Genomic DNA, 80815 nt, shown 5'->3' on the forward strand with positions numbered 1-80815 from the left:
TCAGCTTGTCGGCGACCAGCAATTTGTTCATGTCGAGCTGGCTCATGATGCCCAGCTCCTCCGCCACTACGGCAATCTGTTTGCCGTTGGCAATGGCGGTCTTGGCAATCCTGGCGGCCTTTTCATAGCCGATCAGCGGGTTCAGCGCCGTCACCAGCGTCACCGACTCGGCAATGCGGGCATCCAGCAGCGCCTCGTTGGCCACAATGCCTTCCACACAGTTGGTCTGCAGCGTCTTGCAGGCGCTGCTCAGGTGGTTCAGGCTCTTGTGCAGGGCCCAGGCCATCAGCGGCTCGAAAGCGTTGAGCTGCAACTGACCGGCCTCCACGGCCATGGTGATGGCGGCATCGTTGCCGATCACCTCAAAGCAGACCTGGTTCATCACCTCGGGGATTACGGGGTTCACCTTGCCGGGCATGATGGACGAGCCGGCCTGACGTGCCGGCAGCTTGATGTCTGCCACACCTGCCTGAGGGCCCGAAGAGAGAAGGCGCAGGTCGTTGCTGATCTTGGACAGCTTGACGGCAATACGCTTCAAGATGCCGGAAATGTCGGCAAAGGCGCCGGTGTCGCCGGTGGCAGCGATCAGATCTGCCGCCTTGACCACGGGCACGCCCGAGATTTCCGCCAGTGCCTTGATCACGGCGTCGGTGTAGCCCAGGGGGGCGTTGATGCCGGTGCCGATGGCCGTGCCGCCCATGTTGACTTCGGTCATCAGATAGGCGGATTCGCGCAGACGCTTCTCATCGTCGGCGATCATGGCTGCAAAAGCGGAGAACTCCTGGCCCAGAGTCATGGGTACGGCATCTTGTAATTGTGTGCGGCCGATTTTCAGAATGTGGGCGAATTCGTCGGCTTTGGCTTTGAAGGCGGAGCGCAACTCGGCCAGGGCGATCAGCAGCTTCCGGATGCCAGCATAGGTGGCGAGCTTGACGGCCGTGGGATAGGAGTCGTTGGTGGACTGCGATGCATTGACATGATCGTTGGGGTGGATCAGGTCGTAGCTGCCTTTGGGCAATCCCAGGTGCTCGAGTGCACGGTTGGCGATCACCTCGTTGGCGTTCATATTCGTGGAGGTGCCGGCGCCGCCCTGGATCACATCGACCACAAACTGCTCGTGCAGCTGGCCGGAAATCAGATCATCACAGGCTTGGGAGATGGCGGTGGCTTGTTTGAGATTGATGGCGCCAAATTGCAGATTGGCCTGGGCCGCTGCCTTTTTGACAAACGCAAACGCGCGGATCAGCTCGGGCATGTGCGCGACCGAGTGGCCGGTGATGGGGAAGTTCTCCACTGCGCGTGCGGAATGAACACCCCAGTAGGCGTCGGGAGGGATGGTTTTGATGCCAATGAAGTCATGTTCTTGACGCATCGATCTGCTTTCTTTGCAAAGTTGAATTGGCCACCGGTCCAAAGGCAGGACGTGGCAACGCCCCGGACGAAAGAGCGGCGGTCGCAATCTCGTGGCCAGGGCGTTGGCTGGATTATGAAAGCTAGGTGTGCATGAGTCCAAACGTTTCATGCATAACGTCGGGGCTGTGATCTCTTGGAAAAGATGTGTTGCGCCTAAATGCTTTCAAAAGTCATCAAAACTCGCAAAGATGGTTCTATTTGTTTGTGTGGAAAATTCAATTCGCACCAAATTGGTGCGAATTGAATCGGAGGCCAGAGGCCTATCTGGAGGCGCGCAGACTGACGCCTGCCAGCGACGGAGAGTGCAGGGACTTCAGTGCCGAGGCCACGGGCTTGCCGAAACGGCGTGGCTGGCCGTTGACGAGTTCTGCATCCGTGGTGGCCTCGGCCTCCCACTGCTTTTGGGCTTGTTGCATTTCTTCGGTGGTGCGGGCCACAAAGTTCCACCACAGCAAGATGGCCTCATCCATGGGTTCGCCGCCGATGATGATGAGGCGGCTGCCGGGCGAGCACTCCAGCTGCACCTCCCGGGTGCCGACGGGCAGATAGATCAGCTCTTGGGAGGGCAGCACCTGGCCTTCCACCTTGACTTCGCCTGACAGGCTCATCACCGCATGTTCAAAGTCGGCGCGCAGAGGCATGGTCGCGAGGGACTGGCTGGCCGTGCCGCAGGCCAGCAGGTCCACGCCCATCAGCGGGGAATGGACTTCTGCGGGGGCCGTCAGGCCAAGGGCTTCCCCGGCCAGCACGGTCACGGCAAAGTCGCCGATCTCGGTCCTGGGCAGGTCGGGGTAATGCTGGAAACGGGGCGCTATATCGCGATGGCTGTCGGGCAGGGCAATCCACAACTGGGCCGCATGCACGCCCAGTGTCTGAGCTTCTTCGGAATGGGCAATGCCGTGGCCGGCCGTCATCAGATTGACCTGGCCGGGGCGGATGATCTGCTCGCTGCCCAGGCTGTCGCGGTGCAATACCTCGCCCTCGATCATCCAGGTGAAAGTTTGCAAGCCGATATGGGGATGGGGGGCGACCTGCATTCCGGGAGGAGGTGGAAGGGCCGGGCCGGCGTGATCGAGGAAGCACCAGGCCCCTACCTTGCGTAATGCCGCCTGCGGAATGGCACGGTGGATGGGGATGCCGCCGACATCGGCTATGCGCGTGGGAAGACGTTGTAAGTTCTTTGATTCACTCATGACAAATCCTGACGGCGAGGGGATTCGAGTGTCAGGGATATGCAGTATTCGCGCAATCCGACGGCAGAATGCAGCAGCGCCTTGCACGCAGTTACATCACTGTGAGGATTCAGCCAATCGGCTGACAAGGACTCCGCCCGGAGTCAGCTAACTTAAAGGCGTAGGCCGCTAGCAGTGGCTTTCACGCGGCGCTTTCGTGCGCAGCGACCTAACAACTGCAGGAGGAATCAACATGAACGAACACAGCACTCAAGGCAACCAGATCTCGGCAGTCGAGATCCAGCTGTATCCCGAACACTTTGCCGCCCGTGTCACAGGCAAGGTGGAGCACCGTGTCGGAGATGGCCCGTCCGAGCAGATTCCCATGGGCATAGAGATGAAGGTCGATACCGCCATCGCCAGCTACGTGCTGTCCTGGGTCGACCCTGAGGACCAGCAGCCCGAAACCGCATCGCTGGCCAAACGCGAGTTCGAGCACTATGTGGAAGTGGGCGCGCTGGAAGTATCGGTGTAATCAAGTTACACGCGCCAGCGACCGAGGCCCTGCAGGTGACTGCAGGGCTTTTTTCATGCCTTCGCGGCTTCGGTCAAGGCGGTGGGAATGGAAACCTGGCCTTCCAGCAGCTTGTGCACGGGGCAGGCATTGGCAATCTGCAGCAGGCGCTGACGCTGCTCGTCGTCCAGTTCGCCATGCAGGGTGATGCTGCGCGTGATCTGGTTGGCATCCGCAGGCTTGCCATCGGGATTGAGTTGCAGATCCACATCGACATGGCTTAGCGGCCACTGCTTGCGACCCGCGTACATATGCAAGGTGATGGCCGTGCAGGCTCCCAGGGCCGAGAGCATCAGCTGCATGGGGTTGGGGGCGGAGTCGGTGCCGCCATCATTCACGGGTTCATCGGCATGCCAGACATGGCCTTGGGCATCGGTCAGGGTGATGCGGTACGGGGTGAGACTGCTTTGTGCGTGTGCGCTGTGAATCATTCGCTGCTTCTCCATAAAACCTGGACCACTTTAAGCGCTGCCTGCAATCCTTGCAGTCCTATCCGTTATCGGTTGAATCCACGGTTCAAGGCGGTTTGGCAGGCTGGCTTGGCTGCAAAAGCATTTACGGGGTTTCTGGCAAGAGAAAAAACAATATGCCGGTGGTTTATCGGTATTTGAATTCAGGGCGAATTTCTACCGCAGAATTCCGCAATGATTCGATTTCAAAGAAAAATCGGGCAATACCAGAGCGGATTCGGTCATTGCAAGCGGGCTTGCAAATGATTCATCAAACCGAGAGTGGGAGAACAGGCATTGAATTCGATACGTGGTGTTCACCAAAAAGGTGATTCTTCCGAGTGGAAAATCCCTCCGTTCTGGCAAAAGCTCAATAGCTTCTTCCTGTTTCCCCTGCAGACCGAACCTTTGCTCTATGCATTGCTGCTGTCGGCATGCAGTTATGGGCTGATGTTCGGGTGGGTGGGGGTTCTGTTCGTGGGCCTGGGTTTGATGCTGGCCGTAAGTCGCTATGCATTCAAGGTTTCGGCGCTCGCCTCGCGTGGAATTACCCATAGTTCCGATTTTCGGTCCAGTCAGGTCGATGAAGACTGGAAATGGCTACCCTGGAAGTTTTTCGGGGTCCTCGTCGTTTTTGGAATCTTTGTGGGCTTTATGGCCACCCGCAGCCTGACCTTGGGAGTGATTGCCAATCTGCTGGTGGCCTTCCTGATTCCTGCGACCTGGATGGTGCTGATCAACACCAACAGCCTGAGCTCGGCTGTTAATCCGTTCGAGCTGCTGGCGACGATTTTCGGTATCGGCAAGTCCTATCTGCTGCTGTGCTTTTTCCTGTTTCTGCTGCAGCAGGGCTCGCCCATGGTCCTGGCGATGCTGCTCAAGGTCGCGGCGCCCGGATTGGTGCTGCCCCTGGTGAGCTTTGTGATGATTTATTTCAGCTGGGTGATGGCGGCCATGATCGGCTACGTCATGTACCAGCACCATGCGGCTCTGGATATCGATCCCGTGCAAGCGCCCGAGGGGCCTGCGACCGTGCAGATCGACCCTGCGGCCCTGGAGGCCAAGCGTCGCGATGCACTGGTGGCCAGACTGGTGCAGGACAACAAGATGGACGAGGCTGTTAACCAGGCCCGCGAATGGCAGCGGGAGGACTATGAGAGCCTGCCCGATTGCCGCCGTTACTTCCGGGTACTCAAACTGACCGAGCGCGCGGATGCCCTGGCGGAGCTGGGCCAGCGTTTCATTCCCATGCTGCTCGCCCAGCAGCGCGCCAGCGAGGCCCTGGAAGCCTGGGTGAGCTGCGTCAAGCGCAAGCCGGACTTCAAGCCTGACTCGGCGCAGCTTAGTTACGAGCTGGCACAGCAGGCCTGGAAGGCCGGCAAGCCCAGGTATGTGTTGATACTGGCCAAGGATTTTGAAAAGCGCTTTGTCGGCAGTACTTTGATTCCGCCCATGCTGGAGCTGGTGGTGCGCGCTTACAAGCAGGGCTTGGAGCAGCCCATGCAGGGCGTGTCGGTGTACATGCGCATGAAGCAGCACTTTCCTGAGCACGCGAGCACCCAGGAAGCGCAGTGGGTGTTGCGTGATGAGCTGCAGGAGCTGGAGGCCAAGACCTGAGCGCGACAAGGCACTGGCTAGCGTTGTTGTGCCAGCCAGCGCGTGAGAGCTTCCTCGGGGGCCGATTGCTGCAGCACAGGCAGCCAGACTTTGGCATCCTGAATGCGTCCGGCCTGGGCCATGCCGTTGACCAGCAGCAGCAAGCTTGCCGGCCATTGGGGATGGTCTGCCAGCTTGTGCAGGGAGCGGCATAGTTTTTCGGCCTCGGGCAGGGCCCCCAGGCGCACGAAACTGCGCACCAGGCCATGCATGGTGTCCGCGCTCATGCGCATGCCTGGCTGGGCGCGCTGCTGATAGCTGCGATAGCTGGCCAGCTGCAGCTGGCGCTCTGCGTCCGTGGTGGCCGGCAGCTTGAAGATGCGTCGTGCCGCAGCATGAAAGTCCTCGCTGGCGGGCTGATGGCGCGAGCTTTCAAACCAGGCCCGCAGGATGGCCGGGTCCGAGGGGGCCAGACGTGCCGCTTCGCGCCAGGCCGGAGCGGCTCGGTCAAATTCCAGCGCATCGGTATGGCGCTGGGCACGGGCCATGGCCTCGGCCAGCGGCCGGGCGGCGGCCAGAGCCTGCTCTTCTTCGTTGACCGGCGCCGCGACGGTCTGCAGACGCATATAGCCCCACATCAGCAGAGCGCCCGTCAGCAGACCGCCAAAATGGGCCATATAGGCCACCTGCTTGCCGCCCAGCAGATGCTGCAGCAGCTCCACGCCCATCCAGACCGGCAGCATGATCAGGGCCGGCCAGCTTGCGTAGTTGAAGTAGAACAGCAGCATGTAGAAGAAGCGTATGCGCCGCATGCGGTACATCACCGCATACATGGCCATCAGGGCCGAAATTGCCCCCGATGCCCCCAGGCCGTAACCGCCCATGCCGGCATAGAACATCAGCGCGAACAGCGAGGCGCCGATGCCGCCGATGACGTAGAAGGCCAGATAGGTGAAGGCCCCCAAAGCCAGCTCCAGGGTGAAGCCGAACAGGAACAGAAACACCATATTGCCCAGCAGATGACTGGTGCTGCCATGCAGGAAGATGGAGGTGAAGGCCTGCAGGGGCTGCCAGCCGGCGCCATTCTCATAGCTCATGGACCAGCGCTCGGTAAAGCTGCCGCGCGGCTCGTGGGGCGCGAAGGCGGCACGTGCAGCCTGCCACTGCGCATGGCGCGGGTGGCTGGCGGTAATCACCTGGCCGTCCAGCAGGCGCTGGCGGAATTTCTTCTCCTGCCACAGCAGCGCATAGAGCTGGGCATAGGCCTTGTGCTGATAGAGCTTTCGCACGGTCTGCAGCGTGTGCTGGTCGAAGCGCTTGCTGCCCTGGGCGGCTTGTTCCTCCAGATAGGTCAGGAACGGTGGCAGCTCCAGCGTCGGCAAAGCGGTCTGGGCATATTGCTGGGCCGCTTTTTCGACGGCATGCTCCTCGGGTGCCTGCCAGCCCCAGAAGATCACGCAGTTGATGATGATGAGCAGCACCGTCATCCAGGGCGGCGAGCGCCAGGAAGGCTTGTTCTCAAGAGGAATCGCAATAAACATGGCGGCCTTGTCCGAGGAAGGGGCAGTGCTTCACGCTCCTGAGCGCCGGTTGCAGCTGCGTGTTACAAATGTATCCGAGACATGCTTGGGCCGGCTCCAGTCTTGCGGGACGAAAAAAAGCCAGCATGGCGTCCCATGCTGGCTTTTTGATAGCTTTCATCGCTTATCTGGTAAGCGATTGAGCCTTTTTTGGCAGGTAATCCTTGAGGATTACTTGGCCACCACGCGCACCATTTCCAGGCACTTGTTGGAATAGCCCCACTCGTTGTCGTACCAGGACACGACCTTCACAAAGGTCTTGTCCAGGGCGATACCGGCTTCGGCATCGAACACGGAGGTGCAGGTCTCGCCGCGGAAGTCGGTGGCGACGACCTTGTCTTCGGTGTAACCCAGCACGCCCTTCAGAGCGCCTTGGGACTGGGCCTTCATTTCGGCGCAGATTTCTTCGTAGGTGGCTTCGCTGTTCAGCTCCACGGTCAGGTCAACCACGGACACGTCGGAAGTGGGCACGCGGAAGGACATGCCGGTCAGCTTCTTGTTCAGCTCGGGGATCACCACGCCCACGGCCTTGGCAGCGCCAGTGCTGGAGGGAATGATGTTTTCCAGAATGCCGCGGCCGCCGCGCCAGTCCTTGTTGGAAGGGCCGTCCACGGTCTTTTGCGTGGCAGTCGCTGCGTGCACGGTGGTCATCAGGCCGCGCTTGATGCCCCACTTGTCGTTCAGTACCTTGGCTACGGGAGCCAGGCAGTTGGTGGTGCAAGAAGCATTGGAGATGATGGCCTCGCCCTTATAGGTGCCGTGGTTCACGCCGAACACGAACATGGGGGTGTCGTCTTTGGAAGGAGCGGACAGGATGACCTTCTTGGCACCGGCGTCGATGTGCTTCTGGGCGGTTTCCTTGGTCAGGAACAGGCCGGTGGACTCGATCACGATGTCGGCGCCGACTTCGTTCCACTTCAGGTTGGCGGGATCGCGCTCTTGCGTCAGGCGGATCTTCTTGCCGTTGACGACCAGGGTGTTGCCTTCGACAGAAACTTCACCGTCGAAACGACCGTGCACGCTGTCGTACTTCAGCATGTAAGCCAGGTAGTCGGGCTCCAGCAGGTCGTTGATGCCGACGATTTCGATGTCGGAGAAGTTTTGCACTGCGGAACGCAGCACGTTGCGGCCAATGCGGCCGAAGCCGTTGATACCAACCTTGATCGTCATAGTTGCCTCGTAGATAGTGAGTAATGAAAAACCGGAGCGGATTGTGCCCGGACTCGGCACCCAGGGCCTGGTCCGGATGGCTGAGGACTGCGGGTGAGCAAACTTCAGCCGGAAAAAAGGGGCACGAGGCCCCTTTTGCGCTTACTTGCCAGCGTTCTGCAGGGCGACCTGCACGGTGTCGGCCACATTCTCGGCGGTGAAGCCGAAGTGCTTGAACAGCACGCCTGCGGGGGCGGACTCACCGTAGGTGTCGATACCGACCACGGCGGCGCAGCCGTACTTCCACCAGAAGTCGGTCACGCCCATTTCCACGGCGATGCGGGGCAGGCCGGCGGGCAGCACGGCCTTCTTGTACTTCACATCCTGCTTGTCGAAGGTCGTGGTGCTGGGCATGGAGACCACGCGCACGGCGATCTTGCGTTCGGCCAGTTGCTTCTGGGCAGCCAGAGCCAGCTGCACTTCGGAGCCGGTGGCGATGATCACGGCCTGAGCCTTCTTGCCCTTTAGGCCCACATCCTTGGGCTCGGAGAGCACATAGGCGCCGCAGGCGATGTCGTCCAGCGCGTCTTCGCTCTTGGGCGAGTAAGCCAGGTTCTGGCGGCTCAGCAGCATGGCTGTGGGCTTGTTCTTCTGGCTCAGGGCCACGGTCCAGGCCACGGCGGTCTCGGTGGTGTCAGCGGGGCGCCACACGTCCAGACCGGGGATCAGGCGCAGGGAGGCTGCGTGCTCGATGGACTGGTGGGTAGGGCCGTCTTCGCCCAGACCGATGGAGTCGTGCGTGAAGACGTGGATCACGCGCTGCTTCATCAAAGCCGCCATGCGGATGGCGTTGCGGCTGTAGTCGGAGAAGGTCAGGAAGGTGCCGCCGTAGGGGATGAAGCCGCCGTGCAGCGCCACACCGTTCATGATGGCGGCCATGCCGAACTCGCGCACACCGTAGTTGATGTGGCGGCCGATCTGGCCTTCTTCGGTCTTGACCACGGCACCCTTGTCGTCCACGCGGAAAGAGGGGGTGGACTTGGTGTTGGTCAGGTTGGAGCCGGTCAGGTCGGCAGAGCCGCCCAGCAGCTCGGGCAGAGCGGCTGTCAGGCCTTCCAGGGCCAGCTGGCTGGCCTTGCGGCTGGCCACGGTGGCGCCGGCGTCATGGGCGTCGGATGCGATCTTGGCGGCGATTTCACCGAAGTTGGCGGGCAGATCGCCAGCCATGCGGCGCGTGAACTCGGCGGCTTGCTCGGGGAAGGCGGCCGTGTAGGCAGCGAACTTCTCGTTCCAGGCGGCTTCGGCCTTGGTGCCCAGATCCTTGGCGTTCCAGTCGGTGTAGACGTCGGCAGGGATCTCGAAGGGGCCGTAAGTCCAGCCCAGAGCTGCGCGGGTCAGGGCGATCTCTTCGGCGCCCAGAGGTTCGCCGTGGGCCTTGGCCGTGTCCTGACGGTTGGGCGAGCCCTTGCCGATATGGGTCTTGCAGCAGATCAGCGTGGGCTTGTCGGCACTCTTCTTGGCGGCGGCGATGGCCTTGTCCAGGGCGTCCACATTGTGGCCGTCCACGGCGCGGATCACGTTCCAGCCGTAGGCTTCGAAGCGCTCGGGCGTGTTGTCGATGAACCAGGGGGTCACCTTGCCGTCGATGGAGATGCCGTTGTCGTCGTACAGGGCGATCAGCTTGTTCAGCTTCCAGGCACCGGCCAGGGCGGCGGCTTCATGCGAGATGCCTTCCATCAGGCAGCCATCGCCCAGGAACACGTAGGTGTGGTGGTCGACGATCTCGTGCTTGTCCTTGTTGAACTCGGCAGCCAGCAGCTTTTCAGCCAGTGCAAAGCCCACGGCATTGGTGATGCCCTGGCCCAGAGGGCCGGTGGTGGTTTCCACGCCGGGGGTGATGCCCACTTCGGGGTGGCCGGCAGTCTTGCTGTGCAGCTGACGGAAGTTCTTCAGCTCTTCGATGGGCAGGTCGTAGCCGCTCAGGTGCAGCAGCGCATAGATCAGCATGGAGCCGTGACCGTTCGACAGAATGAAGCGGTCGCGATTGGCCCAGTGAGGGTTCACGGGGTTGTGCTGGAGGTGGCGGCTCCACAGCGCTACGGCCATGTCGGCCATGCCCATGGGGGCACCGGGGTGGCCGGAATTGGCTTGTTGAACGGCATCCATTGCGAGTGCACGGATTGCATTCGCCATATTTTGAGTGTTGGCCATCAGGGCGCTCCGAAAAGGAGGGGTAATTCTGCTAAGCCCGTCATTTTAATGGAGGCCCAATTTTCGCAGGCGGGATGCGGGTCAATGCTCTACAGTGCAACCCCAGAAACAGGTGTCCTGCACACCTCAAACCATGTTGAAAAGCTGATTGCAATGACTGTAGAAAACGCTGCTTCCCTCCTGGTGCAACCCCCTGCAATGCTGCTGGCCGCAGGCCGGGGCGAGCGCATGAGGCCGCTGACCGATGTCATGCCCAAGCCGCTGCTCAAGGTGCAGGGCGTGCCGCTGCTGCAGTTGCACATGCAGGCGCTGCTGGATGCCGGCGTGCCGCGTGCCGTCATCAATACCGGCTGGCTGGGGGCACAGATTCCCGCGTATTTCGGCGATGAATTCGTGCTGCAGCCCGATGAAGGCGCAAGCGCGAAGCTATCGCTTGCCTATTCGGCGGAGCCCGAGAAAGCCTTTGAAACCGCAGGCGGCATCAGCCGTGCCTTGCCGCAGCTGGGCCGGGTTTTCTGGCTGGCCGCAGGCGATGTCTATGCGCCGGATTTCAGCTTTGCGGTGCAGGATGCCCAGGCGTTTGCCCAAAGCGATGATCTGGCTCACCTGTGGCTGGTGCCCAATCCTGAACACAATCTGCGTGGCGACTTTGGTTTGGGCGAGGACGGCAAGGCACTGGATTTGCCTGCCGACGACGAGCGGCCACGCTACACCTACAGCACGATTGCGCTGTTGAAAGCCGAGTTGTTTGCATCACCGTGGTTCGATGTGCAGCCCGGAAACCCCGATGGCCTGCGTGCCCCGCTGGCCCCGCTGCTGCGCCGCGCCATGCAGCAAGGCCGGGTGGGGGCATCGCTCTACACCGGCCGCTGGGTCGATGTCGGAACGCCCGAGCGACTGGCCCAGCTCAATCAGCGCTAAGCTGGAGCGCCGTCGCACGGACTCGGCACTGATGCCTGCGTCAACTACGCCGCTGGGCAAGATTATTTGCCATCGCAAGTTCATCGCCAGCGTCTGCTAAGCTCCTTTGCTCTTCAGACAGGCACTCCCGGATGCATCTTTGCGCATTCTCCTGGGGCCGTCATCGGGTGAGTGCATGCAAATCGTTTTCTTCATGGCTCTGGTGGGATTGGCCGCGTTCTGCCAGAACCTCACGGGCTTCGCGTTCGGGCTGATCTTTGTCGGCGTGGCAGGTGCTACGGGCCTGATGAATATTGCCGATGCGGCCAATGTGGCCTGTCTGCTGTCCATCATCAACGGCGTCAGCTATATGCGTGCCTACCGCTTCGAGCCTGACTGGGCCATGCTCAAGCCCATGCTCATCAGCAGCGTGCTGGGCGTGGTCGGCGGGGTGCTGCTGCTGCACTGGCTCAGCGGCAATACGCTCAATGGCCTGCGCATGCTGCTGGGACTGGTGATTGTGCTTTGCGCCATGCTGCTGCTGATGCAGAAGAAGGCGCTGGAGCGGCCTTCAGGCCCTGTCTCCCTATGGGTGGCTGGCGTGTCCTCGGGGCTGCTCGGTGGCTTGTTTGCAACACCCGGCCCGCCCATGGTCTATCACCTCTACCGCCAGCCGCTGGACCGCATGCTGGTGCGTCACTGCCTGTTTGCCATGTTTATCTCCTGCTCCCTGCTGCGCGCCGCCATGGTGGCGGTGGAGGGCCAGCTGAACTGGGCCGTCATGGGCTGGACGGCGCTGGCTTTTCCTGTCGTCACGGGCGTGACCTGGTGGAGTGCCAGACATCCGCCCGCCTGGCCCAGAAGACTGGTGGAATGGCTGGTCTGCGGTCTGTTGATCCTGTCGGGCGCAAGCCTGCTCTGGTCGGGCTGGCGCGCGAGCCAGCCCGAGGCCCTGGTGCCCGATGATGCGACGGCGCTGCTGACGGCCCCGCTTTTGGGCGACGCGGAGCCAGGGCTGTGTCGAAATAGCTGACATCTGCAGATGTAAGCTGATGTACAGATGTCCGGCCAGCATTACGATATGCCCATGACTTCTGTATATGCCCAACGCCGCGCACGCTTGGCCGCCCAGTTGGGCGACGGCGGTGTCGCCATCATTCCCACGGCTCCCGAGCTGCATCGCAACCGCGATACCGAGTATCTGTATCGCCACGACAGCTACTTCTACTACCTCACCGGCTTTTCCGAGCCCAATGCCTGCCTGGTGCTGACCAGCGATGGCAAGAGCGTGCTGTTCTGCCAGCCCAAGGATCTGGAGCGCGAGGTCTGGACCGGCTATCGCCTGGGCCCCGAGGCGGCCAAGGCCAAGCTGGGCGTGGCTCAGGCCTTCTCCAGCGACGAGATCGACTCCCGTCTGCCGCGCCTGCTGGAAAACCGCGAGCGTGTCTGGTTCCCCTTCGCCACGCACAAGGGCCTGGCCGAACAGGTCGAAGGCTGGCTGGGTCAGGTGCGCGCCCGCTCGCGCTTTGGCGTGATCTGCCCCACGCAGCAGGGCGATGCCTGTGCGCTGCTGGACGAGATGCGTCTGGTCAAGGACGCGCACGAGCAGGACATCATGCGCCGTGCCGCGCAGATCAGTGCCCAGGCCCATGTGCGCGCCATGCAGCGCTCGGCCCGCATGCTGCGCAATGGCGAGGAGGTGCGCGAATACCATCTGGACGCCGAGCTGCTGCACGAGTTCCGCCAGCATGGCTCGCAGTATGTGGCGTATGGTTCCATCGTGGCTGCCGGCGCCAATGCCTGCGTGCTGCACTATCAGGCCGATAAGGCACCGGTACGCGCGGGCGAGCTGGTGCTCATCGATGCAGGCTGCGAGCTGGACGGCTATGCCAGCGACATCACGCGCACCTTCCCGGCCGACGGCAAGTTCAGCGGGGCGCAGCGCGCGCTGTACGAGCTGGTGCTCGCCAGCCAGGAGGCTGCGGTCGCCGTCACCAGAGCCGGCAAGCGTTTCAACGACCCGCATGACGCCACCGTGGCCGTGCTGGCCCAGGGCATGCTGGACCTCGGGCTGCTGGACCGTACGAAGTACGGCACGGCTGAGGATGTGATCGAGTCGCGCGCCTACTTCCAGTTCTACATGCACCGCACCGGCCACTGGCTGGGCATGGATGTGCATGACTGCGGCAGCTATGTGGAGCCCAGCGAGCTGGGCGTGGTCAGCGAACGCAAGGACCCGATCTCGGGCGAAACCATTGCCAATCGCCCCAGCCGTATCCTGCGCCCCGGCATGGTCACGACGATAGAGCCGGGCATCTATGTGCGACCGGCACCCGGCGTGCCCGAGAAGTTCCACAACATCGGTATCCGCATCGAGGACGATGCCATCGTCACCGAGACCGGCTGCGAGCTCATCACCCGCGGCGTGCCCGTCAAGCCTGACGAGATCGAAGCCCTAATGCGTGACTGAGCGACGGGCGCCAGAGTTCAGCATGCCGCAGACCTTCAACCACCTGTCCCATGGCGCTGCAGCCAGGCCTCTGCCTGCCGCGCGCATGGGCTTGCTGCTGTGGCTGCTGGGTCTGCCCGGGGTGGTGGCGCTGGCCTGGACGGTGCCGCCGGCCTGGTTGGGCTTTCTGACCGGAGACGGTCTGGAGATCGCGGGCAGCTGGGCGGTGACGGCGGGGCTGAGTGCCTTGCTGGCGCTGAGCGTGGGCCTCGGGGTCCGGCTGGGCCCGAAGCTGGGCCTGAGTGCTCCCTTGATTCATGCCCTGGCCGAGGGGCGTGTGCCCTGGCGCGGCATTCGTGTGCTGAGCCTGCCCGGCGTGGCAGGCGGTGTGATCGGCGCGGCCTGGCTGGTGACGCTGGCCGTGGTCTGGCCCGAAAGCATGCCTTTTGTGGACCCGGTCTACGGCCTGCCGCTATGGCCCAAGCTGCTCTATGGTGCGATCACCGAAGAGCTGCTGCTGAGATTGGGCATGCTGACGGGCGTGATGTGGCTGCTGTGGACGCTCTTCGGCAGCTCCAGGCAGCGCCCGGATTGGCGGCTGGGCTGGTCGGCGATCGCGCTGGCTGCCCTGTTGTCGGGCTGCATTCCGGTGTTTCTGAACTGGGGTGTGGCCGGTGAGCTGTCGGCGCCTCTCGTGCTGCAACTGCTGATGTGCGAAAGCGTCTATGGGCTGCTGGCCGGCGTCATGTTCTGGCGCTACGGGCTTGAGGCCGCCATGCTCACGCATGTGGTGACCTATCTGCTCTCGCACGGCCTGATCTGAGGCCAGCACGCCAGCACATTTGAACCTGCCGGGCAAAACTGTTTCGACGCGCTCATTGATGCGCTGCACAAGGCCTGCCGGTTCCAGCGCAAGTTTCCCTCTTATGCTTCCGAATCAGTAGCTGCAAGCGCTTGAAATATAGACATTTCATGCATTATTTACGCTGATTTCTAGAGTGGATAGGCGCAAGCAGCTACTGTTTTTTCTTTTCTGAGGCTTGCTCGCCTGGTGCTGCAGCGCTGTGCAAGATGCAGTCATGTAACCGCATTCGTGCCAGAATTGAAACCCGATTACATTCCATCGCGAGAGAGACATTTCATGCAAGTGAGTCGTGCTACCAAGATCGTCGCCACACTGGGCCCCGCTTCCAGCGATCCGCAACTGCTTGAACAAATGGTGCGCGAAGGCGTGAACGTCGTGCGCCTGAACTTCAGCCATGGCAAGGCGCAGGACCATATCGACCGTGCCACCATGGTGCGCGAGGCCGCCCAGCGCGCGGGCCGCGAAGTGGCCATCATGGCCGACCTGCAGGGTCCCAAGATCCGCGTCGGCAAGTTTGCCGAGGGCAAGGTCATGCTCGAGCCCGGCGAGCGTTTCGTGCTGGATGCATCGCGCACCGAACTGGGCGACATCAACGGCGTGGGCCTCGATTACAAGGAGCTGCCCCGGGATGTGAAGGCCGGCGACGTGCTGCTGCTCAACGACGGCCTGATCGTGCTGACCGTGGACGCCGTGCGCGGCGAAGAGGTGCACACCATCGTCAAGCTGGGTGGCGAGCTGTCCAACAACAAGGGCATCAACAAGCAAGGCGGCGGCCTGACGGCTCCCGCACTGACTGCCAAGGACATGGAAGACATCAAGACCGCGATGTCCTTCCAGGCCGACTACGTGGCCGTGAGCTTCCCCAAGAACGCCACCGACATGGAAATGGCACGCCAGCTGTGCAATGTGGCCGCTGCGCAGTACGGCCACAAGCCCGGCCTGATCGCCAAGATCGAGCGTGCCGAAGCCATTCCGCGCCTGGAAGAGATTCTCAAGGTCTCCGACGGCATCATGGTTGCCCGTGGCGACCTGGCCGTGGAAGTGGGCAATGCCGCTGTGCCCGCACTGCAAAAGAAGATGATCCGCATGGCGCGCGACATGGACAAGGTGGTGATCACAGCGACCCAGATGATGGAGTCCATGATCACCAACCCCGTGCCTACCCGTGCCGAAGTGAGCGACGTAGCCAATGCCGTGCTGGATGGCACCGATGCCGTGATGCTGAGCGCCGAAACCGCTGCCGGCAAGTACCCGCTGGAGACCGTGCGTGAAATGGCTGCCATCTGCGCCGCTGCGGAAGCGGCCGAAGATCGCGTCAAGGACGCCGACTTCAGCAACAGCCAGTTCAAACGTACCGACCAGGCCATCGCCATCGGCGCGCTGTTCACCGCGCATCACCTGGGTGCCAAGGCCATCGTGGCGCTGACGGACTCCGGCTCGACCGCACTGTGGATGAGCCGTCATCGCATCCATATCCCCATCTACGCGCTGACGCCCAAGCTGGCCACTCAGCGCAAGATGGCGCTGTACCGCAACGTGCGTCCTCTGCTGATGGACACCAGCGCCGAGCGCGACATGGCACTGGACCAGGCCAAGGGTCATTTGCTGGCCCGCGGCATCGTGCAGTCCGGCGATGTCTACGCCATTACCTGCGGCGAGCCCATGGGCCAGCCCGGCGGTACCAATATGCTCAAGATCTGCCGGGTGGAGTGAGCCCCCTGAGCGGCCATGCCGCTTCCCCCCGAGGGGGACGGCATCTTCGCTGCGAGGCGGTTCTTGCTCGATGCCTCTGACTTGAAGCATGCCTCATCAAAAAGCTGCCAGCGCTTACGGTTAAAGCGCTGGCAGCTTTTGTTTTGATAGCGTGAATCAGCCGAGCTGGGGTTGCAGACGGCGCTTGAGCTGTTTGCGGCGCCGGGCTTGCTGGATCTGCAGGGCGCTGCGCCAGACCAGTACGGCGCTGGCGGTACCGACCAGCATGCCGGCCAGAACGTCCGAGGGGAAATGTACGCCCAGCACCACGCGGCTCAGTGCCACGCTGGTGGCGAGAAGCCATGCGACAACGACCAGCCAGCGCTGGTGCCTGCCCACGCCCAGATTGATGCCCTGCGCCAGGGCAAAGGCACCGGCAGCATGCATGCTGGGAAAGCTGGCGCTGGCCCCATGCGCTATCCACTGCATGCCCATGCTCAGCTGGGCTGGCCTGGGCATGGGCAGGCCCCAGCGAATCAGACGGCAGGCGACCCAGGCACAGGCCATGGACAGCAGGGCCAGTTGCAGGCTGCGTCGCCAGCCTTTGCCAAGCGCCAGCATGGCGGCGATCACGGGCAGGGCGCAGAGGCCGGGCAGCCAGGTGGAGGCAAAGCGCGAGGCCTGAATCCACCACAGCGGGCTCTGGGTGTTGGCATTCAGAAATTGAAAAACAGGGGCATCGAAGAACAGCATGAATGACCTTTGCGTGTGTGCAGCGCCTAGTCCGAGGCAAGCAGCTCGTCAGGAGACAGGGCCGCATCCGCAGGCCGCTGGTGTGCCAGGCGGTGGGTGGTGAACAGATCGCACAACCAGCTGGCCGTCCAGCACAGCCAGGCGGTCCACAGGGTGTGGCTCATGAAGTGGGCGCCGCGCATCTGCTGCGCCAGGCCAAGGGCAAATCCGGCCACCAGGGCCGCGGCCAGCCACAGCCGCGCGGCACGCGGCAGATCGTGGCGCAGCGCAAAGTAGCCGCTGATGAAGGCAAAGCCTGCCGAGGCGTGGCCGGCCGGAAAACAGTGGCCGCTGCCGCCATCCGTGACGCCCCAGGCCCAGTGAGAGACATAGTGGCCAACGCCGCCAAAATCGCTGAGATCCCAAGGGCAGCTGGTGACACTGATGCGTTTTATCAGGGTCATGACGACGAGTGCGATCAATGAACCTACCACCAGCTGTATCCGGCGTGGATAAGGTACTTTCCGCAGCCAGCCGACGGGCCACCAGATCGCCAGGCTCAGCCCCGTCACGATGATCCAGGCCAGCTTGCGCGCGCCTTCATGGGCAATATTGACCATGAACCAGTCGTTTTGCAGTGCAAAGCCCTGGCTGTTACCAAACCAGTGCGCCATGGCCATGTCCAGGCCGCTCATATCCCAGGCCAGTACGCAGGCCATGGCGATGACGGTCCAGCTCAGCAGGGCTGGAGCGGAGGCTTGGCGAAGAGTAGGGAAGGGGAGCGAGGTGGCGGACGACTTCATGGCCGCCACGATAGAAAGCGCTTCTTAACAAGCGCTTAAGGTCTTGCTCAGCCCTGGGCCGTCCATGCGCTGCGCAGGCGTTTGAGATGCGGCACGACGCGCAGATGGCGGCGGCGGCGCAGCCGCGAGGCGATATTCCAGACAATGAGGGCGCAGCTGATGCCTACCAGCGCCCCGGCCAGCAGGTCGGAGGCAAAGTGCACGCCCAGATGGACGCGGCTCCAGGCAATTCCGATGGCGGCCAGCCAGGCCAGCCAGACCAGAGGCTTGCGATGGCGGGTCGTGCCCAGGCTGATGGCCATGGCCAGGGCAAAGGCACCGCTGGCATGCAGGCTGGGAAAGCCCGCACGTCCGCCATGCTGAATCCATAGCGTGCCCAGGTTGAGCTGGAACGGGCGCGGCGCTGGAAAGCCCCAGCGTATGAGTCTGGCGATCAGCCAGGCCGTGCCCATGGACAGCAGCAGCATCAGCATGGTGCGGCGTGTTGCCGGTGAGGCGAACACCAGGGCCAGCAGGACCAGAACTCCGCTCAGATTGGGCAGCCAGGCCGAGAGCGAACGTGCCAGCTGGATGCTGAACCAGTGCGTCTGGGCATCGGCATTGAACAGCGCAAACAGAAACGGATCGAAGAAGAACATGAAGGCGCTGCGGCGGATTGCGGCAATGAAAGGTGGCCGATGTTAAGGCGAAATCCGGGCCTGCGGATGTCAAGTCCATGCGGGAGCAGGGGAAGCGGGCCCCGGCGTTGACCGGCAAGTTGAGCGGATTCGGCATTGACCCGCACAATGCGGTCATGCGAATTCTGGTGGTCGAAGACAACGAAGGCATTGCAGCAGGGCTGCGAGCCAATCTCATGCAGCGCGGCTATGCGGTGGATGTGTGCGCCAGCGTGGCCGAGGCCTGGCATGCCCTGAGCACCGAGCGCTTCGATGCGGTGCTGCTGGATCTGGGGCTGTCCGATGGCGATGGCAGCGAGGTGGTGCGCCGCCTGCGCTTGCAGAGCAGCCGGCCCGGTGTACCGCAGCTGCCCGATCCGGCCACACCGGTGCTGATTCTCACGGCACGCGATCAGGTGCAGGATAGAGTGGCGGGGCTCAATCTGGGCGCCGATGATTACCTCGTCAAGCCCTTTGACATGGACGAGCTGGAGGCCCGTTTGCGCGCCATGATGCGCCGCGCCGCCGGTCAAGCCTCGCCGGTGATCCGTCATGCGGATCTGGAGGTGGACCCGGCAGCGCGCACCATCAGGCAGGCAGGGCAGAAGGTGGAGGTTTCACCGCGCGAGTTCGCCGTGCTCTGGGCCTTGCTGCTGGCACGCGGGCGCGTGCTGTCGCGCACGCAGATCGAGGAGCACCTCTACAGCTGGGGCGATACGGTGGAGAGCAATGCCGTGGAGGTCTATGTCCACCATCTGCGCAAGAAGCTGGGCCAGAAGATCATCGTGACCATGCGCGGTGTGGGCTATTTCATGCCGCAGGAGCAGGAATGAAGACCATTGCACAGACCGGCAAGCGCCGCAGCTCGCTGCAGCTGAATCTGCTGGCCTGGATGCTGGGGGGGCTGGTGCTGGTCTGGTGCAGCTTCGTCATCTGGGGCTATCAGACCGGGGTCCATGAGGCCGACGAGCTGACCGACGGGCATCTGGCCGGAGTGGCAGCGCTGACCTTGAACTGGCATGTGCAGGACGACGTGCCGGCCGGGGAGACCACGGCAGTCCAGCCGCCTGCAGGCCTGCACGCCCATGACTATCAGGAGTCGCTGAGCGTGGTGCTCTGGAATGCGCAAGGTCTGCTGATCTCGCGCACCGGTCAGGCGCCCTTGCCGGACTTCGACATCGAGCAGGGCTTTGCCACGATTGGGGTGCATGAACGCCAGGCCTGGCGCAGCTACACGCAGTGGAGCCACGACAGGACAGCCAAGGTCACGGTGATGATTGACCTGGCCGAACGCGACAGCCTGGCCGACGACATCGCCATGCAGATGATAGAGCCGGGCTTCTGGCTGCTGCCCGTGATCGTGATTGCGCTGGGCGTGGCCATGCGCCGCGGCATGCGCCCGCTCAACCAGCTCACGCAGCGCGTGGAGGCGCTGGATCTGAGCCGTGACCAGCGGCTCTCCGACGCCCATGTGCCGCGCGAGCTCGCGCCCATGGTCAGCTCCATCAACACCTTGCTCGACCGCCAGCAGGAGGCGCTTGAGCGCGAGCGCAATCTGGCCAACGAAGTGGCCCATGAGCTACGCACGCCGCTGGCCTCCATCGCGCTTCAGGCCCAGGCGCTGAAGTCGGCAACGCAGGCCGACAGCGCAACCTTGCAGGCCGCGCTGCAGCGCATAGGCCGGGACGCACTGCATGCCGGCCATGTGCTCGATCAGCTGCTGACCCTGGCCCGCGCCGGGCGCGGCATGCTGGATGCACCGTTGCAGACCGTGAACTGGGCCGATGTGGCGCGCAATGTGGCGGCGGCGCAGGCTCAGCATGCCTGGCAGCGCGAGGACATGATTTCCGTGGAGGCCCCGCAGGAGCTGCCTGTGCGTGGCAATGCGCTGCTGCTCGATTCGGCGCTGCGCAATCTGGTCGAGAACGCCGTGCGCCATACGCCGTGCGGCACGCAGATCGAGGTGCAGGCCGGCCTCGATTCGGCCCGAGCACTGGCCTGGGTACAGGTCTGCGACGATGGTCGGCGTGATGCGGCGCCGGCCCATGTGCCGCCCGTGGACAGCCTGCATCTGGGCCATGAAATCGTCAGCCGCGTCATGCAGGCCCATGGCGGCCGTTTCATGGTGGCCGAGGCACCACAAGGCTTCACCACCTGCTATCGCATGGAAATACCGCTAGCCGGTTAAAATACCCGGTTACTAAGCGGTTACCGAAGCGTGGCCGCTGGTCTTTCCCCGGGCCACAGCTGTCGTGCGGCGCACTGCAGTGATTCATCGCCGGGGGCGTTGCCTCTCAAAACTTTGAACGGAACCCACCATGCCTTTGATCTCGATGCGCGAAATGCTGGACCATGCTGCTGAAAACGGCTATGGCATCCCCGCCTTCAACGTGAACAACCTGGAACAGGTCCAGGCCGTGATGTCGGCGGCTGACGAAGTCGGCGCGCCCGTGATCCTGCAGGCCAGCGCTGGCGCCCGCAAGTACGCCGGTGAGCCCTTCATCAAGCACCTGATCCAGGCGGCCGCCGAGATGTATCCCCACATCCCCCTGGTGATGCACCAGGACCATGGCACCACGCCTGAAGTCTGCCAGGGTGCGCTGAACCTGGGCTTCGGCTCGGTGATGATGGACGGCTCGCTGATGGCCGACGGCAAGACGCCTTCGTCCTTCGACTACAACGTGGACGTGACCCAGAAGGTGGTGGCCATGGCCCACCAGATCGGCGCGACCGTGGAAGGCGAACTGGGCTGCCTGGGCAACCTGGAAACCGGCGAAGCCGGCGAAGAAGACGGCATCGGCGCCGAAGGCAAGCTGGACCACAGCCAGATGCTGACCGACCCCGAAGAAGCTGCCGTGTTCGTTAAGGCCACCCAGCTGGACGCACTGGCGATCGCCATCGGCACCAGCCACGGCGCCTACAAGTTCAGCCGCAAGCCCACAGGCGACATCCTGGCCATCTCCCGCGTCAAGGAAATCCACGCCCGCATCCCCAACACCCACCTGGTGATGCATGGCTCCTCCTCCGTGCCTCAGGAGCTGCTGGCCATCATCAACCAGTACGGCGGCAAAATGAAGGAAACCTACGGCGTGCCCGTGGAAGAAATCCAGGAAGCCATCAAGTACGGCGTGCGTAAGATCAACATCGACACCGACATCCGTCTGGCGATGACCGGCGCAGTGCGCAAGTTCCTGGCCGAGAACCCCGACAAGTTCGACGCCCGCGAATGGCTCAAGCCTGCCCGCGAAGCGGCCAAGCAAGTCTGCAAGGCCCGCTACATCGAGTTCGGCTGCGAAGGCCAGGGCGGCAAGATCAAGGGCTACAGCCTGGAGCAAATGGCCAAGAAGTACGCTGCCGGCGATCTGGCCCAGCTGGTCAAGTAAACTCAAGTTTGATAGCTTTCAGCGCTTTACCAGTAAGCGCTGGAGGCTGAAAACACTCAAAGCCCGCAGTCTGTTGCCTGCGGGCTTTTTTCATGGGTTTGGACCTCTGTTACCAAGGTGACCCTGCTTGTTTCCTAGGGTTACTACAGTATCGAACGACCGTGCTTTTTATCACAATGGCCGGATCAGACGATAAGAAACGGAGACAGAAGAATGAGTGACCGTCCTTGGCTGAATGCATATCCAGAGGGAGTTCCTGCGGACATTGACGCGTCCCAGTATCCATCGCTGGTGGCCTTGATGGAGGAGGCGTTTGCCAAGCATGCCGACAAGGTGGCCTATTCCTTCATGGGCAAGGAGCTGACCTTCGCCCAGGTCGATGCCCAGAGCAAGGTCTTTGCCGCCTATCTGCAAAGCCTGGGGCTGCAGCGCGGCGACCGCGTGGCGCTGATGATGCCCAATATTCCTCAGTACCCGGTGGCGGTGGCCGGGGTGCTGCGTGCCGGCTATGTGCTGGTCAACGTCAACCCGCTCTACACGGCACGCGAGCTCGAGCATCAGCTCAAGGACTCGGGTGCCAAGGCCATCGTCATCATCGAGAACTTCGCCAAGACGCTGCAGGACGGCATGCATGGCAGCGCCGTGCAGCACATCGTGCTCTGCGCCATGGGCGACGAGCTGGGCCTTTTGAAGGGCATGCTGGTCAATTACGTGGTGCGCTCTGTCAAGAAGCTGGTGCCGGCTTTCAGCCTGCCTGGTGCCGTGCGCTTCAAGGACGCGCTGGCCAAGGGGCGTGGCGCCAGCCTGAAGGCGCCGGTGCTCAAGGCCGACGACATGGCACTGCTGCAATACACGGGCGGCACCACAGGCGTGAGCAAGGGTGCCGTGCTGCTGCACAGGAACATCATTGCCAACGTGCTGCAGTCCGAAGCCTGGAACGAGCCCGCCATGAAGAAGGTGCCAGCAGGCGAGCAGCCCACCAGCATCTGCGCGCTGCCGCTGTATCACATCTTCGCGTTCACGGTGAACATGATGCTGGCCATGCGTACCGGCGGCAAGACCGTGCTGATCCCCAATCCGCGCGATCTCAAGGCCACGCTCAAGGAGCTGTCCAGGCACCGTTTCCACAGCTTTCCGGCCGTGAACACCTTGTTCAACGGCCTGGCCAACCACCCCGACTTCGACACCGTGGACTGGAGCCATCTCAAGGTGTCGGTGGGCGGCGGAATGGCCGTGCAGAGCGCCGTGGCCGAGCTGTGGCTCAAGAAGACCGGCTGCCCGATCTGCGAGGGCTATGGCCTCTCGGAAACCAGCCCCTCGGTGACCTGCAACCCGGTCACGGCCACGGCTTACTCTGGCACCATAGGCGTGCCCCTGCCCAGCACCTATGTGAAGCTGGTCGACAGCGATGGCCGGGATGTGAACGAACTCGGCCAGCCCGGCGAAGTCGCCGTGCTGGGCCCGCAGGTCATGGCCGGTTACTGGCAGCGTCCCGACGAAACTGCCAAGGTCATGACGGCCGACGGCTACTTCCTGACCGGTGACATCGGCACCATGGACGAGCGCGGCTTTGTGAAGATCGTGGATCGCAAGAAAGACATGGTCATCGTCAGCGGCTTCAATGTCTATCCCAACGAGGTGGAGGACGTGGTCTCCAACTGCCCTGGCGTGCTGGAGTGCGCTGTGGTCGGCGTGCCCGACGAGAAATCCGGCGAGGCCATCAAGCTCATCGTCGTCAAAAAGGACCCGGCACTGACCGAGCAGGCCATCCGCGACTACTGCCATGCCAATCTGACCGGCTACAAGCGCCCGCGCCACATCGTCTTCCGTGCCGATCTGCCCAAGACACCCGTGGGCAAGATCTTGCGCAGGGAGCTGCGCGACGCCTGAGAGTTTTCATCTTGTCCTTCAAGGCGAGTTCACAGGAGCGCTTGGCGCTCCTTTTTTTGCGTCTGAAATCTGGCGTTTGCCTCGATGAAAAGGCGACAAGAGCTCGCTGGCAAAGAAATGTGCTTGTTGCGATCGGGCAAGTCTTCTTATAATTGTTTCGCCAAATGAACCTGGTTTTATTAGTAAAACAAAAAGCAGATTGCTTTTTGTGTTCATCAACGGTTTCAGGAGAGACATATGAGCGATATCGCACAGGACAACAATGCCCGCACTTGGGACCGCCCCGAGGGCTCCAGCTTTGAAGACTGGATGAGCACACGCATTGCGCGTTTTGCCACGCGCAAGTACGACTTCGATGCCCTGAAGTTCCAGGCCGATTTCGACCCCAAGTACCGTCGCGGCCAGATGCGCTACATCGGCACGGGCGGCACGGGTGTGGCCTCCGACAGCAACACCATTCCGTCGGAAAACTTCACCTTCTCCACCATGGTGATTCCTGCCGGCCATGAAGGCCCTTCGCATCTGCACACCGATGTCGAAGAGGTGTTCTTCGTGATGCGCGGCAAGCTCAAGCTGGTGCTGGAAAAGGACGGCGAGCGTTTCGAGACCATCCTGACCGATCGCGATGTGGTTTCGGTGCCGCCCGGCGTGTACCGCGAAGAGATCAATGTCGGTGACGAAGATGCGCTGATGTGCGTGATGCTGGGCGCCAAGAAGCCCGTCACGCCGACTTATCCGCCAGAGCATCCGCTGGCCAAGATCAAGCGCTGAGCTTCGTCATGCACGAGGATTTGCTGTCGCCGAAGCTGCAGCTGCTGCAGACCGGATTTCCCGAGCGACTGGTAGAGCTCCCGCAGAACGCCCAGGTTGCCTGGCGCGAGGCTGGCGATGCCAGCTCCGATTTTGCGGTGGTGCTGCTGCATGGCATCAGCTCCGGGGCTGCGTCCTGGCTGGATGTGGCGCTGCAGCTGGGTGACAAGGCGCGCGTTCTGGCCTGGGATGCACCCGGCTATGGCATGTCGACGCCGCTGGCGCCAGCCGCGCCTGCCGATGCCGACTATGCGCATGCGCTGGCCCAGTCGCTGCATGTGCTGGGTGTGCGGCGCTGCCTGCTGGTGGGTCATTCCCTGGGCGCCCTGATGGCTGCCAGGCTGGCAGTCACGGCGGCTCCCGGACTGGTCGAGCAACTGGTGCTCATCAGCCCGGCCGGTGGTTACGGCGCAGCGGCCAAGGCCGAGCAGCAAGCCAGGGTACGCGAAGGACGTCTGGCTTCGCTGGCCGAGAAAGGTGTCGCCGGCCTGGCGGCCGTCATCGACCAGCGTCTGGTGTCTTCCGAGGCCCCTGAAGCCGTGCGTGCATGGGTGCGCTGGAATACGGCGCGCATGCAGCCGCAGGGCTATGCGCAGGCGGTCGAGCTGCTCTGCGGCGGCGATCTGGCGCAGGCACAGGGCAGACTGGGCATGCCGATTCAGGTCTGGGTCGGCGAGCACGATGTGGTGACTCCGCCTGCAGCTTGCAAAGCCTGGTCCGAGTTGCTGGGCGCGCACTACGGTACGCTTGCGGCTGCCGGTCATGCTTCACCCGTGGAACAACCTGTAGAGGTTGCGCATAGGCTGGCATCTTTGTTGAACCAAAGCCATTTGCCCAACACCAGCTGATTGCCATGAGCGAAACCCCAGAGATTTCAACCAACGACCAAGACCGTTACACCGTGCCCGCCCTCGAGCGAGGACTGCGCCTGCTGGCCTGCTTTGGCCCGGAACAACCTGTCTGGAGTGCGCCCGAGCTGGCGCGCAACCTCGAGCTGCCGCGTTCCACGGTGTTTCGGATGTTGACCACGCTTGAAAACTCGGGGTATCTGCAGCGCCGCGGTACCGAATACCGACTCGGTCTGGCAGTGCTGCGTCTGGGCTACGACTACCTGTCCACCCAGCCGCTGGCGCAACTGGCCGAGCCTGCCCTTCAGGCCTTGTGCGATGAGCTGGGCATGACCAGCAATCTTGCATTGCGTGACGGCACCTCCGTGGTCTATGTGGCGCGCGTCACTCCGGCCGGAGCGTTCCAGGGCGCTGTGCGCGTTGGCTCGCGCTTGCCTGCACATGCCACGGTGCTGGGGCGAGCCCTGCTGCATGACATGGATGCCGCGCAACTGCGCTCGGTGTTTGGCGGCGAGGAATTGCCCCAGTTTTCCGAGAGCACGCCGCGCAACATCGACGAGCTGCTGGGCCTGCTGGTCCAGGACCGTGAGCGTGGCTACGCCATGGGCGAGGGCTTTTACGAGCCAGGTGTTTCCAGTATTGCAGCGCCGGTGCGCGCCGCAGACGGGCGGGTGGTTGCGGGACTGGCCATGGCCATTCCGTTTACCGAGCTGGTGCCCGAGAAAACCCAGCTCTGGGTGCAGAAGGTGCAAGAGGCGGCAGAAGCCCTGTCCGCTCATTTGCGCCAGCAGCATCCGGACCATTTGCGCTGACCCCGATCACGCCGGGCCAGCGCATTTTTCAGGAGTCTAGAGATGAAAAATATTGCTTTGATTGGCTGCGGCGCGATTGGCTCCAGTGTGCTGGAGCTTTTGAGCGGAGATACCCGGCTGCAGGTGGGCTGGGTACTGGTTCCCGAGATCACGCCAGCCGTGCGCGAGACGGCTGCCCGCGTGGCACCACAGGCGCAGCTGCTGCAGGCCTTGCCCAGCAATGCGGTGCCGGATCTACTGGTGGAATGCGCAGGCCATGCCGCCATCGAGGAGCATGTGCTGTCGGCGCTGGCGCGTGGCATTCCTGCGGTCATCGCATCCATAGGTGCCTTGAGTGCCCCGGGCATGGCCGAGCGCGTACATGCCGCGGCCGAGGCCGGCAAGACGCAGGCCCAGCTGTTGTCGGGCGCCATAGGCGGCATCGATGCCCTGGCGGCAGCGCGTGTCGGCGGACTGGAGACGGTGGTCTACACGGGCCGCAAGCCGCCCAAGGCCTGGAGCGGCACGCCGGCCGAGCAGGTCTGCGATCTGGACGGCCTGACCGAGGCCTTCTGCATTTTCGAGGGCTCGGCGCGCGAGGCCGCACAGCTCTATCCCAAGAATGCCAATGTGGCGGCCACTTTGTCGCTGGCCGGGCTGGGGCTGGACAAGACCATGGTGCGTCTGTTTGCCGATCCTGGCGTCCACGAGAACGTGCACCAGGTCGAGGCGCGGGGTGCTTTCGGCGCCATGGAGCTGACCATGCGCGGCAAGCCGCTGGCGGCCAACCCCAAGACATCGGCGCTGACGGTGTACAGCGTTGTGCGCTCGGTGCTCAACAACGTGGCGCCGCTGGCCATCTGATCCGGAGCCCGGCTTGCGGCGTCATGCGCGCCATGGGCTTGGCACCTCTCTTGCTTGTTGCTGAAACCTGCAAGCAGATCCCCCACTTCAGCATGGTGTCACGCCTGTGCGAATATTTCCTTGCGCGTCGTCAAACAGGGCGCGCATCGAACCTCGGCCGGCTTGACATCTCCACCCTCTGGAACCCTCATGCAACGCTCCGAATTTCTCAAATCCTGCCTGGCACTGGCCAGCGTCCTGGCCCTGCCCGTCGCTCATGCGGCGACCGCCACCGAGCAGCTTTCGGCTGCGCAGTTCACCGTCATCGCACCTTTCCCCGCCGGCGGTCCTGTCGACATCCTGGCGCGCATTCTGGCGACCGGCCTGACCAAGCACTACAAGCAGGCCGCCATCGTCGATAACCGTCCCGGAGCCAGCGGCAATATCGGCATCGACATGGTCAAGCGCGCCAAGCCCGACGGCCATACGCTGCTGGTCGTGCCTCAGGGCAATCTGACCATCAACCCGACGCTGATGCCCAAGCTGCCCTACAGCGTGTTCGGCGACTTCGTGCCCGTGGCTTCCATGGGGCGCACGGCCAATGTCATTGCCGTCAATCCGCAGGTGCCGGCCAAGTCGGTTCAGGAACTGGTGGCGCTGTCCAAGGCCAAGCCCAACTCCATCAGCTACGCTTCGCCCGGCGTGGGCTCCAGCCTGCATCTGGCGGGCGAGCTGTTCAAGGACAAGTCGGGCGCGGACATCATGCATGTGGCCTACAAGGGCTCGACCCAGGGCGTGACTGATGTGCTGGGCGGCACCATTCCCATGATCGTGGCCAATCTGCCCACCGTGCTGCCCCATGTGCAGTCGGGCAAGCTGCGTGCCTTGGCCGTGACCGACGCCGCGCGCTCGGGCTTCTTGCCCAATGTGCAGACCCTGGCCGAAGCCGGCGTGCCGGGTATTGCCATTTCCTCCTGGTATGGCGTGCTGGCTCCGAAGAACACACCGCCAGAGGTGGTCAAGCAGCTGGGCGAGGATATCGACAAGATTCTGAAGACCCCGGCAGCACTGAACCAGCTCAAGGCACAGGGCATGACGCCCTGGGTGGTCAAGGGCGAGGCATTCGGCGAGCTGATCCGCAAGGAAACCGGGCTCTGGGCGCCCATCATCAAAAGTCATGACATCGAGGCGCAATAAGCCCTCGTGCTCTAATCGCGCCTCTTGCGCATCCCCCCAAAGCGGCCTGGTGCCGCTTTTGTGCTTTCTTTTGTGCTTTCACCAGGGCCACTCGGCCCATGCTCCGGAGTACCCCCATCCATGACGCTCGCCATTCTCAGCGCTCTTGCCGAAGAACAACACGGCCTGGTCGACGCCATGCAGGACATGCAATGCCTGCGCCATGCCGGGCGCGACTTCTGGCTGGGCCGGCTGCACGGGCATGAGGTGGTGTGTGCGCTGTCGGGCATAGGCAAGGTGGCCGCCGCCACCACCACTGCCGCGCTGATCGAGCGCTTTGGCGTGCGCGGCATTCTGTTCACCGGCGTGGCGGGAGGCATTGGCGCGGATGTGAATGTGGGCGATGTGGTGATCGCGCGGACTTTCCTGCAGCATGACATGGATGCCTCGCCGATCTTTCCGCGCTGGCAGTTGCCCGGCTACGGCCGCAGCACCCTGGCCTGCGACGAGGCGGCGACGGATCGACTGGTGCAGGCCGCCGATTCGGCACTGCGCTCGGGCATCGTGGCTTCGTATGCTTCGGCCCGTGTGCATCAGGGCCTGATTGCCAGCGGCGATCAGTTTGTCAGCTCGCGCCAGGCCAGCGCGCAGCTGAGAGCCGATCTGGAGGCTGCCGGCCACGCCGTGCTGGCTGTGGAGATGGAGGGCGCTGCCGTGGCCCAGACCTGCCTGGATTACGGCACGCCTTTTGCTGCGATGCGCACCATCTCGGACCGGGCGGACGACAGCGCGCATGTGGACTTCTCGGATTTCGTGCGCACTGTGGCAAGCCGCTACGCGCAACGCGTGGTGCTGGATTTTCTGCGTCTGACGCCTGCGAAGGATCAGAGGAATTGCTAGCTATTTGGTAGCTTGTATCGATTGATGCGCGGTATTTTCATGCCGCTATTAGCCTGTATTCATTTATTGACAGGCGCTAAAAGCTATCAGTATTGATGAACTTCGATCCGGCTTGCACACAGTTGCAGGCCGGATGCCTTTTGTTGCCCCGTTTTCCTTTCAACCGCGCTTGTCGCGGTTTTTTTACGCCCGTGTGTCGCTGTGGGGTGGGAACTACGGGTTTCTCCGGGTATTGACTCAAAAGAAGGCTCACTAAACTGCAGACTTGTTTCAAGAAAAAAGTGTCATTTCATATTTGAAACAAACAAGGTTTAAGATGACCCTCAACACCATGCCTTCCACCGGTCAGCTCGCTGGGCGCCGGATCCTTGTGACCGGCGCTGCGCGCGGCCTGGGTTTTGCTTTTGCGCAGACGCTGTGCCAGCAGGGGGCGCAGCTTGTGATGGCCGACCTGCGCGCCGAATTGCTGAACGAAGCCGTTGCCAAGCTGCGCGCCATGGGCTTCGAGGCTCACGGCGTCGCTTTTGATGCCAGCAACCCTGCTTCCATAGACCAGTGCGCACAGCAGGCCGTGCAGACCCTCGGCGGTCTGGATGGCCTGGTCAACAACGCGGCCGTGACGGACTCCGGCGGCAAGGGCATGGACGACATTGCCCTGGACAAATGGGACCAGGTGATGAACGTCAATGTGCGCGGCGTCTGGCTGATGACCCGTGCCTGCCGCGCAGCTCTCAAGGACAGCGGTCGCGGTGCCATCGTCAATCTGGCGTCCGACACTGCCATGTGGGGCGCTCCCAACCTGATGGCCTATGTGGCGAGCAAGGGCGCCGTGATGGCCATGACGCGTTCCATGGCGCGCGAGCTGGGCGCGGATGCGATCACCATCAATGCCGTGGCTCCGGGTCTGGTGCTGGTCGAGGCCACCGAGTACGTGCCCGAGCACCGCCATCGCCTCTATGTCGACCAGCGCGCGCTGCAGCGCGAGCAGGGACCCGAGGATGTCTCGGGTGCCGTGTCCTATCTGCTGTCCGACGGTGCGCGCTTTGTGACGGGCCAGGTGCTGCCCGTCAACGGCGGCTTCGTCATGAATTGATATGAATAGCCCCCTGAGTCGCTGCGCGCCTTCCCCCTAGGGGGACGACAGCCTCGCTGCGGGGCGGCCCTTGCTTGCTGTCTCTGGCGACGGAAACGGTGCATGCAGCGGGGGCGCTTCAAGCTCGGGTGCAACAAGCTGGAATGAACCGAAAGTTGGATATGTCTGCTTCCACTATTCCTGAAGATGTTGGTGGCGCGCCGGACGGCGGCTCCGACAAGTACATGGTGCCCGCGCTGGAGCGCGGTCTGCGCCTGCTGCAGGAGTTCGGCCGAGACAACGCCGCGCTGGGCGCGCCTGAGCTGGCGCGTCGCCTGCAGCTGCCGCGCGCCACGGTGTTCCGCATGCTCAACACGCTGGAGAGCATGGGCTTTCTGCAGCGTGCCGAGGGCGGCAACGACTACCGGCTGGGCCTGTCAGTGCTGCGTCTGGGCTTCGAGTTCCTGTCCTCCATGGACCTGACCGAGCTGGGCCAGCCGGTGATCGCGCGGCTGTGCGAGGAAATCCGCTTCCCCTGCAACATCGTGGTGCGCGACGGCCGCTCCATCGTCTATGTGGCCAAGGTCACGCCGCCGACGCCGCTGACCAGCTCGGTGCGCGTGGGTACGCGGCTGCCTGCCCATGCCACGCTGCTGGGTCGCATCCTGCTGGCCGACCTCTCGCTGCCCGAGCTGCGTGCCCTCTATCCCGAAGAGCATCTGGAAGGCCATTCGCCCAATACGCCCGGGACCGTGATCGAGCTCTTCGATCTGGTTCAGTCCGATCGCGAGCGCGGCCATGTAGCCGGTGCCGGTTTCTACGAAAGCTCGATCTCCACCATCGCCGCGCCCGTGCGCGACCACAGCGGCCGCGTCATCGCGGCCCTGGGCGTGACCCTGGCCTCGGCCCAGATCGATCCCGAGCGCCAGACGGAGCTGGTGCCGCGTGTCTGCGCGGCGGCAGCCGAACTGTCGGAGCTGCTCAACTACCGGCCGCAGTCCAGCGCGCAGGTTCTGTCCATCACTTCAAGGCGCGCAGGAGGCGGCCATGCATGATTTCAAACTCGACGCCACGGCCGTCGTCACCGGCGGCTCTTCGGGCATAGGCCTGGCCACCGTGGAGCTGCTGCTGGCCCAGGGAGCCCGCGTAGCCCTGTGCGGCCGCAACCCCGAGCGTCTGGAGCAGGCCGTCAAGCAACTGCTGGAGCGTCACCCCGAGGCTCGCGAGCGCCTGTTCGCCCAGGCCTGCGACGTGCTCGATGCCGAGCAGGTGCAGCAGTTCGCGCGCGCCAGCGAAGCGGCGCTGGGCCCGGCTTCCATCCTCATCAACAATGCCGGTCAGGGCCGTGTCTCGACCTTCGAGAACACCAGCGACGAAGCCTGGACCGAGGAGCTGCACCTGAAGTTCTTCTCGGTGCTGCATCCCACGCGCGCCTTTCTGCCCCAGCTCGAGCGCGGCACGGAGTCGGCGATTGTCTGCGTGAACTCGCTGCTGGCCTCCCAGCCCGAGCCCCACATGGTCGCGACCTCGGCGGCGCGCGCCGGCCTCAAGAACCTGGTGCGCTCCATGGCCACCGAGTTCGCGCCCAAGGGCGTGCGCGTCAACGGCATCCTGGTCGGCCTGATCGAGTCCGGCCAATGGCGCCGCCGTTTCGAGGCCCGCGAGGACCGCGGCCAGACCTGGGAGCAGTGGAGTGCCGAGCTGGCTCGCAAGAAGTCCATTCCGCTGGGCCGCCTGGGCTCACCCGCCGAGGCTGCCCGCGCCATCTTCTACCTTGCCACGCCCTTGTCTTCCTACACGACCGGCAGCCATATCGATGTTTCCGGAGGCCTTTCGCGATATGCGTAGCACCCCCTGTGCGGCCTGCGCTGCTTCCCCTTCTCACGCTTTGTGAGAGGGGCCGCCTAGGCCCTTGCTTGGCGTTCCAAGCATGAGGCGCGCCGGCTTCGACCACTAACGAAATTCAGACCAGAACATGACATCCACCGCAAACCAAATCACCGTCGGCGCCGTCGTTGCCGAATTCCTCGAACATTGCAACGTGAAGGCCGCCTTCGGGGTGATCTCCATCCACAACATGCCCATCCTCGACGCGATGTTTGCCCGCGGCAAGGTGCGCTTCGTGATGGCACGCGGCGAGGCCGGGGCAGGCAATATGGCCGACGCCTGCGCGCGTTCCACCTCCAGCCTGGGCGTTTGCATCACCAGCACCGGACCGGCCTCCGGCAACATCGCCGGCAGCCTGGTGGAAGCCTATACGGCCGGCACGCCGCTGCTGCACATCACGGGTCAGATCGAGACCCAGTATCTGGACAAGAAGCTGTCCTATATCCATGAGGCGCCGGACCAGCTGACCATGCTGAAGTCCGTCTCCAAGGCGGCCTTCCGCGTGCTGAGCGCAGAGACCTGCCTGTCCACGCTCAAGGCCGCGGTGCAGACTGCAATGACCGCCCCCACGGGCCCGGTCAGTGTGGAGATCCCGATCGACATCCAGCAGGCGCTGATAGACATGCCGGCCGATCTGTCGCCCCTGCCGGTGGGCGTGCTGGCTCCCGGTGAGGCCGCGCTCGACGCGCTGGCCGACCAACTGGCCAAGGCCAGGCGCCCGCTGCTGTGGCTGGGCGGCGGCGCCCGCCATGCCGGCGCTGCCGTGCAGCGTCTGAAGGCCCTGGGCTTCGGCATTGTGAGCACCGGCCAGGGCCGTGGCATCGTGCCCGAGGACGACCCCGCTTCGCTGGGCGCCTACAACATCCAGAAGCCCGTCGAGGCCTTCTACCAGCGCTGCGACGCCATGTTGGCCGTGGGCACGCGCCTGCGCAGCAACGAAACCCTGAAGTACGAACTCAAGCTGCCGCGCCCGTTGCTGCGCATCGATGTGGACGCCGCCCAGCAAGGCCGCTGCTATATGGATGACGGCTTTGTCTGCGGCGACTCGGCCCTGGCCCTGAACGGTCTGGCCGACCGCCTGGAAGCGCGGGGCTACAAGGCTGACCCCGAACTGCTGGCCGACCTGCGCCAGGTGCACGACGAAGTCGTGGCCACCATGCGCGACGGCCTGGGCCCCTACAGCGCCCTGGTGCAGCAGCTGCAGCAGGCCGTGGGCCGCAACTTCAACTGGGTGCGTGACGTGACAGTCTCCAACAGCACCTGGGGCAACCGCGAGCTGCGCTTCTTCGATTCCAACGCGGGCGTGCACGCCACGGGCGGCGGCATCGGCATGGGCATGCCCATGGCCATCGGTGCGGCCATCGGCGCGGCCGAAAGCGGCTCGGGCCGCAAGACCCTGGGCCTGGCCGGCGATGGCGGCTTCATCCTGAACCTGGGCGAGCTCGCCACCCTGGTGCAGGAAGAGTGCGACACCATGATCGTTCTGATGAACGACCAGCGCTATGGCGTGATCCAGAACATCCAGGATGCATCCTACGGCGGCCGCCGCTGCTACGTGGAGCTGCACACCCCCGACTACGCCCAGCTGTGCGCGTCCATCAAGCTGCCCCATGCCCGCATCAGCGATCTCGAGGATCTGCCTGCGGTGCTGGAAGGCGCCTGGGGCAAGAAAGGCCCCTTCCTGCTCGAGATCGACATGCGTGCCATCGGCAGCTTCAAGACCACGTTCTCGGGCCCCCCGGTGAACAAGCTGGACCAGATCCCGGCCACCACCAAGGGCCAGTGAGCCAGCACGACCAGCAAGAACGAAAGAGCTTCACGATGTCGAACCTAGAACTGCTCCCCATCAATATCGGCGGCGAATGGCGTCTTGGCGGCGGCGACGAGTCCGCCACGCTCTACCCCGCGACCGGCGAGGTGGTGGGCCGCCTGCGAGCCCCCAGCCTGGCCGATGTGCAAGAGGCCATAGAGAAGGCCGACCATGCCTTCCGCACCAGCGGCTGGGCCCAGAAAAAGCCCCATGAGCGCGCAGCCGTGCTGCACCGCGTAGCCCAGCTGATCCGCGAGCGCGCCGAGCCTCTGGCCCAGCTGCAGCGCCTGGACAACGGCAAGCCCATCAGCGAGACGCGCGCCCTGGTGGCCAGCGCCGCCGGCACCTTCCAGTTCTTCGCCGCGGCCTGCGAGACCATGGAGGAGACCATCACCCCCTCGCGTGGCGACTTCATGACCATGAGCGTCTATGAGCCCATGGGCGTGGTCGCGGCCATCACGCCGTGGAACTCGCCCATCGCCAGCGAGGCGCAAAAGCTCGCTCCCGCGCTGGCCGCCGGCAATGCCGTGGTCGTCAAGCCCGCCGAAGCCACGCCGTTGCTGGCGCTGGAACTGGCCCGCATCTGCGAAGAGGCCGGCGTGCCCAAGGGCATCGTCAGCGTGCTGCCCGGCCGCGGCTCGGTGATCGGCGACGCCATTACCAAGCACCCGCTGGTCAAGCGCGTGTCCTTCACGGGCGGCACTTCCACCGGCAAGCACATCGCCCGCATTGCGGCCGACAAGATGATGCCCGTCTCGCTGGAGCTGGGCGGCAAGTCGGCCACCATGGTGCTGGAGGACGCCGATCTCGATCACGCCGTCAACGGCGTGCTCTACGGCATCTTCAGCTCCTCGGGCGAATCCTGCATCGCCGGTTCGCGCCTGTTCGTGGCACGCAAACTCTACGGCGACTTCATGGAACGCCTCACGGCCAAGGCCGCCGCCTTGCGCGTGGGCGATCCGGCCGACGAGCGCACCCAGATGGGCCCGCTGATCACCGCCAAGCACCGCGAATCCATCGAGAGCTTTGTGCAACTGGGCCTGTCCGAAGGCGGCCGGTTGCGCACCGGCGGTCACCGCCCCGAGGGTGCGCTGTACGAGCGCGGCTACTACTACCGCCCGACCATCCTCGAAGGCGTGACCAACAACGACCAGATCTGTCAGCAGGAGATCTTCGGCCCCGTGCTCGTGGCCATGCCTTTCGATGACGAAGAGGCATTGCTCGAGCAGGCCAACGACAGCGTCTATGCACTGGCCGCCGGCATCTGGACGCGCGACTACAAAGCCGCCTGGCGCATCGGCCGTGCCGTGCAGGCCGGCACTGTGTGGATCAACACCTACAAGCAGTTCTCCATCTCCACGCCCTTCGGCGGCTGGCGCGACAGCGGCCTGGGCCGTGAAAAAGGCCGTCTGGGCATACAGCAGTACATGGAACAGAAAAGCATGTACTGGGGTTTGAACGAGAGTCCCATCGCTTGGGCGAATTGAAGGAGCACGACATGAGCGTACTGGGCATTGACGAAATCAGCTACGGCGCCGACGACCTGGCGGCCTGCCGCCAGTTCTTCCTCGACTGGGGCCTGAGCCTGGCCGAGGAGCAGGCCGACCGGCTGGTGTTCGAGACACTCAACGGCTGCCGCGTGATCGTGGCTGCCACCAACCACCCCGATCTGCCGCCCGCCATCGAAGCCGGCCCCACGCTGCGCGAAGTGGTCTGGGGAGTGGAAAGCGAAGCCGACCTGGCTTTGTATGCAGATCGCATCCGCGCGCTTCCAGGCTTCGTCCAGGGCAATGGCCGCATCGGCTGCACCGACCCCAACGGCCTGGCCGTGCGCCTGCAGCTCACGCAAAAGCGCGATGTGCAGATGCAAAGCGCCGAGTACAACACCTGGGACCGCAAGGGCCGCATCAACCAGGCCAGCCCGGCCTATGAGCGTGCCCAGCCCATCGAGGTCGGCCATGTGGTGTTCTTCGTCAAGGACGTACAGGCCTGCGAGCGTTTCTATGTGGAGAACTTCGGCTTCGCGGCCTCGGACCGCTATCCCGAGCGCGGCGCCTTCCTGCGCACCGCGCCCGATGGCGGGCACCACGACATCTTCTTGCTGCAGCGCCCCGACAAGCATGCGGGCCTGAACCATGTGGCCTTCACCGTGCGCGACATCCACGAAGTCTTCGGCGGCGGCATGCATATCTCGCGCTGCGGCTGGGACACCCAGCTCGGCCCGGGTCGCCACCCCGTGTCCTCGGCCTATTTCTGGTACTTCAAGAATCCGGCCGGTGCGCTGGTCGAGTACTACGCCGACGAGGACCAGCTGACTGCCGACTGGCAGCCGCGCGAGTTCGAGCCCGGCCCGACGGTGTTCGCCGAGTGGGCCATCGACGGCGGCCTGGACGGCAACACCCGGCGTCAGAAGGGCGTGGGGGCTGCCGACGGCAAGTTCCTGACAGACAAGAAGCATTAAGAGGCATTGGCAGCGTCGGCTGGCCGGTATCCCTCCCACCACGATTCCACAACCCCACGGGCTATTTCATGAAAAATATTCGTCGCCAGGTAGTTATCGCTGCTGCATTGCTGGCTGCAGCCCAGATGTCCGGTTCCGCGCTGGCGCAAGCCTATCCGAGCAAGCCCATCACCATCGTCGTGGCCTATCCGGCAGGCGGCGATACCGATGCCATGGCTCGGTTGTATGCCGAGAAGCTGGGCCAGCGACTGGGTCAGCCCGTGGTGGTGGACAACCGGCCCGGTGCCAGCGGCACCATAGGCACCGTGCATGTGGCCAAGGCCGCGCCCGACGGCTACACCCTGCTGCTGGCGCCCAATACCTTCGCCATCGCCCAGTTCGTGCTCAAGACCAACGCGGGCTCGAGCTACGACGTGCTCGGCGGCTTCACGCCCATCGTGCAGACCAGCGTGCAGCCCATGTTCGTGGCCGCCAGCCAGAGCTCGGGCATCAAGGACATCAAGACCCTGGCGAGCCAGGGCAAGCGCGACGGCCTGACCTATGCCAGCCCCGGCAGCGGCTCGCCCATGCACATCCTGGGCGAGATGTTCAACAAGGCGGCGGGCACCAAGCTGTCCCACATTCCCTACAAGGGCGTGGCGCCCGCAGTCAACGATCTGATCGGCGGCCATGTGCCCACGACCTTCATGACCTGGGGCCCCATCGCGCCCTACGCGGGCGGCAAGGTCAATGTGCTGGCCGTGGCCGATGCCCAGCGCAGCCCGTTGGCACCGAATGTGCCCACGCTGGCCGAGCAGGGCGTCAAGGATGTGGAAGTGTCGGCCTGGCAAGGCCTGTTCGGTCCCAGGGGCATGAAGCCCGAGACCGTCAAGCTGCTGAACACCCATCTCAATGAAATTCTGAGGATGCCGGATGTGGTCGCCAAGATGGCGGCCTTCGGCGCCCTGCCTGCGGGCGGCGAGCCGGCACGTCTGGAAAAGACCAACGCTGCCGACTACAACCGCTTCGGCAAGCTCATCAAGGACCTGGATATCCGGGCTGATTGAATGACCTACCCCCTGAGTCGCTTCGCGCCTTCCCCCATGGGGGACGACACCCTCGGTGCGGGGCGGCCCTTTCTCGGTGTCCCTGAGGTCGGGCCGCGCCAGTTTCACGCGATACGGGTGGCACGCAGCGCTCCGGGCAATGAAACCGAACCACGATTCAAGACAGTTTTCGAAGGAGAGAACCATGGCCGCTGATCGATATCTCGAGCCGCATCAGGCGCGCGAGCGCGCCTCCACCCTGTTTGAGGACCTGCTGGGCGACTCCATTGAGCGCGCCTTCGGCGAGGGCGTGCAGACGCTGCCCGAGCTGGTGGCCTACATCAACCGCAGCGGCCCTGCCGGCGAGAACGGCGAGCCCTGGACCGAAGACAGCTTTCAGGTGCTGATGGCCCGTCTGGGCTATTGAGACAGAACAGGACAGGACAGGAGTACCCCATGAACGTACAAACCATCACCATCGATCCGGTGGACCGCCTGCTCAATACGGGTCTGAAGAACCTCTGGTATGCGGTCTGCCCTTCGGATTTCGTCAAGACCGAGCCCGTCTCGCTGCGCCGCTTCGGCCGCAAGATCGCGCTGTGGCGCGATGCTGCCGGCCAGGTCCATGCGCTCGAAGACCATTGCCCGCATCGCGGCGCGCCGCTGTCCCAGGGCGTGATCCTGGGCGACCGCCTGGCCTGCCCATACCACGGCGTGGAAGTGCGCTGTGACGGCACGGTGACCAAGGTGCCCGGCAGCCCCGGCTGCAAGCTCGAAGGCTCGCGCGCAGCGCTGGCCTTCCATGTGCGCGAGATGCACGGTGCGATCTTCCTCTACAACAGCGACAAGCATGTGGACGAGGCTCCCGATTTCAGCCTGCCCGAGGAACTGAGCTCGCCCGAGTACTCGAACTTCCTGTGCTATGCCGAGTGGCGCAGCGACTACCGCTACGCGCTGGACAACGTCATGGACCCCATGCACGGCACCTTCCTGCACAAGCAGTCGCACTCCATGGCCGAGGGTGACAGCAAGGCCAGCTTCCAGGTGCGTGACACCGAGCACGGTTTTGTGTTCGAGAAGGTCGGCCAGCGCGGCGTGAACTTCGACTGGACCGAATACGGCGAAACCGGCGCGCAGTGGATGCGCCTGGAGATTCCCTATCCCAAGACCGGCGGCCCCGGCGGCAACTTCGCCATCGTCGCCTGCGTCACGCCCATCAGCGCCGATCTGTGCGCCGTGTTCTTCTGGCGCGCGCGCAAGGTGCAGGGCTGGATGCGCGACACCTGGCGCTTCCTCTACCGCAACCGCCTCGAAGCGCGCCACTGGGCCGTGCTGGAGCAGGACCGCATCATGATGGAGCAGATGGAAGCCGACGCCAACGAGCGCGAGAACCTCTACCAGCACGACATCGGCCTGGTGCGCCTGCGTCGCCATCTGCGTCGTCAGGCCCAGGAACAGATCGACGAAGGCATCGCATCATGAGCAACAGCTTGCAGGCCTTTGTGCACACGCTGCGCTTCGAGGCCCAGGACACCATCAGCGTGGAGCTGCGCCCGGTCGATGGCGTCGAGTTCCCGGCCTTCACGGCCGGCTCGCATATCGACCTGCACCTGCCCAACGGGCTGGTGCGCAGCTATTCCCTGTCCAACGACAGCAGCGAGCGCCATCGCTACGTGGTTGGCGTGCTGCGCGACCGCGCCAGCCGCGGCGGCTCGCGCTGCGTGCACGAGTCGCTGCGCGTGGGCATGCCCATCACCATCTCCGAGCCGCGCAACCACTTCGCGCTCGACGAGGCGGCGACGCATTCGGTGCTGGTGGCCGGCGGCATCGGCATCACGCCCATGCTGTGCATGGCACGCCGGCTCAAGGCCCTGGGGCATTCATTCGAGATGCTGTACTTTGCGCGCGAGCGCAAGAGCGCGGCCTTTCTGGCCGAGCTGCAGGCCCTGGGCATGCCGCTGCATCTGCATTTCGATGCGGAAGCGGGCGGCCCGCCCGATCTGCGGGCATTGCTGGCGCAGCGCGCACCCGATGCGGGTCTGCACCATTATTCCTGCGGCCCGACGCCCATGCTCGACGCTTTCGAGAAGTTCTGCGCCGAGCTCGGCCATGCCAACGCCCATATCGAGCGCTTCACGCCGGTGGAAGTCAAGGCATCGTCCGATGCGCGCAGCAACTACACGGTGGAGCTCAAGCGCAGCGGCCGCTTCATCGAGATCACGCCCGACAAGTCCTTGCTGGACACGCTGCTGGACGCCGGTGTCGATGTGGACCACAGCTGCTGCGAAGGGGTCTGTGGCTCCTGCGAGACCCGCGTGCTGGAAGGTGTGCCCGACCACCGCGACTCGGTGCTCAGCCCCAAGGAGCGCGCCGGCAACAAGGTCATGATGGTCTGCGTCTCCGGCTGCAAGAGCGAGCGCCTGGTCCTCGATATATGACATCTCCTGAGTCGCTTCGCGCTTTCCCCCGCTCTGCATCCGCTTTGCGGGAGAGAGGGGCGACACCCTCGGCGCGGCCGGCCCGGGCCCTTCCTTGGGGTCCCTTGGCTGGACCGTGCTGAATTGACGCGTGAGGCCCTGGGCCAGCAACTGAAGACAACCCACCACCCCTAGAGGAGACAAAACCATGAAATCCATCCATACGCCGGCTCTCGGCGTGGCGCTAGCCTGCCTGGCGTCTGTGCCCGGCGCGGCTTTTGCGCAGTCCAAGGTCGAGCTTTTCGGCGTCGTTGACGTCGGCGTGGCCCGTCTGGGCGGCTCTGGAGCCTCCAAGACCGGCCTTTCCACAGGTGGCGCCAACATCAGCCGCCTGGGCTTTCGCGGCACCGAGGACCTGGGCGGCGGCCTGAAGGCGGGCTTCTGGCTCGAGGCCGGCCTGGACGTGGACAGCGGCGCGGGCAAGGCCACGGGCGGTGGTCTGAACTTCAACCGCCGCTCCACCGTGAGTCTGATGGGCGACTGGGGCGAGGTGCGCCTGGGGCGCGATGATTCGGCGACCTTTCTGAACACGCTGATCTTCGACCCTTTCCTGACCAACGGCGTGGGCGGCACGGGTGCCTTCACCATGCTGGGCATTCCGGGCGTTCCCTCGACCGGCGGCGCTCCCATACAGATCAGCAATGCGGTGAGCTATTTCCTGCCTCAGAACCTGGGCGGCTTCTACGGTCAGGCCCAGCTGGCATTCGGCGAGCAGCCCAGCGGCGCACCCAACAAGCGTGAGGGCGACTATCGCGGCCTGCGCCTGGGTTACCGCCAGGGGGCGTTCAACGGCGCGCTGGCCACGGGCCGGCTCTACGGCAACACCAGCGACACGAATCTGACGGCGAACAATGTGGGCCTGTCCTACGACTTCGGCGTGGCCAAGCCCATGCTGCTGTGGGCATCGGAAAAGCGCGGTGGCACCAAGATCACGGCCGGGCAGCTGGGCGTGACCGCTCCCGTGGGCAATGGCGAGGCCCGTGCCTCCTTCGGCCACTACAACCTGTCCGGCAGCAATGCGGACTGGAACAAGATCAGCGTGGGCTATGGCTACAACCTCTCCAAGCGCACCCAGGTCTACGGCACTTATGCCTTCCTGAAGAACAAGGGCTCGGCGGTGAAGTCCATCGGCGTGCAGGGGCTGAGCGCTCCCGGCACCACGCCGGGCGGAAACTCCAACGGCCTGGAACTGGGCATCCGCCACTTCTTCTGATCCTGCCCCGTCGGGACGGCCTTGGCCGGCCCCGGGGTTTCGGCGGCAGCACGGCTGCCGTACCGCGCGCCCGCCAGGACGTGCGCCCTGGCGGGGCCGGCGGGTGCCGGTCCCGGCTTTTCTCTCTCTCTCAACGCTAGCCGGACTCCTATCATGAAAGACTCACGCTCGTTGCGCTGGTGGGGCGTGGTCACGCTGTTCGTGATCGTCGCCATTTCCTACGTGGACCGGATCAATATCTCGGTCCTCATCACCGATCACGACTTTCTGTCGCACATCGGCCTCACCCCTGACGATCGAACGCGCCAGGGCCTGCTGGCCACGGCCTTCATGGTCGGCTACGGTGTTTCGTCCTTTGTGCTCACTCCATTCTGCGCGGCGCTGTTCGGCGTGCGCCGCAGCCTGTTTGCCGGCTTGCTGCTGTGGGGTGTTGTGACCTTTCTGTCGCCGGCCATGAATAGCTACGGGCTGCTGCTGGCATCGCGCATTCTGCTGGGCGTGTCCGAGGGGCCGCTGTTCTCGCTGGCTGGCAGCTACATCAAGGCGCATTTCGAGAGCCGCGAGAACGGCAAGCCCAACTCCCTGGTCAATATGGGCACCGGACTGGGCCTGGCGGTGGGCTATCCCTTCGTCGGCTACCTGGTCGTGGGCCACAACTGGGAGACCTCGTTCCATGTGCTGGGCCTCATCAACGTGCTGCTGGGCGTTCCGCTGGTCTGGGCCTTTGTGCGCATGCCCAAGGTGGAGACCGGCATGCCCAAGCCCCAGTCGCTGGGCCAGGCCGTGGGCCAGGTCGGCCAGATCGTGCGCGGTGCCATGCACACGCGCTATCTGTGGCTGATCACCATTCTCACGGCGGCCTTTCTGTCCTATCTCTGGGGCAGCAGCAACTGGCTGCCCGCCTATCTCAAGGAGTCGCGCGGCTTTTCCATGCGCGAGATGGGTTGGCTGGCTTCGCTGCCGCAGTATGCGAGCGTGGCTGCGGTCTTCGTGGGCGGCATGATCATCGACCGCATCGCGCGCCGCCAGGTACCGCTGATCTTTGTCTTCGGCAGCCTCGGCGTGGCGATCGCCGTGTGGCTGGCCATCCATATGGAAGACCGCTATGCGGCGGCCTATTGCCTGATTGCCGCCAACTTCTGCTGGGGACTGATGAGCCCGGCCATTCCGAGCACCGTGCAGCATTGCGCACGGCCCGAGCATGTAGCCAGCGCCTATGGCGTGGTCAATGGTGCGGGCAGTCTGGTTGCCGGCTTTATGCCGGCCATCATGGGAGCGGTGATAGGTGCGCTGTCGGCCCGGGGCGGCGTGGCTGCGGGATTCTTCGCGGGCTTTTCAGCGCTGATTGGCACGCAGGTGATCGTGATGCTCTGCGGCATCGTGCTCTGGGTGCGCGAGCGCGGTGCGGAAGCGCAGTCATCGTGATGCGCATGCAAAAAAAGGAGCGCTTGGCGCTCCTTTTTTATGGGTTTCAACATCTTTTGAGTCTGAGATGACCGTCGTTCATTCGTAAACAGCTCCTCTTTTGATAAATAGCGCATTGAGCCGGATGCCACGTATCCGAGCAGGCATCAAGCAAGGCAGGCAAAGGTGTTGTCCCCTCAGGAGGGAAGGCGCGGCGCCGCAGGGGGTTATTTCAGCCAGCCGCGCTTGCGGAAATACAGCATGGGGCCGACAGCGCTCAGAATCATCAGCAGCACCACATAGCCATAGCCGAATTCCCAGTCCAGCTCGGGCATGAACTTGAAGTTCATGCCGTAGACGCTCGCGATCAGCGTGGGCGGCAGCAGGGCCACGCTGGCCACCGAGAAGATCTTGATGATCTTGTTCTGGTTGATGTTGATGAAGCCGACCGTGGCATCCATCAGGAAGTTGATCTTGTCGAACAGAAAAGCCGTGTGGCTGTCCAGCGACTCGATGTCGCGCAGAATCTGGCGCGCTTCCTCGAACTGCTCGGCATTGAGCATCTTGGAGCGCATCAGAAAGCTCACGGCGCGGCGCGTATCCATGACGTTGCGGCGGATGCGGCCGTTCAAGTCTTCCTGGCGGGCGATCGCGCCCAGCACTTCCTTGGCCATCTCGTCGGTCACATCGCCGGACAGCACCATCTTGCTGGCTTTTTCCAGGTCGTCGTAGATGCGCTCCAGCGTATCGGCCGAGTATTCGGCGTCCGCGTCAAACAGCTTGAGCAGCACGTCCTCGGCAGCGTCGATCAGACCCGGTGCGCGACGCGCGCGCATGCGCAGCAGGCGGAAAACAGGCACATCCTCGTCGTGAATCGAAAACAGCACGCCGTGGCTGCGCAGCGCGGCATTGTGCTGGTTGAGGATGAAGGCCACGCGCACCGAGCGGGGGTCTTCGTCATCGTCGATCAGAAAGTCGCTGCGGATATGCAGCTCGCCGTTGTCCTCTTCGTAGAAGCGCGCCGACTCCTCGATGTCCTCGTCCATCGCGTCTTCGGGGATGGACAGCTCGTAGTGCTGCTTGATCCAGCGCTTTTCTTCGAGGGTGGGCGACTCCAGGTCGACCCAGATGGGGCGAAAGCGTTCGAGGTCTGCCAGGGACTCGATTTCTTCCTGAACGAGTCGACCATTGGCCAGCGTAAAGATGTTGAGCATCAGCTCACTCCCGGTTGTTCTTGAGGTTCTGCAGGGATCAGGGCGCTTTCAACCCCCACAGTCTTCACCGGGAGCTGAAAGCTACCAACTAGGGTAGGTTTCCACGGATGTCTTTCAATAATTCGAAGCCAGTGATTATGCTACGTTGCACTGCAGCATGTCGCGTGCGTCATAGTTGGGAGAGTGGGTAAGCGGGGCTTGTCGCCCGCCTGTCACAGCCCCTTGGTAAACGCGTCGGCCTGCACCAGGTCGGCCCAGGCTCCGGCCTTGGCCTGCGGCGCACGCAGCAGATAGTTGGGGTCGTAGGTCACCACCGTGGGCACGCCCGCAATGTGGTGCGGTTCGGCCCGCAGCCGGCCCAGCGCATCATGGCGACCCAGCACGGCGCGTGCACTGGCCAGGCCCAGGACCAGCACGCAGTCGGGACGCAGCTCGCGCAGCAGCGTCTCCAGCGCTGGCTGCAGTGCCTGGGCATGGCTGAGATCGGCATCGGGCGGCGCGCGGTGCAGCGCGGCGCTGAAGACGCGCGGCTTTTCCTGCAGTCCGAGGGCGCGCAGCATATTGTCCAGCAGCCTGGCAGCATCGCCCTGCAGCGCCGTCTGGGCGCAGTCGGCCGCAGGCCTTTGCGCCGGGCTCAGCAGGGGCGGGTTGGCGGCAGGCTCCAGCAGGATCAGCCAGCCACCTTGCTCGGCGCTTTGCACATGCTGCGGCGCATGGGGGTAGACCAGCTGGGCGGGACTGATGGTCCAGCCGAGGCCGGGTTCGCCGGCCGGGCCTGCGGCGGGTTGCTGCACAAATTGGCGCGGCTCGTGCGCCCGGTGGCCGGACAGGTTCTGGGGCGGTGGGCTGACAGGTCTGGTCGGCTGGGTCGGTGCTGGTGCCGGCGCTGCCTCGGCTGTGGGCGCGGCGGCCTGCGCCACGGGCGGGCTTACGGGGGCCGGCGGCGCCACACGCATTGCCGGTGCCGCGACGGGCAGGGGCTCGGCGACCGGTAACGGTGCGGCGGCAACGGCAGTGACGGCAGACACTGCCACGGGTTCCATGGGCTCGGGCAACCAGACGGTGATGCCCATGGCTTCCAGCATGGCCCGCTGGCGGGCGTCCAGGTTCAGGGCCATAGTTTCAGACTCATGAGCACCGCATGTTCGCGCGGGCCGTTGGGGTTGGGGTAGTAGTTCTTGCGCAGGCCGACTTCGGCAAAGCCGTGCCTGAGGTAGACCTCGCGGGCGCGGGCATTGCTTTCGCGCACTTCCAGCCAGATCCATTGGGCATTCTGCTGCCGCGACCACAGAGCCAGCGCATCGAGCAGCACGCGCGCCCAGCCCTGGCGCTGGCAGGCCGGATTGACGGTGATATTGAGCAAATGCACCTCGCCCAGCGCCTGCATGGCGACAAAGTAGCCCAGCAACTGGTGATCGGCATCGACCAGCAGCTGTATCTGGTAGCCGGCCACCATGGCATCCTGGAAGTTGCCGCGCGTCCATGGGTGGACATAGGCCTGCTCCTCGATCGGGAGCAGGGTGTCCAGCCAGAGTGCGGATAGCGGCTCGAAATGCACCAGGGATGCCGCATCCTGGGTGCTGGCGTCGGTGGCGAGTGTGGAGCTGCTGGGCAAGGTCATGAGGTACTTATCGGGAGGCGGCGTCGGAGGCAGCGGCGGCGGCCTTCTCGGCTTCGCGTTCGGCCGTGGTTTTTGCCACTTTATCGCGGATATAGCGCGGCAGCGCCTCTTCGGCCGGCACCGCGCAGCCTTTTGCCAACAGTGCCGGAGCCAGGCGCAGCATGGCCGTGGCCGTGGGCATGGCGTGCACATGGCGGGCGGCGGGTGCCAGCAACTCGGGGTAGACGGGCTGGGCATTGCCCGCCACGGCATGGCCGGCTGCGGCCTGCAAAGCCTCGGGGGCGCAGAGACCGAAGTCCTCGGGCTCGATCCACTGGCCATCCACGTAGCGGAACGCTGCGTGATAGACCTCGTGCATGCGCGCGTCGAGCACGGCCTCGACCTCGGTGCAGCCATGCAGATGACGGGCCTCTTCGGCCACGGTGAGCAGCGAGTCCACGGGCAGCACGGGAACCTTGGCGGCAAACGCCAGACCCTGGGTGATGGCGCAGGCCGTGCGCAGGCCCGTGAAGGAGCCGGGACCGCGCCCGAAGGCAATGGCATCCAGCTGCGCAAAGCTCAGCCCGGCCTCCTTCATGAGCTGGCGGATGGCCGGCAGCAACTGGGCCGACGACTGCTGCGCGCCCGGCCCGCTGTGCTGCCAGATGGCATCGCCACGCTGGACGGCAACAAACAAGGTATCGGTACTGGTGTCGATGGCGAGAAGGTTCATGTTCGGCGGGGCGTCAGCCGCAGGCGGGCTGGAGCGCAATACGGACTGCACTGGGCTGCAGGAGAGGGCAGCGTAGCCCTGCATTATCGGACGCCCGCCGCCAGCTTGCCGCAGGTGCTGCCAATGCCCGGCATGGACGAAGCCCGGCGTAGACTCTGGCCCCATGCTGCAGACCCCCTTCTTTCTTCGCAAGACCCTGAGCGCGCTGGGCGCATCGTTGCTGGCGCTGCTGGCCCAGCCCGCGCTGTCGCAATCCCTGCCTGCCGACACCCGCATTCCCGCCGCCGTGGACGCGGCGCTGCAACGCGCCAAGATTCCGCGCGATGCCGTATCGCTGCTGGTGATGAATGTGGATGGCAGATCGCCACCGAACCTGGCCTGGCGCACACACCAGGCCATGAATCCGGCCTCGGTCATGAAGCTGGTCACCACCTATGCGGCGCTCGACCAGCTGGGCCCTGCCTATGTCTGGCGCACACCCGTCTACCTGGGCGGCCCGGTGGTCGATGGCGCTCTGCGCGGCAACCTCTACATTCAGGGCCAGGGCGATCCCAAACTGGTGCTGGAGCGTCTGTGGCTGATGCTGCGCCGCCTGCAAGGCATGGGCGTCAAGGTCATCGTGGGCGATATCGTGCTGGACCGCAGCGCCTTTCAGCTGCCCGCGCATGATGCGGCGGTCTTCGACAACGAGCCCTGGCGGCCCTACAACGCCTCGCCCGATGCGCTGCTGATCAACTACAAGGCCGTGGCACTGAATATTGCTCCCGATACAGGAGCTGGTGTAGCTCGTATTCAATACGATCCGCCAATGTTTGGCATGGAAAACCAGCAGACAGTTGCGCTGGCTGCTCCTACTTCTGATTGTGGCGACTGGCGCAGCAAGATGCAGCTGGACATGAACAATCCACAGCGCATCGCCTTCAACGGCAGCTATCCGGCAAGCTGCGGCGACAAGAGCTGGTCCATCGCACCGGCGCAGCCCGAGCGCTTTGCCGCCAAGGCGATAGAAGGCATGTGGCGCGAGCTGGGCGGCAAGCTCACCGGCGCCGTGCGCGACGGCGGCGTGCCCCAGGGCCTGCAGCCGGCGTTCCAGTTGGAGTCTCCGGCACTGTCAGAAGTGGTCCGCGACATCAACAAATACAGCAACAACATCATGGCCCAGCATGTGCTGCTCACCCTGGGCATGCAGCGCACTGGCGTGGCCAGCTTCGACTCCGCCAGGCAGTCGCTGGCCCAGTGGTGGGCCGCGCGCTGGGGCAATGCCGAGCAGCCCGTGGTGGACAACGGCGCAGGCCTGAGCCGCAATGCCAGCATCACGGCCAGCGGATTGGGGCAGATGCTGCAGAACGCCTGGGTCTCGCCCGTGATGCCCGAGTTCGTCTCCTCCATGCCCATCGTCGGCGTGGACGGTACGCTGCGCCGCAGCAAGAGCCGGTTTGCAGGCGCTGCCCACCTCAAGACCGGCAGCCTGCGCGACTCGGCGGCGCTGGCCGGCTATGTCGACGGCGCCAGCGGCCAGCGCTATGTGCTGGTGGCCATGGCCAACCATGCCAATGCGGCCGCGGCGCGCACGGCCTGGGATGCCCTGGTGGACTGGACGGCGGCCCAGTAGCCGCTCTGGTGGCCGCCCGCTCTTGGCTGCCCTTTGCGCCTCGACAAACCGGACTCAGGTCCGGTTTTTTGTTGCGTGACAGCCTGATGACCAGGTTCTTGAGCGTTGGATTTTTGTCCGACCATCGGTAATTGCCCGATAACAACGCGGGGATGAGTGTCGCTAGGATGACGCTGAGGAAAAAAGCACGACCGTGCGATTCACAACACCTCAGGAGAACATCATCTTGGCAAGCAAACTCAAACTCTTGGCGGCTGCAATGGCAACGGTGGGCCTGCTGGCGGCCTGCGGCGGCGGAGGCGGTGCCGATACCACCCCCAAGGCCAAGGTCACCTCGGTCAAGGTCATGGGCGACAGCCTCTCGGACAGCGGCACCTTCGGCTACAAGTTCACCGTGCAGGGCAACGACCCGACGACCGGCAAGCCCTATCTGGTCTGGCCCGAGCGCATTGCCGATCTCTACAGCACCTCGCTGTGCCCGCATTACAAGCCCACCAGCCAGACCACGTTTGTGACCGCCAATGCCGGCTGCACCAACTACGCCATCGGCGGCGCGCAGATCAACTATGTCGATGCCTCCGGCCAGGTGGTGAACTCGCCCATCTCCGTGCTGCAGCAGATCAAGGAGGCCGGCGCAGCCGGTGTGTCCTCCAACGACCTGATCCTCATCGATGGCGGCGCCAATGACGCAGCCGCGCTGATCACGGCCGTGCTGACCTATCAGTCGGCGGCTGGAACCTATGCCGTAACGGGTTCGCCTGCCGATGGCGCCAAGGCGCAGGCGGCGCAGAAGTACCTGCAGGCCTTCCTGGCTTCCAAGATCGATACCGCAACGCTGACGGCCCTGCTATCCCAGGGCTCGGACGGCATCGTCAAGGCCGGCGGCCTGTACATGCAGACGCTGGCCCAGAACCTGGCGACCAGCATGCAGACGGATCTGCTGGCCAAGGGCGCCACGCGCATCGCCGTGCTGAACATTCCGGCCATCCAGATGACCCCCAAGTTCACCACCGTGCTGGCCCAGATCGCCCAGGCCCAGGGCACGGCCGCCTCCAAGCAGGCCGAAGCCCTGCTGGACGGCTGGGTGAGCGCGTTCAACGCCACCCTGAAGACCGCCGCAGGCAATGACAGCCGCATCGCCGTGGTGGATTTCTACACCGAGTTCAAGAGCCAGATCTCCAACCCTGCTGCCTACAACTTCACCAACGCCACGGTGGCGGCCTGCTCCAAGATCGGTACCGATGAGCTGTCCACCTGCAGCGCCGACAAGCTGGCCGCCAACATTCCTCAGGGAGAAACCAGCCCCGACTGGTGGAAGAGCTATGTCTTCGCCAACAGCTTCCACCCCACCCCTTACGGCTACCAGCAGATGGGTCAGCTGGTGTCGCGTTCGCTGGCACAGGCCGGCTGGCTCTAAGCCCATCCGCAGCAAGAATCAGGAGAGATAACAATGAAGAAACATATGCGGATTTCTGCCGCCTTTCTGGCCCTGACGGCCTGCGGCCTGGCCAGCGCCCAATCTGCGGGCACCTGGTCGGCACGTGTGGGCATCACCCATCTGTCGCCCGATGTGAGCAGTGGCAACCTGTCGGCACCATCCTTTCCCAACACCAAGGTCGACGCGGGCAGCAATACCCAGCTGGGTGGCGGCATCACCTATATGGTGACCGACAATCTGGCGCTGGACGTGCCTCTGGCCACGCCCTTCAAGCATGACCTGTCGGGAGCCGGCGCGATTGCCGGCGTGGGCAAGCTGGGCAGCACCAAGGCGATACCGGCGACGCTGATGCTGCAGTACCGCTTCAACGAGGCCAAGGCGGCGTTCCGACCCTACGTGGGTGCCGGTGTCACCTATGCCCACTTCTATGGCGAGAAGACCACGGCCACGCTCAACGGTCTGAGCGGCGGCACGCTGGCCAATCCGACCACGGCCGAACTCGACGACAAATTCGGTGCGCTGGCCCAGCTGGGCTTTGTCTACCAGTTCAACGAGCGCTGGTTTGTGGATGCGTCCTACTCCAAGAGCTTTCTGAAGACCAAGATCCACCTGTCTTCGGGCCAGAGCATCAGCGTCAGGCTCAATCCCGATGTGTTCTCTGTGGGGATAGGCTACCGCTTCTGAGGCGGAGCGGCCGACACGAAAAATCCGGGCGGGTCCCGGATTTTTCTTTTTGGCTGCGGCTTCAGTTGTAGTGCTGTGCCGAAGGCTCCTCGCCATGCACGGCCCAGCGGCCCAGGGCCTGGAGCTTGTAGTCCAGCGGATCGTGCAGGGTATGGGTGCGAACATTGCGCCAGAAACGGTCGAAGCCGAGGTCGGCATGGGTGCCGCGTGAGCCCACCACATCGAACATTTCCTGGGTGGCGAACAGGGTGCAGCGATGCGCCATGACCTTGGCTTCGAAGACGGCGATGGCGACCTCGGCGCGTTCCGCCGCGCTCAGCCCAGGGCCGCGCTCCCAGGCTTTCTGCAGCAGCTCTGCGCCGTGGTCGGCCATCAGGGCGGCTCCCGAAATCTGGGCCTGCATCTCGCCCATGCGGCGCAGCAGATAGGGATCATCGGTGGCGCGCTCCACCGCCGAGCCCAGCCAGGGTCGGCCATGTTCGCGCGCGTAGTCGCGTGCCTGTCGGCGCGCGCCCTGGGCCACGCCGACAAACAGATTGACCAGCACCAGCTGCGCCAGGCAGTTGCGCAGCGTATGAAAGGCCGTGACTTCGGCGTTCTCGTCGCGCATGACGGCGCTGGCGGGAAGCTGAACGCGATTGAACTGCACCGAGCCGCTGTCGGTCTGACGCTGGCCCATGGGGTTCCAGTCGTCCTTGACGGAAATGCCGGGCGAAGCGGTCTCAAGCAGGCCCAGAACGGGCTGCGCATGGCCTGCCACGCTGGCCGATACCGTCAGGTAGTGAGAGCCGCGTGTGCCCGAGCAAAAACCTTTCAGCCCGTTGAGCACATAGCCGCCGGCCAGCTCCGAGCTGCGGGGCAGGGCCTGCAGACGCGTGTCGCGCGGGTTCAGTGCATTGCCCCACCAGCCGTTCTCGTCAATGGTGCGGCGCAGCCAGAGGCGCTGCTGCTGGCGCGAGCCATAGATCAGCACGGTGGCGACCTGGAGCTGGTGAAACGCCAGCACATGGGCCAGGGCGCTGTCGACTGCGGCCAGGGCCCGGACATGGCGGTAGATGTCAGGCCAGCTCAGCGCATCGCCGCCATGCTCGCGGGGTATCGCCAGGCGCAGCAGGCCGGCATCGCGCAGCAAGACCTTTTCCGCTGCCGCATGGCCGCCCTGGCGGTCGCGTGCGACGGCGGTTTTTTCCAGGGTGCCGAGTACATCGTTGAAGTGACTGGAGAGCATGGTGAAGAAGGTGGAGAGCGGAAAAGAGGCGGACGGTCAGTGGCAGATGGCTCCGTCTTCCAGCAAGGAGGCTTCCAGCGCAATCGTGCTGACGCGGTTGTCTTGCGCGCGTTGCTGCAGACCGCTGCGCTGCCATTGCTGGAGGGCGTACTGCAGCCAGCGGGTGGACTGCGCATCGGCCTTGGCCAGACGAATATGGGCCTGATCCGTGGTGCGAAAGCGGTTGCCGAGACGGGTGTAGAAGCGCCAGTTGTCCTGTTGCAGCAGGCGCGTGATGACCTCGGGCGACTCGGCCAGAACATGGCATTTGCCGGCCAGAAAATCGCTGACTGCATGAATGCTGGAGGGCGCGAAAAGAGGCTGCAGGCCCTGGGCCTGCAAGGTGCTGGCAGAGGCCTGACCCGTGGCGACGCAGGCCGTGGGTCTGGGGGCGGCCTTCTGCGCCACATGCGGCAGCCAGGAGCTCCAGTGACCGGGGGCATGGCGGCTCCAGAGGGAGGCCTGCTGCTTGAGCACCAGCAATTGCAGGCTCTGCGGCATATAGCTGCCGCCGGTCTGGCGATCGGCAGCGACCGGGCCGTCCTGCGGCGCCACGCCTTCTAGCACCAAGTCGGCATCGCTTGCAGGGGTGATTTTGACGCTGGTGCCCAGTTGCCGGCCTAGCCAGCCCGCCAGGGCTTGGTCATAGACATCGGGCTCTGGCGGCAAGGGCTCGCCAGGCAGTGCAGGGCGCGCATAGCTGCGCAGGGCCACATGGAGCACGCCCTGGCGCTGCACCTGCTGCAGCACCGGGCCTGCAGCCTCCGTGCCGCCGAGATCCGGCAGTGCCGGCCAGAGCACGCCAGCCCCTGCGGCAGCGGCTGCCAGGGCGGTGCCGGCAATCGCCAGGCGTCGCCAGGATTGCGTGGCGCTACTCATGAAATTCCAGTCCGCTGCGCCAGCGCGTCAGGCGCTTCTCCAGCAGGGCCAGTCCATAGTTGAGGGCCAGGCCCAGAACGGCCAGCAGCACGATGCCGGCATACATGCTGGGGATCTGGAAGATCTCCTGGGAGTTCAGCGTGAGAAAGCCCAGGCCTGCATGCGAGCCGATCATCTCGGCGGCGACCAGCGCGGTGATCGAGTAGGCGCCCGCCAGTCGGATGCCGGTGAAGATGGATGGTGCCGCCGCCGGCAGGATGACCTTGAAGAAGATGAAGCCGCGCGAGGCCCCCATGGACAGCGCCGAATGGATCAGCAGCTTTTCCACCTGCTTGACGCCGCTGATGGTGTTGAGCAGCACCGGCCAGAAAGCGGCCCAGAAGATGATGGCGATCTTGGAGGCTTCACCGATGCCGAAGAACAGCAGAAAGACCGGAAACAGCGCCAGGGCCGAGACCTGACGGAACAGCTGCAGCAAAGGGGCGACGAAGGCCTCGAAGCGGCGCACCACGCCCATCAGCAGGCCCAGCGCCACGCCTGCCACGACGGCCAGAATCAGCCCTGCCAGCGAGCGCTGCAGGCTGGCCGCCACATGCTTGCCCAACTGGCCGGTCTGCGCCAGCTGGACGATGGCCGCCAGAACTGCGGATGGTGGGCTGAGAAAGGCTGAATTGACCAGTCCCGCGCGAGGCAGGAATTCCCAGATGGCAAAGAACAGCAGCACGCAGGCCGAGCGCTCCAGCCATTGAAGCCCGAGTTGCCGGGAGGAAAGCAGCGACACCGGCTTGGCGGGACGCCGGGATGGGGATGCGGCCAGTTGGCTCATATGGCAAATCCTCGCAAGGCCAGGCTGAAATCAGGGGCGGTGGGCAGCAGCGGTGCCAGCGGTTGCTGGCGGTGGCCGCTGGCGAAGGCGACTTCGTCGCGCAGCACATCCCAGGCCTGTTCGCGCAGCTGCACAAAGGCCGGGGCGTGGCGTATTTCGGCGGGGCGCGGACGCGGCAGCGCTATGTCCAGGACGGATTTGATGCGACCGGGTCGGTGCGTCATGACGGCGATGCGGTCCGACAGATAGATGGCTTCATCGAGGCTGTGGGTGATGAAGACGATGGTGGTCTTGTGCTGCTCCCAGATGCGCAGCAGCTCGGACTGCAGGATTTCGCGTGTCTGGGCATCCAGGGCGGCAAACGGTTCGTCCATCAGCAGCAGGCTGGGCGAATAGGCCAGGGAGCGGGCGATGGCCACGCGCTGACGCATCCCGCCCGAGAGTTCGTGCGGGTAGCGCTGGCCGAAGCCGCTGAGCCCCACCAGGTGCAGAAACTGCTCGGCAGTCTCCCGGCGCTCGCGTTTGGGAATCTTGCGGATCTCCAGCCCGACCTCGATGTTCTCCAGCACGGTGCGCCACGGAAACAGCGCATAGCCCTGGAACACCACGCCCTGCTCGCGGTTGATGCCGCTGGCCGGCTGGCCGTCGATGCTGATGCTGCCGCCGGTCTTGCGCGCCAGCCCGGCCAGCACATTGAGAAACGTGGACTTGCCGCAGCCTGAAGGACCGAGGAGGGTGAAGAACTCGCCTTCACGGATATCGAGATTGAAGTCCTGCAGTGCGGCGATCTGCTGCTTGCGGCCGCGCTCGTCGGCGATGGCGAAATCCATGCGCACATCGCGCGCCCGGATCTTGATGGCGGGTCCAGAGTCGTCGAGGGCCGTGCTCATGTCGCCGCTCCCTTGGCAAAGGGGTTGAACTCGTTGGTGTACACATCCTTGACCGCCACCTTGCCCGGCTGCAGCTTGCCTTCACGCTCCAGCACGTCGATGTAGTACTGGATGGGCGGCTCGGTGATGATCTGGTCGTCCACATAGGCATAGCGCTCCACATGCTTGAGCTCCATGCCCAGACGCTCGGCCGTGTAGCGGCGTGCTTCGTCGGTGTTGGCGTTGACCCAGTTGCCGGCCTTGGCGATGGCGGTGACCACATCGCGCACGGCCTGCGGGTTCTCGCGCGCAAACTTGCCGTTGACGCTATAGGGCGCCATGCCGCCCAGGCCGCGGTCCAGGTCGTAGTCGGTCCACAGGCGCTGCAGCTCGGGGTTGGCTTCGGCACCGCCGGAATGGGGTGGGTGGATGATGGCCAGATCCACATTGCGGCCGATCACGGCCTGCTCGCCCTGGTTGTCGGGAACGACCAGGAAGTTGATCTTGTTGACATCGGCGCCGTGCTCGCGGAAATAGGTCTTGGAGACAAACTCGGCGCAGGCGCCGAAGCTGTTGAAGCCTATGGTCTTGCCTTCCAGATCCCTGGGCGTGCGGATGCCCGAATCCTTGCGCACGAAGTACTTCATATGCGGTGCCTCCTGCAGCGTCTTGCTGCCGGCGGCAATCACCTTCATGTCGGCCCCGGCCGCAATGGCCGAAATCACCAGCGGCACCATGCGCGAGCCGAAATGGATGTCGCCCGTGCCGACCAGCGGAATGATCTGGGGGGCGGCAATCTTGCCCACATAGTTGGGGCGGGTGGAGGTCCCGTCGAAGTAGCCCAGTCTGTCGGCCAGATAGATCAGGTCGAAAGAGGGGTTGTCGGGATAGTTGAAGGGAACGACCTTGCCATTTTGTGCCGTGCGGGTGGTTTCGCTGCTGGCCTGGTTGTCGGAGCGCGAGCAAGCCGCCAAGCCCAGGGATGCTGCACTGATGGACAGAAGCTTGCCAAGCGCGTCGCGACGGGTTCCCATGGTTCTAACCTTTGAAGTTGCTGTTGAAGCAAGCAAGGTTAGAGAAGGCGTCTAATAAAGAAAACGAATAAAAATTTGTATCTTTACTTGAAAATCAGCTAAGAGGCCGCTCAGCCCGCAGCCGCGGCACGCTGCAGGCGGTCGCGCACGCCTTCCCAGTCGGCAGTGTCGGGCGGGGTTTCGATCCAGATCAGCTTGGCACCCCAGTCGTCGAAATTGCGCAGCATGCCGAACAGCTCGCGGGCCACGTCGCGCGGCTCGTCGGACATGCGGCGCAGCAGCAGCTGGGTCGTTGTGACATTGAGGGGGCTGCGGTGATAGATGGCAATATTCCTGCCATCCTTGCCCAGGATGTCCAGCGCCGATTGCAGCTGTCCGGCATCCATGAGCCGCACCTTGGCGTTGGGCGCGTAGTGCGCCAAAAGCGTTCCCGATGCACGTGGGGTATCCGCAGTCAATTCTTCTTTCGAGAGCGGTCGCAGGCCGCAGGCACGCTCGATATCGTCACGCGTGATGGCGCCGGGGCGCAGCAGCACGGGCACGCCCCGCGTGCAGTCGACGATGGTCGATTCAATGCCCACTTCGCAGGCGCCGCCATCGAGCACCAGCAGTTCTTCGCCAAACTCGGTGGCCACATGCTCGGCCGTGGTGGGGCTGACGCGGCCGAATTTGTTGGCGCTGGGGGCCGAGACGCCCCAGACCGGCGGATCAAGCTGCTGGCAAGCCTGCAGCACCGCATGGGCCACGGGGTGGGACGGGCAGCGCAGGCCCACGCTGTCCTGGCCCCCGGTCGATGCCTTGGCAGCATGCGGCAGGCGCGGCAGGATCAGGGTCAGCGGGCCGGGCCAAAACGCGTCGATCAGTTGCTGGGCAAAGACCGGGACTTCCTTGGCATAGCGGGTGATGGCGGCCGCATCGGCCACATGCACGATCAGCGGATGGTTGGCCGGGCGCCCCTTGGCGGCAAAGATCTGCGCCACGGCGGCGTCGTTGTCGCTGTCTGCGGCCAGACCGTAGACCGTCTCGGTGGGCAGGCCCAGCAGCCGGCCTTGCTGCAGGGCGAGCGCAGCGGCTTGTACCGAGGCTTCCAGCGTTCCATCCAAGATCATTTCAATTCCTCTTTCATGCACTGCGCCGCCGTATGTGCGGTGCTTTTGCGCTTGCAGAGCATCAGCGAAGGACGCCGAGCAAGGGCCGCCCCGCAGCGAGGGCGTCGTCCCCCTCCCGCGTAGCGAGAGAGGGGGAAGCGGCAAAGCCGCTCAGGGGGTGTTATCAGAACGCTTCAATGCCCAGGATCTCGGCCGCCTTCAAAGCGGTTTCACGCGCTTTTTCGGGGCTGGCCGCGGTGATGTTCAAGTGGCCCATCTTGCGGGCCGGCTTGGCATCGACCTTGCCATACAGATGCAGGTGGGCGCCTGGCAGGGCCAGGATCTGATCCCAGGCAGGAGCCTTGGCGGTTTCGCCGTCCTTGAACCACAGATCGCCCAGCAGGTTGAGCATGACGGTGGCGCTGTGCTGGCGCGGCTGCACCAGGGGCAGATTGGCCATGCAGCGCACTTGCAGCTCGAACTGCGACACATCCATCGCGTTCTGGCTGTAGTGGCCGCTGTTGTGCGGGCGCGGGGCGATCTCGTTGACCACCAACTGGCCGTTGTCCAGCACAAAGAATTCAACGCAGAGCACGCCCACGTAGTCGAGGCCGATAGCTACGGATTTCGCAGCGGCTACCGCTTGCTCTGCCTGTGCTGCTGGCACGTTGCCTTCGTAGACCTCTGTCACGGCCAGAATGCCGTCGCGGTGCAGATTGCGCTGGACGGGCAGGTTGACGATGTCGCCATTGCGGCCGCGGGCCACGATGACCGAGCATTCGTGCGCCAACGGCAGCATTTTTTCGAGCACGCAGGCTACCTGCTTGAGCTCGTCCCAGGCCTTGATCAGCTCGTCGCGGGTCTTGACGCGGATCTGACCCTTGCCGTCATAGCCCATACGCGCGGTCTTGAGGATGCCGGGCAGCAGTGCGTCGTTGACGGCCGCCAACTGCTCGGTCGTCTCGATCACGGCATAGGGGGCGCAGGGGACGCCGCATTTCACGAAGTGGGCTTTTTCGGCGGCGCGGTCCTGGGCGATCGCCACGGCCGAACCGGCGGGCGATACGGGCAGGCTCTCGGCCAGCTTGTTCAGCGAGCCGGCGGGCACGTTTTCGAATTCGGTGGTCACTGCCGCGCAGAGTCCGGCCAGCTCGGCCAGGCCCTTGGGGTCTTCGTAGCCGGTGCGCACATGCTGGTGGCTTACCAGACCGGCGGGGCTGGTCTCGTCCTTGTCCAGCACGGCGGTGAAATAGCCCATGGCCTGAGCGGCATGGGCAAACATGCGGCCCAGCTGACCGCCGCCCAGCACGCCGAGGGTCGCACCCGGCAGTATCACTTGCGTGTCGCGGGTGCTCATGCGTTCACCGGCAGGGTCATGTTGCGGGCCGCTTCGGTCTGCTCGGCGCGGAAGGCTTCGAGCTTTTTGCGCAGCTCTGCGTCTTCGCTGGCCAGCAGGGCCACGGCAAACAGGGCCGCATTGGCCGCACCGGCATTGCCGATGGCAAAGGTGGCCACGGGCACGCCCTTGGGCATCTGCACGATGGAGTGCAGCGAGTCCACGCCTTGCAGGTGGCGGCTGGCCACGGGCACGCCGAGCACCGGCACGGTGGTCTTGGCGGCAATCATGCCGGGCAGGTGGGCAGCACCGCCGGCGCCGGCGATGATGGCCTTGAGACCACGGTCGGCTGCAGCTTCGGCAAAGCGGAACATGTCGTCCGGCATGCGGTGGGCCGATACGACCTGGGCTTCAAAAGCGATACCGAATTGCTGGAGGATGGCAACTGCGTGTTGCATGGTGTCCCAGTCGCTGCTGGAACCCATGACCACGCCAACTTGGATGGGGTTCATGTTCTTCAGGGCGCTGCCGCCCGGCCTAGTGGAACCCCTGATTTTACGTTTTCGCTGCATTGCCGGGCAGCTGTGGGGCAAAGCCACCCGGTCAAAGCATCTATGACCCCCGGATGCGGGCGGCCGCGTTGTCGCGTGCAAAGCCCAGCACGCGGTCCCTGAATACATGGACGACCCAGGCCAGCGCGACGAGGGTCTGCAGGCTCAGAGAGGCCGATGGCAGATAGCTCAGCCAGGAGCCGGCCTGCGCTGCTGCATCCGAAGGAGCCATCCACATGGCCACGACCGGCTGGACCAGCATGGCGCCCCTATGGCCGCCAGCGCCATAGGCCAGCAGCGGCGCGGCGATGTTGAGGATCAGCCAGGCGACGACAAACGAGGCCAGCGGGGACTTGAGCTTGCCCGTCAGCAGGGCGAAGCCGGTCAGTAGCAGGCAGTCGCGCAGCAGATGCAGGCACAGATAGAGAGTGAAGCTGTTGAGTTCGCCGTTGATGGCGGCCTCCAGGCTTTGGGGGGCGAACAGCAGCAGCAAGGCCATGGCAAAGCCCAGCAGCAGGCTGACCGGCCACAGCGGCAGCGCCTCCAGTGCCTCACGCCAGCGCTGGCGGCTGACCGACCATTGAACCTGGCGCCAGGCGCGCAGATGCTGGTCCATGTGCTGCAGGGCGACATAGGCTGTGCCGATCAGCGCGATCCAGGCGGTGCTGCTGAAAAATGCGGCAATGCCCAGGTTGAGCGTGCCGGCCGCGAAAAATCCCGTCAGCGCCAGGCCCAGCGGCCAGGCCCAGGGCAGGGTGTGTACATCGAGCCGGGTGCAGAGCTGGCGCCACAGGGCCAGCAGGCCCAGGCCCAGTATCAGCGCACCGGCCAGATAGGCCAGGCCCAGGCCGCCCACGTCCAGGCCCCACCAGAACACCGGGGCGGCATCGCTGTCCACCATGCCTTTGTAGACATGGTCGATGAAGGGGCCGGGGGCGAAGAACAGCAGCAGAAGGGGCAGCAGGGCCGCGCGCCGGCGATTGATGGGCCTGTCCCTCAGTCCCCAGCTCATGAGCACGGAGTTCATGGCCCAGGTCTGCAGGCCCAGGCCCCAGAGCACGGCCAGGCCAATCGTGTGCTGCAGCTTCAGGGGCTCCAGTGCCCAGAAGTGGGTCACGCCCACCACGGCCAGCGCAAACCACAGCACATACAGCCAGGCCGGCAAGGTGGCGCCCAGCAGCTTGCCCCAGGCCATCTGCCAGGGCGTGAGCACGGACAGACGTTGCCAGTCCCAGGTGTTCTGGCTGGCTTCCTCGGCCAGACTGCGTCCGGCCAGCACGCTGCCGTAGATGATGGCGGCCAGGTACAGGCCGGCGATGGCGGTCATGCTCAGCGTGCCGGGCAGACCCTTGGCAGAGGACAGGGCGAAGGGCAGGGCCAGGATGAGCAGGCTCAGGCCCAGGCTCCAGGCCAGCAGCGAGGGGCGCCAGTTCAGCCAGAGCTGGCGCTGGAATTCGGGATTGCGTTGGCTCATGCTTGCTCCTGACTTTCGGTATCGCGGGACTGGGCCGTGCGCGCATAGCGGTCCTGCAGCCGCTCGCGCACCGGGTACAGCGCGGCGACCGGAATGCCGGCCTGCACCAGCTGGGCCAGCCATTGGGCGCGTGCGCCGGCGGCCGCAGGCAGCCACAGCTGGATCGGGCGGCGGCCCGTGGTGTCGAAGTCCTGCACCGAGGTGCTCAGCAAGGCCTGACGCAGGCGCATCTCCAGCCCTTCGCCTGGCTCCATGGTCACTTCCAGCGCATAGAGCTGGGGCTGCAGGCCCTCGCCATGGGCGTTCTGCAGCGCCTCGTGGCTTTCGATGCGGCCGTCGCGAATGCTCAGGATGTGGGTGCAGTACTCGTCCAGCTCGCTAAGGATGTGGCTGGAGACGATCAGCGTCATGCCCTGGGCCTGCAACTGGCGAAACAGCGTCGAGAGGCTGCTGCGCGCATCGGGGTCGAGGCCGCTGGCCGGCTCGTCGAGCAGCAGCACGCTGGGCTGATGGACGATGGCCTGGCCGATCGCCACGCGCTGGCGCTGGCCGCGCGAGAGTTCGGTCGGGTGGCGGTGCAGCAGCTGCGTCAGGCCCAGTTGCTGGGCCACCTGCTGCACGCGGGCCTCCACGCTGTCGGGCGCCACGCCCATGGACAGGGCCGAGTACTGCAGGCAGCGCATCACGCTGAGCCGGTCGTAAAGGCCGTAGAAATCCGAGAGATAGCCCAGGTGGCGGTGCACCTCGCGCGGCTGCTCCTCGACCGACAGGCCCTTGACGCGAACCTGGCCTGACAGCGGCTGATCCAGTCCGGCAATGCAGCGCATCAGCGTGGACTTGCCGGCGCCGTTGGGGCCGACGAGTGCCGTCACGCTCCCCGCAGCGATGGACAGGCTCACGCCGTCGAGGGCGCGGTGGCCTGGATATTCAAACACCAGTTGTGAAACTTCAATCAAGTCTGCGCTCCTTGGTTCGCAAGCAATATAGCCCAGGGGCGAGCGCGGCTGCGGGGCGCTTACTCTTGAAACCGTAGCTGCTTGCTTATGCAGTCCATTGGTTTTCGGCATAAAACACCTCGAATCGACCTTGAAACATGCGCAAGCTGCTCCCATCTGAGTAGCAAAGACCCGGTTCGACCTGGTCTATGGCTTGCTCTCGCGCATTTGCGTGGAGAATCGCAGCATCGCGCGGTGGGCACTCTGCTGGAGTGGCCGGCTCGCAGACTTTTCAGCGCCGCTGCCCGCGTGGCAGCGCACAAGCAGCATTGGGAATCACATGATTGACGTCACCCTCGAGAATTTTGAAGCCGAAGTCGTAGCCGCCTCCATGGCCGTGCCCGTGCTGGTGGACTTCTGGGCACCCTGGTGCGGCCCCTGCAAGACGCTGGGGCCGGTGCTGGAAAAGCTGGAAGTCGCCTATGAGGGCCGCTTCAAGCTGGTCAAGATTGACTCCGATCAGGAGCAGCAGCTGGCCAGCATGTTTGGCATTCGCTCCATCCCGACCTGCGTGCTGATGATCGGCGGCAAGCCCGTGGACGGCTTCATGGGCGCCCAGCCCGAAGGCAAGCTGCGCGAGTTTCTGGACAAGCATCTGCCCTCCGAGGGCGAGCTGGCGGCAGAAGCCGATGCCGACGAAGCCCAGGCCCTGCTGGAGTCCGGCGACACCCAGGCGGCGCTGCAGAAGCTGGCCGACGCGCTGGCGGCCGACCCGGCCAATGACGATGCGCGCTTTGACTATGTGCGCCTGCTGATCGCTACCGGCAGCTTCGAGGAAGCCGCAGCCCTGCTGGCCGAGCCCGTCAAGCGCATTCCCCAGCCGCTGCGCTTCGAAGCGCTGAACCAGTGGCTCAAGGCGCTGGAATTCGCCGTGCAGGGCGACAATGCCGACGTGGCCAAGTACGACGCCGCCATCGCGGCCAACAAGCGCGACTTCGACGCCCGCTTTGGCCGCGCCCGTGCCCTGCTGGCCCACAGCCAGTGGACCGATGCCATGGACGAAATGCTGGAAATCATCATGCGCGACAAGACATGGAACGATCAGGCGGCGCGCAAGCTCATCGTCGGCGTGCTGGAGCTGCTGACTCCGCCCAAGCCCAAGAAACAGGACGCCGTGCCCGGCAAAACCAGCGGCGGCATCGAGCTGCTGGGCAAGAACAGTGCTGAGCAGGACGAGGCCACGGCGCTGGTCAACAGCTATCGCCGCAGGCTGAGTATGGCGTTGAATTGAAGGCTCCCCCTGAGGCGCTTGCGCCTTCCCCCTGGCCGGGCGCCCCTCTCTCTACGCGCTTCGCGCTATGGGAGGGGGACGACAGCTTCGCTGCGCGGTGGCGGGGGCCGCCCAGGCATTGCTCGCTGTCCCTTGCCTTGGGGCACGCCAGTTTTTGCTGCTTGCGTTGAATGAGACTCGCGATGGATCAGATCTTTTCAGTGGCCTTTCAGGGCCTCTTTGTTTATCTGGGACTGGGGCTGGCGTTCGCGGTGCTGGCGGCCGTGCTGCGCTCGCCACGCTTCAAGGGCTGGCGTGGCGAGCGGGCCGTGAAGGGGGCGATTCGCCGACAGCTCAATCCACTGATCTATGTGGACATGCACAACGTCACCCTGCCCACGGCGGATGGCGGCAGCACGCAGATCGACCATCTGATCTTTTCGCCCTACGGCCTGTTCGTGCTGGAAACCAAGAACTACCAGGGCTGGATTTTCGGCACCGAAAAGCAGCGCGAATGGACGCAGCAGATTTTCAGAAAGCGCAGCCGCTTCCAGAACCCGCTGCGCCAGAACTACAAGCACGTCAAGACCTTGCAGTCGCTGCTGGACATTGCGCCCGAGCATCTGCACTCGGTGATCGCCTTTGTGGGCGACTGCGAGTTCAAGACCGAGATGCCGGCCCATGTCACGCGCGGCCTCGGCTTTGTAGGCCATATCCAGAGCTTTACCCAGCCCGTGTGGAGCCCCGAGCAAATGCAGGCGCTGCAGGACAAGCTCGAAACACTGCGGCTGCAGCCCGGTCGTGCCACCGACAGGCGGCATGTGGCGCATGTGCGCCAGCTGCAGGCGGCCAGCAAGGCACGCAAACCCAGACTGGAGCCGGTGGTGGAAGCCGCGGCTCAGCTGGTCAAGCCGCCCGCGCCCGAGACCGTGGATATTCTGCTGGAGCCTGTCATGCCGGCGCCGTCTTCGTTCACGGTAGATGGGGCTCTGTCGACGCCGGCATCATTTGCCCAGTCAGCGGTTGCGGCTTCGGCTGCGGTGCCTGACACTGCGGCAGAGGCTGTAGAGCCGCTGCTGCCCGGACGGAGCGATGATGTGCCGCTCTGCCCGCAATGCGAATGGCCGCTGCGCAGGTTGCTGATGCAGCGCGGGCCGCTGGCGGGGCAGGCCATCTGGCGCTGTACCAATGCGGCGGCCTGCAGCTTTGTGCGCGGGCAGGTCTGATACTCCTGAAATATGAGCTGCCAGCGCTTTGTCTGTGTGTGTCTATGGCCAGAGAGGTGTTTGTGATGACTGCTTTCTCGAACCTGCGCGCCTTGCTTGGCACTGCACTGGGGGTGCTCTTGCTCTTGGGCGTCCTGGCTGGCGCCGCTGCAGATGCAGGGAGCGCGGCGTCCGAGGGCGAAGCCATGGCCGCCTTGCCGGCACCGCTGCTCAATACCTACTGGAAGCTGGTGCAGCTGGGTGACGGCCCGCATGTCAGCGCCTATGACAACCAGCCCGAGCCGCATCTGGTGCTGGAGACCGGCAGCGGCCGCTTTCATGGCGCGGGCGGCTGCAATCGCCTGCGCGGCAACTACAGCCTGGACGGGCGCTGGCTGCGTTTTTCAGCCGTGGGCGGCACCCGCATGGCCTGTGTGCAGGGCATGCGCCGGGAGCAGCAGCTGCTGGCCACGCTGGCTCAGGTCAGCAGCTATGCCGTGCAGGGGCAGAAACTGGTGCTCAGCGATGCCGAGGGGCGTGCGCTGCTGAGGTTCGAGGCCGTGTATCTGCGCTGAGCCTCAGTGTGTCAGTTGCGGGCTGGCAGACTGGGGTGACGAGGCATTGCCCAGCGAGCGAATCGGTATGCCCATGTCCTGCGGAATCTCCCCCGACAGCTGCAACGCCAGGTAGCGGGTGCAGCAGACGCGCAGAAAAGAGCTGAAGTTGTCCACCGCTTTGCGCTCGGCCAGCAGCTCGTCGTAGAGCTTGGTGCAAAGCTGGGGCACGGTATAGCCGTCCCGCGCGGCAATTTCTTCGAGTACCTGCCAGAACAGGTTTTCCAGCCGGATGCTGGTGGCGACTCCATGCAGCCGGATGGAGCGGGCCCGGTGGGCCCAGAGCTGGGGATCGGCGCTGATAAAGACCTGGCACATGGAGCGACTCTCCAAAACAAAACCGGGCCATGGTGTGGCCCGGTGACTGCGGCGTCAAGAGGAGAACTCTTGAATTGATAGCTTGCTGCGCTTGATGGGAAAGCGCTGGAGGCCGATTTCAGTGTGAAATCTTCGTGCCCAGCAGCGCGAGAAACTGGGCGATCCAGGCAGGATGGGCGGGCCAAGCCGGTGCGCTGACCAGATTGCCTTCGGTATGGGCATGGTCGACGGGAATGTCGGCATAGCTGCCGCCGGCCAGCTCCACCTCGGCGCGGCAGGCGGGATAGGCCGAGCAGGTGCGGCCCTTGAGCACGCCGGCCCCGGCCAGCAACTGCGCGCCGTGGCAGACGGCGGCAACGGGCTTGTTGGTGTCGAAGAAGTGACGTACGGCGGCGCGCACGCTTTCATAGCCGCGCAGATACTCGGGGCCGCGGCCGCCGGGGATGACCAGGGCGTCGTACTGCTCGGGCTTCACATCGGCAAATGTGGCGTTGAGCGTGAAGTTGTGGCCGGGCTTTTCGCTATAGGTCTGTGCGCCTTCAAAGTCGTGGATGGCGGTCTTGATCTGGTCGCCGGCCTTTTTGTCGGGGCAGACCGCGTGCACGGTATGGCCCACGGCCAGCAGGGCCTGGAACGGGACCATGGTTTCATAGTCCTCGCAGTAGTCGCCGCAAATCATCAGAATCTTCTTGCCTGCCATGGTCTGTCTCCTTGTGGTTGGGTCAGGCCATTGTGGGCAGACAGGGCACGCGGCAGGTATTAACGGGCTACTACATCGGGACGGGCGGGCGGATAGTGGGTGCCGTAGTCCGACGAGCGCTGGTACAGTGTCAGCCCGAACTGCGGCAGCACGCCGATCAGATGGTCGAAGATTTCGCCCTGTATGCCTTCGTACTCCACCCAGACGGTGGTGTTGGTGTAGCAGAACAGCTGCAGTGGCAGCCCCGTGGGCGATGTCTCCATGGTGCGCACCATGAGGAACATGCCCGGGCCTTTGCCGATGCGCGGGTGGCCCATCAGATAGGCGTAGGCATAGGCCTTGAAGGCGGCCAGATTCGTGACCTGGTGGGCGGCGATGGCCTGGGTTGGCATGGCGGCCTCGGCCGCGCCCGGCATGGCCTGCAGGCCGTCGCGCTCGCTCCAGTAGGGTTGCAGCAGCGCGATATGGCCCATGCCTGCGCGTTCCTCGGGTGAGAGCAGATGCACGGTGTTGGCGTCCAGGTTCAGCGAGCGCATGATGCGGCGTCCACCCGAGTCGAACATGCCGCGCCAGTTCTTGAAGCTGTCCGTCATCAGCCGCCAGGTGGGAATGGTGGTGATGGTCTTGTCCCAGTTCTGCACCTTGACGGTATTGAGCGCGATATCGGTCACAAAGCCGTCGGCGCCGACCTGGGGCATCTCTATCCAGTCGCCCACGCGCAGCATGTCGTTGCTGCCGAGCTGAACGCCGGCGACAAAGGAGAGGATGGTGTCCTTGAAGACCAGCATCAGCACGGCCGACATGGCGCCCAGGCCGGAGAGTAGCAGCAGTGGTGAGCGGTCCATCAGCGTGGCCACGATGAGCACCACGGCAAAGCTGCAGACCAGCAGCTTGCCCAACTGCACATAGCTCTTGATGGAATGGGTCTGGATGGCGGCCTTGCGTGCCTCGTCGCGTTCATGGGCCTCGTTCGTGGCATTGAGCAGATCGCACAGCACGCGTGCCAGGTGGTAGAGCGTGAAGGCCACCGCCACATTGGTGATCAGCGTGGTCCAGCGCGGCTCCAGATGCGGCACGCCCTGGACGCCGAACTGCACGATCAGCGAGGGAACGACCTTGGCCAGGCGGCGCAGCACCTTGTCGTGCATGAGGATCTGGGCCCAGCCGGTCCTGAGGGTGTCGCGCATACGGCGAAAGACCTTGAGCCCCAGCCACTGGGTCAGCCAGCCGGCCACAAGAGCGGTCAGGGCCAGGACGCAGAGCGAGGCCAGCATTTGCATGGCGGGATTCCAGTCAGAAACAAAAGACCAGCGGGAAAGCAAGAGCAGCTCCTCAGAAGAATGGACCGGGGCAGGAGCGCAAGTCTGGCAACTTCGGGCAGAAGGCAGGCGATGGCGTCGGGCACGGAAACAGGCCGGTCAGACCGGCAGCCGTGCAAAAAGTTCAGCAATGTGTGACCAACCACTAGCTTACGCAAAGCCGTATTTCCCAGCGTGGTGTGCAGGAAGGCCGCAGGGATGGCGCAGCGGGTTCTGCGGTCATGCAGGGCTAAAACGGCGCAAGCGGTCGGGGAGCCTAAAATCCCTGCTGATTTCAGATTTCTACCTTGCCGGGTCCCAAGTGGGGCTGGCGGCCACTGCACTGCACCATGCAAGAAAAATTCAACCACATCGAGGTCGAGCGCGCCGCGCAAGACCACTGGCAAGCCAAGGACGCCTACCGCGTCACCGAAGACGGCAGCAAGCCCAAGTATTACGCCTGCTCCATGCTGCCCTACCCCAGCGGCAAGCTGCACATGGGCCATGTGCGCAACTACACCATCAACGACATGCTCACGCGCCAGCTGCGCATGAAGGGCTACAACGTCCTCATGCCCATGGGCTGGGACGCCTTCGGCCTGCCTGCCGAGAACGCGGCGCTGAAGAACAAGGTGCCGCCTGCCAAGTGGACGTACGAGAACATCGCGTACATGAAGAAGCAGATGCAGGCCATGGGCCTGGCCATCGACTGGAGCCGCGAGGTCGCCACCTGCGACCCCGAGTACTACAAGTGGAACCAGTGGCTGTTCCTCAAGATGCTGGAAAAAGGCATTGCCTACCGCAAGACCCAGGTGGTGAACTGGGACCCGGTGGATCAGACCGTGCTGGCCAACGAGCAGGTCATCGACGGCCGCGGCTGGCGTACCGGCGCGCTGGTGGAAAAGCGCGAGATTCCCGGCTACTACCTGGGCATCACCAACTACGCTCAGGAACTGCTGGACCATGTGCAGGTCGGCAACGAGAAGGCCACTTTGAACGGCTGGCCCGACAAGGTGCGCCTGATGCAGGAGAACTGGATCGGCAAGTCCGCCGGCGTGCGCTTTGCGTTCACCCATGACATCAAGGGGACTGACGGCCAGCTGATCCAGGACGGCAAGATGTATGTCTTCACCACGCGTGCCGACACCATCATGGGCGTGACCTTCTGCGCCGTGGCGCCTGAGCACCCTCTGGCACTGCATGCCGCTGCCGACAAGCCCGAACTGGCTGCCTTCATCGAAGAATGCAAAAAGGGCGGCACGACCGAAGCCGAGCTGGCCGTCAAGGAAAAGGAAGGCAAGCCCACGGGCCTGTTCGTCACTCACCCCATCACCGGTGCGCAGGTCGAGGTCTGGATCGGCAACTATGTGCTGATGAGCTATGGCGACGGCGCCGTGATGGGTGTTCCCGCCCACGACGAGCGCGACTTCGCCTTTGCCAACAAGTACAACCTGCCCATCAAGCAGGTGGTGGCCGTGGAAGGCCAGGCTGCCTATGACGACAAGCAGTGGAACGACTGGTATGGCGACAAGGAGCGCGGCGTACTGATCAACTCCGGCGACCTCGACGGACTGAACCACAAGGATGCGGTGCAGGCCGTGGCCAAGATCGTGGGCGACAAGGGCTTGGGCGAGCTCAAGACCACCTGGCGTCTGCGCGACTGGGGCATCAGCCGTCAGCGCTACTGGGGCACTCCCATCCCTATCATTCATTGCGCCGATTGCGGTCCTCAGCCTGTGCCCGAGAAGGACCTGCCCGTGGTCCTGCCCCAGGATCTGGTGCCCGATGGCTCCGGCAATCCGCTGGTCAAGTCCGAGGCCTTCCATGCCGGCGTGGTCTGCCCCTGCTGCGGCAAGCCTGCCCGCCGTGAAACCGACACCATGGACACCTTTGTGGATTCGTCCTGGTACTTCATGCGCTATTGCGACGCCAAGAATGGCGAGCAGATGGTGGCCGACGGCGCCGACTACTGGATGCCCATGGACCAGTACATCGGCGGTGTGGAACACGCCATCCTGCACCTGCTGTACGCGCGCTTCTGGACCAAGGTCATGCGCGACCTGGGCCTGGTCAAGATCGACGAGCCCTTCACCAAGCTGCTGACCCAGGGCATGGTGCTCAACCATATCTACAGCCGTCGCACGGCCAAGGGCGCAAAGGAATACTTCTGGCCCAAGGATGTGGAGCATGTGTTCGACGAGTCCGGCAAGATCATCGGCGCCAAGCTGAAGGTCGAAGTGGATAGCGCCGACGGTCTGCTGCCCGTCGGCACCGCCATCGACTACGAGGGCGTGGGCACCATGTCCAAGTCCAAGAACAACGGCGTGGACCCTCAGGATCTGATCGAAAAGTACGGCGCCGACACCGCACGCCTGTACACCATGTTCACCTCGCCCCCCGAGCTGACGCTGGAGTGGAACGACGCCGCCGTGGAAGGCAGCTATCGCTTCCTGCGCCGTGTCTACAACTTCGGCAGCAAGCTGACGGCCATGGACATGGATTCCGCCGTGCAGGGAGTGGTCGGTGCCAAGTCGCTGGATGATGTGGAATTCGGCAAGGCGGCCAAGGCCCTGCGTCTGGAAATCCACAACGTGCTCAAGCAGGTCGAGTACGACTACTCGCGCATGCAATACAACACCGTGGTGTCCGGCGCGATGAAGATGATCAATGCGCTGGAAGACTTCAAGGCCCTGGATGACACCGGTGCCAAGGTGGCGCTGATCGAAGGCTTCGGCATTCTGCTGCGCGTGCTCTACCCCGCTACGCCCCACTTGGCGCATGTGCTGTGGAGCGAGCTGGGCTATGCCAACCACCTGGGCGATCTGCTCGATGCTCCCTGGCCGCAGGTCGATCCCAAGGCCCTGGTGCAGGACGAGATCTCGCTGGTGCTGCAGGTCAACGGCAAGCTGCGCGGTGCCATCCTGGTGTCCGCCACGGCCGACAAGGCTGCCATCGAGGCGGCTGCACTGGCCAATGAGGAGTACCAGAAGTTTGCCGAAGGCCGTGCACCCAAGAAGATCATCGTGGTGCCGGGCCGTCTGGTGAATATCGTTGTGTAACCGGAGTCTCCCCCTGAGGCGCTGTGCGCCTTCCCCCTCTCTCGCTTCGCGGGAGGGGGACAATACCTTCGCTGCGGGGCGGCCCTTGCTCGGTATTTCTGGAGCAGGGGTCGATGCTCGCAGCAGGGCTTGAGAATTAGAGGACAGTTGATGCAAAAACGTACGCTGCTGGCCGCCATGGCCTTGACGCCTTTGCTGGGGGGTTGTGGCTTTCGCCTGCGTGGCGCGCCGGATTTTGTGTTTCGCTCCATTTACGTGCAGGCGGGGCGCGGTGCTCCCGTGGGCGTTCTGCTGCGTCGCAGTCTGGAGTCGGCCAGCGACAAGCTGACCGTGATCAAGGACCCGGCTTCGCCCGATACCGCCGAAGTGATCTGCCAGATCATCAGCGAGCAGGCCCAGCGCGTGATCATCGGCTCCAACGTGGCCGGTCAGGTGCGTGAAATCGAGCTGCGCCTGATCGTGCGCTTCTCGTTGCGAACACCCGGTGGCGACGAGCTGATCGAACCTGTCGAAATTCGCCAGATCCGCAACGTGACCTATAACGAAACCAATGCCTTGTCCAAGGCCTCGGAAGAGGAAATGCTGAACAAGGACATGCGCAACGACATCGTGCAGCAGATCATCCGCCGTCTGGCCGCAGTCAAGAGCCTGCAAGTGTCGTGACCCCTCTCTGAGTTGCTCAGCGGTTCCGCCTGGGCCTGCGAGTTGTCAGCGTTGGTTTGGCAAATTTGATAGCTTCTGGCGCTTGAAATCAGGGCGTCTCAGATGCTTTTTATAGAAAATTCTTCTCCATGCAGCTTGCGCTGAACCAGCTTCCTTCCCATCTGGCCAAGGGCTTGCGCTCGCTCTATGTGCTGCATGGCGACGAGCCCTTGCAGCAGCAGGAAGCGGCCGACGCGATCCGTGCAGCGGCGCGTGCTCAGGGCTATACCGAGCGCAGCAGCTATACCGTCATGGGCGCGCACTTTGACTGGAGCGGCGTGCTGGCGGCCGGCGGCAGCCTGAGCTTGTTTGCGGACAAGCAGATTCTGGAAATCCGCATTCCCAGCGGCAAACCCGGCAAGGATGGCAGTGCTGCGCTGCAGCAACTGGCCAGCAGCGCCCAGGGCAACGACAGCACGCTGACCCTGATCAGTCTGCCGCGCCTGGACAAGGCCACCAAGACCGGTGCCTGGTTTGGGGCGCTGGACGGCAACGGTGTCTCCATCCAGGTCGACCCGGTGGAGCGCGGTGCGCTGCCGCACTGGATTGCCCAGCGTCTGGCGTTGCAGAACCAGCGCGTGGCGGCCGGGGAAGAAGGTCAGCGCACGCTGCAGTTCTTTGCCGACCGCGTGGAAGGCAATCTGCTGGCCGCGCACCAGGAGATTCAGAAACTGGCCTTGCTGCACCCCGAAGGCGAGCTGAGCCTGGCGCAGGTGGAGCAGGCGGTGCTCAATGTGGCACGCTATGACGTGTTCAAACTGTCCGAGGCTGTGCTCTCGGGCCAGGTGGCGCGCAGCATGCGCATGCTGGACGGCCTGCAGGCCGAAGGCGAGGCCGAGGTGCTGGTGCATTGGGCGCTGGCCGAGGACATTCGCAACATCAAGCGCGTGAAAGATGCCATGACGGGCGGCAAGCCTCTGCCCATGGCGCTGCGCGAAAACCGCATCTGGGGGCCCAAGGAGAGGCTGATGGAGCGACTGTTGCCACGTGTCAGCGATGCACGCGCAGCCGAGTTGCTGCAGGCAGCCCATGCCGTGGATGGCATTGTCAAAGGCCTGCCCAGCGAGGGCTGGCCGCGCGACAGCTGGCAGGCCCTGCGGCAGCTGGCCATGCAGCTGGCCCAGGCCGGGCGCTGATTTTCGGCTCAGTCTGGGTTGGCGACGAGCTGGGCCTGAGCCTTGTCGGCCCACATGCGCAGATTGTCCAGCAGATCCTTCTGGCTGAAGGAGCAGCTTTCCTCGGTGAACAGCGCGCTGGATTCGAGCCGGTCCAGCAAATTGAGCAGTACCTCGCCATAGCGTGGCGGCAGTGCCGCAAGCAATGTGGTCGCGGCGCGTGCCTGCTGGCCGAGGGCGCTGGCGCTGATCTGCGAGTGGGCGAGCTGCTCGAATCCGCTGCGCAACTGCTGGAGTTGGCGGGCGCTTTCCTGCAGCGCTGTGGTGTTGTGGCTCATAAGTCTCCTTGCGATTCAGAGGCCGAGTGTAGGTGTCAGCAGAGCCATAAACCCCCTCATGCTCGGGCTTGTCTGCGCAACTTGCTTATCTCGGCGAAAATCACGCCATGAACGCGCTCAATACCGTCGAATACATGCACAACCTCGGTGTACAGGCAAAAGCCGCCTCTGCACTGATGGCGCGTGCGTCTGCAGCTACTAAAAACAAAGCACTCAAGGCGCTGGCCCGTCTGCTGCGCGAGAACGTCGAGCCGCTGCAGATCGACAATGCCCGCGATCTGGAGCGTGCCGTGGCCAATGGCCTGTCGGCCCCCATGGTCGACAGGCTGCGCCTGATGCCCAAGGTGCTGGAGACCTGTGCCGAAGGTTGCGAGCAGCTCGCCTCCATGCCCGATGTGATTGGCGAGATCAGCGGCCTCAAGCAAATGCCCAGCGGTATCCGCGTGGGCCAGATGCGTGTACCCCTGGGCGTGTTCGGCATGATTTATGAAAGCCGCCCGAATGTGACCATCGAAGCGGCCAGCCTCTCGATCAAGAGCGGCAATGCCTGCATTCTGCGTGGCGGCTCGGAAGCGATTGACTCCAACAAGGCGCTGGCCAGGCTGGTGGCCCAGGCGCTGGCCGAGGCAGGCCTGCCTGAAGACGGTGTCAAGCTGGTGGAGACCACCGACCGTGACGCCGTGGGCCAGCTCATCGCCATGCCCGACTATGTGGACGTCATCATTCCCCGTGGCGGCAAGGGCCTGATCGAGCGCATCAGCCGCGAGGCCAAGGTGCCCGTCATCAAGCATCTGGACGGCAATTGCCACACCTATGTGGATGATCCCTGCGACATCGCCATGGCCGTGAAGGTGGCCGACAACGCCAAGACCAACAAGTACAGCCCCTGCAACGCCAGCGAAAGCCTGTTGGTGGCGCGCGCCGTGGCTGCAGACTTTCTGCCCAGGATCGGGGCTGTCTATGCCGCCAAGGGCGTGGAGATGCGCTGCGATGCCGAGGCGCTGGCGATTTTGCAGACCGTCAAGGATGCCAAGCTGGCCCGGGCGGTGGAGCAGGACTGGTACGAGGAATACCTGGCGCCCATCATCAGCGTGAAGCTGGTGGACGGTGTGGACGAAGCCATTGCCCACATCAACAAGTACTCCAGCCACCATACGGAGTCGATTCTGACGACCAATCACCTGCACGCACAGAAATTCCTGCGCGAGGTCGATTCGGCCAGCGTCATGGTCAATACCAGCACCCGCTTTGCCGATGGTTTCGAGTTCGGGCTGGGCGCCGAGATCGGCATCAGCACCGACAAGTTCCATGCGCGCGGGCCGGTAGGCATCGAGGGCCTGACTTCGCTCAAATACGTGGTCCTGGGCGACGGCGAAGTCCGTTCCTGAGATCCACCCGCCGAAGGGGGCTGCTTGCGGTCCTCGCCGGTCTGAATTGATGCCGCAGCTTGGATCCCTTTCCATAACACCATGAAAATCATTATTCTGGGTGCCGGGCGCGTAGGCCAGAGTGTGGCCGAAAGTCTGGTGTCCGAGAAAAACGGAATCACCGTCATCGACACGGATGCGCGCGCATTGCGTGAGCTGGAGTCGCGCTTCGACCTGCGCGGCGTGGTCGGCAACGGCATCGATCCCCAGGTCCTGGCCGAGGCGGGCGCCAAGGATACCGACCTGCTGATCGCCTGCGCCTCCATGGACGAGACCAACCTGGTCTGCTGCAAGATCGCCCAGGCCGTGTTCGATATTCCGACCCGCATTGCGCGGGTGCGCTCGTCCAGCTTTGCGGTGGATGACCCGGTGCTGGGCAAGGAGGGTTTTGCGGTCGATCGCATCATCTGTCCCGAGGAATCGGTCACCAATTACATCCGCAAGCTCATCGAATACCCGGAAGCCATGCAGGTGCGCGCCTTTGCCGGCGGTCGGGCCGCACTGGCTTCGGTGCGCGCGCGCGCCGGCGCCCCTGCCGTGGGCCTGCAGATCGCCCAGGTGCGCGAGCGCATGCCCGAGTTGGCCATGCGCATCGTGGCGATCTACCGCCGTTTCATGGACGAGCCTGACCGGTTTGTGCGCTGCGACGGCGCCACGCGCATAGAGCCCGGCGACGAAGTCTTCATGCTGGCCGCGACCGAGCATGTGTCCGAGGCTCTCAAGGCGATCAACCTGCCCGAGGGGCGTCCGAGCCGCCCGGTGTTCCGCATCATGATTGCGGGCGGCGGGCAGGTCAGCCTGCGGCTGGCCAGGAAGCTGGCGCAGACGCCGGGGCGCTTTCACGTCAAGATCGTCGAGTCCAATGCCCAGCAATGTCTGAGCCTGTCGTCGGTGCTGCCTGCCGAAGTGCTGGTGCTGGAAGGCGATGCCACCGATGAGGCCCTGCTGGAGGAGGAGGGCATCGAGGAGGTGGATCTGTTCCTCGCGCTGACGGACGACGACGAGGACAATATCATGTCCAGCCTGCTGGCCAAGCGCATGGGCGCGCGCCGCGTACTGTCGCTGATCAATCGCCGCGCCTATGCAGACCTGATGCATGGCACGCAGATCGATATCGCGCTGTCGCCGGCGCAGGCCATGCTGGGCGAGTTCCTGGCCTATGTGCGCCGCGGCGACGTGCAGGCCGTGCACAGCCTGCGCCGCGGCGTGGCCGAGGCCCTGGAGATCGTGGCGCGCGGCGACCGCAAAAGTTCGCGCGTAGTGGGGCGCAAGGTGGAAGAGCTGCGTCTGCCCGAGGAGGTGCACATCGGCCTCATCGTGCGCGGAATTCCCGAGGGCAAGACCTGCGAGGAAGTGGCGGGCACGGCATTGGAAACCGAGGTCATCATTCCGCGCAGCCATACCGTGATCGAATCCGGCGACCATGTGGTGTTCTTTCTGCCCAACAAGCGGCTGGTGCGCAACGTGGAAAACCTGTTCCGCGTCAGCGCCACCTTTTTCTAAGCTGCGCACATGAAAGACCTGCTTCCTGTCCTGCGTGTGCTGGGCATGCTGATGATCATGTTTGCCGGCGCCATGTTGCTGCCTTTCGGCATCTCCTGGTTCACGCAGGATGGCATCTGGCGCATCTATCCCTGGTCGATCGGACTGACGGTTGGCGTGGGGCTGCTGCTATGGGGTGGTCTGCACCGCTACAAGCAGGACCTGCAGCCGCGCCACGGGGTAATTCTGGTGACGCTGGTCTGGGTGGTGCTGCCGCTGTGCGCCATGGTGCCGCTGGTGATGGGGCTGAACCGGGTGGGTATCTCCATCAGCTTCACCCATGCCTACTTCGAGGCCGTCTCGGGCCTGACGACAACTGGGGCCACGGTGCTCAGCGGCCTGGATAAGCTGCCGGTGTCCATCAATGTCTGGCGTACCTTCATGCAATGGATGGGCGGCATGGGGATTCTGATTCTGGCCGTGGCCGTGCTGCCGCTGCTGGGTGTCGGTGGTGCCCAGCTTTTCAGGGCGGAGGCCGCCGGCCCGGTCAAGGACACCAAGCTCACACCGCGTATTACCGAAACCGCCAAGGGCCTGTGGGGCGTGTACGCGCTGTTCTCCATTGGCTGCTTCCTGGCCTTCTGGGTCTGCGGCATGCAGCCCCTGGATGCGCTGATGCATATGTTCGCCACGGTGAGTCTGGGCGGGCTGTCGTCGCACGACGCCAGCTTTGCCTATTTCAACTCGCCGCTGCTGGAGGCCGCGGCCCTGCTGTTCATGCTGTTGGCCAGCTGCAACTTTGCGCTGTACTTCGTGGCCATGCGCAAGGGGCGCATCGATAGCTTTATGCGCGACCCCGAAATGCGCGCCACGATCGGCGTGCTGCTGGGCTCGGGCCTGCTGGTGGCGCTGCTGCTCTGGATCAAGGGGGTCTATGGGCCGCTGGATGCCTTGCGCAATGGCATGTTCCATACCGTCTCGGTCGCCACGACCACCGGCTTTTCCACCACGGACTATCTGTCCTGGCCGGTGTTCATTCCCGTTTTGCTATTGCTGCTGTCAGGGGTTGCCACCAGCGCGGGCTCGACAGGCGGCGGCATCAAGATGGTGCGCATGCTGATTCTGGTCAAGCAGGCCAGGCGCGAGATGACGCGTCTGGTGCATCCGCGGGCCGTGCAGCCGGTGCGGCTGGGCGATGCGGTGGTAGATAACCCGATGATTTTTTCGGTGCTGGCCTACATGCTGGTTTACGGTGCCACCGTCATTGTGCTGAGCATGGTGTTGCTGCTGACCGATCTCGACCCTCTGACCGCCTTCTCTGCCGTGCTGGCCAGCGTGCACTGCATGGGGCCGGGTCTGGGGGCCGTTGGGCCCGCATCCAACTACACGGTGTTGACGGATTTCCAGATCTGGGTGTGTACTCTGGGCATGCTGTTGGGGCGGCTCGAGATACTGAGTTTCATGGCTTTGCTGTCACCGGCATTTTGGCGTCGTTGAGACAAAGACTGGGGAAAACACCTATCTCATGCTTCAATCTCTACAATTGCCCCCCACCATCGTCTCCTGAGGGTATTTATGGTTCCACATCTCGTCACGGCTTTGACCGGCCCCATTAACGAACTTGAGCAGCGCATTCTCGACTCCATGCCTGCCATTGAGCGTTGGTTCCGCCTGGAATGGATGGAGCACACGCCGCCGTTCTACTGCTCGGTGGACATTCGTAATGCGGGTTTCAAGCTGGCGCCGGTGGATACCAACCTGTTCCCAGGCGGCTGGAACAATCTGACCGATGAAATGCTGCCACTGGCCGTGCAGGCTGCGATGGCTGCTATCGAAAAGATATGTCCCGAGGCGCGCAATCTGCTCATCATCCCCGAGAACCACACGCGCAACACCCACTATCTGGCCAGCGTGCTGCAGCTCAAGCGCATCTTCAGCATGGCGGGTCTCAATGTGCGCATCGGCTCCATCAGCCCCGAGATCAAGAAGACGCTGTCCATCACGCTGCCGCTGGGTGACGAGATCAAGCTGGAGCCGGTGATCCGCAGCAAGCGCCGCCTGGGCCTCAAGGATTTCGATCCCTGCACGATTTTGCTGAACAACGATCTCTCCACCGGCGTGCCCGGCATCATCGAGGAGCTGTACGAGCAATATCTGCTGCCGCCGCTGCATGCAGGCTGGAATGTGCGTCGCAAGAGCCGCCACTTCCAGAGCTACGAGGAGGTCGGCAAGCGCTTCGGCAAGCTGCTGGGCATCGATCCCTGGCTGATCAACCCTTTGTTCGGCCATGTAGAGAACATCGATTTTGCCGAAGGCACGGGCATGGAGGCCCTGGCCGAGCAGGTGGACGTGATCCTCTCCAAGGTGCGCCGCAAATACAAGGAATACGGCATTAAGGAAAAGCCGTTTGCCGTGGTCAAGGCCGACAACGGTACCTACGGCATGGGCGTGATGACCGTGCGCGATGCCAAGGAACTGGCAGCGCTGCCGCGCAAGAGCCGCAACAAAATGGGCGTCATCAAGGACGGCCAGACGGTGCATGATGTCATCGTGCAGGAGGGCGTGCTGACCTATGAGCGCATGCACAACGCCGTGGCCGAGCCGGTGGTCTACATGATGGACCGCTACGTGGTGGGCGGTTTCTACCGCATGCACCCCGAGCGTGGCGAGGACGAAAACCTCAATGCCCCCGGTGCGGGCTACGTGCCCCTGGCTTTCCAGCAGAGCAACCACCTGCCTCAGGCCAGCGCGCGTCCGGGCGCCAGCGCGCCCAACCGCTTCTATATGTATGGCGTGATAGCACGTTTGGCCATGTTGGCTGCCAGCTACGAGCTGGAAGCCACTAATCCCGACGCAGAAATCTACGACTGATTTCACAGGCGCTGAGGACAGCGCACAATGCCGACAATTTCCCCACTCGGTGACTGCCTTACGAGTCGCTTCTGACCTGTGCAAAATTCGAAATCCTCGCTAGGCGCCCTGACATTGGGCGCGATCGGTGTCGTCTATGGAGACATCGGCACCAGTGTTTTGTACTCGGTCAAGGAGGTTTTCGGCTCAGGTTATGTGCCGTTCACGCCTGACAACGTCTATGGCGTGCTTTCGGTACTGTTCTGGACGCTCACGGTCATCGTCTCGCTCAAGTACGTGACCCTGGTGCTGCGCGCCGACAACAACGGCGAGGGCGGGCTGGTGGCCATGCTGGCCCTAGCCTCGCAGACGGTCAAGGACAAGCCGCGCCTGTCCAGCACGCTGTTTCTGGTGGGCATGTTCGGCACTTCGCTGTTCTATGGCGACGGCGTGATCACGCCGGCGATTTCCGTGCTCTCGGCGGTCGAGGGCCTGGAGGTCATCTCGCCGCATTTCGCCAAGGCCGTGATTCCGCTGACGCTGGTGATCCTGTTTCTGCTGTTCTTCGTGCAAAAGCGCGGCACAGCAGGCATTGGCAAGTTCTTTGGCCCTGTCACCGTGACCTGGTTTGCCTGTATTGCCTTACTTGGCGTGCACCAGATCATGGGGCATCCGGAAATCCTGGCTGCGCTCAGCCCGCATTACGCGGTCCGCTTCATCTGGAACAGCCCTGGCATCAGTTTCATCATTCTGGGCTCGGTTGTGCTCTGCGTGACCGGTGCCGAGGCGCTTTATGCCGATCTCGGGCATTTCGGCAAGAAGCCGATTCGCCTGGCCTGGTTCAGCATTGCCATGCCGGCGCTGACATTGAATTACTTTGGTCAGGGCGCCTTGCTGCTGGCCAACCCCGAGGCGGTCAAGAACCCGTTTTTCATGATGGCGCCTAGCTGGGCGTTGCTGCCGCTGGTCATCATGGCGACCATGGCCACGGTGATCGCCTCGCAGGCGCTGATCACAGGAGCCTTCAGCGTGACCCGCCAGGTCATTCAGCTGGGCTACTTCCCGCGTTTTGAGGTGCGCCACACCAGCGTGAAGGAGACTGGTCAGATCTATATGCCTCTGGTTAACTGGGGGCTGTTTGTGGCGATTGCGCTGGCCGTGCTGCTGTTTCGCAGCAGCGGCAATCTGGCGGCGGCCTACGGTATTGCGGTGACGCTGGACATGCTGATCACCACCATGCTGACCTTCTTTGTCGTCCGCTACCGCTGGAACTATCCGCTGGCCCTGTGCCTGCTGGCTACGGGCTTCTTCTTTGTCGTGGATCTGGCGTTCTTCGCCTCGAACCTGCTCAAGCTGTTTGAAGGTGGCTGGTTCCCGCTGCTGATCGGCGGCACGGTCTTCACCCTGATGATGACCTGGCGCCGCGGGCGTGAGCTGCTGCATCAGAAGCTGCAGGCGGATGCGCTGGATCTGCGCCAGTTTCTGGAAGCGACCTGGCGCCATCCACCCACCCGGGTGCCCGGCACGGCGGTTTTCCTCTCGGGTGAGCCTGGTACCGTGCCGCATGCTCTGCTCCATAACCTCAAGCACAACAAGGTGCTGCACGAGCGCAATCTCTTTGTGACCGTGCGCAACCATGAGGTTCCCTGGGTGGGGATGGATAAGCGGGTGGAGTCCGAGTCTCTGGGTGGCGACTGCTGGGAAGTCATCATCCACTACGGCTTCAAGAACGAGCCCGATGTGCCTGCTGCGCTGGCGCAGCTGCGTACCCAGGGCTGCAAGCTGGATTCCATGGCCACCAGCTATTTTCTGTCGCGTGATGTGATCATCCCGCGAATGAACAACTCCATGGCGCACTGGCGCGAAAAGCTGTTTGCGCAGATGCACAGGAACGCGAGCCGGGTGGCTGACTTCCTGCACCTCCCGAGCAACTCAGTGGTGGAGCTGGGTTCCAAGATCGAGCTGTAAATAATTTGAGGTAAATATGCCTTTAGCGCTTTTCCAGTAAGTGCTGGTAGCTATTGATTTTGAAGTGATGATAGGCTTCGCCATTCACGCTTACGCGTGGTGCATCATTTAGGGCGGGGCTGGTGCCAGAATGCACGGATGCGCTTTTTCAAAGACTTGAGTCCTGCCGCCGTGGCCGCAGGCTTCGTGGCCGTACTGGTGGGCTTTACCAGCTCGGTAGCCCTGGTGTTTCAGGCGGCGCAGGCGTTTCATGCCACGCCTGAGCAGATCACTTCATGGATCTGGGCGCTGGGCCTGGGCATGGGACTGTGTTCTCTGGTCCCTTCGCTGATTCTGCGCATGCCGGTCATGGTGGCCTGGTCCACTCCAGGGGCGGCGGTGCTGGCGACCGCCGGGCTGGCAGGCGGTTTCTCCATGGGGGAGGCGATCGGTGCCTTCATCGTCAGCGCGGCCCTCATCATTCTGGTGGGAGTGACCGGCTGGTTCGAACGCATCATGAACCGCATTCCCATGGAAATTGCGTCGGCCCTGCTGGCCGGCGTGCTGGCCAAGTTCGGCATGCAGGCTTTCTCTGCGGCCGAGACCAATCTGCCCCTGGTGCTGGTCACGCTGCTCGCCTATCTGCTTTCGCGGCGTATGGCTCCTCGCTATGCGGTCATCATCACCCTGCTGGCCGGAACCGCCTGGGCGGCGTTGAGTGGGCAGATGCAGTGGTCGGCCGTGCATGGCGGGCTGGCCATGCCGGTCTATACGGCACCCGAGTTCTCGCTGCAGGCGCTCATCAGCCTGGCGTTGCCCCTGTTTGTCGTGACCATGGCTTCACAGAATCTGCCGGGCGTGGCGGTGATTCGGGCCACGGGCTATCCGATACCAGTGTCCAAGGTCATCAGCTTGACCGGTGTGGCGACCTTGCTGCTGGCGCCGTTTGGCGGCTATGCCCTCAACCTCAGTGCCATCACGGCGGCGATCTGCATGGGAGACGAGGCGCATGAGGACAGAAACAAGCGCTATACCGCCGCTGGGGTGTGTGGACTGCTATATATATTGATAGCTATCTTTGGCGCAGTGGTCACGGGTCTGCTGACGGCCTTTCCCAAGGAGCTGGTGGCCTGTATCGCCGGACTGGCCTTGCTGGGCTCCATAGGAGGCGGCATGGCTACGGCCTTCAAGGACGAAAAGCACAGAGAGGCCGCACTCATCACCTTTCTGGTCACACTCAGCGGTGTCGTCATCGCGGGTGTGGGCTCTGCCTTCTGGGGTGTGGTCGCGGGTAGCCTTGCCCTGCTTGTCCAGAGTCTGCGGGCTCGCAAGGCCTGAGTATCAGCCGTCATATTGTGGTGTTATGTCCGGCTCGGCATGATGCCTGTATCAACCGCTAGAGTTCTTCACCATGCAAATACTGTTTGTCGCCGATCCGCTGGAATCCTTCGTCATCTACAAGGACTCCACCTTTGCCATGATGCGTGAGGCCCAGCGCCGAGGACACCAGATCGTGGCCTGCGAGCCCCGTCATATCTCCTGGCAAAGCGGTGACAAGGTCAAGGCCCGGGTGCGGCATATCACCCTGACTGGAGACAAGGACCGCTGGTTCGAGGAAACCCAGTCTGTGCAGGCGGTGCTGGCAGACTTTGGCGCCATTGTCATGCGCAAGGACCCTCCGTTCGATTCCGAGTTCTTCTATGCCACGCACATGCTCGGCCAGGCAGAGCGTGAGGGGGCCAAGGTTTTCAATAAGCCCAGTGCCCTGCGCGAGCATCCCGAGAAGCTTGCCATCATGGAGTTTGCGCAATTCATCTCGCCGACGCTGGTCACGCGCAGTGCCCAGGACGTCCGTGCCTTTCATGCAGAGCACAAGGACATCATCCTCAAGCCGCTGGACGGCATGGGGGGGATGGGCATCTTCCGGGTTGGCGAAGACGGTCGCAATCTAGGCAGCATCATCGAAACCCTGAATCAGGGCGGCTCCACCAGCGTCATGGTGCAGAAGTTCCTGCCCGACATCGTTCATGGCGACAAGCGGGTGCTCATCATCGGCGGCAAGCCCGTGCCGTTCTGCCTGGCCCGCATTCCGCAGGGCAATGAGGTGCGCGGCAATCTGGCGGCCGGTGGCAAGGGGGTTGCCCAGCCGTTGGCAGAGCAGGACAAGGCGATTGCCGAGTTCATTGGGGAGCGCCTGGTGCAGCGTGGCTTGCTCTTGATCGGGTTGGATGTCATCGGCCATAACGTCACCGAGATCAATGTGACCAGTCCTACCTGCTTCCAGGAGATCTTTGATCAGACCGGCTGTGATGTGGCGGCGCTGTTTGTCGATGCACTGGAGCAGGCCGCTGGCGCCTGAGAAGCGACAAAGAACTCCGGCAGGCCTTGCCTGCCGGAGTTCTTTGTCTGGATGTCCATGTGGATGTTGTCTGGACTGCAAAAATCTGTGTACAATGCAAGGCTTCACTGAGCGAAATGCAAATTTTTGCTAGCCGATCTGAAAGAAATCAATCGGTAAAGTTGTGATAGAATCCAAGGCTTCGCTGATCACAGCAAGCAACGAGATTCAAGATCGGTTCTTCTGATTTTGCACTCGGTTCCTTAAAAAAATACAGCCGATAAGCGTGGGCGTTTGAGGGCAAGCAGCCAGTTCTTCGGAACAAACTCTTCGGAGTTATCAAGCGCTCACAAAAACAGTAATGAGGAAGAATTTATTCTT

The 80815-nt window shown here is 63.7% G+C and carries 72 protein-coding genes (1 of these 72 running past the window's edge); 45 read left to right on the forward strand and 27 right to left on the reverse strand.

The genetic code is table 11. From position 1 onward, the window contains the following. Together F3J24_RS15350 and F3J24_RS15355 are read right to left on the reverse strand one after the other, a co-directional pair. Positions 1–1372 carry the 5' portion of an aspartate ammonia-lyase gene (locus tag F3J24_RS15350; RefSeq protein ID WP_167008008.1) on the reverse strand. 29 nt of this gene lie to the left of the window's left edge, so only the first 1372 of its 1401 coding nucleotides appear in the window; the start codon lies at positions 1370–1372; the stop codon falls past the left edge of the window. A gap of 301 nt (positions 1373–1673) precedes the next feature. After that, positions 1674–2606 (reverse strand): pirin family protein, encoded by a 933-nt coding sequence (locus F3J24_RS15355; RefSeq protein ID WP_167008012.1) that lies wholly within the window; start codon positions 2604–2606, stop codon positions 1674–1676. A 232-nt stretch (positions 2607–2838) separates the two neighbouring features. Here F3J24_RS15355 and F3J24_RS15360 point away from each other — a divergent pair, with 232 nt between their 5' ends. Further along, complete coding sequence (locus F3J24_RS15360) at positions 2839–3120, forward strand: hypothetical protein (protein WP_003060364.1); 282 nt, start codon at positions 2839–2841, stop codon at positions 3118–3120. A gap of 53 nt (positions 3121–3173) precedes the next feature. On the opposite strand, the gene F3J24_RS15365 is transcribed toward F3J24_RS15360, so the two are convergent. Further along, the gene (locus F3J24_RS15365; protein WP_167008015.1) at positions 3174–3590 is read right to left on the reverse strand and encodes an OsmC family protein; all 417 of its coding nucleotides are present in this window, start codon (positions 3588–3590) and stop codon (positions 3174–3176) included. A 315-nt stretch (positions 3591–3905) separates the two neighbouring features. On the opposite strand from F3J24_RS15365, the gene F3J24_RS15370 reads away from it, so the two are divergent. Beyond that, positions 3906–5225: a hypothetical protein gene (locus tag F3J24_RS15370; protein WP_167008018.1), complete on the forward strand. Its 1320-nt coding sequence runs from the start codon at positions 3906–3908 to the stop codon at positions 5223–5225. A 17-nt stretch (positions 5226–5242) separates the two neighbouring features. On the opposite strand, the gene F3J24_RS15375 is transcribed toward F3J24_RS15370, so the two are convergent. The 3 genes from F3J24_RS15375 to tkt form a co-directional block, all read right to left on the reverse strand. Then, positions 5243–6745 carry a rhomboid family intramembrane serine protease gene (locus F3J24_RS15375; RefSeq protein WP_167008021.1) on the reverse strand — a complete coding sequence of 501 codons (1503 nt, stop codon included), beginning with the start codon at positions 6743–6745 and terminating at the stop codon, positions 5243–5245. 210 nt (positions 6746–6955) lie between these two features. After that, a complete protein-coding gene (gap, locus tag F3J24_RS15380; RefSeq protein ID WP_003060372.1) occupies positions 6956–7954 on the reverse strand; it encodes a type I glyceraldehyde-3-phosphate dehydrogenase in 999 nt (332 codons plus the stop codon). Positions 7955–8095: 141 nt separating this feature from the next. Beyond that, on the reverse strand, positions 8096–10144 hold the full coding sequence (tkt, locus tag F3J24_RS15385) for a transketolase (protein ID WP_167008024.1): 2049 nt from the start codon (positions 10142–10144) through the stop codon (positions 8096–8098). A gap of 153 nt (positions 10145–10297) precedes the next feature. Here tkt and F3J24_RS15390 point away from each other — a divergent pair, with 153 nt between their 5' ends. From F3J24_RS15390 to pyk, 5 genes are all read left to right on the forward strand, one after another. Then, positions 10298–11065, forward strand: coding sequence for a nucleotidyltransferase family protein (locus F3J24_RS15390; RefSeq protein WP_167008027.1), 768 nt, complete (start codon positions 10298–10300; stop codon positions 11063–11065). Positions 11066–11240: 175 nt separating this feature from the next. Continuing rightward, the gene (locus tag F3J24_RS15395; RefSeq protein ID WP_167008030.1) at positions 11241–12077 is read left to right on the forward strand and encodes a sulfite exporter TauE/SafE family protein; all 837 of its coding nucleotides are present in this window, start codon (positions 11241–11243) and stop codon (positions 12075–12077) included. Positions 12078–12104: 27 nt separating this feature from the next. After that, positions 12105–13514, forward strand: a complete 1410-nt coding sequence (locus F3J24_RS15400) for an aminopeptidase P N-terminal domain-containing protein (RefSeq protein ID WP_003060382.1) — start codon at positions 12105–12107, stop codon at positions 13512–13514. A 22-nt stretch (positions 13515–13536) separates the two neighbouring features. Beyond that, positions 13537–14316 (forward strand): abortive infection protein, encoded by a 780-nt coding sequence (locus tag F3J24_RS15405; protein ID WP_167008033.1) that lies wholly within the window; start codon positions 13537–13539, stop codon positions 14314–14316. A gap of 318 nt (positions 14317–14634) precedes the next feature. Further along, positions 14635–16071, forward strand: coding sequence for a pyruvate kinase (gene pyk / locus F3J24_RS15410; protein WP_003060387.1), 1437 nt, complete (start codon positions 14635–14637; stop codon positions 16069–16071). Positions 16072–16227: 156 nt separating this feature from the next. On the opposite strand, the gene F3J24_RS15415 is transcribed toward pyk, so the two are convergent. Genes F3J24_RS15415 through F3J24_RS15425 form a run of 3 tightly spaced genes read right to left on the reverse strand, consistent with a single transcriptional unit; the run spans position 16228 to position 18223 of the window. Then, the gene (locus tag F3J24_RS15415; RefSeq protein ID WP_167008036.1) at positions 16228–16803 is read right to left on the reverse strand and encodes a phosphatase PAP2 family protein; all 576 of its coding nucleotides are present in this window, start codon (positions 16801–16803) and stop codon (positions 16228–16230) included. A gap of 26 nt (positions 16804–16829) precedes the next feature. Further along, complete coding sequence (locus tag F3J24_RS15420) at positions 16830–17585, reverse strand: phosphatase PAP2 family protein (RefSeq protein WP_167008040.1); 756 nt, start codon at positions 17583–17585, stop codon at positions 16830–16832. 47 nt (positions 17586–17632) lie between these two features. Continuing rightward, complete coding sequence (locus tag F3J24_RS15425; RefSeq protein ID WP_167008043.1) at positions 17633–18223, reverse strand: phosphatase PAP2 family protein; 591 nt, start codon at positions 18221–18223, stop codon at positions 17633–17635. 155 nt (positions 18224–18378) lie between these two features. Here F3J24_RS15425 and F3J24_RS15430 point away from each other — a divergent pair, with 155 nt between their 5' ends. The 22 genes from F3J24_RS15430 (at position 18379) to F3J24_RS15535 (ending at position 42252) form a co-directional block, all read left to right on the forward strand. Next, on the forward strand, positions 18379–19074 hold the full coding sequence (locus F3J24_RS15430; protein ID WP_167008046.1) for a response regulator transcription factor: 696 nt from the start codon (positions 18379–18381) through the stop codon (positions 19072–19074). Further along, positions 19071–20429 (forward strand): histidine kinase dimerization/phospho-acceptor domain-containing protein, encoded by a 1359-nt coding sequence (locus tag F3J24_RS15435; RefSeq protein ID WP_205244791.1) that lies wholly within the window; start codon positions 19071–19073, stop codon positions 20427–20429. The genes F3J24_RS15430 and F3J24_RS15435 overlap by 4 nt, the downstream gene beginning before the upstream one ends. A 130-nt stretch (positions 20430–20559) precedes the next feature. Further along, positions 20560–21624 carry a class II fructose-bisphosphate aldolase gene (fba, locus tag F3J24_RS15440; RefSeq protein ID WP_167008049.1) on the forward strand — a complete coding sequence of 355 codons (1065 nt, stop codon included), beginning with the start codon at positions 20560–20562 and terminating at the stop codon, positions 21622–21624. Between the two features lie 213 nt (positions 21625–21837). Further along, the gene (locus F3J24_RS15445; protein WP_167008052.1) at positions 21838–23514 is read left to right on the forward strand and encodes a long-chain-fatty-acid--CoA ligase; all 1677 of its coding nucleotides are present in this window, start codon (positions 21838–21840) and stop codon (positions 23512–23514) included. Positions 23515–23751: 237 nt separating this feature from the next. Beyond that, a complete protein-coding gene (locus F3J24_RS15450; protein ID WP_167008055.1) occupies positions 23752–24285 on the forward strand; it encodes a cupin domain-containing protein in 534 nt (177 codons plus the stop codon). A gap of 8 nt (positions 24286–24293) precedes the next feature. After that, entirely contained in the window at positions 24294–25172 is an 879-nt protein-coding gene (locus F3J24_RS15455) for an alpha/beta fold hydrolase (RefSeq protein ID WP_167008058.1), read from the forward strand. Between the two features lie 5 nt (positions 25173–25177). Then, the gene (locus F3J24_RS15460) at positions 25178–25984 is read left to right on the forward strand and encodes an IclR family transcriptional regulator (protein ID WP_167008061.1); all 807 of its coding nucleotides are present in this window, start codon (positions 25178–25180) and stop codon (positions 25982–25984) included. 42 nt (positions 25985–26026) lie between these two features. Further along, on the forward strand, positions 26027–26827 hold the full coding sequence (locus F3J24_RS15465; RefSeq protein WP_167008064.1) for an aspartate dehydrogenase: 801 nt from the start codon (positions 26027–26029) through the stop codon (positions 26825–26827). A gap of 189 nt (positions 26828–27016) precedes the next feature. Continuing rightward, on the forward strand, positions 27017–28003 hold the full coding sequence (locus F3J24_RS15470; protein WP_167008067.1) for a tripartite tricarboxylate transporter substrate binding protein: 987 nt from the start codon (positions 27017–27019) through the stop codon (positions 28001–28003). A 120-nt stretch (positions 28004–28123) separates the two neighbouring features. Beyond that, the gene (locus F3J24_RS15475; protein WP_167008070.1) at positions 28124–28882 is read left to right on the forward strand and encodes a 5'-methylthioadenosine/adenosylhomocysteine nucleosidase; all 759 of its coding nucleotides are present in this window, start codon (positions 28124–28126) and stop codon (positions 28880–28882) included. Between the two features lie 316 nt (positions 28883–29198). Then, positions 29199–29975 carry an SDR family oxidoreductase gene (locus F3J24_RS15480; protein WP_167008073.1) on the forward strand — a complete coding sequence of 259 codons (777 nt, stop codon included), beginning with the start codon at positions 29199–29201 and terminating at the stop codon, positions 29973–29975. A 161-nt stretch (positions 29976–30136) separates the two neighbouring features. After that, the gene (locus tag F3J24_RS15485; RefSeq protein WP_167008076.1) at positions 30137–31009 is read left to right on the forward strand and encodes an IclR family transcriptional regulator; all 873 of its coding nucleotides are present in this window, start codon (positions 30137–30139) and stop codon (positions 31007–31009) included. After that, complete coding sequence (locus F3J24_RS15490) at positions 31002–31802, forward strand: SDR family oxidoreductase (protein ID WP_167008079.1); 801 nt, start codon at positions 31002–31004, stop codon at positions 31800–31802. Before F3J24_RS15485 ends, F3J24_RS15490 begins: the two co-directional genes overlap by 8 nt. Positions 31803–31929: 127 nt before the next feature. After that, positions 31930–33627, forward strand: coding sequence for a thiamine pyrophosphate-binding protein (locus F3J24_RS15495; RefSeq protein WP_167008082.1), 1698 nt, complete (start codon positions 31930–31932; stop codon positions 33625–33627). 35 nt (positions 33628–33662) lie between these two features. Further along, complete coding sequence (locus F3J24_RS15500; protein ID WP_167008085.1) at positions 33663–35138, forward strand: aldehyde dehydrogenase; 1476 nt, start codon at positions 33663–33665, stop codon at positions 35136–35138. Between the two features lie 11 nt (positions 35139–35149). Continuing rightward, positions 35150–36112 (forward strand): VOC family protein, encoded by a 963-nt coding sequence (locus F3J24_RS15505; protein ID WP_167008088.1) that lies wholly within the window; start codon positions 35150–35152, stop codon positions 36110–36112. Between the two features lie 68 nt (positions 36113–36180). Next, complete coding sequence (locus F3J24_RS15510; protein ID WP_167008091.1) at positions 36181–37158, forward strand: tripartite tricarboxylate transporter substrate binding protein; 978 nt, start codon at positions 36181–36183, stop codon at positions 37156–37158. 184 nt (positions 37159–37342) lie between these two features. After that, on the forward strand, positions 37343–37564 hold the full coding sequence (locus tag F3J24_RS15515; RefSeq protein ID WP_167008093.1) for a recombinase-like helix-turn-helix domain-containing protein: 222 nt from the start codon (positions 37343–37345) through the stop codon (positions 37562–37564). A gap of 29 nt (positions 37565–37593) precedes the next feature. Further along, complete coding sequence (locus tag F3J24_RS15520; protein WP_167008095.1) at positions 37594–38619, forward strand: aromatic ring-hydroxylating dioxygenase subunit alpha; 1026 nt, start codon at positions 37594–37596, stop codon at positions 38617–38619. Next, positions 38616–39575: a PDR/VanB family oxidoreductase gene (locus F3J24_RS15525; protein WP_167008097.1), complete on the forward strand. Its 960-nt coding sequence runs from the start codon at positions 38616–38618 to the stop codon at positions 39573–39575. The genes F3J24_RS15520 and F3J24_RS15525 overlap by 4 nt, the downstream gene beginning before the upstream one ends. Before the next feature lie 187 nt (positions 39576–39762). After that, positions 39763–40827 carry a porin gene (locus F3J24_RS15530; RefSeq protein WP_167008100.1) on the forward strand — a complete coding sequence of 355 codons (1065 nt, stop codon included), beginning with the start codon at positions 39763–39765 and terminating at the stop codon, positions 40825–40827. 153 nt (positions 40828–40980) lie between these two features. After that, the gene (locus tag F3J24_RS15535) at positions 40981–42252 is read left to right on the forward strand and encodes an MFS transporter (RefSeq protein WP_167008103.1); all 1272 of its coding nucleotides are present in this window, start codon (positions 40981–40983) and stop codon (positions 42250–42252) included. A gap of 206 nt (positions 42253–42458) precedes the next feature. Here the strand turns inward: F3J24_RS15535 and corA are convergent, their stop codons facing one another. The 4 genes from corA to tsaB all read right to left on the reverse strand — a co-directional run bounded on the left by corA (position 42459) and on the right by tsaB (position 45778). Next, the gene (corA, locus tag F3J24_RS15540) at positions 42459–43445 is read right to left on the reverse strand and encodes a magnesium/cobalt transporter CorA (RefSeq protein ID WP_167008106.1); all 987 of its coding nucleotides are present in this window, start codon (positions 43443–43445) and stop codon (positions 42459–42461) included. Between the two features lie 212 nt (positions 43446–43657). Beyond that, positions 43658–44563 carry a uracil-DNA glycosylase family protein gene (locus tag F3J24_RS15545; RefSeq protein ID WP_167008109.1) on the reverse strand — a complete coding sequence of 302 codons (906 nt, stop codon included), beginning with the start codon at positions 44561–44563 and terminating at the stop codon, positions 43658–43660. Then, positions 44554–45066: a ribosomal protein S18-alanine N-acetyltransferase gene (gene rimI / locus F3J24_RS15550; protein WP_167008112.1), complete on the reverse strand. Its 513-nt coding sequence runs from the start codon at positions 45064–45066 to the stop codon at positions 44554–44556. Before rimI ends, F3J24_RS15545 begins: the two co-directional genes overlap by 10 nt. 7 nt (positions 45067–45073) lie before the next feature. Further along, entirely contained in the window at positions 45074–45778 is a 705-nt protein-coding gene (gene tsaB, locus F3J24_RS15555; protein WP_167008115.1) for a tRNA (adenosine(37)-N6)-threonylcarbamoyltransferase complex dimerization subunit type 1 TsaB, read from the reverse strand. A 163-nt stretch (positions 45779–45941) separates the two neighbouring features. Here tsaB and dacB point away from each other — a divergent pair, with 163 nt between their 5' ends. The 3 genes from dacB (at position 45942) to F3J24_RS15570 (ending at position 49512) form a co-directional block, all read left to right on the forward strand. After that, positions 45942–47390 carry a D-alanyl-D-alanine carboxypeptidase/D-alanyl-D-alanine-endopeptidase gene (gene dacB / locus F3J24_RS15560; protein ID WP_167008118.1) on the forward strand — a complete coding sequence of 483 codons (1449 nt, stop codon included), beginning with the start codon at positions 45942–45944 and terminating at the stop codon, positions 47388–47390. A 226-nt stretch (positions 47391–47616) separates the two neighbouring features. Then, positions 47617–48807 (forward strand): SGNH/GDSL hydrolase family protein, encoded by a 1191-nt coding sequence (locus tag F3J24_RS15565; protein ID WP_167008121.1) that lies wholly within the window; start codon positions 47617–47619, stop codon positions 48805–48807. A gap of 33 nt (positions 48808–48840) precedes the next feature. Then, complete coding sequence (locus F3J24_RS15570; protein WP_167008124.1) at positions 48841–49512, forward strand: OmpW family protein; 672 nt, start codon at positions 48841–48843, stop codon at positions 49510–49512. Between the two features lie 61 nt (positions 49513–49573). Here the strand turns inward: F3J24_RS15570 and F3J24_RS15575 are convergent, their stop codons facing one another. From F3J24_RS15575 to F3J24_RS15620, 10 genes are all read right to left on the reverse strand, one after another. Further along, positions 49574–50740, reverse strand: coding sequence for an acyl-CoA dehydrogenase family protein (locus tag F3J24_RS15575; protein WP_167008127.1), 1167 nt, complete (start codon positions 50738–50740; stop codon positions 49574–49576). 36 nt (positions 50741–50776) lie between these two features. Beyond that, entirely contained in the window at positions 50777–51658 is an 882-nt protein-coding gene (locus tag F3J24_RS15580) for a hypothetical protein (RefSeq protein WP_167008130.1), read from the reverse strand. Further along, positions 51651–52484, reverse strand: a complete 834-nt coding sequence (locus F3J24_RS15585) for an ABC transporter permease (protein WP_167008133.1) — start codon at positions 52482–52484, stop codon at positions 51651–51653. Before F3J24_RS15585 ends, F3J24_RS15580 begins: the two co-directional genes overlap by 8 nt. After that, a complete protein-coding gene (locus F3J24_RS15590; protein ID WP_167008136.1) occupies positions 52481–53374 on the reverse strand; it encodes an ABC transporter ATP-binding protein in 894 nt (297 codons plus the stop codon). The genes F3J24_RS15585 and F3J24_RS15590 overlap by 4 nt, the downstream gene beginning before the upstream one ends. Further along, the gene (locus F3J24_RS15595) at positions 53371–54387 is read right to left on the reverse strand and encodes an ABC transporter substrate-binding protein (RefSeq protein WP_003072550.1); all 1017 of its coding nucleotides are present in this window, start codon (positions 54385–54387) and stop codon (positions 53371–53373) included. The genes F3J24_RS15590 and F3J24_RS15595 overlap by 4 nt, the downstream gene beginning before the upstream one ends. Before the next feature lie 110 nt (positions 54388–54497). Then, positions 54498–55496 carry an L-threonylcarbamoyladenylate synthase gene (locus F3J24_RS15600; RefSeq protein ID WP_167008139.1) on the reverse strand — a complete coding sequence of 333 codons (999 nt, stop codon included), beginning with the start codon at positions 55494–55496 and terminating at the stop codon, positions 54498–54500. 163 nt (positions 55497–55659) lie between these two features. Then, positions 55660–56832: a 5-(carboxyamino)imidazole ribonucleotide synthase gene (locus F3J24_RS15605; protein WP_167008142.1), complete on the reverse strand. Its 1173-nt coding sequence runs from the start codon at positions 56830–56832 to the stop codon at positions 55660–55662. Continuing rightward, positions 56829–57323: a 5-(carboxyamino)imidazole ribonucleotide mutase gene (purE, locus tag F3J24_RS15610; RefSeq protein WP_019044139.1), complete on the reverse strand. Its 495-nt coding sequence runs from the start codon at positions 57321–57323 to the stop codon at positions 56829–56831. Before purE ends, F3J24_RS15605 begins: the two co-directional genes overlap by 4 nt. Positions 57324–57423: 100 nt before the next feature. Continuing rightward, positions 57424–58836: a hypothetical protein gene (locus F3J24_RS15615; RefSeq protein WP_167008145.1), complete on the reverse strand. Its 1413-nt coding sequence runs from the start codon at positions 58834–58836 to the stop codon at positions 57424–57426. Beyond that, the gene (locus F3J24_RS15620) at positions 58833–59792 is read right to left on the reverse strand and encodes an ABC transporter ATP-binding protein (protein WP_167008148.1); all 960 of its coding nucleotides are present in this window, start codon (positions 59790–59792) and stop codon (positions 58833–58835) included. The genes F3J24_RS15615 and F3J24_RS15620 overlap by 4 nt, the downstream gene beginning before the upstream one ends. Before the next feature lie 319 nt (positions 59793–60111). On the opposite strand from F3J24_RS15620, the gene trxA reads away from it, so the two are divergent. From trxA to F3J24_RS15635, 3 genes are all read left to right on the forward strand, one after another. Then, positions 60112–61062, forward strand: coding sequence for a thioredoxin (gene trxA, locus F3J24_RS15625; RefSeq protein ID WP_043006621.1), 951 nt, complete (start codon positions 60112–60114; stop codon positions 61060–61062). A gap of 182 nt (positions 61063–61244) precedes the next feature. After that, positions 61245–62267, forward strand: a complete 1023-nt coding sequence (locus tag F3J24_RS15630) for a nuclease-related domain-containing protein (RefSeq protein WP_167008152.1) — start codon at positions 61245–61247, stop codon at positions 62265–62267. 65 nt (positions 62268–62332) lie between these two features. Then, positions 62333–62821: an META domain-containing protein gene (locus F3J24_RS15635; protein ID WP_240154339.1), complete on the forward strand. Its 489-nt coding sequence runs from the start codon at positions 62333–62335 to the stop codon at positions 62819–62821. Positions 62822–62824: 3 nt separating this feature from the next. Here the strand turns inward: F3J24_RS15635 and F3J24_RS15640 are convergent, their stop codons facing one another. The 3 genes from F3J24_RS15640 to F3J24_RS15650 all read right to left on the reverse strand — a co-directional run bounded on the left by F3J24_RS15640 (position 62825) and on the right by F3J24_RS15650 (position 65158). Further along, entirely contained in the window at positions 62825–63178 is a 354-nt protein-coding gene (locus F3J24_RS15640; protein WP_043006625.1) for a ribbon-helix-helix domain-containing protein, read from the reverse strand. A 118-nt stretch (positions 63179–63296) separates the two neighbouring features. Further along, positions 63297–63878: a DJ-1/PfpI family protein gene (locus F3J24_RS15645; protein WP_167008158.1), complete on the reverse strand. Its 582-nt coding sequence runs from the start codon at positions 63876–63878 to the stop codon at positions 63297–63299. Positions 63879–63937: 59 nt separating this feature from the next. Then, entirely contained in the window at positions 63938–65158 is a 1221-nt protein-coding gene (locus F3J24_RS15650) for a mechanosensitive ion channel family protein (protein ID WP_167008161.1), read from the reverse strand. Between the two features lie 368 nt (positions 65159–65526). Between F3J24_RS15650 and leuS the strand changes: the two genes are divergently transcribed. From leuS to holA, 3 genes are all read left to right on the forward strand, one after another. Continuing rightward, positions 65527–68235 carry a leucine--tRNA ligase gene (gene leuS, locus F3J24_RS15655; protein WP_167008164.1) on the forward strand — a complete coding sequence of 903 codons (2709 nt, stop codon included), beginning with the start codon at positions 65527–65529 and terminating at the stop codon, positions 68233–68235. Positions 68236–68385: 150 nt separating this feature from the next. After that, complete coding sequence (gene lptE, locus F3J24_RS15660) at positions 68386–68898, forward strand: LPS assembly lipoprotein LptE (RefSeq protein ID WP_167008167.1); 513 nt, start codon at positions 68386–68388, stop codon at positions 68896–68898. A gap of 128 nt (positions 68899–69026) precedes the next feature. Further along, on the forward strand, positions 69027–70073 hold the full coding sequence (holA, locus tag F3J24_RS15665; RefSeq protein ID WP_167008169.1) for a DNA polymerase III subunit delta: 1047 nt from the start codon (positions 69027–69029) through the stop codon (positions 70071–70073). An 8-nt stretch (positions 70074–70081) separates the two neighbouring features. Here holA and F3J24_RS15670 read toward each other — a convergent pair whose 3' ends face one another. Beyond that, entirely contained in the window at positions 70082–70390 is a 309-nt protein-coding gene (locus F3J24_RS15670; RefSeq protein ID WP_167008172.1) for a hypothetical protein, read from the reverse strand. Between the two features lie 107 nt (positions 70391–70497). Here F3J24_RS15670 and F3J24_RS15675 point away from each other — a divergent pair, with 107 nt between their 5' ends. From F3J24_RS15675 to gshB, 7 genes are all read left to right on the forward strand, one after another. After that, positions 70498–71778, forward strand: coding sequence for a glutamate-5-semialdehyde dehydrogenase (locus tag F3J24_RS15675; protein WP_167008175.1), 1281 nt, complete (start codon positions 70498–70500; stop codon positions 71776–71778). 81 nt (positions 71779–71859) lie between these two features. Next, positions 71860–73320 (forward strand): Trk system potassium transporter TrkA, encoded by a 1461-nt coding sequence (trkA, locus tag F3J24_RS15680; RefSeq protein WP_167008179.1) that lies wholly within the window; start codon positions 71860–71862, stop codon positions 73318–73320. Between the two features lie 9 nt (positions 73321–73329). Then, positions 73330–74796, forward strand: a complete 1467-nt coding sequence (locus tag F3J24_RS15685) for a TrkH family potassium uptake protein (RefSeq protein ID WP_167008182.1) — start codon at positions 73330–73332, stop codon at positions 74794–74796. A 78-nt stretch (positions 74797–74874) separates the two neighbouring features. After that, positions 74875–76170, forward strand: a complete 1296-nt coding sequence (gene gshA / locus F3J24_RS15690) for a glutamate--cysteine ligase (RefSeq protein WP_004340452.1) — start codon at positions 74875–74877, stop codon at positions 76168–76170. Between the two features lie 78 nt (positions 76171–76248). Next, positions 76249–78117, forward strand: a complete 1869-nt coding sequence (locus F3J24_RS15695) for a potassium transporter Kup (protein WP_167008185.1) — start codon at positions 76249–76251, stop codon at positions 78115–78117. A gap of 138 nt (positions 78118–78255) precedes the next feature. After that, positions 78256–79434, forward strand: coding sequence for a benzoate/H(+) symporter BenE family transporter (locus F3J24_RS15700; RefSeq protein ID WP_167008190.1), 1179 nt, complete (start codon positions 78256–78258; stop codon positions 79432–79434). A gap of 73 nt (positions 79435–79507) precedes the next feature. After that, positions 79508–80455 carry a glutathione synthase gene (gshB, locus tag F3J24_RS15705; protein ID WP_167008193.1) on the forward strand — a complete coding sequence of 316 codons (948 nt, stop codon included), beginning with the start codon at positions 79508–79510 and terminating at the stop codon, positions 80453–80455. Positions 80456–80815 lie beyond the last annotated feature (360 nt).

Origin of the sequence: Comamonas sp. Tr-654 (genome assembly GCF_011752915.1) — a bacterium.
Classification (GTDB): Bacteria; Pseudomonadota; Gammaproteobacteria; order Burkholderiales; family Burkholderiaceae_C; genus Comamonas.

What these genes read in the sequence shown, in the direction of transcription:
- F3J24_RS15355 (WP_167008012.1), bottom strand. Translation starts at nt 2,606, where the DNA reads ATGAGTGAATCAAAGAACTTACAACGTCTTCCCACGCGCATAGCCGAT.
- F3J24_RS15360 (WP_003060364.1), top strand. Translation starts at nt 2,839, where the DNA reads ATGAACGAACACAGCACTCAAGGCAACCAGATCTCGGCAGTCGAGATC.
- F3J24_RS15365 (WP_167008015.1), bottom strand. Translation starts at nt 3,590, where the DNA reads ATGATTCACAGCGCACACGCACAAAGCAGTCTCACCCCGTACCGCATC.
- F3J24_RS15375 (WP_167008021.1), bottom strand. Translation starts at nt 6,745, where the DNA reads ATGTTTATTGCGATTCCTCTTGAGAACAAGCCTTCCTGGCGCTCGCCG.
- gap (WP_003060372.1), bottom strand. Translation starts at nt 7,954, where the DNA reads ATGACGATCAAGGTTGGTATCAACGGCTTCGGCCGCATTGGCCGCAAC.
- tkt (WP_167008024.1), bottom strand. Translation starts at nt 10,144, where the DNA reads ATGGCCAACACTCAAAATATGGCGAATGCAATCCGTGCACTCGCAATG.
- F3J24_RS15390 (WP_167008027.1), top strand. Translation starts at nt 10,298, where the DNA reads ATGACTGTAGAAAACGCTGCTTCCCTCCTGGTGCAACCCCCTGCAATG.
- F3J24_RS15395 (WP_167008030.1), top strand. Translation starts at nt 11,241, where the DNA reads ATGCAAATCGTTTTCTTCATGGCTCTGGTGGGATTGGCCGCGTTCTGC.
- F3J24_RS15400 (WP_003060382.1), top strand. Translation starts at nt 12,105, where the DNA reads ATGTCCGGCCAGCATTACGATATGCCCATGACTTCTGTATATGCCCAA.
- F3J24_RS15405 (WP_167008033.1), top strand. Translation starts at nt 13,537, where the DNA reads ATGCCGCAGACCTTCAACCACCTGTCCCATGGCGCTGCAGCCAGGCCT.
- pyk (WP_003060387.1), top strand. Translation starts at nt 14,635, where the DNA reads ATGCAAGTGAGTCGTGCTACCAAGATCGTCGCCACACTGGGCCCCGCT.
- F3J24_RS15415 (WP_167008036.1), bottom strand. Translation starts at nt 16,803, where the DNA reads ATGCTGTTCTTCGATGCCCCTGTTTTTCAATTTCTGAATGCCAACACC.
- F3J24_RS15420 (WP_167008040.1), bottom strand. Translation starts at nt 17,585, where the DNA reads ATGAAGTCGTCCGCCACCTCGCTCCCCTTCCCTACTCTTCGCCAAGCC.
- F3J24_RS15425 (WP_167008043.1), bottom strand. Translation starts at nt 18,223, where the DNA reads ATGTTCTTCTTCGATCCGTTTCTGTTTGCGCTGTTCAATGCCGATGCC.
- F3J24_RS15430 (WP_167008046.1), top strand. Translation starts at nt 18,379, where the DNA reads ATGCGAATTCTGGTGGTCGAAGACAACGAAGGCATTGCAGCAGGGCTG.
- F3J24_RS15435 (WP_205244791.1), top strand. Translation starts at nt 19,071, where the DNA reads ATGAAGACCATTGCACAGACCGGCAAGCGCCGCAGCTCGCTGCAGCTG.
- fba (WP_167008049.1), top strand. Translation starts at nt 20,560, where the DNA reads ATGCCTTTGATCTCGATGCGCGAAATGCTGGACCATGCTGCTGAAAAC.
- F3J24_RS15445 (WP_167008052.1), top strand. Translation starts at nt 21,838, where the DNA reads ATGAGTGACCGTCCTTGGCTGAATGCATATCCAGAGGGAGTTCCTGCG.
- F3J24_RS15450 (WP_167008055.1), top strand. Translation starts at nt 23,752, where the DNA reads ATGAGCGATATCGCACAGGACAACAATGCCCGCACTTGGGACCGCCCC.
- F3J24_RS15455 (WP_167008058.1), top strand. Translation starts at nt 24,294, where the DNA reads ATGCACGAGGATTTGCTGTCGCCGAAGCTGCAGCTGCTGCAGACCGGA.
- F3J24_RS15460 (WP_167008061.1), top strand. Translation starts at nt 25,178, where the DNA reads ATGAGCGAAACCCCAGAGATTTCAACCAACGACCAAGACCGTTACACC.
- F3J24_RS15465 (WP_167008064.1), top strand. Translation starts at nt 26,027, where the DNA reads ATGAAAAATATTGCTTTGATTGGCTGCGGCGCGATTGGCTCCAGTGTG.
- F3J24_RS15470 (WP_167008067.1), top strand. Translation starts at nt 27,017, where the DNA reads ATGCAACGCTCCGAATTTCTCAAATCCTGCCTGGCACTGGCCAGCGTC.
- F3J24_RS15475 (WP_167008070.1), top strand. Translation starts at nt 28,124, where the DNA reads ATGACGCTCGCCATTCTCAGCGCTCTTGCCGAAGAACAACACGGCCTG.
- F3J24_RS15480 (WP_167008073.1), top strand. Translation starts at nt 29,199, where the DNA reads ATGACCCTCAACACCATGCCTTCCACCGGTCAGCTCGCTGGGCGCCGG.
- F3J24_RS15485 (WP_167008076.1), top strand. Translation starts at nt 30,137, where the DNA reads ATGTCTGCTTCCACTATTCCTGAAGATGTTGGTGGCGCGCCGGACGGC.
- F3J24_RS15490 (WP_167008079.1), top strand. Translation starts at nt 31,002, where the DNA reads ATGCATGATTTCAAACTCGACGCCACGGCCGTCGTCACCGGCGGCTCT.
- F3J24_RS15495 (WP_167008082.1), top strand. Translation starts at nt 31,930, where the DNA reads ATGACATCCACCGCAAACCAAATCACCGTCGGCGCCGTCGTTGCCGAA.
- F3J24_RS15500 (WP_167008085.1), top strand. Translation starts at nt 33,663, where the DNA reads ATGTCGAACCTAGAACTGCTCCCCATCAATATCGGCGGCGAATGGCGT.
- F3J24_RS15505 (WP_167008088.1), top strand. Translation starts at nt 35,150, where the DNA reads ATGAGCGTACTGGGCATTGACGAAATCAGCTACGGCGCCGACGACCTG.
- F3J24_RS15510 (WP_167008091.1), top strand. Translation starts at nt 36,181, where the DNA reads ATGAAAAATATTCGTCGCCAGGTAGTTATCGCTGCTGCATTGCTGGCT.
- F3J24_RS15515 (WP_167008093.1), top strand. Translation starts at nt 37,343, where the DNA reads ATGGCCGCTGATCGATATCTCGAGCCGCATCAGGCGCGCGAGCGCGCC.
- F3J24_RS15520 (WP_167008095.1), top strand. Translation starts at nt 37,594, where the DNA reads ATGAACGTACAAACCATCACCATCGATCCGGTGGACCGCCTGCTCAAT.
- F3J24_RS15525 (WP_167008097.1), top strand. Translation starts at nt 38,616, where the DNA reads ATGAGCAACAGCTTGCAGGCCTTTGTGCACACGCTGCGCTTCGAGGCC.
- F3J24_RS15530 (WP_167008100.1), top strand. Translation starts at nt 39,763, where the DNA reads ATGAAATCCATCCATACGCCGGCTCTCGGCGTGGCGCTAGCCTGCCTG.
- F3J24_RS15535 (WP_167008103.1), top strand. Translation starts at nt 40,981, where the DNA reads ATGAAAGACTCACGCTCGTTGCGCTGGTGGGGCGTGGTCACGCTGTTC.
- corA (WP_167008106.1), bottom strand. Translation starts at nt 43,445, where the DNA reads ATGCTCAACATCTTTACGCTGGCCAATGGTCGACTCGTTCAGGAAGAA.
- F3J24_RS15545 (WP_167008109.1), bottom strand. Translation starts at nt 44,563, where the DNA reads ATGGCCCTGAACCTGGACGCCCGCCAGCGGGCCATGCTGGAAGCCATG.
- rimI (WP_167008112.1), bottom strand. Translation starts at nt 45,066, where the DNA reads ATGACCTTGCCCAGCAGCTCCACACTCGCCACCGACGCCAGCACCCAG.
- tsaB (WP_167008115.1), bottom strand. Translation starts at nt 45,778, where the DNA reads ATGAACCTTCTCGCCATCGACACCAGTACCGATACCTTGTTTGTTGCC.
- dacB (WP_167008118.1), top strand. Translation starts at nt 45,942, where the DNA reads ATGCTGCAGACCCCCTTCTTTCTTCGCAAGACCCTGAGCGCGCTGGGC.
- F3J24_RS15570 (WP_167008124.1), top strand. Translation starts at nt 48,841, where the DNA reads ATGAAGAAACATATGCGGATTTCTGCCGCCTTTCTGGCCCTGACGGCC.
- F3J24_RS15575 (WP_167008127.1), bottom strand. Translation starts at nt 50,740, where the DNA reads ATGCTCTCCAGTCACTTCAACGATGTACTCGGCACCCTGGAAAAAACC.
- F3J24_RS15580 (WP_167008130.1), bottom strand. Translation starts at nt 51,658, where the DNA reads ATGAGTAGCGCCACGCAATCCTGGCGACGCCTGGCGATTGCCGGCACC.
- F3J24_RS15585 (WP_167008133.1), bottom strand. Translation starts at nt 52,484, where the DNA reads ATGAGCCAACTGGCCGCATCCCCATCCCGGCGTCCCGCCAAGCCGGTG.
- F3J24_RS15590 (WP_167008136.1), bottom strand. Translation starts at nt 53,374, where the DNA reads ATGAGCACGGCCCTCGACGACTCTGGACCCGCCATCAAGATCCGGGCG.
- F3J24_RS15595 (WP_003072550.1), bottom strand. Translation starts at nt 54,387, where the DNA reads ATGGGAACCCGTCGCGACGCGCTTGGCAAGCTTCTGTCCATCAGTGCA.
- F3J24_RS15600 (WP_167008139.1), bottom strand. Translation starts at nt 55,496, where the DNA reads ATGATCTTGGATGGAACGCTGGAAGCCTCGGTACAAGCCGCTGCGCTC.
- F3J24_RS15605 (WP_167008142.1), bottom strand. Translation starts at nt 56,832, where the DNA reads ATGAGCACCCGCGACACGCAAGTGATACTGCCGGGTGCGACCCTCGGC.
- purE (WP_019044139.1), bottom strand. Translation starts at nt 57,323, where the DNA reads ATGAACCCCATCCAAGTTGGCGTGGTCATGGGTTCCAGCAGCGACTGG.
- F3J24_RS15615 (WP_167008145.1), bottom strand. Translation starts at nt 58,836, where the DNA reads ATGAGCCAACGCAATCCCGAATTCCAGCGCCAGCTCTGGCTGAACTGG.
- trxA (WP_043006621.1), top strand. Translation starts at nt 60,112, where the DNA reads ATGATTGACGTCACCCTCGAGAATTTTGAAGCCGAAGTCGTAGCCGCC.
- F3J24_RS15630 (WP_167008152.1), top strand. Translation starts at nt 61,245, where the DNA reads ATGGATCAGATCTTTTCAGTGGCCTTTCAGGGCCTCTTTGTTTATCTG.
- F3J24_RS15635 (WP_240154339.1), top strand. Translation starts at nt 62,333, where the DNA reads ATGACTGCTTTCTCGAACCTGCGCGCCTTGCTTGGCACTGCACTGGGG.
- F3J24_RS15640 (WP_043006625.1), bottom strand. Translation starts at nt 63,178, where the DNA reads ATGTGCCAGGTCTTTATCAGCGCCGATCCCCAGCTCTGGGCCCACCGG.
- F3J24_RS15645 (WP_167008158.1), bottom strand. Translation starts at nt 63,878, where the DNA reads ATGGCAGGCAAGAAGATTCTGATGATTTGCGGCGACTACTGCGAGGAC.
- F3J24_RS15650 (WP_167008161.1), bottom strand. Translation starts at nt 65,158, where the DNA reads ATGCAAATGCTGGCCTCGCTCTGCGTCCTGGCCCTGACCGCTCTTGTG.
- leuS (WP_167008164.1), top strand. Translation starts at nt 65,527, where the DNA reads ATGCAAGAAAAATTCAACCACATCGAGGTCGAGCGCGCCGCGCAAGAC.
- lptE (WP_167008167.1), top strand. Translation starts at nt 68,386, where the DNA reads ATGCAAAAACGTACGCTGCTGGCCGCCATGGCCTTGACGCCTTTGCTG.
- holA (WP_167008169.1), top strand. Translation starts at nt 69,027, where the DNA reads ATGCAGCTTGCGCTGAACCAGCTTCCTTCCCATCTGGCCAAGGGCTTG.
- F3J24_RS15670 (WP_167008172.1), bottom strand. Translation starts at nt 70,390, where the DNA reads ATGAGCCACAACACCACAGCGCTGCAGGAAAGCGCCCGCCAACTCCAG.
- F3J24_RS15675 (WP_167008175.1), top strand. Translation starts at nt 70,498, where the DNA reads ATGAACGCGCTCAATACCGTCGAATACATGCACAACCTCGGTGTACAG.
- trkA (WP_167008179.1), top strand. Translation starts at nt 71,860, where the DNA reads ATGAAAATCATTATTCTGGGTGCCGGGCGCGTAGGCCAGAGTGTGGCC.
- F3J24_RS15685 (WP_167008182.1), top strand. Translation starts at nt 73,330, where the DNA reads ATGAAAGACCTGCTTCCTGTCCTGCGTGTGCTGGGCATGCTGATGATC.
- gshA (WP_004340452.1), top strand. Translation starts at nt 74,875, where the DNA reads ATGGTTCCACATCTCGTCACGGCTTTGACCGGCCCCATTAACGAACTT.
- F3J24_RS15700 (WP_167008190.1), top strand. Translation starts at nt 78,256, where the DNA reads ATGCGCTTTTTCAAAGACTTGAGTCCTGCCGCCGTGGCCGCAGGCTTC.
- gshB (WP_167008193.1), top strand. Translation starts at nt 79,508, where the DNA reads ATGCAAATACTGTTTGTCGCCGATCCGCTGGAATCCTTCGTCATCTAC.